Annotated in this window: 95 protein-coding genes, 2 tRNA genes and 3 rRNA genes (2 of these 100 running past the window's edge); 55 read left to right on the top strand and 45 right to left on the bottom strand. The window is 41.2% G+C overall.

The genetic code is table 11. From position 1 onward, the window contains the following. Positions 1-984, top strand: the 3' portion of a protein-coding gene (locus BEGALDRAFT_RS13795) for a DUF2357 domain-containing protein (protein WP_040294977.1). It extends 492 nt beyond the left edge of the window; only the last 984 of its 1,476 coding nucleotides appear in the window; the start codon falls outside the window, past its left edge; the stop codon is at positions 982-984. A gap of 214 nt (positions 985-1,198) precedes the next feature. Here BEGALDRAFT_RS13795 and BEGALDRAFT_RS18425 read toward each other — a convergent pair whose 3' ends face one another. Together BEGALDRAFT_RS18425 and BEGALDRAFT_RS13785 are read right to left on the bottom strand one after the other, a co-directional pair. Beyond that, positions 1,199-2,209 carry an alpha/beta fold hydrolase gene (locus BEGALDRAFT_RS18425; RefSeq protein WP_002690957.1) on the bottom strand — a complete coding sequence of 337 codons (1,011 nt, stop codon included), beginning with the start codon at positions 2,207-2,209 and terminating at the stop codon, positions 1,199-1,201. Between the two features lie 336 nt (positions 2,210-2,545). Beyond that, positions 2,546-3,862, bottom strand: a complete 1,317-nt coding sequence (locus BEGALDRAFT_RS13785) for a homoserine dehydrogenase (protein ID WP_002690955.1) — start codon at positions 3,860-3,862, stop codon at positions 2,546-2,548. A gap of 379 nt (positions 3,863-4,241) precedes the next feature. Here BEGALDRAFT_RS13785 and BEGALDRAFT_RS13780 point away from each other — a divergent pair, with 379 nt between their 5' ends. Further along, entirely contained in the window at positions 4,242-4,517 is a 276-nt protein-coding gene (locus BEGALDRAFT_RS13780) for a hypothetical protein (RefSeq protein ID WP_002690953.1), read from the top strand. Between the two features lie 77 nt (positions 4,518-4,594). On the opposite strand, the gene BEGALDRAFT_RS13775 is transcribed toward BEGALDRAFT_RS13780, so the two are convergent. The 3 genes from BEGALDRAFT_RS13775 to BEGALDRAFT_RS13765 all read right to left on the bottom strand — a co-directional run bounded on the left by BEGALDRAFT_RS13775 (position 4,595) and on the right by BEGALDRAFT_RS13765 (position 7,048). Next, positions 4,595-5,179, bottom strand: coding sequence for a DUF3501 family protein (locus BEGALDRAFT_RS13775; RefSeq protein ID WP_002690951.1), 585 nt, complete (start codon positions 5,177-5,179; stop codon positions 4,595-4,597). 23 nt (positions 5,180-5,202) lie between these two features. Beyond that, on the bottom strand, positions 5,203-6,555 hold the full coding sequence (locus BEGALDRAFT_RS13770; RefSeq protein WP_002690949.1) for a heterodisulfide reductase-related iron-sulfur binding cluster: 1,353 nt from the start codon (positions 6,553-6,555) through the stop codon (positions 5,203-5,205). 76 nt (positions 6,556-6,631) lie between these two features. Next, complete coding sequence (locus tag BEGALDRAFT_RS13765; protein WP_002690947.1) at positions 6,632-7,048, bottom strand: rubrerythrin family protein; 417 nt, start codon at positions 7,046-7,048, stop codon at positions 6,632-6,634. Between the two features lie 189 nt (positions 7,049-7,237). Between BEGALDRAFT_RS13765 and BEGALDRAFT_RS13760 the strand changes: the two genes are divergently transcribed. From BEGALDRAFT_RS13760 to BEGALDRAFT_RS13750, 3 genes are all read left to right on the top strand, one after another. Continuing rightward, complete coding sequence (locus BEGALDRAFT_RS13760; RefSeq protein ID WP_002690946.1) at positions 7,238-8,821, top strand: Hsp70 family protein; 1,584 nt, start codon at positions 7,238-7,240, stop codon at positions 8,819-8,821. A gap of 92 nt (positions 8,822-8,913) precedes the next feature. Continuing rightward, complete coding sequence (gene hflD, locus BEGALDRAFT_RS13755; protein ID WP_002690944.1) at positions 8,914-9,555, top strand: high frequency lysogenization protein HflD; 642 nt, start codon at positions 8,914-8,916, stop codon at positions 9,553-9,555. Between the two features lie 215 nt (positions 9,556-9,770). Then, positions 9,771-10,913, top strand: a complete 1,143-nt coding sequence (locus BEGALDRAFT_RS13750; protein WP_002690942.1) for a hypothetical protein — start codon at positions 9,771-9,773, stop codon at positions 10,911-10,913. A gap of 401 nt (positions 10,914-11,314) precedes the next feature. Here BEGALDRAFT_RS13750 and BEGALDRAFT_RS13745 read toward each other — a convergent pair whose 3' ends face one another. The 3 genes from BEGALDRAFT_RS13745 to BEGALDRAFT_RS13735 all read right to left on the bottom strand — a co-directional run bounded on the left by BEGALDRAFT_RS13745 (position 11,315) and on the right by BEGALDRAFT_RS13735 (position 16,955). Continuing rightward, positions 11,315-13,006, bottom strand: coding sequence for a translocation/assembly module TamB domain-containing protein (locus BEGALDRAFT_RS13745; RefSeq protein WP_157237598.1), 1,692 nt, complete (start codon positions 13,004-13,006; stop codon positions 11,315-11,317). A 407-nt stretch (positions 13,007-13,413) separates the two neighbouring features. After that, entirely contained in the window at positions 13,414-16,224 is a 2,811-nt protein-coding gene (locus BEGALDRAFT_RS13740) for a translocation/assembly module TamB domain-containing protein (protein WP_040294975.1), read from the bottom strand. A gap of 68 nt (positions 16,225-16,292) precedes the next feature. Next, on the bottom strand, positions 16,293-16,955 hold the full coding sequence (locus BEGALDRAFT_RS13735; RefSeq protein WP_002690938.1) for a PilZ domain-containing protein: 663 nt from the start codon (positions 16,953-16,955) through the stop codon (positions 16,293-16,295). 404 nt (positions 16,956-17,359) lie between these two features. On the opposite strand from BEGALDRAFT_RS13735, the gene BEGALDRAFT_RS13730 reads away from it, so the two are divergent. Next, positions 17,360-17,716 carry a phasin family protein gene (locus BEGALDRAFT_RS13730; RefSeq protein WP_002690936.1) on the top strand — a complete coding sequence of 119 codons (357 nt, stop codon included), beginning with the start codon at positions 17,360-17,362 and terminating at the stop codon, positions 17,714-17,716. A gap of 102 nt (positions 17,717-17,818) precedes the next feature. Here the strand turns inward: BEGALDRAFT_RS13730 and BEGALDRAFT_RS13725 are convergent, their stop codons facing one another. The 3 genes from BEGALDRAFT_RS13725 to BEGALDRAFT_RS13715 form a co-directional block, all read right to left on the bottom strand. Further along, positions 17,819-19,255 carry a HAMP domain-containing sensor histidine kinase gene (locus tag BEGALDRAFT_RS13725; protein ID WP_002690934.1) on the bottom strand — a complete coding sequence of 479 codons (1,437 nt, stop codon included), beginning with the start codon at positions 19,253-19,255 and terminating at the stop codon, positions 17,819-17,821. Continuing rightward, positions 19,239-19,919, bottom strand: a complete 681-nt coding sequence (locus tag BEGALDRAFT_RS13720; RefSeq protein ID WP_002690932.1) for a winged helix-turn-helix domain-containing protein — start codon at positions 19,917-19,919, stop codon at positions 19,239-19,241. Before BEGALDRAFT_RS13720 ends, BEGALDRAFT_RS13725 begins: the two co-directional genes overlap by 17 nt. Positions 19,920-19,994: 75 nt before the next feature. After that, positions 19,995-20,771 (bottom strand): amino acid ABC transporter ATP-binding protein, encoded by a 777-nt coding sequence (locus BEGALDRAFT_RS13715; protein ID WP_456297500.1) that lies wholly within the window; start codon positions 20,769-20,771, stop codon positions 19,995-19,997. A gap of 128 nt (positions 20,772-20,899) precedes the next feature. On the opposite strand from BEGALDRAFT_RS13715, the gene BEGALDRAFT_RS13710 reads away from it, so the two are divergent. From BEGALDRAFT_RS13710 to tsaB, 5 genes are all read left to right on the top strand, one after another. Next, entirely contained in the window at positions 20,900-21,649 is a 750-nt protein-coding gene (locus BEGALDRAFT_RS13710; RefSeq protein ID WP_002690928.1) for a hypothetical protein, read from the top strand. Positions 21,650-21,817: 168 nt separating this feature from the next. Further along, a complete protein-coding gene (locus BEGALDRAFT_RS13705; RefSeq protein WP_002690927.1) occupies positions 21,818-23,281 on the top strand; it encodes an efflux RND transporter periplasmic adaptor subunit in 1,464 nt (487 codons plus the stop codon). Then, positions 23,282-23,974 carry an ABC transporter ATP-binding protein gene (locus BEGALDRAFT_RS13700; protein ID WP_002690926.1) on the top strand — a complete coding sequence of 231 codons (693 nt, stop codon included), beginning with the start codon at positions 23,282-23,284 and terminating at the stop codon, positions 23,972-23,974. Beyond that, the gene (locus BEGALDRAFT_RS13695) at positions 23,971-25,206 is read left to right on the top strand and encodes an ABC transporter permease (RefSeq protein ID WP_002690925.1); all 1,236 of its coding nucleotides are present in this window, start codon (positions 23,971-23,973) and stop codon (positions 25,204-25,206) included. The genes BEGALDRAFT_RS13700 and BEGALDRAFT_RS13695 overlap by 4 nt, the downstream gene beginning before the upstream one ends. Positions 25,207-25,362: 156 nt before the next feature. After that, positions 25,363-26,040: a tRNA (adenosine(37)-N6)-threonylcarbamoyltransferase complex dimerization subunit type 1 TsaB gene (gene tsaB / locus BEGALDRAFT_RS13690; protein ID WP_002690924.1), complete on the top strand. Its 678-nt coding sequence runs from the start codon at positions 25,363-25,365 to the stop codon at positions 26,038-26,040. A gap of 272 nt (positions 26,041-26,312) precedes the next feature. On the opposite strand, the gene BEGALDRAFT_RS18420 is transcribed toward tsaB, so the two are convergent. Next, positions 26,313-27,215 (bottom strand): ParB N-terminal domain-containing protein, encoded by a 903-nt coding sequence (locus BEGALDRAFT_RS18420; RefSeq protein WP_002690923.1) that lies wholly within the window; start codon positions 27,213-27,215, stop codon positions 26,313-26,315. Beyond that, positions 27,216-28,547: an AAA family ATPase gene (locus BEGALDRAFT_RS13680; protein WP_002690922.1), complete on the bottom strand. Its 1,332-nt coding sequence runs from the start codon at positions 28,545-28,547 to the stop codon at positions 27,216-27,218. A gap of 177 nt (positions 28,548-28,724) precedes the next feature. Between BEGALDRAFT_RS13680 and BEGALDRAFT_RS13675 the strand changes: the two genes are divergently transcribed. From BEGALDRAFT_RS13675 to BEGALDRAFT_RS18415, 5 genes are all read left to right on the top strand, one after another. Next, the gene (locus BEGALDRAFT_RS13675; protein WP_002690921.1) at positions 28,725-30,008 is read left to right on the top strand and encodes an imelysin family protein; all 1,284 of its coding nucleotides are present in this window, start codon (positions 28,725-28,727) and stop codon (positions 30,006-30,008) included. 101 nt (positions 30,009-30,109) lie between these two features. Further along, positions 30,110-31,516: a di-heme oxidoreductase family protein gene (locus tag BEGALDRAFT_RS13670; protein ID WP_002690920.1), complete on the top strand. Its 1,407-nt coding sequence runs from the start codon at positions 30,110-30,112 to the stop codon at positions 31,514-31,516. A gap of 66 nt (positions 31,517-31,582) precedes the next feature. Further along, a complete protein-coding gene (locus tag BEGALDRAFT_RS13665; RefSeq protein WP_002690919.1) occupies positions 31,583-32,620 on the top strand; it encodes an imelysin family protein in 1,038 nt (345 codons plus the stop codon). 3 nt (positions 32,621-32,623) lie between these two features. Beyond that, positions 32,624-33,754 (top strand): DUF1513 domain-containing protein, encoded by a 1,131-nt coding sequence (locus tag BEGALDRAFT_RS13660; protein ID WP_002690917.1) that lies wholly within the window; start codon positions 32,624-32,626, stop codon positions 33,752-33,754. Positions 33,755-33,906: 152 nt separating this feature from the next. After that, on the top strand, positions 33,907-36,198 hold the full coding sequence (locus BEGALDRAFT_RS18415; RefSeq protein ID WP_002690916.1) for a tetratricopeptide repeat protein: 2,292 nt from the start codon (positions 33,907-33,909) through the stop codon (positions 36,196-36,198). Between the two features lie 194 nt (positions 36,199-36,392). Here BEGALDRAFT_RS18415 and BEGALDRAFT_RS13650 read toward each other — a convergent pair whose 3' ends face one another. From BEGALDRAFT_RS13650 to BEGALDRAFT_RS13635, 4 genes are all read right to left on the bottom strand, one after another. Continuing rightward, complete coding sequence (locus BEGALDRAFT_RS13650; protein ID WP_002690914.1) at positions 36,393-38,219, bottom strand: Hsp70 family protein; 1,827 nt, start codon at positions 38,217-38,219, stop codon at positions 36,393-36,395. Beyond that, on the bottom strand, positions 38,216-38,770 hold the full coding sequence (locus BEGALDRAFT_RS13645) for a DUF2760 domain-containing protein (RefSeq protein WP_002690912.1): 555 nt from the start codon (positions 38,768-38,770) through the stop codon (positions 38,216-38,218). Before BEGALDRAFT_RS13645 ends, BEGALDRAFT_RS13650 begins: the two co-directional genes overlap by 4 nt. A 79-nt stretch (positions 38,771-38,849) precedes the next feature. Continuing rightward, entirely contained in the window at positions 38,850-39,416 is a 567-nt protein-coding gene (locus BEGALDRAFT_RS13640) for an amino acid kinase family protein (RefSeq protein WP_002690910.1), read from the bottom strand. Beyond that, positions 39,417-40,517, bottom strand: a complete 1,101-nt coding sequence (locus BEGALDRAFT_RS13635) for a calcium/sodium antiporter (protein WP_002690909.1) — start codon at positions 40,515-40,517, stop codon at positions 39,417-39,419. Positions 40,518-40,863: 346 nt separating this feature from the next. Here BEGALDRAFT_RS13635 and BEGALDRAFT_RS13630 point away from each other — a divergent pair, with 346 nt between their 5' ends. The 5 genes from BEGALDRAFT_RS13630 (at position 40,864) to rnhA (ending at position 44,112) form a co-directional block, all read left to right on the top strand. Continuing rightward, positions 40,864-41,457 (top strand): pentapeptide repeat-containing protein, encoded by a 594-nt coding sequence (locus BEGALDRAFT_RS13630; RefSeq protein ID WP_040295640.1) that lies wholly within the window; start codon positions 40,864-40,866, stop codon positions 41,455-41,457. Between the two features lie 104 nt (positions 41,458-41,561). Further along, positions 41,562-41,882, top strand: coding sequence for a YbaB/EbfC family nucleoid-associated protein (locus BEGALDRAFT_RS13625; RefSeq protein ID WP_002690902.1), 321 nt, complete (start codon positions 41,562-41,564; stop codon positions 41,880-41,882). A 33-nt stretch (positions 41,883-41,915) separates the two neighbouring features. Next, complete coding sequence (locus tag BEGALDRAFT_RS13620; protein ID WP_002690900.1) at positions 41,916-42,674, top strand: class I SAM-dependent methyltransferase; 759 nt, start codon at positions 41,916-41,918, stop codon at positions 42,672-42,674. Continuing rightward, complete coding sequence (locus BEGALDRAFT_RS13615; protein WP_002690898.1) at positions 42,664-43,590, top strand: DUF2887 domain-containing protein; 927 nt, start codon at positions 42,664-42,666, stop codon at positions 43,588-43,590. Before BEGALDRAFT_RS13620 ends, BEGALDRAFT_RS13615 begins: the two co-directional genes overlap by 11 nt. Before the next feature lie 57 nt (positions 43,591-43,647). Next, a complete protein-coding gene (gene rnhA, locus BEGALDRAFT_RS13610; RefSeq protein ID WP_002690896.1) occupies positions 43,648-44,112 on the top strand; it encodes a ribonuclease HI in 465 nt (154 codons plus the stop codon). 78 nt (positions 44,113-44,190) lie between these two features. Here the strand turns inward: rnhA and dsrE2 are convergent, their stop codons facing one another. Together dsrE2 and BEGALDRAFT_RS13600 are read right to left on the bottom strand one after the other, a co-directional pair. Continuing rightward, entirely contained in the window at positions 44,191-44,661 is a 471-nt protein-coding gene (gene dsrE2, locus BEGALDRAFT_RS13605; RefSeq protein ID WP_002690895.1) for a sulfur carrier protein DsrE2, read from the bottom strand. 32 nt (positions 44,662-44,693) lie between these two features. Beyond that, positions 44,694-44,927, bottom strand: a complete 234-nt coding sequence (locus BEGALDRAFT_RS13600; protein ID WP_002690893.1) for a sulfurtransferase TusA family protein — start codon at positions 44,925-44,927, stop codon at positions 44,694-44,696. Between the two features lie 266 nt (positions 44,928-45,193). Between BEGALDRAFT_RS13600 and cysG the strand changes: the two genes are divergently transcribed. Beyond that, positions 45,194-46,621 carry a siroheme synthase CysG gene (cysG, locus tag BEGALDRAFT_RS13595; RefSeq protein ID WP_002690891.1) on the top strand — a complete coding sequence of 476 codons (1,428 nt, stop codon included), beginning with the start codon at positions 45,194-45,196 and terminating at the stop codon, positions 46,619-46,621. A 181-nt stretch (positions 46,622-46,802) separates the two neighbouring features. Here the strand turns inward: cysG and BEGALDRAFT_RS13590 are convergent, their stop codons facing one another. From BEGALDRAFT_RS13590 to BEGALDRAFT_RS13580, 3 genes are all read right to left on the bottom strand, one after another. Next, entirely contained in the window at positions 46,803-47,603 is an 801-nt protein-coding gene (locus BEGALDRAFT_RS13590; protein ID WP_002690890.1) for a 3'-5' exonuclease, read from the bottom strand. A 95-nt stretch (positions 47,604-47,698) separates the two neighbouring features. After that, positions 47,699-48,337 (bottom strand): YdbL family protein, encoded by a 639-nt coding sequence (locus BEGALDRAFT_RS13585; protein ID WP_002690888.1) that lies wholly within the window; start codon positions 48,335-48,337, stop codon positions 47,699-47,701. 164 nt (positions 48,338-48,501) lie between these two features. Continuing rightward, positions 48,502-48,810, bottom strand: a complete 309-nt coding sequence (locus tag BEGALDRAFT_RS13580) for a hypothetical protein (RefSeq protein ID WP_002690886.1) — start codon at positions 48,808-48,810, stop codon at positions 48,502-48,504. Between the two features lie 177 nt (positions 48,811-48,987). Here BEGALDRAFT_RS13580 and thrC point away from each other — a divergent pair, with 177 nt between their 5' ends. The 4 genes from thrC to ubiH all read left to right on the top strand — a co-directional run bounded on the left by thrC (position 48,988) and on the right by ubiH (position 52,778). After that, complete coding sequence (gene thrC, locus BEGALDRAFT_RS13575) at positions 48,988-50,121, top strand: threonine synthase (RefSeq protein WP_002690885.1); 1,134 nt, start codon at positions 48,988-48,990, stop codon at positions 50,119-50,121. Between the two features lie 85 nt (positions 50,122-50,206). Next, entirely contained in the window at positions 50,207-50,800 is a 594-nt protein-coding gene (gene hisB, locus BEGALDRAFT_RS13570; protein ID WP_002690883.1) for an imidazoleglycerol-phosphate dehydratase HisB, read from the top strand. Between the two features lies 1 nt (position 50,801). Then, positions 50,802-51,443: an imidazole glycerol phosphate synthase subunit HisH gene (hisH, locus tag BEGALDRAFT_RS13565; protein ID WP_002690882.1), complete on the top strand. Its 642-nt coding sequence runs from the start codon at positions 50,802-50,804 to the stop codon at positions 51,441-51,443. 108 nt (positions 51,444-51,551) lie between these two features. Next, on the top strand, positions 51,552-52,778 hold the full coding sequence (gene ubiH, locus BEGALDRAFT_RS13560; RefSeq protein ID WP_002690880.1) for a 2-octaprenyl-6-methoxyphenyl hydroxylase: 1,227 nt from the start codon (positions 51,552-51,554) through the stop codon (positions 52,776-52,778). A 163-nt stretch (positions 52,779-52,941) separates the two neighbouring features. Here the strand turns inward: ubiH and BEGALDRAFT_RS13555 are convergent, their stop codons facing one another. Beyond that, positions 52,942-57,216 carry an AAA family ATPase gene (locus BEGALDRAFT_RS13555; protein ID WP_002690879.1) on the bottom strand — a complete coding sequence of 1,425 codons (4,275 nt, stop codon included), beginning with the start codon at positions 57,214-57,216 and terminating at the stop codon, positions 52,942-52,944. A gap of 364 nt (positions 57,217-57,580) precedes the next feature. Here BEGALDRAFT_RS13555 and BEGALDRAFT_RS18410 point away from each other — a divergent pair, with 364 nt between their 5' ends. The 5 genes from BEGALDRAFT_RS18410 (at position 57,581) to gcvPB (ending at position 64,719) form a co-directional block, all read left to right on the top strand. Continuing rightward, positions 57,581-58,456: a phosphate/phosphite/phosphonate ABC transporter substrate-binding protein gene (locus tag BEGALDRAFT_RS18410; protein WP_157237597.1), complete on the top strand. Its 876-nt coding sequence runs from the start codon at positions 57,581-57,583 to the stop codon at positions 58,454-58,456. Beyond that, a complete protein-coding gene (locus BEGALDRAFT_RS18405; protein ID WP_002690875.1) occupies positions 58,457-61,252 on the top strand; it encodes an EAL domain-containing protein in 2,796 nt (931 codons plus the stop codon). 91 nt (positions 61,253-61,343) lie between these two features. Then, on the top strand, positions 61,344-62,330 hold the full coding sequence (gene pip, locus BEGALDRAFT_RS13540) for a prolyl aminopeptidase (RefSeq protein WP_002690873.1): 987 nt from the start codon (positions 61,344-61,346) through the stop codon (positions 62,328-62,330). Positions 62,331-62,410: 80 nt separating this feature from the next. Then, positions 62,411-63,133, top strand: a complete 723-nt coding sequence (locus BEGALDRAFT_RS13535) for a hypothetical protein (RefSeq protein ID WP_002690870.1) — start codon at positions 62,411-62,413, stop codon at positions 63,131-63,133. 137 nt (positions 63,134-63,270) lie between these two features. Then, the gene (gcvPB, locus tag BEGALDRAFT_RS13530; protein ID WP_002690869.1) at positions 63,271-64,719 is read left to right on the top strand and encodes an aminomethyl-transferring glycine dehydrogenase subunit GcvPB; all 1,449 of its coding nucleotides are present in this window, start codon (positions 63,271-63,273) and stop codon (positions 64,717-64,719) included. Between the two features lie 67 nt (positions 64,720-64,786). Here gcvPB and BEGALDRAFT_RS13525 read toward each other — a convergent pair whose 3' ends face one another. Continuing rightward, the gene (locus BEGALDRAFT_RS13525; protein ID WP_002690868.1) at positions 64,787-65,629 is read right to left on the bottom strand and encodes an OmpA family protein; all 843 of its coding nucleotides are present in this window, start codon (positions 65,627-65,629) and stop codon (positions 64,787-64,789) included. Positions 65,630-65,966: 337 nt separating this feature from the next. Here BEGALDRAFT_RS13525 and rplU point away from each other — a divergent pair, with 337 nt between their 5' ends. From rplU to rrf, 12 genes are all read left to right on the top strand, one after another. Beyond that, positions 65,967-66,278, top strand: a complete 312-nt coding sequence (rplU, locus tag BEGALDRAFT_RS13520; protein WP_002690867.1) for a 50S ribosomal protein L21 — start codon at positions 65,967-65,969, stop codon at positions 66,276-66,278. A 25-nt stretch (positions 66,279-66,303) separates the two neighbouring features. Continuing rightward, positions 66,304-66,570, top strand: coding sequence for a 50S ribosomal protein L27 (gene rpmA, locus BEGALDRAFT_RS13515; RefSeq protein ID WP_002690866.1), 267 nt, complete (start codon positions 66,304-66,306; stop codon positions 66,568-66,570). A gap of 141 nt (positions 66,571-66,711) precedes the next feature. Then, entirely contained in the window at positions 66,712-67,197 is a 486-nt protein-coding gene (locus tag BEGALDRAFT_RS13510) for a CinA family protein (protein WP_002690865.1), read from the top strand. 59 nt (positions 67,198-67,256) lie between these two features. After that, positions 67,257-68,318, top strand: coding sequence for a recombinase RecA (recA, locus tag BEGALDRAFT_RS13505; protein ID WP_002690864.1), 1,062 nt, complete (start codon positions 67,257-67,259; stop codon positions 68,316-68,318). A 6-nt stretch (positions 68,319-68,324) separates the two neighbouring features. Next, positions 68,325-68,780 carry a regulatory protein RecX gene (locus BEGALDRAFT_RS13500; RefSeq protein WP_002690858.1) on the top strand — a complete coding sequence of 152 codons (456 nt, stop codon included), beginning with the start codon at positions 68,325-68,327 and terminating at the stop codon, positions 68,778-68,780. A 148-nt stretch (positions 68,781-68,928) separates the two neighbouring features. Further along, the gene (locus BEGALDRAFT_RS13495; RefSeq protein WP_002690857.1) at positions 68,929-69,669 is read left to right on the top strand and encodes a hypothetical protein; all 741 of its coding nucleotides are present in this window, start codon (positions 68,929-68,931) and stop codon (positions 69,667-69,669) included. Positions 69,670-69,690: 21 nt separating this feature from the next. Continuing rightward, positions 69,691-72,036, top strand: a complete 2,346-nt coding sequence (locus BEGALDRAFT_RS13490; RefSeq protein ID WP_002690855.1) for a DNA internalization-related competence protein ComEC/Rec2 — start codon at positions 69,691-69,693, stop codon at positions 72,034-72,036. A 639-nt stretch (positions 72,037-72,675) separates the two neighbouring features. Continuing rightward, positions 72,676-74,204: ribosomal RNA gene (locus BEGALDRAFT_RS13485) — 16S ribosomal RNA — on the top strand. Between the two features lie 55 nt (positions 74,205-74,259). Next, a tRNA-Ile gene (locus BEGALDRAFT_RS13480) sits at positions 74,260-74,336 on the top strand. A 7-nt stretch (positions 74,337-74,343) separates the two neighbouring features. Continuing rightward, a tRNA-Ala gene (locus BEGALDRAFT_RS13475) sits at positions 74,344-74,419 on the top strand. Positions 74,420-74,538: 119 nt separating this feature from the next. Continuing rightward, positions 74,539-77,436 (top strand): 23S ribosomal RNA (locus tag BEGALDRAFT_RS13470). 78 nt (positions 77,437-77,514) lie between these two features. Beyond that, positions 77,515-77,630: ribosomal RNA gene (gene rrf, locus BEGALDRAFT_RS13465) — 5S ribosomal RNA — on the top strand. The 16S, 23S and 5S rRNA genes sit together here with 2 tRNA genes alongside, the layout of an rRNA operon. 67 nt (positions 77,631-77,697) lie before the next feature. Here rrf and BEGALDRAFT_RS18960 read toward each other — a convergent pair. From BEGALDRAFT_RS18960 to ppc, 3 genes are read right to left on the bottom strand one after another with little or no spacing between them, the layout of a single operon-like run. Continuing rightward, positions 77,698-77,841, bottom strand: coding sequence for a glutathionylspermidine synthase family protein (locus tag BEGALDRAFT_RS18960; protein WP_081484176.1), 144 nt, complete (start codon positions 77,839-77,841; stop codon positions 77,698-77,700). 36 nt (positions 77,842-77,877) lie between these two features. Beyond that, positions 77,878-79,020 (bottom strand): glutathionylspermidine synthase family protein, encoded by a 1,143-nt coding sequence (locus BEGALDRAFT_RS13460; RefSeq protein ID WP_002690852.1) that lies wholly within the window; start codon positions 79,018-79,020, stop codon positions 77,878-77,880. 60 nt (positions 79,021-79,080) lie between these two features. Further along, positions 79,081-81,897: a phosphoenolpyruvate carboxylase gene (gene ppc, locus BEGALDRAFT_RS13455; RefSeq protein WP_002690850.1), complete on the bottom strand. Its 2,817-nt coding sequence runs from the start codon at positions 81,895-81,897 to the stop codon at positions 79,081-79,083. A gap of 282 nt (positions 81,898-82,179) precedes the next feature. On the opposite strand from ppc, the gene BEGALDRAFT_RS13450 reads away from it, so the two are divergent. Next, on the top strand, positions 82,180-82,767 hold the full coding sequence (locus BEGALDRAFT_RS13450) for a rhomboid family intramembrane serine protease (protein WP_002690848.1): 588 nt from the start codon (positions 82,180-82,182) through the stop codon (positions 82,765-82,767). A gap of 68 nt (positions 82,768-82,835) precedes the next feature. Beyond that, positions 82,836-85,847: an NACHT domain-containing protein gene (locus BEGALDRAFT_RS13445; protein ID WP_002690846.1), complete on the top strand. Its 3,012-nt coding sequence runs from the start codon at positions 82,836-82,838 to the stop codon at positions 85,845-85,847. Between the two features lie 72 nt (positions 85,848-85,919). Here BEGALDRAFT_RS13445 and BEGALDRAFT_RS13440 read toward each other — a convergent pair whose 3' ends face one another. From BEGALDRAFT_RS13440 to BEGALDRAFT_RS13385, 12 genes are all read right to left on the bottom strand, one after another. Next, positions 85,920-89,732, bottom strand: a complete 3,813-nt coding sequence (locus tag BEGALDRAFT_RS13440) for an ATP-binding cassette domain-containing protein (protein WP_040294974.1) — start codon at positions 89,730-89,732, stop codon at positions 85,920-85,922. Then, on the bottom strand, positions 89,659-90,762 hold the full coding sequence (locus tag BEGALDRAFT_RS13435; protein ID WP_002690842.1) for a pentapeptide repeat-containing protein: 1,104 nt from the start codon (positions 90,760-90,762) through the stop codon (positions 89,659-89,661). The genes BEGALDRAFT_RS13440 and BEGALDRAFT_RS13435 overlap by 74 nt, the downstream gene beginning before the upstream one ends. Positions 90,763-90,766: 4 nt before the next feature. Next, positions 90,767-91,450, bottom strand: a complete 684-nt coding sequence (locus BEGALDRAFT_RS13430; RefSeq protein ID WP_002690841.1) for a class I SAM-dependent methyltransferase — start codon at positions 91,448-91,450, stop codon at positions 90,767-90,769. Next, positions 91,437-92,288, bottom strand: coding sequence for a TauD/TfdA family dioxygenase (locus BEGALDRAFT_RS13425; protein ID WP_002690840.1), 852 nt, complete (start codon positions 92,286-92,288; stop codon positions 91,437-91,439). The genes BEGALDRAFT_RS13430 and BEGALDRAFT_RS13425 overlap by 14 nt, the downstream gene beginning before the upstream one ends. A 75-nt stretch (positions 92,289-92,363) precedes the next feature. Next, on the bottom strand, positions 92,364-92,858 hold the full coding sequence (locus BEGALDRAFT_RS18400) for a glycine-rich domain-containing protein (RefSeq protein WP_002690839.1): 495 nt from the start codon (positions 92,856-92,858) through the stop codon (positions 92,364-92,366). 113 nt (positions 92,859-92,971) lie between these two features. Further along, entirely contained in the window at positions 92,972-93,478 is a 507-nt protein-coding gene (folK, locus tag BEGALDRAFT_RS13415) for a 2-amino-4-hydroxy-6-hydroxymethyldihydropteridine diphosphokinase (RefSeq protein WP_002690838.1), read from the bottom strand. Further along, on the bottom strand, positions 93,459-93,836 hold the full coding sequence (gene folB / locus BEGALDRAFT_RS13410) for a dihydroneopterin aldolase (protein ID WP_002690837.1): 378 nt from the start codon (positions 93,834-93,836) through the stop codon (positions 93,459-93,461). Before folB ends, folK begins: the two co-directional genes overlap by 20 nt. 95 nt (positions 93,837-93,931) lie before the next feature. After that, the gene (locus BEGALDRAFT_RS13405) at positions 93,932-94,939 is read right to left on the bottom strand and encodes a phage tail protein (protein ID WP_002690836.1); all 1,008 of its coding nucleotides are present in this window, start codon (positions 94,937-94,939) and stop codon (positions 93,932-93,934) included. Further along, on the bottom strand, positions 94,921-95,658 hold the full coding sequence (gene hda / locus BEGALDRAFT_RS13400; RefSeq protein ID WP_002690834.1) for a DnaA regulatory inactivator Hda: 738 nt from the start codon (positions 95,656-95,658) through the stop codon (positions 94,921-94,923). Before hda ends, BEGALDRAFT_RS13405 begins: the two co-directional genes overlap by 19 nt. Before the next feature lie 56 nt (positions 95,659-95,714). Next, complete coding sequence (locus BEGALDRAFT_RS13395) at positions 95,715-96,188, bottom strand: protein YgfX (protein ID WP_002690832.1); 474 nt, start codon at positions 96,186-96,188, stop codon at positions 95,715-95,717. A 3-nt stretch (positions 96,189-96,191) separates the two neighbouring features. After that, a complete protein-coding gene (locus tag BEGALDRAFT_RS13390; RefSeq protein ID WP_002690830.1) occupies positions 96,192-97,523 on the bottom strand; it encodes an MFS transporter in 1,332 nt (443 codons plus the stop codon). Positions 97,524-97,597: 74 nt separating this feature from the next. Beyond that, positions 97,598-98,122 carry an NADH-quinone oxidoreductase subunit B family protein gene (locus BEGALDRAFT_RS13385; protein WP_002690829.1) on the bottom strand — a complete coding sequence of 175 codons (525 nt, stop codon included), beginning with the start codon at positions 98,120-98,122 and terminating at the stop codon, positions 97,598-97,600. Positions 98,123-98,260: 138 nt separating this feature from the next. Here BEGALDRAFT_RS13385 and BEGALDRAFT_RS13380 point away from each other — a divergent pair, with 138 nt between their 5' ends. Continuing rightward, complete coding sequence (locus BEGALDRAFT_RS13380; RefSeq protein ID WP_002690827.1) at positions 98,261-99,538, top strand: DUF2066 domain-containing protein; 1,278 nt, start codon at positions 98,261-98,263, stop codon at positions 99,536-99,538. A 164-nt stretch (positions 99,539-99,702) separates the two neighbouring features. Here BEGALDRAFT_RS13380 and lptF read toward each other — a convergent pair whose 3' ends face one another. Next, positions 99,703-100,812, bottom strand: a complete 1,110-nt coding sequence (lptF, locus tag BEGALDRAFT_RS13375; RefSeq protein ID WP_002690825.1) for an LPS export ABC transporter permease LptF — start codon at positions 100,810-100,812, stop codon at positions 99,703-99,705. Between the two features lie 184 nt (positions 100,813-100,996). On the opposite strand from lptF, the gene BEGALDRAFT_RS13370 reads away from it, so the two are divergent. The 4 genes from BEGALDRAFT_RS13370 (at position 100,997) to BEGALDRAFT_RS13355 (ending at position 104,029) form a co-directional block, all read left to right on the top strand. Then, positions 100,997-102,550: a leucyl aminopeptidase gene (locus tag BEGALDRAFT_RS13370; RefSeq protein ID WP_002690823.1), complete on the top strand. Its 1,554-nt coding sequence runs from the start codon at positions 100,997-100,999 to the stop codon at positions 102,548-102,550. A 205-nt stretch (positions 102,551-102,755) separates the two neighbouring features. Then, the gene (locus BEGALDRAFT_RS13365; protein ID WP_002690821.1) at positions 102,756-103,262 is read left to right on the top strand and encodes a DNA polymerase III subunit chi; all 507 of its coding nucleotides are present in this window, start codon (positions 102,756-102,758) and stop codon (positions 103,260-103,262) included. Positions 103,263-103,329: 67 nt separating this feature from the next. Next, a complete protein-coding gene (locus BEGALDRAFT_RS13360; RefSeq protein ID WP_002690819.1) occupies positions 103,330-103,626 on the top strand; it encodes a hypothetical protein in 297 nt (98 codons plus the stop codon). Positions 103,627-103,774: 148 nt separating this feature from the next. Then, a complete protein-coding gene (locus tag BEGALDRAFT_RS13355) occupies positions 103,775-104,029 on the top strand; it encodes a hypothetical protein (protein WP_002690817.1) in 255 nt (84 codons plus the stop codon). Here the strand turns inward: BEGALDRAFT_RS13355 and BEGALDRAFT_RS13350 are convergent. Continuing rightward, complete coding sequence (locus BEGALDRAFT_RS13350) at positions 104,026-105,285, bottom strand: valine--pyruvate transaminase (protein WP_002690815.1); 1,260 nt, start codon at positions 105,283-105,285, stop codon at positions 104,026-104,028. The two genes, BEGALDRAFT_RS13355 and BEGALDRAFT_RS13350, sit on opposite strands and share 4 nt — an antisense overlap. 52 nt (positions 105,286-105,337) lie before the next feature. After that, on the bottom strand, positions 105,338-105,943 hold the full coding sequence (rdgB, locus tag BEGALDRAFT_RS13345; protein ID WP_002690813.1) for an RdgB/HAM1 family non-canonical purine NTP pyrophosphatase: 606 nt from the start codon (positions 105,941-105,943) through the stop codon (positions 105,338-105,340). Positions 105,944-106,065: 122 nt separating this feature from the next. Here rdgB and BEGALDRAFT_RS13340 point away from each other — a divergent pair, with 122 nt between their 5' ends. The 4 genes from BEGALDRAFT_RS13340 to BEGALDRAFT_RS18395 all read left to right on the top strand — a co-directional run bounded on the left by BEGALDRAFT_RS13340 (position 106,066) and on the right by BEGALDRAFT_RS18395 (position 110,838). Beyond that, complete coding sequence (locus BEGALDRAFT_RS13340; RefSeq protein ID WP_002690811.1) at positions 106,066-106,767, top strand: lysophospholipid acyltransferase family protein; 702 nt, start codon at positions 106,066-106,068, stop codon at positions 106,765-106,767. An 84-nt stretch (positions 106,768-106,851) separates the two neighbouring features. After that, positions 106,852-107,679: a carbon-nitrogen hydrolase family protein gene (locus BEGALDRAFT_RS13335; protein WP_002690810.1), complete on the top strand. Its 828-nt coding sequence runs from the start codon at positions 106,852-106,854 to the stop codon at positions 107,677-107,679. After that, a complete protein-coding gene (gene tldD, locus BEGALDRAFT_RS13330) occupies positions 107,658-109,100 on the top strand; it encodes a metalloprotease TldD (protein WP_002690806.1) in 1,443 nt (480 codons plus the stop codon). The genes BEGALDRAFT_RS13335 and tldD overlap by 22 nt, the downstream gene beginning before the upstream one ends. Positions 109,101-109,200: 100 nt before the next feature. After that, complete coding sequence (locus BEGALDRAFT_RS18395; protein WP_002690804.1) at positions 109,201-110,838, top strand: formylglycine-generating enzyme family protein; 1,638 nt, start codon at positions 109,201-109,203, stop codon at positions 110,836-110,838. 178 nt (positions 110,839-111,016) lie between these two features. On the opposite strand, the gene nhaA is transcribed toward BEGALDRAFT_RS18395, so the two are convergent. Together nhaA and BEGALDRAFT_RS13315 are read right to left on the bottom strand one after the other, a co-directional pair. Continuing rightward, entirely contained in the window at positions 111,017-112,210 is a 1,194-nt protein-coding gene (gene nhaA / locus BEGALDRAFT_RS13320) for a Na+/H+ antiporter NhaA (protein WP_002690803.1), read from the bottom strand. Between the two features lie 395 nt (positions 112,211-112,605). After that, positions 112,606-113,007 (bottom strand): HIT family protein, encoded by a 402-nt coding sequence (locus tag BEGALDRAFT_RS13315; RefSeq protein ID WP_002690802.1) that lies wholly within the window; start codon positions 113,005-113,007, stop codon positions 112,606-112,608. Between the two features lie 122 nt (positions 113,008-113,129). On the opposite strand from BEGALDRAFT_RS13315, the gene BEGALDRAFT_RS13310 reads away from it, so the two are divergent. Further along, positions 113,130-114,611, top strand: coding sequence for an SPOR domain-containing protein (locus BEGALDRAFT_RS13310; protein ID WP_002690800.1), 1,482 nt, complete (start codon positions 113,130-113,132; stop codon positions 114,609-114,611). Between the two features lie 125 nt (positions 114,612-114,736). On the opposite strand, the gene BEGALDRAFT_RS13305 is transcribed toward BEGALDRAFT_RS13310, so the two are convergent. After that, positions 114,737-115,343: the 3' end of an AAA family ATPase gene (locus BEGALDRAFT_RS13305; RefSeq protein WP_040294973.1), read on the bottom strand. The gene runs 1,109 nt beyond the window's last position; only the last 607 of its 1,716 coding nucleotides appear in the window; the start codon falls outside the window, past its right edge; its stop codon occupies positions 114,737-114,739.

Genomic DNA, 115,343 nt, shown 5'->3' with positions numbered 1-115,343 from the left:
ATTCATGTCGAAAACCGTTGGCGACCTGTGCAATGTGCTCGTCGTCCTGCGCCTGCACAACTCGCAAGCGCACTGCGTCCGCATAATTTGGACGCACAGCAAAAAATTAAGCGGGTTTTAGAACCGATTAGCGCGTTAAGTGTTGATGTGTATGAAAATCGTTTATTAAAAATCTATCTCGCACAAATTCGCCAATTATTAAATCGTTTACGCATTCTTAAACGTTGTCAAACCACGATAGAGCAATATAGCCAAGCCTTAACCCATGCTGAACGCCAAGCCCCTTTTTTAAAAAGTGTGAGCGACTTAACGCATTTACCGCAACAAGAAACGATGATTTTACAACACGTGCCTTTATATCGGGCGTTGATGATGAATTATCGAGCGTTTCAGGCAGAAAAAGGGGTGAGTTTACAGCATGAGGCGTTAGCATCGCCGTTGGAGAATTTGCCGACTTTATATCAATTGTGGGGCACTTTGCAGGTTTTACAGGCGTTATTAATCATTGCTGAAACAAAAGGCTATGAGGTTATCCAGCAAACGCTATGCGTGCCTGATGGGGTGGGTTGGTTAGTGCGAGTATTGCCTAATGGACAAGCGGCTTGTGTGTTAAAACATCCTGAATATCAAACTGTTGTGCGTTTTATTCCTGAGCGGACTTATCAAGGCAGTTTTTTTCAACAACGCCCTGATATTGCAATAGAAGTGGAAACTGAGCAGGGGGAGTTAGCGGTATATATTTTTGACCCTAAATATAAATTAGATAGCCAACAGGATAAACCGCAAAAAGGGGATATTGATAAAATGCACGCTTACCGTGATGCAATTCGTCATGCAGGTAAGCCAGTTGTGCGTTATGCTGCGATTTTATACCCTGCTGAAAATTATCAAATAACGGCTGAAATCGCGGCTATTCAAGCGATTCCAAATCAAGCAAGTGAGTTGCAGGCATTGTTACAAGAGAAGTTGAAGATGATTGTGTAGTGATAGTCTTATTTTTCATCAGGATTTACCCGATAAGATTAAAACATTGTCTGAATCAGAATTCACAGAATTTTCAGAATTAGCAGAATTAAAAAGCGTGATTCACCTGATTTTTTGGTTTGAGGGTTTTAAATCCTGCTAATCCTGTTAATCCTGAAATTCCTGATTCAGACAAATGCTTGTCTTTTTAAAAAATCTTGTTAAGTCTTGAGCCTTATCGCATGGTAAGGTTGGATGTATCCCAACGTGCGCTTAAACGGGCTAATTCTGTTCGTAAATCGCGTTCATGTCGATGAATGGCGACTAAGCTGTTAATCGACTCAATCACGACTTGCGGTTTATCCAAATGGATATAATGCCCGCTCCCTTGTACTACCATGTGGGCACTGTAAGGGCTTTGTGTGGCTAGTTCTGTTTGTAAGGTTTGCCATACCGCTTCTAATTGCGCACTGCGTGGGTTATCTTTCCATGCTTGAATGCCTCGCGTTAATACAACGAGGGGCACATGAATGTCTGATTCATCGCTGACAGTTTGTGCACTAGAACGCATAGCAGTAACTTCACTGACAAGGCTTGCATATGTCCGTTCTGTGGATACTAAGCGTTTTGCTAATGCTTGTTTATTTTCAGGTAAATTATCAGGAATGTTGGGACGGCTTAGAAACGTAAATTGTGCGCCCATGGTTGGGGTTAAATTATGTTTTGCTTCTTGCGTAAAACGTTTAAATTGTTTTTCGTGCGAGGCATCAACGAGCACCATGCCGACGGTTTCTGTTGGGTGACGGTGTGCAAATAGACGCACATTAAACCCGCCAAAAGAATGCCCAACGACAATATATGGGGGGGCAATGCCTGCATTTTTAACCAGTGTATATAGTTCATCCGCAATCACAGAGCTTGTGCGCGGAAATTCGCCCGCTTCGCTCCAACCGTAGCCCGCACGGTCATATGTACAAACTTTGGTATAATTTGCAATGGCTGGTTGAATTCTCGACCAGTCCATTGATGTTCCTCCTAAGCCCGCATCCATTAAAACAACGGGTGAGCCTTCCCCTTCGCAGTGAATATACAAACGGTGTTCCCCTACTGTCACTAACTGACCCGACATAGTGAGTCCTTTTAATTCAGTTGGTTGTGTCGCTTGTACATTTATCATGGTGGCGTTTAATCCAACAGCCCAAATAAAAGGGATGAAAAACAAACGAAAATAGTGTTGGTTACGCATGATGCACCTCGGATACTGCGGTGGGTTTTACACTTTGTAAAACACCTAAGAACACTATTACCTATCACAAAGATTGTGCCAACCAGCTATTTTATTGACTTTAAATAGATTTGTAAAAGTAGCTATAAAGCACCTGCGTTTTTTGCGCAATAACCGTGTGCAAAATAGAATGAGATGTGCTGTTTTTGTGCAGTGCACAAAAATTAAGATTATTAGAAAATCCTTATTTTTTGTGCAAGTTTAACGATTGATGATGGGAGAGTTTGGCGGGTAAAGAATTAAGTGATTTGATTCTTTACCCAGCACTCGAATAGCAGAAAATAAAACGGTGAAAATTTATTGATTAAACATTTCAACGCGGATTTTTTTCACTTGTCCGCGAATGCCGTCTAAGGCTTCAATTTGTGCAATTGCTTGATTCACCTGTTTTTCTACAACAGCGTGAGTTAGTAAAACGATGGGGACTTGATCGACATCATCAGGCGGGGCTTTTTGCGTAATCGCTTCAATGCTGATATTGCAATCGGATAAAATTCGGGTGACTTGTGCCAGTACGCCTAAACGGTCTAAGGCATTCATGCGTAGGTAGTAAACGCTTTCAATCTCACTGGTGGGGAGTATGGGAACGTTAGATAAGGCGTTGGCTTGAAATGCTAAATGTGGCACGCGGTTTTCTGGGTCTGTGGTCAACATGCGCACGACATCCACCAAGTCAGCGACAACTGCGGAGGCAGTTGGATCCGCGCCTGCGCCTGCGCCATAATATAAGGTTTGTCCTACTGCGTCGCCACGCACAACCACTGCATTCATGACACCGTTTACACTGGCAATTAAATGTTGTGCAGGAATAAAGGTGGGATGTACTCTTAATTCAATGCCTTGTGGGGTACGTTTTGCAATACCGAGTAATTTAATTCGATAGCCAAATTCTTCCGCATAACTCACATCTTCGCGGGTGATTTGGGTAATTCCTTCGGTATAAACTTTATCAAATTGTAAAGGAATGCCGAAAGCAATCGCGGCAAGAATGGTTAATTTATGCCCTGCGTCAATGCCTTCTATGTCAAATGTTGGGTCAGCCTCAGCATAGCCTAAGCGTTGCGCTTCGCTTAATACGTCTGCAAAGTCGCGTCCTTTTTCGCGCATTTCGCTCAAAATAAAATTACTTGTCCCGTTGATAATGCCCGCAAGCCACGCAATTTGATTGCCTGTTAAGCCTTCACGAATGGCTTTAATGATGGGAATACCACCCGCGACAGCGGCTTCAAAGGCAACCATTACGCCTTTTTGTTGAGCAGCGGCAAAAATTTCATTGCCATAAAGGGCAATCAAGGCTTTATTGGCTGTAACAACATGCTTACCATTACTAATCGCTTGTAAAACAAGGTCTTTAGCAAGTGTCGTACCGCCAATTAATTCGGCGACAATTTCAACATCGGGGTCGTTGACAACATCAAAAGGCTGTGTAGTGAGGGTAATCCCATCGGTATGACATAAGCGTGGTTTAGTTAAATCTCTCGCGCTGGCGTGGGTTACAATAATGCCACGTCCTGCACGTCGAGCAATTTCTTGTGCATTTCGTTGTAAAACATTAATAGTACCGCCACCTACTGTGCCGAGTCCAAGTAAGCCGACTTTGACTGGGTTTAACATGCGATTTCCTTTTTTAACGCCGTTTTAATGACAAATGATGAATGGATTATTCATGAATTAACACTGCCTCTTGTGGAGGAGAGAGGGCGATCATACCAGATTGCGTTAAAAAACGCGGTGTTTCTCCTACGCGCAGTATATTACGTTAAATAAAGGGATATTGAATTGATAAGTAAGGAGTTATATGGCGGTAAGCTATTGGGTAGGCTCGAAAAAAAGACCCGCGAGGCTTGCGCGTCGCGGGCTTAACAATGGGTTACCACTAAGTGTGATTGAATAGTAGAATTTTTCACGGGCTGATGCTGTCTTTAACAAGATGAGAGGTAGTGTTTATTTGATAAATGGTTTTTTCTTCACTGATGAACTAAGGAGTTTAATTATGCGATATATCATAAGATTAGCAATGCTGTGTTTTTTGTTATTTGGGTTAGCTGGGTGTATGGGCTCGTCTATCAGTCAAAACAATTTCGATAAAATTGAAGTGGGTATGACGGATACAAAAGTTAAAGAGATTATGGGTGAACCCGATAGAAGTAAAGTAGCGGGGGTCACTGCTTTGGGGACAGAGGCTTATTGGGATGGTGAAAAAGCATCGATTAGAGTGCAATTTGTCGATGGTTTAGTGTATAAAAAAGAGTGGATAGATAAGAAATAGCCTTGTAACGCGACACACGCTACAAGGCGTTGATTGCACAAAATGCGGTAATAAGTTCAGTTGCTAACGTGCAATTTTTAATGTAAGTCCGTGCTAAGAGAAGCGCGGATATTTTCGGGAATTACCATGGCATTAGTTTGATAATGGGGATGTTCCACCCCCATCATCACTGGTTTTCCCGCTTTTACCGCTGCGCAACTGTCTGCATCGAGTTCAAAACGTAGAAAGTGTACCGCAGCGGTTTTTTCTTGGTTTTCTCTGTCCATGTCTTCATTGGCAATCGGATAGATTTTTGTCAGTCCATCCACTTGCACCCAGATTTTTTCTTGAATGCCTTTTAATCGTGTTAAGGCTTGTTTACGAATCTCAACATTTTCATATTCGAGCATTAACGTGGCTTTCCAATTTGTTCCGTCAGGAATTAAAGGATTGTAAGCATTTAATTCAGCTTCAATACCATCTGCTTCATAAATCCGTTCAGCGCGGAGCATTTCCTGTATTTGATATTGAATGGTTAAGCGGTCTTCAAAATACAGGGTGACATGTTCCCCTAATTCAACCCGTCGCAGGCTTTTATGTGCCATCACTTCTGTACGAAACTGAGGACGTATTTCTGCATATTTTTCTAGTGAAAACAAATCTTCTCGGCGTAATTTTTTCATCGTGAATCCTCACTACACTGCGGTTAAATCCCATAAGCCTTACGCACTAAAATCATGGGGTGCGTTGGTTCTTGTGCTGTTTGTAAGCCGTTATGAATTTGGTCGCCTGCCATAGGACAATCACTGCTGAAGTAATCAGGTTTCGCATTAGCAACTTGTTTAACAACAGGTTTACCAATTTTCATTGAAATAGCGTGCGTTTCTGCTTTGACGGCATAAGTCCCATCATGTCCTGAACAGCGTTCAATGGTTTCTACGGTGGTGTTTGGGATTAACTCCAATAAATCACGGGTTTTTAAGCCAATATTTTGCACCCGTAAATGACAAGGAACGTGATACGACACTTTGCCTAATGCTTGTTGAAAATCGGTTTTTAACGCGCCGTCTTTATGGCGTAGCATTAAGTATTCAAATGGGTCATACATGGCATTTTTAACTTTTTGCACCTCAGCATCATCAGGAAACATTAAAGGCAATTCCTGTTTAAACATTAAGGTACAGGAAGGAATGGGCGTAACGATGTCGTAACCGTCGTCGATGAGTTTGCTCAAAATGGGAATATTAAAGTCTCGTGAGGCTTTCACCGCTTCTAAATCGCCTAATTCCATTTTAGGCATACCACAACAACGCTCTTTTTCCGTAATTTTGACGGGAATGCCATTATGTTCAAAGACTTTAATTAAGGCTTCGTCCATGTCGGGCGCGTTGCGATTGCCGTAACAGGTGACGAATAAGGCAACTTTACCGCGTGTGTTAGCCGTCGGGGTCGCGCTTAACCCTGCTTGATGTAACTGTTTATCACGCTTGCGTAAATTATCGCTGTGGAATTTGGGCAAAATGGCATCGGCGTGAATTCCCGCGACTTTTTCCGCAACTTTTCGTAATGGTTTTATACTATTCACGGTGTTGACAATTCCCGCAACAACGGGAATACCTGCGAGACTGCCGACTAAATCGGTAGAAGTCAGTAATTTATCTCGTAATGTCACATCGCCTTTTTTAAATTTTACCGCTTTCGCACGTAACATCAGGTGTGGAAAATCAATATTCCATTCATGTGGTGGTACATAAGGACACATGGTCATGTAGCACATATCACATAAATAACAATGGTCAACGACTTTCCAATAATCCGCTTTTGCTACGCCATCTAACTCTAACGATTCAGAGGCATCAATTAAATCAAACAGGGTTGGGAAAGAGTGGCATAGTTTGAAACAACGGCGACAACCATGACAAATATCGAATACTCGTTCTAATTCTGAAAATAAAGATTGTTCATTATAAAAATCGGGGTTTTTCCAATCTAATGGGTGACGGGTAGGGGCTTCCAAACTCCCTTCTTTTTTACCTTCGCGTTTAGAGTCAGCGGACATGATTATTTCTCACTGTGTAGAAGACAGACCATAAAGCACGTGACAAGTTTTACAGTCCTTGCCACGTCCTTATTGATTACATGCTGTCTAAGGCTTTTTGAAAGCGATTCGCATGAGAACGCTCGGCTTTAGCTAAGGTTTCGAACCAGTCGGCAATTTCGTCAAAGCCTTCAGTTCGTGCAGTTTTTGCCATTCCAGGGTACATATCGGTGTACTCGTGGGTTTCCCCTGCAATGGCGGCTTGCAAATTGAGTTTGGTATCGCCTATCGGTAGCCCTGTTGCTGGGTCGCCACAGCCATGTTCTAAGTATTCTAAATGACCATGTGCATGTCCTGTTTCCCCTTCTGCCGTAGAACGAAAAACGGCAGAAATATCATTGAAGCCCTCAATATCGGCTTTATTGGCAAAATATAAATAACGACGATTGGCTTGAGATTCGCCTGCAAATGCGGCTTTGAGATTATCTTCTGTTTGGCTGCCTTTAAGTTGCATGATGTCTTCTCCTGATGTTGTCATTGGGAATCGTGAAATATTTAGACTAAGTCTAAATTCTCACAGAGCCTATCATATAGCTTGTGTTTTTTTTCTCAATAGACTTATGTTAAAAAAACGCGATTGTTTTTAAATATTGTGATTTTATGACGGCTAAAATATCGAATTCGATATAAAAAAGGACAGTTTATGGCAACGCTCGGTTTAGATTTTGGGACAACAACCAGTATTTTGGCGTATCAAGTAGATGAAAAACTGCAAACCTTTGCACTGGGTGGAGCTTCTGCAACCCCTTACATTTCATCAGTTTTATCCATTGATAAAGTCGATAATAGCCTAGATATTGGACAAGCTGCCCGCTTAAATCAAAGCGATGATGATTATTGGGTATATAGCTATTTCAAGATGTTACTGGCAGAAACAGACGCAACGCGATTGGCAACACGTGGCTATGTACAACACAGCCCTGCAATGGCGGCTCATGATTACATTGCACAATTATTGAACCGTTTTCGCCAAGAAACAGGCATTCAGGACATAGAAAACTTAGTTGTTACCGTACCAGAAATTTGGGTGCGCTCAGGACAACACGCCGCCCGTGAGCAATTAAAAAATATTCTCGTCACCTTAGGATTTTCACAAACGCATTTAATCAGCGAACCCGTTGCCGCTTCCGCTTATTTCGCCTATCAATTTAAACGCCAACAAGGGAAAGCCTATCAAGGACATGTCTTAGTCTGTGATTATGGTGGCGGTACATTAGATTTAAGCCTGTCATGGATTGATGACACACATATCAAAGTTTTAGAAGGAACAGGCTATGGACACGTCGATACACAACTAGGCAGTGCGGGCGTGGCATTTGATGAAAACGTTATTCAACATTTATTACAACGAATTGGGGAAGCAGAAACCGATACAAAACGATTTAATAAACTCTGTAAAGCCTTTGAAGAACAAAAAATAGCCCAAACAGATAAACTCAGCCGTTTACTCGAACAATATCGACGTAATCCTGCAACCAATAGAAAAGTCTTTGAAATAGAAGGTATTAACGTAGAGGCACAAGACCTCGTCAGCGTTTTTGACCGTTTACTATTACCCGAATTACAAAAAGCCCTCGCCAATATGGCGCATTTATTAGAAAAACAGGCAATAGACACGGAAAACGCTGAAAAATTTCATATTATTATGGTTGGCGGATTCTCCAATTTTTACCTCGTGCGTCGTGCTGTTCGTGACTTTTTTCACTCCAAAACGGAAGCAGATGAACGGTTTAAGGCTTATTTTGACTTAACCGATACTGCATTAGCGATTGCCAAAGGGGCAGCATTATTAGCAACAAATCACTTTCAATTAGACTTGTTATGCCCGATTAACGTCGGTATTCGTGCTAAAAATCAATTTTTAGAAGATACCGATATTCTACTTTTATCTAAGGGCACACCTTTACAAGAGGCTTTACAACCCCATTTTTTTCAACATTGGTTAGGTGTCATGAGTGAACAAGCCTTAGAAAAACTCTCGTTAACGCTGTTTTTAGACGTGGGGGAAAAACGGCGTTATATCGATTTACAAGGTAAATTACGCGATTTTATCCCCAATCCCCATGCACACAATCAATGGCAAGTTGGTTTTGCAATGGATGAAAATACACTCTTTACTTTACATATCAAAGATAAATCAGGGATAGAAAAAGTAACGCCTTTAGGGAACTTAGCGGAAAAAATGAGCGGTTTACACATTATCGAAACGCCAACATCTTCCCCCTAATTGCGTAACAATCCTGTAAAATTGCTTTATTCCAACAAAATAAGCCCTATCATCTTTAAAACAACTCAGGCATAAGGTTAGCTTTTCGCATAATGATGAACGTTGCAGATACAACTCTCGCCCTTGCGGGCATTTTTCAAGCCGCCGAATTAGTGCGCCAAGTCGCCCGTAAAGGCATGGTCGAACATATCGCATTCGATAGCAGTATCAAGAGCATTTTAAAATTAGAAGCGACTTCGACAGAAGATGTCTATGGCGGATTACAAGGGGTCAAACTTGGTTTACAGGTTCTTGTCGCACAGTTAGGCAATCAAGACCGCACGAATGACCGCGAATTAATGCGCTATATTTTAGGCATCATGTTTTTAGAGCGAAAATTTATCAAGCGTCAAGACATGGTCAACGTCGTACAACAAGGTGTACAACAAGCGCAACATTTAGCCGATAGCACGCATACAACTGACCCCGAAGTCATCGCCCTATTAGCAAACTTTTATTCGCAAACGATTAGCACGTTTCAACATCGCATCCAAGTATCAGGCGAACAGCGACATTTAGAAAACCCTGCGAATGCGAATAAAATCCGTTCGTTACTGTTAGCAGGCATTCGCTCTGCTGTGCTATGGCGACAAAAAGGTGGCAATCGTTGGCAATTGTTATTTTCTCGCAAAAAGATTTTTCAATTTGCCCAACAAAGTTTAGAGCGAATTCGTGATATTGAGCGGTTTGGGTAAGACTTTTGTCTGAACAAGTTGTCTCATTAAAACAAGGTCTGCTAGTTCTTCAAACCTTTGCACATGTTCCTACAGACTTGCTAGGTTTTTAAAACCTAGTAGGTCTTTTTTTGTCTGAATTAGGATTCAGACAAGCTGTTATCTTTTTAATTCTGTATAAAATATTTCTATTTTGCAAAATGTGTGGGTAAACACAACTATCGGAAGTAAAATGTATGTATTCAGGACAAAAACGGGCACAAAAATTATACGAAATTCTAAAACAAACTCTCTCTGATTCTGAAGTTCAACTTTGGATTGAGGGAGAAGGTGTCGATTGGAGTTGTTATGTAAAAATGGCTGAACGAGTTTGTAATATTGCTTGTTTTGAACCAAGAGATGGCTATTACATTGTTTTTATGGAAAACAAAAGTAACAAAGCGACAGGAAGGACTACTCACATAGATAGTAATATAATTCAGGCAATTAAGGATTGGATTTATGGTCATAGCTTTAATGAATTCTATGACAAATTTGATTTCATTAATAATGAGAAAAAAGGGTTACAAAAATTCCTAGATGCAAGTTTAATCAATTATCCAGAGCTTAAACAATGTACTATAGATTTTAAGTGTCAATTTGGAGATAGCTATTTTTTGTGGTTCAAAACTCAAAATCGAGCTTGCTGTTTAAGAAGTGTCAATAACAGGATTTGTCAGTGCGAATTTTATTCGGATGCGGATTGGGATTCTAGTAATAGAGCCTTGTTTGATTTGTTTGAGGAAAAAGTTCCACATGATGTTCCATTGGATTTGATCATTAAATATTGGCTTTGCGACAATTTTATGCCTTCTCAGTTGGAGCAACATTTTCTTTGGTTTAAAGCAGGCAAATTAGCTCATTATTATGAGCTTGGTAAAAGAATTGAGGGAGAATTTATCTTAAGTTGGGAAATAGCCATACCACGTATTGCAAGGAGTATAGATTACATTTTAGATGTCTTCCCTTCTATGGAAGAAGATGAGGTTTTTTTAAAATATAGAAAAGCCATAGAAAACAAATTAAAATTTTTTCTTGAAATACGTAACAAAAGATATGATCAAAAACTTCGTATTGGTCACGCTGTTGATACTATTATATTATCTCGCTCAAGAAAACATGGGTTAGTAAACAGGCAAGCTCATATCATATTTGACTTTCCTTCAGATGGTTCTTTATATGTCAATACGTTCTACTTAGGCAAGAAAACTGAATCTACACAAGAGATTGATACATACAAGGTGGAAGTGCAATGTAATGATTTTTTCTACGAAAAAGCTGAATATACGCAAGAGATTGACATTTTATTACAATTACTTGTAGCACAAGATATAACTTGATTTTAACCCATGTCTTGTTAAATTTTATAAAAACAAGGCATTATAGATTAAGCAGGCGTGCAATCGTTTCAGCGATTGCACGCCTAAAAGACTTTTGTTTTAATCTTGTCTGGTAAATCCTGATGAAAAACAAGAAAGCAATGTCTGCTAGTCCTTCAACCCTTTTCGTATGCTCCTACAAACCTGCTAGGGTTTAAAAACCTAGCAGGTCTCTGTTTTATTTTATAAATCTCGTCGTACTCAGGTTAATTAAAACGGGCAATCGTTTTGAAACTCAAAAAAAGACCCGCTAGATTTTGAAAATCTAGCAGGTCTCTTGAATCGCTTGATAAAGGTCTGCTACTCCTTTAAGGACTGGCATATCTCATTTAACAAAATGGATTTTAAAGCTTATTCAACCCTTACCATTCTAAAATATAAGAAAAGTCCGCGCCTTTGTCCTCTGTACCAATTGAGGCTTCTATCCCCCATTTACGGCTTAGTTCATAACGGATGTTAAAAACGCGGTTTTGGTCAACCAAACTTAAGCCATAACCGACATATAATTGTGGGGTTAAATAAGTCCCTAGGCTTAACATGGCGTTGCTTACATCCTCGCCAAGGGCTGAACCTGTAACGATGTAAGATAAAATATCGCTTTCAGGAACAGGGGGTGTAGAAAATAAAGTGAGTTGTGGGGCTTGAGCCGTACCGTGAATGCGCACGCCAGCCGATTCAACTTTTTTCGTTCTATCCCGAATTTTACGAATGGCTTCAATATTTAATACGGGATTATCAACACTCCCCCCTGCAAAAATAATCCGTCCGCGTTCAATTTCTAAATCTTGCCCATAAGCGCGATAAGTCCCATCTAAAATTTGTAACTCACCCGTTGCGCGGGGCATGGTTTGATTGGGGCTTAGGGTAATGGATAATGCACCTGTTAAACGGCTGTTAAAGTCCATCACGGCTAAACGAATATCTTCCCCTAAAATAACGGTGAGTTGGCTAGTAATTGCCCAGCCTTTAGTGGCTTTGTCTGTATTATTCGGTTTATCAGGGTTCACAATCACCACATCGGGCGAGCTTGCCACCGTGTTGCCACCAGAGCCAGAACCGCTAATAGTTGCCCCCGTTGGCGTAATATTTGCGTAAGGAATCATTACTTTACCGCTGACATCAATTTTACCCGTGCTCATGTTTAAGCGTAAATCAGGGGTGATATTCGCCACCGCGTCAGGGGTATTAATGATTTGTACATTTTCCCCTTTAATCGCAATATTCGATTGCCAATCGGTCAGGGTGAGCAGTTTGACGTTGCCTGTAATATCCATCTTTCCGTCGCCTGATTGGAAACCCATTTTTATATCAATTGTGTCACGGCTCACGGTTTTAATGTCTGCGTTTAAGTCTTTTATTTGCAAGCCTAAATCAGGCAAACCAACTTCGACTTGTTTGATTAAAAATTGACCTTGAACAATGGGGTCGGCAAGGTTGCCATCGATGCTTAAATGAAATGTTGCTGCACCTTTGGCTTTTTCTGCTTGCGATAAAATATCAGGTAATAAGCCTAAGTCGTTGAAATTTGCTTGTAATCTGGCAGTAATGGGCTGGTTAGGATTAATCGGTAGGCGATTAAAGCCTTGCATGGTGATTGTGCCATTAATCGTATTTTGGCGAGCAAGGTCGAGGAGAATATCACCATTTAAGCCTTGTTCATCAATGGTTAATTTAATTTTTCCGCCATTATGGGCAATCGGTTTTGTATTCGGGTCATCGGTTGCGGGTAAAAGTCGCCCTGCGGAAATGTCGATAAGTGCGTTGGCGCGTAAACTGCCATCATTTTGATAAGTGCCATTAATTCGCCCTTCTAATGTGCCTGTTACCGTTGGCACAAACAGACGTAATGGGATTTTGCTTAAACTCAGTTCAGCATTTGCGCCCGTTTTTGCTTGCCATCCGCCAAGTGCACAAATACTGGTTAAACTGTCAGGCTGGCGACGGTTTAAATAGCCTTGTAGGCAGAAATTAGAGAGTTGCGCCATGTCTGGCGAAACTGTCAAGGGTGCAGGTTTGGGGAGTGACCATGTTCCCATTTGTTCTATCGTTGCCACAATTTGGCTGATTTGCCCTTGCCATTGTAGCGAATTAAGATTTAATCCACCGTCGATATTAACTTGTAAATTATTTTCAGGGGCTTTGACAGTTAGGGCAATACGGTGTTGTCCAATTTGTCCTTGTCCTGTCAGGTCGACACTGTTGATTATTTTTTCATTGGCTTGAAAAATATCACTTGCTTGTATTGAGAGGTCAATTCCCTGTTTGCCTTGTAAATCAGCATTGATTTTTACGTCTAAATTGGCAAGTCGTTTGTCTGCATAGGCTAATTGTTTGCCTTGTAAGGTCGCGTTAATGCTTGGATTTGTCAGCGTTCCGCTAATTTTGCCTTTGCCTTGTAAACTCCCCCCTGTTTGTGGGACTAATTCAGCTAGGGCGGGCGCGTCAATATCCCATGTTGCATTCAGCGTTTTTGCATAACTGGCTTGAGCGGTAACGCGGTTTTTACCAGAAACAAAGCGGTAACGCGGTTTTTACCAGAAACAAAGTTGAATTTTTTCAGTTCAAATTGTTGCCCTTGTGCGCTGGCAGTTGCTTGTAATTGCACAGGATAAGTGCCAATTTTGCCTTTAATATGGGTAATATCAATATCGGCGTTGAGTTGATTATTGTCTAATTTGCCCGTGCTACGGACATCAAGCGCGAGATTGCTGGCTTGTTGGGTGTAAGGGGCGAGGTTGAGTTTTTCGCCGTTTAAATTCAGTGTCCATTGTAGGGCTGGCGACCATGCAACTTGTCCTGTGAGAGTTAAAACCCCGTCTAACAGTTTTCCTTGTAGCTGTTTGAGCTTAAAGCTGTTTTTATCGCCGTTGCCGTTCGCAATCACGCGCCCTGATGGAATTTGTCCTTGTCCAACAATATCCGTTAACAGGTCTAATTGATAATTATCGGCTGTCCCGTTAAGACTTAATTGACCTTTTGCATCTTTTAGTAATAAGTCTTTTCCTTCAAATGGATAGCGCACACCTTGCCATGTCAATTTGGTTTTAAAACGGGGGTTTTGTGCGTCGTTTAAATCGGCTTCGGCTTGCCCTGCAATTTTTAACGAGCTGGGCGGTAAAGTGATATTAAGCTCAGCGAGTTGCAATTGTTGATTAGCAAATTCTGCGCGTAATTGGGTCGACAGTTTGTGCGTGGCGGGAATTTCTGCGACAAGCGAATGTAAAACTAATTTATCCAGCGATAAGCTAAGGTTAGCTTTTAACGGATTGAGTTCGACCAAGCCGTTGGCATTAACCAGCCCTTGTAAAAATTCACCGCGTAATTTATCCAGTTTGATTTGTTGCGCGTTACCATTAATTTCCGCTTGCCATGTGCCTTTGGGCAATTGTTCGCCACTTAAATCGGTATTTAAGGTTAATTGATAGGCTTGTAATGTGCCTGCAAGTTTGACACTGCCTGCTTGGGTTTGAATTTGGGGCACGCCGATTAAAGGAAATTGTAAATTTTTCCATGTTACATCTGCTTTAAATTGTGGATTATCCGCAGGTTGCAATAGCCCTTCGCCAGCCAGTGTTATTTGCGCATCGGTAGGCGGTAAACTGATTTTACCTTGTTGTATTTTGACTTTATCATCTTGTAAATCAGCGGAAAAACGGGCGTTGACTTTGACATTTGGTGGCAATTCCGCCACAAGAGGGGCGAGGGCAATATCGCTTAATTGCACATCGACCGCTGCTTGTAATTTATCCGCCCATTGTGCGCTGAGTGTTGCCAGTAATTGCCCTTGCAGTAAGTCGCCTGTTAATTGCCCTTGTTTTAGTTGATTTAAATCGCCTTGTGCGTTTAATTGCCAATGGCTGTCGGGAATTTGTGGCGTTTTAACTTGGGTTTTTAAGTCTAATTGATAAGCTTGTAAGTGACCTGTTAGAGTCGCTTTTCCTGTCGGTACGTTGACGACGGACGCACCAACAAGCGGATATTGTAGATTTTGCCAATCGAGAACAACGTTAAAATCAGGGTTATCTAAGGCTTGTATCGAGCCTTTTGCGTTTAATTGGATTTGTGCGGATGTATTACTGAGCGCGGTTTCTTGGGTTAATTGCCATTGTTTGTCGTTTAATTGCGCTTGTAATTTGTTGTTTAATCTAATCTCTTTGGGTAAGTCGGGAACGTAATCGTTAATCCGTAGTTGTTGGATATCGAGTTGTAAATTGGCTTGTAATAAGTCTTTCCAATTGATGAACCCTTGCGCTTGTACGCGACCATCTAATAAATCCGCTTGTAACTTGTCTAGGTTCGCACTGTACAAATTACCTTTTGCATCGAGTTGTAATGCGGTCATGGGGACATCTTGACCACTTAAACGGGTTTGTAATTGCAGTTTGTAATCAGATAATTGCCCGCTGCTGGTAATTTTGCCGTTTTGACTGCGAATCAATTTTGCTGAATTGTCTAGCGGATAAAATAAATCTTGCCACTGAATTTCTGCTTGCCAACCCAATTGATTTAAAACATCGGTTGCACTGAGGGTTAATTGTAAAGCGATGGGGTTACTAATTTGATGGTTTAAATTCAGCTTTTGAATATCGCCTGTTAATTGTCCTTTGCCTGTGATTTCTCCAATATCAGGTAGTTGCGCTATCCATTGCAAGTCAAGGAGAACAGGATGCGGACGGGTTAGCCCGTAGTGACCATTTGCATTTAATTCCGCACGGATGCCTTGTGTTTCTACGCCTGAGATAGCGAGCTTGGATAAAGTCACTTGTTCTTTAATCATTGCGCTGAGTTGGGCGCGGGCGATTTTTAGTTGAAACGGTGCGCTAGTCTCTCCTGTTTGTAGTTCAAACTCGGTGAGTTGCACATCGTCTAAAGCGATACTGATGGGTAACTGAATTTCGGGCAGGCTAAAAGGTTCTTTTGACGGTTCAACGGGTGTCGTACTCGGCGGGATAATTACTTTTACTTTATTTGCAATAATTTGTTGCACATGCACATTTAAATCGAATAACGCGCCTGCTTGCCACGCAAAGATTAAACTATCTGCGTCCACATTAATGGCTTCATGCTGATAGTGAATATTTTTTAAAACCAACCGATTTAATAAACTGCCTTCAATGTGTTGAATCGTTAATTCACCTGGTATCCAACGTTGTGCGAAGCGAATTAGCCAATGAGAGCCTGTTTCTGTGCTCGCGCCCCAACCTGCCATAAAAAGGGTGAGAATTAAACCAATGAGTAAGACCAGCGATAAGCGTTTAAGCCAACGTTTCATGGTGTGCCGTTAAAGAAGCAAAATGGAGAATGGAGCGTGTAATAAAAGCAGGTGTCTTGGCTATCTATTTAGACAACGTCGTCAAAGCCTAGCACTTCTTGCACTTTTTTAATGAGGGGTTTGTATTTTGGGGCGATATGGGTAAATAAGCAACCAACACAATTAAACTCTGGATTAACATCAGGTCTTGACCAGCGAATTTCCACATCGGCTTCAATCGTGCGATCACTGAATTCTTCATCTTCAGGCAGTTTAATAATAATTTCACGGGTTTCACCCAATGGCATGGTGTAAGAAGTAATGAGCATGATGCCTGTATCTGATATATCCCCTAAATGTCCTAATAACTCTTCGCTGTCTTTTTCATAAACATCTAAGTAAAACAATAAGTTTTTTCGTGTACTTCGTTTAGCTCCAAATTGACGAATCAGCATTTCTAGGTCTGAGCGTTCTGCTTTCGCAAATTGGCAACCAATGCGATATAAATCGGGCTGAGTTTCATCATTTTTTATCCAAAGTGGGTCTATATCCAAGGGAATCATTTCTTGATAAAACGCATCACTAGATGGTAAATGAATAAGCACTTCTTTGGTTTGTTTTAAAGGCAGTGGCTTTGTGGTTAAGAGCATAATGCCGTCTTTAGAAACATCACCAACTTGTCCCATAGATTCACGGCTGTGCGTATCGATGACTTCGAAAATTGCAAAGCTGTCAGTGTTTGGTTCAGCCATGATAAAATCCCTTGTTAAATAGTTTGTTATAAGCTTTATTGTTTAAAGATACTGTTGCTTAAGGTTTTATTATTTGATATGGCTACTATAGCGTATTTTAATGTGTTTTAAAGCCAGTGATTTTTGCAGGGTATGGTGTGCTTGTTTAAGTGAGGGGATAAAAGCGGTATTAAACTAGCCCGTCAAAAATAGACTTAAAATTCAGTTTGATAGGATAAAACGGGAGAATAGTGTAAATTTTTTTGTTGCAATGCACAATTTTTGTTGCAATGCACAAAAGATTTTACTACTATATATCTCAAGCGCGGTAGATAAGTGCAGGACAAGATAAAGCCTCCTTATACACCCCGAATATGAAGATTTTTTGACGTTAACTTTATCCCCTGAATTTTTAGGAGTACATCATGAAAGAACAAGTGAAAAAATGGGCTGACCTGAACAAATCCAATGTTGCTGCTGTCCAAAAATTAGCCGACATCAACACCAATTTAGCCACCGCTTTATTACGTCAACAAATGGATATCCTGAGCATTTACGCTGACAACAGCGTCAAGCAAATCCAAGCGTTAACTGAAGCAAAGCGTGTTCAAGATTTATTCGCTATCCAAGCCGAAGCGACCCAAGAATTAAACAAAAAAGTGTTAAACAACGCCCGTATCACCGTTGAAATTTTAGTGGACAGCAAATCTCAAATTGCTTCCTTAGTAGAAGATAATCTGAAAAGCATCTCTACTTTCAATCCGTTAGCAAAAGCTGCTTAATCGCTTTTTAGTTGTACTCTTTGATGTGTTGTTGTTTGTTTTATAACGCCTTTGTGAAAAAGGCGTTATCGCCTTACCTCTCCTCCTCAAAGCAAAATCAGTTTACACCGTAACAGGGAGGTTATGGTGGCGCGACGGTCGTCCGTCGCGTTTTTTTTGCGTCAAACTAATAACAACACGTAAGCCTGTGGGTTGATTATCTTCTAAGCGTATTTGGGCTTTATGATAACTCACGACGGCAGCAACAAGACTTAATCCTAATCCATTCCCTGTCGTTGTACGACTGCTTTCCATACGGAAAAAGCGTTCTAACACCTTGTCTTTATAGGTATCTGGAATACCTCCGCCATTATCTGTTACGCTAAATTCTACCCGTTGCTCATATTGTTGCAATGCAATATCTATTGTACCCATTTCAGGGGTGTATTTAATCGCATTGTCTAATAAATTGGCGATAGCTTGAAATAATAAATCGCGGTCGCCGTCAATAAAAACATTAGGGGTAATATGACTTATCAGGGTTTGTTGTTTATCTAAGGCAATGACTTCGTAGAATTCAATAGCATCGGCAAGGAGTTGGCTTAAATTAATTTCTACCCATTCCGAGCGATGACAACCTGATTCTAAACGCCCAATCCGTAACAGTGCGTTAAAGGTATTTAACAGGTGGTCTGCTTCTGTGATATTTTTTTCAACAAGTTGATATTGCAAATCATTTAAAGAGGTTTCGCGTAATTCTTCTAATCGATTGCGTAAACGGGTTAAAGGTGTTCGTAAGTCATGCGCAACATTATCAGTAACTTGGCGTATGCCATTCATGAGTTTTTCTAATTGCGTCAACATGGCATTAAGATTTTCAGCAAGGCGGTCGAAATCGTCTTGAGTGCCACGGCTAGGAATGCGTTTAGATAAGTCGCCGTGCATAATTTGGCTAATACTTTGATTAATAGAGTCTAAACGACGAACACTGCTCCAACTCATCATTAATCCACCAATGAGCGATAAAGCCGTTGTGATAGCTAATCCCCATAATAGCGCGTTAATAATTAAGTTTTGTGTCGCTTCTATGGCTCGAATATCGCGCCCAACCAATAAACGATAATTTTCGCCCCGTCCGTCACCAATGACAAAAAAGCGTGCACGGGCTTTGTAGAATTCCATTTTGCCATTCCACCATTGACTAAATTCAAAGGTTATCCATTCGTTAGGATTTGCGGGGACAGGGGGGAGGCGGTTTAAGTTGCCCACAATCACTGTGCCATCCATGCGAGTGACCACATAAATGGAGGAGATGTTAGGGTTGCGGATAATACGATCTTGAATCAGGGTAATTAGGGCAATAGTCCCGCCACGATTATATTGTTCATCCAGCCCGACGACATCAGCATCAATGGTTGCATCGGCTTGTTCAGCAATTGCTTGTACTGTTGCCCAGTAAATAAATGCCATTAGTACCAGTGCAGAAAGGCTAAACAAGCCCATGTAAATGAGGACAAGGCGAAACGTTGAAGTATTAAGCAGTTTAATCAGTTGTTTCACGAATCATGTAACCTGCACCGCGAATGGTATGCAATAGTGGCTTTGCAAAATCTTTGTCAATTTTTTGCCGTAAACGACTGATATGTACATCAATCACATTAGTTTGTGGGTCAAAATGATAATCCCAAACATTTTCTAATAACATCGTGCGAGTAATGACTTGTCCTGCATGACGCATTAAGTATTCTAATAATCGAAATTCGCGCGGCTGTAGGCTAATTTCTTGTTCACCCCGTTTTGCGGTACGGGCAAGTAAATCAATGCTTAAATCACCAACGACTAAAGTTGTTTCTGTCGTGCTATGTACCACACGGCGCAATAAGGCTTCTAAACGGGCAAGTAATTCGCTAAAAGCAAAGGGTTTGGTTAAATAATCATCGCCACCTGCTTTTAAGCCTTTCACGCGGTCATCTACTTCTGCCAACGCGCTTAAAATGAGGGTTGGGGTTTTATTATTAGCCGCCCTTAAGGTCTGAATGATGGTTAATCCATCAATATTGGGTAACATGCGGTCGATAATCATCGCGTCATACGTTTCACTCGCCGCGAAAAATAAACCATCTTTGCCTGTTTCTGCATAGTCGACGGTGTAACCACTTTCTTTTAACCCTTTAATTAAGTAGTTAGCAACGTCTTTGTCGTCTTCTATCACTAAAATACGCATGATTATGTTTTTATAGTTTAAATTAAGTTGTTAATGATAAGCGTTTTTTTATGCCTGTTTGATAAACACAAGGGTTTATAAAATTTGGCTTAAAAAGAGTTGAGCGCGTTCGGATTGAGGGTTATTAAAAAAGCTATTTGGTTCATTCTCTTCAATAATTTCCCCACCATCCATAAAAATAACACGATTTGCAACCGTTTTTGCAAAACCCATTTCGTGAGTCACACAGAGCATGGTCATGCCATCGTGAGCCAGTTCTATCATCACGTCTAACACTTCCTTAATCATCTCAGGGTCTAGTGCAGAAGTTGGTTCATCGAACAACATGACTTTTGGATTCATGCATAAACTACGCGCAATTGCGACCCGTTGTTGTTGTCCGCCTGACAATTGTCCAGGGTATTTATGCGCTTGGTGTGGAATTTGAACCCGTTCTAAAAAACGCATCGCAGTGGCTTCAGCTTCTTTGCGCGGTTGCTTTAAAACCCAAATCGGCGCGAGACAACAATTTTCTAACACAGTTAAATGAGGAAATAGGTTAAATTGTTGAAAAACCATGCCGATTTCTTTACGAATTTGTTCTATATGCTTTAAATCATCCGTCAGTTCAATATCGCCGACAAAAATTTGCCCTTCTTGGTGCTTTTCTAAACGGTTTAAGCAGCGGATAGTGGTAGATTTACCGCACCCCGATGGACCACAAATAACAATGCGTTCTCCTTGTTTGACAGTCAAATTAATATCTTTTAATACGTGAAAATCACCATACCATTTATGCACATGATGCATGGCAACCATGATGTTATCGGTAATCATTGGCATTGTTTCGGAAGGATTTATGACTGTCATCATCTGCACCTATATAAAGGGTTAAGGGAACGATGCCCAGATTAAAATGGGGTTTCACTTGAAAATTTCAGTTAAACTTTCGTTAAGTTTAGGCAGAAATGCGAAAACGGCTGATTAAGGATTTGTTTATTATGGATTCAAGCGGCTTAAAAAACGGGAAAAAGATTAATTGGGTTTATTATGTACTGATACTTGTTTGCACCTGTATCTTTGCCTGTAGCGAAATTGTAACGACACCTGTTGTACAAACAACGGGCAACAGTCATTCACGACTGACACCCACACAATACGCATTTAACCAACATTTACGCAACTTAGTCAATCAGTTAGATATTGGTGATTATGACCATTTACCGTTAGGATTTGGTTATGTCGAACCACGTGATTTAGGTGCGGAGCACGATTCATGGCTGGTTTTTGACCATAACAATGCGTACTTTCAAGCAGTCTATCAACAGGCACAACGCCAATTTGGCACAGCTCCCATCAATTTAATTTGTGCGGTTATTCCCAGCTATTTACGCGCACAAAGTCGCCCCAGTAAGTCCTATCAACCTTATACGTTTATCGGTTCAGGCAATATTGCCTCAAAAAATATTTACCGTTCGGTACGCACCCGTCCGATTCGTTATCCGCGCGATTTAGCCGTAGGTGATTGGGTCTTTGCCTTTAAATCGGGTGAAGTAGAACCCCATCATACAATGGTTATTGCGGAACGCGGGGGGGAATTAGTGATTATCGGCTTTACAGGAACAACACCGAGCGAACCCCATCCCCGCCGTCGTCTGGCAGCTTTGCAAATCTTACCTGTTAGTAGCTTATTTATGCCTTATACCCAATTACGGGCGTTTAAAGGTAATTTAGCGACAGCGGTGTATTAAATAATTTTGTGTAAAAGCCATTTATTCTCAATCATTAATAATTCGCAATAGAACCAATGATTATCATCAGCAATGCGGATTTTCTGCGAAAACGACGGAATTCACTAGCCTGTTACGTATAAGACAATTAAGACAGTCGATATTAAAAATTGTTTGGAGCATATACTTATGAAAAAGTTGGTCTGGGGGCTTTTAATTATTGCCATTGGTGCGGGTGCTACTTGGTGGTACAAACTCAACGGGCAAGAAACCCCAAAACAAGCCTTGACGGTACAAACGACAGAAATTGCCATGGGGAACGTCCGCCAAGTTGTGTCGACCTCAGGCTCGGTACGTGCCTTGATTACGGTCTCGGTTGGCTCACAATTATCGGGACAAATTACCGAACTATATGCCGATTTCAACAGCGAAGTTAAAAAAGACCAAGTAATTGCCCGTTTAGACGATAGCACCTATAGAACCCGTGTTAATCAAGCAAAAGCCAATTTAGGCGTTGCCGAAGCCAGCATAAAACTGCAACAAGCTAATATAGAAAGTGCCAAAATCACCGCCGCCAATACCGAACGCGAATATCAACGTAACAAATCCTTACAAGCAAAAGGCTCTGTCTCTGAATCAGCATTAGACAGTTCACGCGCTACTTTTCTAGTCGCACAAGCCAATGTAGAAATTGCCCGCGCCCAACTTGAAAATGCACAAGCCAACTTAAAACAAGTAAAAGCCGCCTTAGAAAGTGCAGAAATCGACTTAGCCCGCACTTATATCCGCTCTCCGATTAATGGCACGGTGGTTAAACGGAGCGTTGACGTAGGACAAACCGTCGCCGCCAGTCTATCCGCTCCCGAATTATTCACCATTGCCCAAGATTTACGCCAAGTACAAATTGATGCCCAAGTGGACGAGGCAGATATTGGGCGCGTTTCCAACAATGCGCCTGTCTCCTTCACCGTTGATGCCTATCCTGAACAACACTTTAAAGGCACTATTGAACAAATCCGTCTTGCCGCAACAGAATTAGACAATGTCGTCACCTATACCGTTGTTATCTCCGCTGAAAATCCACAGAAAATTTTATTACCCGGTATGACTGCCAATGTAGAAATCGTCACAGGCGAACGACGCAATGTCATGGTATTACCCAATGAAGCCCTACGCTTCCGCCCAAGCAATGCCTTTAAAGCCAGTCTTGCCAACAACAGCAACAGTAATTATTCAGAACGCCAACTGAGACTGATTACCCTCTTAAAAAATGAACTAAATTTACCCGCAGAAACCCTGCAAAAAGCCCTTGCCGTCATAGACCAACATCGTGAAGTCAGAGCCGATGGCACAAATAACATGGCACCGCCCGACCCCTTTGGCAGTAATGCCGCGCCCTCTCTCAATGCAGGGCCTACCATGCAAGCACTCCGCGAAATCCTAAACGATGAACAATACACCCGCCTGCAAACCCTACAAGAAGGCATGAAAAACCGTCGCTTTAGCGATATATGGATACAAAAACCTGATGGCATCCGCGCCTACTATGTTGAACAAGGCGTGAGTGACGACCAAAAAACCGAAATTCTCAGCGCAGAAGTCAAAGCAGGCGATAAAGTCATTACCAAAGTGAATACAACAGGTAGAAGATAAATGAATGCTACCTCCCCCTTAATTCACTGCGAAGAACTCCATAAAACCTACCAAATGGGCGATAACCTCCTGCAAGCATTGCGTGGGGTTAGTGTGGACATTCATGAAGGCGAATATGTCGCCGTGATGGGCGCGTCAGGTTCAGGCAAATCAACCTTTATGAACCTACTCGGCGCGTTAGATAAACCTAGCAGTGGCGAACTCACCATAGACGGACGCAATATGAACCGCCTATCCTCCGACGATTTAGCCTATTTTCGCAACGAAGTCATCGGCTTTGTTTTCCAACAATTCAATCTATTACCGCGAACCTCCGCACTAGAAAACGTAGAACTCCCCATGCTCTACTCACGTAACCCCAAACATAACCGCCACGACCGCGCAAAACAATGTTTAGAACTGGTCGGACTAGCACAACGTTTAGACCATCAACCCTCCCAACTCTCAGGCGGACAACAACAACGGGTCGCCATCGCCCGCGCCCTCGTCAACGAACCCCGTATTTTATTAGCCGACGAACCCACAGGCGCGTTAGATACCAAAACCTCTGAAGAAGTCATGGAAATCTTTGGACAACTCAATCAAATGGGGATTACCGTGATTCTCGTGACCCATGAACCCGATATTGCAAACCACGCAAAACGCCGTTTGCTATTTCGTGACGGCTTACTGGTTGAGGATAAACGCACATGAGCATCTGGACAGCCATTCGAGTTGCCTTTCTCGCCCTACGCCTCAATGCCCTACGCAGTATCTTAGCGATGCTCGGCATTATTATCGGTGTTGCCTCCGTGATTATCATGGTCTCTATCAGCACAGGGGCAAAGCGCGAAGTTGAAAAACGCATTCAAGACCTAGGCACAAACCTACTCATGGTCATGCCCAGCTCACTAGACATGGGCGGGGGACGACAATCAGGCGCAGGCACAGGACGACCTTTTTCAGAAGAAGATGTCGATGCCATTCGCCAACAAATACCCAATATTGTCGCAGCCTCAGGAACTGTGCGCGGTTCTTCTGCGGTGGTTGCCATGGGCTTAAACTGGACAACAACCATTTATGGCATTAACGACGAATACCTATCTGTACGCGGTTGGACAGTGGTAGAAGGACGAAATTTTAATCAATCTGAAATCCGTTCAGGTGCGAAAGTCGCGTTATTAGGACAAACCGTGATAGAAAACCTATTCGGCAATGCCCCACCTATCGGCTCTATCGTCCGTATCAAAAATACCCCCTTCCAAGTCATTGGCGTTTTAGGCGAAAAAGGACAATCCGCAATGGGACGCGACAACGACGACGTGATTTTCGTCCCCACCGCAGCCGCCCGCAATCGCCTTTTTGGCGGTCATGAAGTTGTACGTAATTACGTGCAAGACATGGCGTTACAAGTTGCTGATGGCGTAGCGATTAGCGAAGTACAACGCGAAGTTGAAGACTTATTACGGGTACGACGTGGCGTAAAGACAGGCGAAAAAGACAGCTTTTCCGTACGTAATCTTGCCGAATTCGTCCAAGCCCGCACCGCGACACAAAACACCCTCAGTCTATTACTCGCTTCAACTGCCGCCATTTCACTGGTTGTTGGTGGAATAGGCATCATGAATATCATGCTCGTCTCCGTCACTGAACGCACTCGAGAAATTGGTTTAAGGATTGCTTTAGGTGCACGTCGCCGAGATATTCGCAATCAATTCCTTGTAGAATCCATCACCCTATGCCTTGTTGGTGGACTCATCGGGCTAACAATTGGCATGATAGGCTCGTTTATGGTTGCCCAAATGGGACAATTTCCCATCAGCATAGACCCGATGATAGCGCTTTCCGCCTTAGGCTCGGCGGGCTTTGTTGGTGTCTTCTTCGGCTTCTTTCCTGCCCAACGCGCGGCAAAGATGAATCCGATTGATGCATTACGGTATGAGTAACTCATCTTAATAAAACAATACATTGGTCAGCATTAAAAGCATAGTGAAAAACTAAACCCTGCTCGGTTTTCAAAACTGTGCAGGTTTTTAAATTTTATAAAGTCACCAGTCTGCTAAAATATCCCCTGTTTTCCCTTCTCAACGCCTAAAAAAACTGTGAATATTTTACTGATAGAAACCGCCACCGAAGCCTGTTCTTGCGCACTTGCTGTTGATGAACACATCACGCAACGATATTCCATAGAACCGCGTAAACATGCTGCGCTTATCCTCAATATGGCGGATGAACTCCTGCGAGAGGCTCATTTAAAACCAACTGATTTACATGCCGTTGCCTTTGGATGCGGGCCGGGAAGTTTTACAGGCTTACGCATTGCGTGTGGAGTTGCGCAAGGTATTGCCTTTGCGGCAAATATTCCCGTTATTCCCATTTCTAGCCTTGCCAGTTTGGCACAATTAGCTTATCAAGAATGGGGAGAAACGTGCGTATTGGCGGGTATTGATGCGCGTTTACAAGAAGTCTATTGGGGAATTTACCAAGCTAATGCAGAAGGGGTAATGCTTTTACAAGGTGACGAATGTGTTTGCCCAGCCTCACAAACCCCATTCCCCACGGATACAACAAGGCAATGGCTGGGGATTGGCTCTGCGTGGGGAACTTATGCCGATGTTTTACAACAGCGTTTTGCACATCAATTAAAAGCGCATCACGCAGATTATTACCCCACAGCTAGCACTTTGTACCCCTTAGCCCGTTACGCTTTACAAACGGGTAAAACCGTCGACGCTGCTATGGCGATGCCTGTTTATTTAAGAAATAATGTTGTTAAGTAACCTGAGTTTGGCGAGTTTCTTTTAAAAAGACAACAGTTTGTCTGAATCAGGATTTTCAGGATTAACAGATTGTCTGAATCAGAATTTTCAGCATTTAAAACCCTTAAACCAAGAAATGAATGCGAATCACGCTTTTTAATTCTGCTAATTCTGAAAATTCTGTGAATTCTGATTCAGACAAAAAAAGACCTGCTAGGTTTTGAAAACCTAACAGGTCTTTGTTTTATTTTATAAATATCGCCGAACTCAGGTTACTTCGCTAAAAATAGAGCTTATCCATTAAATATCGATTGAATTTTCTTTAATGTTGCTGCACCAATTCCTTTTATTTTTTTTAGGGCTTCTTCACTGTCAAAAGGGCGAGTGGCAACTAATTGTTCGATTAAGTCCTTTTTTAATTTTTGGCGGGTTAATAAAACAAAAAGTTCTTTATCAGGGAGTTGGTTAAGTTGTGTCAACCACAGGGCTATGGGTTGTGCTTGTGCTGGCGTAGCATTGTTTTCAGCGTTAACCACTGTTTCTTTTATAACCGTCTCAGCAGTGGTTGCAACGGTTTTCTTTGTTATTTTTCTTTTTGTAACAGGTGGTTGTGGCGTTAGTTCTTTAATTTCCTGAGTTTCAGGCTTAGATAACTCATCTTTTAAAACTGTAGTTACTGTTACTGTATTTTCTTTGCTTTCCTCGCTTTCCTTAATGTTGGGTTGCATCGTGTTTAACAAGGTTGCTTTAAACTGTGTGATTTCTGACACTAGCAGTTTTTGCATGGTTTGCATGAGTTGGGTAGAAAAAGCGTTTACTTTCTGCTCAAAATCTTCCGTTATTAATGGCTGTGTTGTTGAAATATTGGAAATCAGTGGGTTGCTGGTTTGTCTAAATAGTTGGACTTGCGCTAATAAACTGCGTTCATCATGGTCATCAACAATATAGGCGTTAATGCTTTCCCCTTGTTGTAAATTAAGTTCTTTCGCTCTAAGCGCAGCGTAGTACTCTAATGCACCGTGTTCTAATTCGTATTCGTCAGCCCCTTTACGTCTCAAAATTAAAGGGGTAATAACTCCCCCTAGTTTTAAAATCAGTTCGGCGGCCGTTTCTATTAATTCAACGGCAAATTGTTGGCGTGGAATTGCGCAGTGGATTTTTTTAACCAGCACAATCGAGGGTGATAAGCGATTCATTTATGCAATGCCTACTTTTTCAGTAATGAATTGGGCTAGTTTTTCAAACTCTTCTACCGATTTTGAATTGGGTTTAAAATCGCTAATGGCTCGCGGGTCGGTCATTTCTAATTCGCCCATATCAACCGTTAATTCAAGACATTTAGCTAAATCTTCACGTTCAAAAATCACGTAATCTTTTAGAACTTCAATGCCATAACGTTCTGTAACCATGTTCATGCGATTTTGTAAAGTTTTTTTCACAAAACCTGCATTGGTTGAAATTTTAGTGGGTAAAACGCCAAGAATATTGATAGGAGGACGTTTAAATTGTTTTCTATAACTATTGATATTCTTTACAAGTTCTTTAACATTTTCTAGTCCTTCATTAGCAAAAGGTTTTAAATCGGAAGGAATTAAGAGATAGTCGCTCGTAATCAGTGCTATGCGAGCGTATAAATTTAATGAGGGTGGCGTATCGATTAAAACAACATCGTATTGTGTTTCTACAGCGGTTAATTTTTCTGACAAAGTCAGCTTGCAATGTTCAATTTGATTGAGTTCGTTTTCATGTTTCATTAAGTGAATATGAGAAGGAATAACATCAACAGGGTGACTACTAAAACGAGATTTACGAGCAACTTGAGGAATAGGAAATAAATCGTTATGACAGAGTACATGGTAAATATTTGAATCTTTCAGTGTATCTTTATCTTCATCGCCAAAATTCACTAATCCCGTTGCAAAAGTGCTGTTTGCTTGACTGTCTAAATCAACAATTAACACTCTTTTGCCTTGTTTACTGAAGGTTGCAGCCAAATTAACAACCGTTGTTGTTTTGCCAACGCCACCTTTATTGTGATAAACCGCGATGATTTTCATCGTTTGTGTTCCTTGAGTGTGGGAAGAAATCAGGGAATAACGACGCATGAGTGCATCTTTTCCAATTAAAGTATTCAGATAATCAATTTGAGTAGATAGTTGATTGATATAGCAGGTAAAAATAAGGTGAATTATATTGTTTTTAGTTTGATAAACACGAATTTCTCGACCATTTGTCAGCAGACCATATTGAATGTTTAGGTCTTGCATATAGTCAGAGAGTTGTTGCGTACATTCATTTAAATTCTTATTGGGATGTTTCGCTTCTATGATTAAGCTATGTGTCGTATTTTCATGATGAGTATTTGAAAAAGCAAGAAAATCTAATCGAAACCGATTAAAACTTTTTTCTTGTCGCCACATATCAATTTGATACCCTAACGCGGGTAATAAATAGCTAACAATGAGTTTACTTTCTACTTCACGCTCATTAGCACAAAATTTTGCATCAAAAATTAAATGATTAGCCATTAATTTATTCTATTGAAAATGATTTCAGTTATTTTACACTTACGTTAAATTATAAACTATCTATTTGAATAAAAAACTATTATGCATTGCATTTAAAATATTGGTTGGCGATACCTTTTGACTTTATGAATGATAATACTTATCATTTGCATCTGATAAAGTTCAGAGGAATAAGTAATGTCTAAAAATAAATATATCATTGGATTATGTTTAGGTGTCGCGCTGGTCGCGCCTAATGGGTTTGCAGCGAAAGTCACGCCTAAAGCGGTGGTAGAGCATTACACAGATATGATTCACGCTGTTTATGATGATGCACTCACAACAGCGAAAACCTTAGATGAAAAAATTGCCCTCTTTTTAAAAGAGCCTTCAGAAAAAACCTTAGCCGATGCTCGTTTAGCATGGAAAGCTGCACGTGTGCCTTATCAACAAAGTGAAACGTTTCGTTTTGGTAATAAAGTCATTGACGACTGGGAAGGTAGTTTAAATGCGTGGCCGTTAGATGAAGGACTTATCGATTATGTCGATACAAGCCATTATCAATTTGAACAAGGCAATGCGGGCGCGACAGCTAATATTATTGCGTCAAAAACCCTAACTATTGGCACAGAAACGATTGATACCAGTAAATTAACCCCTGAATTATTGGCAGGATTAAATGAAATTGGCGGATCAGAGGCCAATGTTGCAACAGGCTATCATGCAATTGAATTCTTACTGTGGGGACAAGATTTAAACGGAACTGGCAAAGGCGCGGGTGAGCGTCCTTTTAGCGATTATATTCAAACCGATGATGGCTGCACCAACGGCAAAGTAAAAGCAGGGTCTAAATTAACATGTGAACGTCGTGCTGAATACTTACGCACCCTTTCAACCCTATTAATCAGCCAATTAAGTGAGATGACTACACTTTGGGCAAAAGAGGGGGCGGCGCGTAAAGAATTATTGGCAACCGACCCCACGACAGGTTTACGCACGATTTTATTTGGCATGGGCAGTTTATCGCTAGGTGAACTCGCAGGCGAGCGTATGAAAGTCGCGTTAATTGCTAACTCTACCGAAGATGAACATGATTGCTTTAGTGATAACACGCATAACTCCCATTTTTATAATGGCTTAGGAATCCAAAATGTTTATTTAGGTAAGTATAAAACCGTTGCGGGTAAAACCTTAACAGGGGCAAGCCTTGCGGAGTTAGTTGCAGCAAAAAATGCGAAATTAGATAAAGACATGCAAGCAAAATTCGCCGATAGCATGGCTAAATTACAAGCCATTGTCGATTCTGCGGAGAAAAAAGGCGTTGCATTTGACCAATTAATTGCTGCGGATAATGCAGAAGGTAATACCATGATTAAACAAGCAATTGATAGTTTAGTCGCTCAAACCCACGCCTTAGAAAAAGTCGCGGAAGCCCTAGGCGTAAAAGAATTAAACCCTGATACGGCAGATCATACTTTCTAATCCAATACAACAACCGATTTTTATAGCTGTTCTCAAACAAACCTGACGCATTGCAATACAGTCGTCGGGTTTTTTCACTTCCAACCCACAGCGATTTAATAATGATTAAACAATTAGGTGTTTTGACTCTGCTCTTAAATAGCCCTTTCGCCTTTGCCATCGATTTCAGCAAAGCCGAACCCAACGAAGCCTTATCAGGCGGTGCAACGACGGTTACGAATACCACCGTCAATGCCTTTTCTTTACCTGCTGCCAATATGCCCATCAGTCGGCGTGATAACTTTTCCATTGGTAACGCTTTTTTCCGTCAACCATGGGTTACAGCCCCATCAACCACGACCGCCCGCGACGGCTTAGGCGCGTTATTCATCACGAACGCCTGTCAAAACTGTCATATTAAAGACGGACGCGGTAGCCCCCCCGCAAAAGCCGATGATGATTTTATCTCCATCTTATTACGCCTAAGCCTGCCTGCTGTGACTGAGGAACAAAAAGCCCAAGTGAAAAAAACAGGCGTGATTCCTGAACCCACTTATGGCGACCAATTACAAAATTTTGCCATTCAAGGCGTACCCGCAGAAGGCAAGCCCATTGTCACTTACACAGAAATTCCCGTGAGCTTTGCCGATGGCGAAGTTATCAACCTGCGCAAACCGCACTACGACATTAAAAATTTACAATACGGCGAGTTACACAAAGATGTCCTGATGTCTCCGCGTGTTGCACAACCCATGATAGGGCTAGGTTTAGTCGACGCAATTCCTGAAGCCAGCATATTAGCCAATGCAGACCCCGATGATAAAAATAACGATGGCATTTCAGGTCGTCCTAACTACGTCTGGGATGTAGAAAAACAGCAAAGTGTAATGGGGCGCATCGGCTGGAAATCCAACATGCCCAATATTCACCAACAAACCGCAGGCGCGTTTAATGGCGATATTGGTATTACCTCCGTCCTTTTCCCTGCCAATAATTGCACCGAAAAACAAACCGCCTGCCAAAATGCAGCAAATGGTGGAGAGCCTGAAATCACTGCCGAACTCTTAGACTTTGTCACCTTCTACGCCCGCACCTTAGCCGTGCCCGCAAGACGCAATGTCGACGACCCCACCGTCTTAAAAGGCAAATCTATTTTTTACGGACTCAACTGCATCGCTTGTCATACCCCCCAATTTCAAACAGGCGAACTCACTAACTTACCCGAAGTCTCTAACCAAACTATCCGCCCCTACAGCGACTTTTTACTACACGATATGGGCGACGGTTTAGCCGATGGTCGTCCTGATTTTGACGCAACAGGCAACGAATGGCGAACACAACCCCTCTGGGGAATTGGCTTAACTGAAACCGTCAACGGACACACCCAATTTTTACACGACGGTAGAGCGCGAAATTTAATGGAAGCGATTTTATGGCACGGTGGCGAAGCAGAAACCATTAAACAAAACGTGTTAAAACTCGCAAAACCCGACCGCGAAGCCCTCATTAAATTCTTAGAATCGCTATAAATAAAGACTTTTTCATACAGGTGCGAATTGACATCGCACCTGCTTCTTTTTTTAGGATGATACGGCATGTTAAAAAAAACACTCTCAATACTCAGTCTTTGCCTCTCTACCAACATCGCTATTGCAAAAGACATCCCCGCCCCGCCAGAACAACTCTTTACCGATATCACACAACAAGTGGTACTCCCTGCCTATCAAGCCTTTATTGACCAAGCCCAACAACTCCAACAACAAGCCAATACCTTCTGCACAAATGCCAGCGATGCCCAACAACTCACCGCCACACAACAAGCCTTTCATGCCACCCTCAACGCATGGATGAAAACCCAAGCCATCCGCTTCGGCGCGGTTAAACAACACAATACCGATAGCAAAATACAATTTTTTCCCGACCGCAAAGACACCGTTAAACTCAAAGTCACCACTTTACTGGCCAGTGCCACCCCACTAACCCAAACAGATATTGAAAAACAAGGCAGTACCGCGCTCGGACTTTCAGCCCTTGAGATACTACTCTTTGAACCTGCCGAACAAACCCTAAACGCCTTCACCGACAAACAACGCTGTACCTATCTCACCCTTGCAACCAGCACCCTCTTACAAGACGGCAACACCTTATTCAATCAAGCCAAAGAAGCGGAAAAACCCAACCTCACCACCCTCATAGCCAGTTTGATAGAAATCACCGAAATCATGAAAGACAGCAAACTCGGTGCACCACTCGGTAAAAAAACCAACGGCATGGTAAAACCCTTTTTCGCCGAAAACTGGCGCAGTCACGCCTCACTAAACAACCTACAAGCCAACCTAGAAGGATTACAACAACTCTACACCGCAGGCAAAGGCTACGGCATCGACGACTACCTACAATCCCTCAAACACAACGAACTAGATACAGAAATACAACAACAAATTCAATCGACAATAGATGTCATTCAAACGATAAAATTACCCCTCAATGATACGCTCACAGTAAAAAGCGAAGAACGCGCCAAACTAGAACGACTCTTTTTCGAACTCGACATTCTCACCCGATTAATAAAAACCAACCTCACAGAAGCATTACAGATTACAACTGGTTTCAACAGCTTAGATGGGGATTAAACCGTGTTACGTCGCCACTTTTTACAACTCAGTGCGGGCTTACTCGCTAGCCCTGTGTTATCCGCTCACGCGAAGACACCCGCCAACACAACGACAAACGCGCTTTACCTCTCCGCACACGACGACAAAGCAGGACAACACTACATTGCAGGCTTTAACCAAAACGGCGAAAAACGCTTTAGCTTACCAGTGAATCAACGCGGACACGGTCTAGCCATACACCCCACCCGCCCAGACCTTGCCGTCCTTATCGCCCGTCGTTCTGGCACAGAAGCCACCATTTTCAACCCACAAACAGGCGACAAATATCAAGTTTTACAATGCCCTGAAAAACGCCACTTTTTCGGACATGGCTGCTTTTCTCATGACGGAAAAACCTTTTTCACCACCGAACACCACTTTGACTTAGGAACGGGCGTAATTGGCATTTACGACGCGAATACCTTTCAACGCCTGAGCGAAATGCCTACCTACGGCATAGACTCGCACGAACTCTGCTTAATGGACGACGGAAAAACTTTAGTAATTGCTAACGGCGGAATAGAAACCCATCCCGAATCAGGACGCGAAAAACTCAACCTCGACCACATGTCGCCCTCGCTCACCTATATCGACAGCCAAACAGGCGAATTATTAGAAAAACAAACCCTCCCACATCCCAGCCTTAGCATTCGCCACTTAGCGATTAATGCGCAACAAGTCGCGATTGCGTTACAAGAAGAAGGTGAAGACAGTTTACCGCTGGTTGCTCTTCATCAAAGTCGAGTCACCGCTAACGGATTTGCCAAACAAACCGACGCGCACCCAATGACCTTTTTACCGATTCCTGACGAAGTTTTATTACAAATGAAAGCCTACACCGCCAGCGCAGTGATTGCCCCGAACAGTCAAATACTGGGAATTACCTGCCCACGCGGTAATTTTGTTGCTTTCTGGTCGTTAGCTGAAAAACAGTTTTTAAAAACCCTGCCTCTAACGGATACCGCAGGCATCACATTAAGCCACGACCAACAACAATTTGTCGTTACCACAGGCATTGGAGAAATGGTTTGGATAGATGCGTTGAATCTTGTTGAACAGCAACGCACGCAATGGGAAAACATCCGCTGGGATAATCATTTAAGTGTTGTTTAAAATTCAAATAATCCCCTTTTACGAAACCTGCTAAGTTTTTAAAGATTTAGCAGGTTTTTATTTTGTATCGGCTATAAATAGCGATGGTTCAATGTAATAATAAAAAAACTTTGTAGCCTGTTATTTTGGTGCATTTTTCTAGGGGAGAAATTATGGGCATCGAATTCGTGGGACGTGTCGCGGAGCTTCAGCGGTTTCAATCTTTATTAAATAAAAAACAAGGGGAGTTATGGGCAATTTGTGGCGAGGGTGGGTTAGGGAAATCTAGCTTATTACGCGAATTTGTAACGCATTGCGAGCGACAAAAGCGGGATTATTTATTTATCGATGTTGAACAGTTATCAACTTATAAAACGGCTGCCGAGTTTTTATTAAGTTTATCCGCTACGCATTTGCCAGAGTTTGAGAAAGCACAGCAAAAAGCACACGGTATTTATCAAACTGTACAAACACAATTACAAACAGGGTTTGAAACGTTTAAACCTGAATGGCAGGGTGTGATAACAGGCTTGAAAGAGACATATATAACAGAAGAATACGAAAAACAATTCGCGGCAGTTGTCGATAAACATTTCACTTTATTTCTCAGTGCCGTTTCTAAAATGTGGCATTCAAAAGCAGATGCGGAAAAAAAACGCATTGCTGAAAATATTGAAGGTTATTTAATTAATAGTCTAAAAACTTTGTGCAAAGCACACCCTATTATTTTTATTGATACTTATGAGCATTTAGAGGTAAAAATAGCATTAAATGAACAGTTTATAGCAACACAATTAACGCAACAGTTTGAGACATCTCAACACATCACAACCTGTTCGTTAAAAAATTGGATAAATCGCTGGTTAGATTTTTTAAGTCAACATGGTGCAATTGTGATTGTTACAGGACGACAATTTAAGATATGGCGAAATAACGTTACTTATCTGTCCCGTTTTACCGACAGCGAAATTTTAACCGTTATCCGTTTGTCTCCCTATCCTATTCTTAAACAACTGATTGAACATAAAGTTATTGCTTTAATTAAAGCAGGACATCATTTTAATTATTCCCAGTTTCGCACCATTTTAAAGACCGATACACAATGTCAGAAAAATGCGTTAATTCAAGTTTTAAAAAAGTTATCTTTTGATGGCTCACCCTTATGGTTAGCAGTGGGATTAAATTTAGTGGCGTTGTTATTAAAGGAAGGCAAAGACATCATTGCATTAGCCCAAGAAGATGACACGTTAAAACGTTGTTTTGAGGAAATTGACGGCACATTAGAATCTGATGAAATTCAACATGCTTCTTGTAAAATGGCAATTTTTAATCGAATTACGCGCCAATTACCTGATGAAGTTGTAGAAAATGCGTGGCGGTTAGCATTACCGTGTTATTTAGATAAAGACATTTTACAGACGCTTTTAGGTGATTCTGCCGAGTATTTAATTGAGCTGTATAAAAATCTACAAATTTTGAATTTTAAACGCAGTGAAGGACAATTTTTTTTACATGAATCGATTCGAGATTTATTAGTGTTTTACGCCAAAAGTAAAAATTATTGGAATTCCGAGCTAACAAACCAGTTACATAAACAATTAGCCGATTTATTTGCAAAAAAAGCCAAAAGAAACGCGGTTTTTTTAGAAAAAATTACAGTGGAATGGTTGGATTTATCTTTAGCTGAGGAAATGTATTTTCATCAACACGGTGGACAAACAGTCGATTTAGAAAGTTGTCTGGGAAAAGAACAATATTGGTTAGCAAGAGCTTGTCAGGCAATTGAGAAAAATAAAGGAAATGCGTGGGGATGGTTTTGGTTAGGATATATACTTAGTAAGCTAAACCGTTATGAAGAAGCCCTAGCGAGTTATGACGAAGCGATTCAATTCAAGCCTGATAATGCTTTAGCATGGTTTAATCGCGGGAATGTACTATCTAACTTAAACCGTTATGAAAAAGCCCTCGCGAGTTATGACAAAGCGATTCAATTCAAGCCTGATGATGCTGAGGCATGGCTTAATCGCGGGGTTGCTTTATGGAAGTTAGGATTATTTACAGAAGCGGCTAAAAACTTTGATGACTGTTTGAAAATACAACCTAACAATCTATTAGCTTTAAGTAACGATATTGAACTAGCACTTGTTCAAAACGATTTAGAACGAATGCAACGACGTTTAACCGTTGCGTTACCTTTATTAAAAAATAATGATCAAGCGTTTGTTGTTATTCCTTTTCTTCAATGGGTTGCAAATCCAGAATCCTCTTTGCAAGCGTTATTCTTTGCCATTCAAGAACATTTACCTATCATTAAAGTTGATGGGGATTTTAGCGATATACAACCCGCTATCCTGCGTCTTTCTCCTGTACATCAGCAAATTGCCCAGCAGTTTATAGATTATTTTCAGGGAAAAATCTCTGTTGAAACTTTGCAGGCAAACGTCACTGTAGCAAACGCATCATAAAAAGAGCTTAAGCAATAATCTATTTAAACCTGAGTTCGGCGAGATTTTTTTAAAAAGACAACAGCTTGTCTAAATCAGGATTAGCAGGATTAAAAAGCGTGATTCACCTGACTTTTTGGTTTGAGGGTTTTAAATCCTGTTAATCCTGATTCAGACAAAGGCTTCGCAGTGCTGGGGTTAAAAACTGACCTTCCTTATTTTTCCCGAACACTGAATTCTACTTGCCAGCGTTCTGAGCCTGTGCGGGGAATCGCTTCTAAACATAAAATGCCGAGTTCGTTGACGCGGGCGTTGAGTCGAACAGGGACAACTTCACCTGTTTTGCGTCCTTCCGCAGGTAAGTTGGCTTCAATTTCTGGCAGTTCAACAAGTTCCTCTTCGTTCCATGATTCTAATAAAGTGCCTACGTGGTCGTCTCGGCGCACGGATGAGCCAAAAAAGCGAAAGCGTACGGCTTCGCCGACGACTAAGCCGAATTCTTGTGGGGGTAATTCGGCACTACTGCCTTCTTCCATGCCAAAGGGGGCAACACATAGGGCTTCTATCGGTGGTTCTAGTCCAGGTACTGCGGGCATAGAGCCTTCAATCCCAACATAATAGGCATTGGCTAAACCACCTCGTATCCGCACGCCATGCCCTTGGCGAACATAGCTGTAGTAAGCTGCGCCTTGTCCGACGGCTAAATCTAAATCGCTACCTGTCAGCATCCGCACAGGTTCGGCATTTTCTGCGCTTAACCATGAATTGATGACTTGTAGTAAGCGGTTTGTGAGGGCTTGGGCTTTAAAAACGCCACCGTTTAGTAGTATTGCGCTAGGGTGGATAAATTGGCTATTCGCGGGGGCGGTGTAGCCGTTGTATTCCGTTATGGCATCGATTTGACGGCTTAAGAAGTTGGCTAGATGGCGCGTTACGCCTGCATCTTGTGCGTAGGGTAAGCCTAGTTGTGTGAGTGCGGTGCGGGCGCGGGAAACAGGGCGGGCAGAGATTGGTATATCAGGAAAGAAGCCATTAACCAGTGTTTGGGTGACTTCGTCGCGGGTTAATTCTGTGCGGAGTGTGCCACCAATGAGGCGAGAGCCACGACTGGGGACGATAACGGGGACGTTGTCTAAATTGGTATCGGCTAATAGGCTTTCTTTTGCGATTCGACAGCCGTGTGTGAGGGCTTGAATTTGCCAGTTTTCTAGTTGTTTGCCTTCTTTGGCAAGTTTGGCTTTTAGGACGTAGGCAAGGGCTAAGTCCATATTGTCTCCGCCTAGCAAAATATGGTCGCCCACTGCAACACGGTTGAGGATTAAATTGCCATCGTTTTCAGTGACGATAATTAATGAGAAGTCTGTTGTTCCGCCTCCCATGTCAACGACAAGAATAACATCGCCGACGTTGACTTGTTTTCGCCAGTCGCCTTGTGTGGATTGTATCCAGTTGTATAGGGCGGCTTGGGGTTCTTCGAGTAAAACGGCATGTCCCATGCCTGCGAGTTGCATGGCTTCGGCGGTGAGTTCGCGGGCTGCGGGGTCAAATGATGCGGGAATGGTGATGGTAAGGCTTTGTTCTGCTAGGGGGTGGTCTGGGTGGGCAAAATCCCAAACTTGGTGTAGGTAGCGGAGGTAGTGGACGCTGGCTTGTAGTGGGGATAGTTTGTTAATTTCTTCGGGTGCGTCTAAGGGTAAAAAGGGGGCGCGACAGTCTGCGCCTGCGTGACAGAGCCAGCTTTTTGCGCTGGAAATAAGGCGAATAGGGGTTGTAACACCAAGTTGTCGCGCAAATTCGCCTGTAATGACTTCCGTTTGTGTGACCCAAGGTAGGGTTAATTCTTGTGGATTTAATTCGTCTGGATGGGGTAAATAAATGAAAGAGGGGAGTACGAAACGTTCATCTATTGCCCCGACATTAACCAGTTGGGGAATGGCTTGTACTTGTTGTGCAACTTTTTCGCCGTCGGATAGGCTTAAATCAATGGCGGATAAGATGCAGTGTGTTGTTCCTAAATCGATACCGACGGCGTAACGGTTCATAGTTCTACCTCAGCGGGGACGATGATTTTTAAATCGTGTCCTTCAATAATTTTCGGTAAGTTGATGGCGGTAACTTCCCATCCGCGATGGATGAGTTTGCCGTTGAAGGGGGGCGAGCCAACAACGTTACCTACAAGGCGCACGCGCTGACTATCAAAGCCTGCGGGCAATGTGAGGCGTGATTCTTCGCTTTCAGTGCGGATGGTTTGGATGGTGAAGTGTTTGCGTAGGGTTTTGCGACTGCCTTCGTGTATCACTCGCGCTGCCGCGCCGATGTCTGCATCGGTGTAGCTGGCGATGTCTTCCTCGATAAAGTCTATAAAACGGGCTTCGCTTTGGAGTAAGCCTAAGAGTTGTAACGCTGCGTCGGGGCTGGCTTCTTTGAGAGAATGGGCAGGCGTTTGGGTGTTTGTTGGTGCGTTATTGGGTAAATCAGATGGGTTAGTCGTTGGCGTGGTGAGTTGTTGTATTTGTTGTGCAAAGACATCATCGGTCAGTGTTCGTAAAAACAGTTTGATAGCTAGCGATAAACGGTTGATAAACGAAGCCATTATTTTATCCTGTTTTGTGGTTTGGACGGGTTTTATAAAGTGTTATCGGGTTTATTATACTGTGATTTTTGTCTGGCTATCAGCGTGTCAGTCGTGTTTCTAGGTCTGCATAGTGTATGCAGGTCACGGGGATTTGTTGGCTATAGCGGGGTAAGCAAGGGTCGATAATGCCTTGTTGTATGAGTTGTTCTAACGTTGTGTTTGGGGCGGGTGTGGGCGCGGATTTGACTAGAATTAAACGGCTGGCTTGTAGTTGCTGAGCTAACCATGCGGCTAAACTGTCGGAGGTCATTGCCCAAGATTCTTCGATGTCGGTTTGTGCTTGGGTCATTTGGTAAGGAAACCAGAGCGGGATTTTATTGTGGGCAGTCAGTTTTTGTATGTCGGCTAAGGTTCGCGCGGGGTGTAGGTTGGGTTGTATGCTGTGTAATAACCATGCGTATTGTTCCATTGCCAGAATTGCCATGTAGTGCGCATGGTGGTCAGAAAAATGCCAAATAGTTTGCGCATGGCGAACGTGGTCGGCAAACAGACCTCCCCCCGCGACTAAAACAAGTTGTTGTTTATTGAAACGGGTGAGCATATCCAGTAATGGCGGTAAATTGGCTGAATTTGCCAAACTACCGCCTAATTTAACAACCCACATTTATGAGGCTAGTTGTTTTGCTTGCCACATGCGCCACGCTAAAATTCCTAGCGTCAGTGCTGTTAGGGGGATAATAAACCATATCATGGCAGCCGAGAAAAATTCTAGCCAAGAATGTTCGGTAGAAAGCATAATTAAATAAACAAGATAAGCGACATAGTAGAAGAGGAATAAACCACCTTCCCAACGGTCAATTTTGTGTCCTGTAAAGAATATCGGTAACGCGGCTAAGGCAACGCCTATCATGATGGGAATATCAAAATAAATTGCTGATTCAGCAACGGGAATGCCTTGTGGTGAAACGAGCGCAGATAAGCCTAATACGGAGAGAATATTAAAAATATTACTGCCGACAACATTTCCCACCGCTATATCTGTTTCTCCCTTCCAGCTCGCTATCGCGGATGTTGCTAATTCAGGCAGAGATGTACCAATAGCTACAATGGTTAAGCCGATAATTAATTCACTGATACCGAAATATTTTGCTAAAGCAACCGCACCATCAACTAGCCAATTAGAGCCAATCACTAATAAGACTAACCCCACTAATACAAAGGCAATTTGTTTGGCAATATTTTTTGTACTTTTATCAACATGCTTCACATCGCCTAAGGCTTCCTCATATTCTGCTTCTACAGCGGGATTATTTTCTTGACGACTTTTTCTAATGGAATAAACCGTATAAACAATAATCCCTGTAAACAGAATTAAACCATCTATGCCACTGATGATGCCATCAAACGCTAAAAACCATAACAAAAATGAAATTCCTATCATTAAAGGCACATCTAAGCGCAATAATTGCTGACTCACGACTAACGGCGCGATAATCGCCGCAATCCCTAATATCAGTAAAATATTCGCAATATTACTGCCAACCACATTCCCCACTGCAATATCGGCTTGTCCTGCCCATGCGGATTGTACGCTAACGGCTAATTCTGGCGCGCTTGTTCCAAAAGCAACCACGGTTAAACCAACAACTAATGGAGAAATTCCTATAATTAACGATAATTTAGAAGCTCCAGCAACTAAAATATCTGCCCCATAAACGAGAAACACTAAGCCAATGATAAAGAAAATAAGCAATTGAATATCCATAAATAACCTCATTAATAAACGATGACAAAATACCGATAGCGATATAAGGGAATATTTGAGTATTTTAAATGGGTGATTTTAACGTCATTTCACCAATTAAGATTTTGGTTTAATATTTTCCTGTAAGATAATCAAATTACTTATATAATTCAGACTCAATCATCACAGGTTTAACACCTGTTCAATAGTCCAAATAAGTGCATAATAATGAAAAATCTATTCATGGAATCAGTTGCTATGTACATCCAATTGCAGAATGCCTTTTCCCTTGCTTATCACAAGCGACTGATTTTATGGCAGAGTATGGCAGTATTTATCTAAAAATTATCCTTAGGGATTCATGTTTATGGCAAACCCAGAGCATTTATCTATCCTACAGCAAGGGGTAGTTGCGTGGAATGCGTGGCGGGCAAAGGCAGCTGAATGGCCTGATTTATCAGGTAGCAATCTAGCAGGGCTAAACCTCACGAAAGCGGATTTGTTTCGCGCGAATTTAAACAAGGTAGATTTAACCAACGCTAATTTATCTGGGGCAAACTTATCAGGCGCGAACTTGAGCGAAGCTAATTTAAGCAAAGCGAATTTAAGTAAAGCCGACTTAAGCGAAGCCAATTTAAGCGAATCCTATTTAGCCCGCACCAATTTAACCGATGCGAATTTATCCGAAGCGAATTTAACCAAAGCCTATTTAATAGAATCTTACTTATCAGGCGCAAATTTATCCGAAGCCAATTTATTCCGTGCAAATTTATTTGAATCTGACCTATTCCGCGCTAACTTAACAGGCGCGAACTTATTTAAAACCAATTTGACCGAAACTAATTTAATTGAAGCCTACCTCACAGGGGCAAGTCTGTTTAAAGCAACCATGACCGAAGCCGATTTAACAGGCGCGAAAATGGATGATACACATCTCGATGAAAATGCCATTAAAAAATAAATGCGGTTTTATCTGAAACAATACACACATTGATTTTTAACAATAGATAACTATTTTAACTTTTTAATATCATCATTACTTTTTTGTCAGCGAGGAAATCATTAATGCGTGGTGGATTAGGTAGTTTAATGAAGCAAGCCCAAGAAATGCAGGCAAATTTACAAAAGACACAAGAAGAAATTGCTAATTTAGAAATTGGTGGTGAATCTGGTGGCGGTATGGTTAAGGTGTTAATCACAGGTCGTCACGATGTGAAAAAAGTCACCATAGACCCAAGTCTGATGGAAGACCGCGAAATGTTAGAAGACCTGATTGCCGCTGCCATGAATGACGCGGTTCGTAAAGCTGATAAATTAATACAAGATAAGTATGCAGGCGTTACCAACGGTTTAAATTTACCCACAGGATTTAAACTGCCATTTTAACCGATTATAAATCATCAACTAGACTACTGAATAATGAGCCAACGGGCTTTACAACTTAATCGTTGGTTTGAAACAGCGGTAGGACAACGATTACTTAATATAGAAGCCAATACTTTAAGCAAAGTATTACCCTATCTATTTGGTTATCATCTTGTACAAATTGGCGGTATGGGACAAGGGCGTTTACTAGAAAGCAGTCGCATCCGCCATCGTTGTATTATCAGTCGTTACGCAGATGTTTTACAAACATCCTATTCTAAAGTTTCCAGTACCATTGAATCCCTGCCTTTTGCTTCCGATAGCATCGACGTTGTTGTCCTCCCCCACCTCCTAGAATTTGAAGACAATCCTCACACCATTCTACGCGAGGTAGAACGCATTTTAATTCCTGAAGGACACATTATTATTATCGGCTTTAATCCCCTTAGCTTATGGGGCGTTTGGCGATGGTCATTTGCCCAACGCAAAGCCGCACCATGGTGCGGGCGATTTATTGGACTTTTACGCATTAAAGACTGGTTAGCCCTTTTAGGTTTTGAACTGGTTGAACAACAAACCCTTTTTTATGCTCCGCCGTTTTACCATGAACGCTTAATGACCCGCTCCCCAATTTTTGAAAACATGGGCAAACGCCTTGCGGGACGTTTTGGCGCGGTTTATATCGTCGTTGCTAAAAAGCGCGTTGCCACCTTAACCCCTTTACGCAAGCCCGTAACATGGTCAAAAAGACGTAAATCTCTCATCACTTCAGGGGTTATCCCCACACGCAACGACTCATCCAATGCCGACTAATTACTCCAGCCATCGCGGTACTGACGAAACGTTTTACCAACTCATGCAACTCAGTGGTAGTGGACTTTTAAAACTCTTAGGATTCCCCCCTGAAATTGCCGAACACTACACATTTAGAGCCGTAGAGCTTAAAGAAAAACGCTTACGCCCTGATGTAGAAGGCTTACCCGCCCTAGAAGTTGCCAACGAACGTATTTTTATCGAATTTCAGGGCTACGTGGATAAATTCATGCGCTATCGACTTTTAGGCAACTTAATTCAAGCCTGTGTACAAAGCCGTGATGAAAAACCCATAATTGGTATTATTATTTATACTCAAGAGGCTTACCAACAAGCCGCTTTACCCTTACACCAACTGATTGATGGTTTAAACAACCCATTAAGAGAAATAGTATTAACCCACTATACAGAAGCACAATTAATCGAAGCAGACCCACGTTTAATTGTTCTAGCCCCGTTTACAGTTTCCCCACAAACGGACACCACAACGCTCACGATAAAAGCACAACAATGGGTAAAAGCCATACATCAAACCTATCCCGCAGACCAACAAGCGGAAGCTGTTAATATCATCGGTTTGTTTTTATTTAGTTGTTTTAAAAAGTTAAATCGTCAGGAGGTTCTCAATATGTTAAACCTAGACTTAGTCAACACCGTTGCAGGACAAGAAGTGTTACAACTGGGCAGAGCCGAAGGCAAATTAGAAGGGAAAATTGAAGGGAAAATCGAAGGACGAATAGAAACTGCGCGTCTATTTTTAATAGAGGCATTACAAATGCGCTTTTCAAGCATTACCCCTTCAGTTTTAGAAAAGATTCAAGCCATCAATTCTCCAGAACACATAGAACACCTGTTTAAATTTGCGATGCGTTGCCAAGATTTAAACGAATTTGAACGGCAATTACGCTTGAATTAACGCTACTTGCAAATCGCAATAACCTGTAAGAGAAAACCAAGAAGACGGCATAATGAAATGAATGATGAAATTGTAGAAGCCTTTACTGATGGAGCTTGTCGCGGTAATCCTGGCCCTGGTGGCTGGGGCGTGTTGCTACGCTACAAACAACATGAAAAAAGTCTTTGTGGTGGAGAACGAGAAACAACCAATAATCGCATGGAATTACTCGCCGCCATTATGGCATTAGAATCTTTAACCCGCCGTTCAAAAATTCGTATCACCACCGACTCGACCTATGTCCGCGATGGAATTACAAAATGGATTCATAACTGGATTAAACGTGGCTGGAAAACGGCGGATAAAAATCCCGTGAAAAATGTCGACTTATGGCAACGACTCTACCAAGCAACACAACAACACGATGTAGAATGGTGTTGGGTGCGCGGACATACAGGACATCGAGAAAACGAAATAGCCGATACGCTTGCTAATCAAGGACTGGATGCTGCCTTAAAAACCCGTCAAGCCAGCGTTGCGTAAATGCAGGATAAATTATGCAGGGTAAATTTATAGCTGATGCAAAACCCATAAAATGCTACAAATTTACCCGCTAACCACTTAAATATACAGCGTGATATCTGCCTCGCCCGCAAATTCGAAAAAGGTTGCCGCACCCCCGAACTCAACCGTTGGTAAGAAATCCTCTTTATGCAAATCAAATAAATCAACTGTCATTTGACAAGCGATTAATTTAACTTCTGCTTCAACACAAATTTCACGCAACTGTTCAATACTAGCAACGCCTTTTTGTTGCAACTTCTTTTTCATCATTCCCGTCATAAAACTCTGCATACCAGGTAATGCTTGCACCAAAACAGGAACAGGAATCGGCATTTCCATTGCAGGATTACCCAACGAGGTCACTTGTAAATTTAGCTCCTGTTTAAGTAACTGCAAGCCGTAGAAAGTAAAGAAAATCTGTACTTCATAACCTAATGCGGCCGCCGTAGAAGCTAAAATAAACGGTGGATATGCCCAGTCTAATGTCCCCTTGGTTGCGATAATCGCTAACTTTTTCGTATCGGACATGTGCTTCCCTCCTTGCTGTACAAAGAATGTGGTTATTTTGCTTTTTCAATCAAAAAAGAATACTTCCCATTTTCTTCTGTAGAAGATAACAACTTATTCCCTGTCTGACGGGCAAACGCATCAAAATCTTTAACCGAACCAGGGTCAGTCGTTAGAACATGTAAAACTTCACCGAGTTGCATTGTATTTAATACTTTTTTAGCTTTTAAAATCGGTAAAGGACAGTTTAAACCACTTGCGTCCAGTTCTTTTGTAAATTCAACCATATAATTTTCTCCTAACATTCTAATATAAGCATTTAGCCTAACACTTTTTCGTAGAATACGAAAATAACAAATTTAGCTAGTCCTACAATATTTAAGTATTACAGATTATTCTTATATTCAAAAAGTATAATATTCATTAACACAGTATAATTAATTGATAAAAAAGTAAAAAATAATTTAACTTGCTACTTAACTTTGTCTTTTTCAGAGACGCTATTATTAAAAGAGAATTCACTGATTAAATGCGACCACTGAAGGGGCTTAGAATGGATTTTTTCCCTATATTTTTAAACTTAACTCACCAACCCTGTTTAGTCATTGGGGGCGGATTTACCGCAACACGCAAAATAGCGTTATTACAGCAAGCAGGAGCGGATATCGATGTTATTTCTCCAACTTTGCACGATAAACTACAGAACCTCCAAGCAACAGGAAAAATTCGTTGCTTTTTACGACCCTTTCAACAAACCGATTTAACCCTAAAAACCTATCGATTAATTATTGCGGCAACCAATGACGATGCGGTAAATCGCCAAGTATCACAACAAGCCCAAGCCTTGAATATCCCTGTTAATGTTGTCGACCAGCCTGAACTGTGTAGCTTTATTGTCCCCTCAGTTTTAGACCGTTCCCCGCTACAAGTTGCCATTTCAACAGGGGGAGCTGCGCCTGTACTGGCTCGGATGCTACGCGCTAAATTAGAAAGCGTTATTCCCGCCGCATTTGGGGATTTAGCCCGTTTAATGGCGCGTTTTCGACACAAGACACAAGCGCAATTGAGCGATACCCGCCAACGCCGTGATTTTTGGGAAACCGTTTTAAGCGGACATATTGCCGAGTTAGTGTTATCAGGACAAAACAGCGCGGCAGAACACGCCGTCGAACAACTCTTAACAGAACGAACAAACACTGATTCGCAATCTATGGGCGAGGTTTATCTTGTCGGTGGTGGGCCGGGCGACCCTGATTTATTAACTTTTCGGGCATTACGTTTGATGCAAAAAGCCGATGTAGTGTTATATGACCGTTTAGTTTCCCCCGCTGTCTTAGCCCTTGTCCGACGCGATGCAGAACACATTTATGTCGGTAAACGTCCTGACAAACACACCTTACCGCAAGAAGAAATTAATTTATTATTGGCGCGACTCGCAAAAGAAGGGAAAAAAGTCTTGCGTTTGAAAGGCGGAGACCCGTTTATTTTTGGGCGAGGAGGGGAAGAAATTGAAACCTTGATGACGGAAGGTGTTCCCTTCCAAGTCGTTCCAGGAATTACTGCCGCCTTAGGCACGGCAGCTTATGCAGGCATTCCCTTAACTCACCGCGATTATGCGCAATCCTGTTTATTCGTCACAGGACATTTAAAAGACAACACCATGAATTTAAACTGGGCAGCCTTAACCCAACCGCATCAAACCGTTGTCGTTTACATGGGTTTAAAAGCCTTAGGCTTATTCTGTGCAGAAATGATAAAACACGGTATGTCAGGTGAACAGCCCGCCGCGCTAGTGCAGAAAGCAACTACTGCTGACCAAAAAGTCATTATTGGTACGTTGCAAACCCTGCCCCAATTGGTAGAGGCGGAAAACGTGAATTTACAAAGTTTAATTATTGTCGGTGATGTCGTGAAATTACACGAAAAACTGAAGTGGTTTAACCCTGAAACCATGGCAAGACAAAATGCGTCTGTGATGTAAGTATTTAACTAAAAGAGTTCAGCGAGTTTCTTTATAAAAAGATAAAAACTTGTCTGAATCAGGATTCACAGGATTTTCAGGATTAGCAAGATTAAAAAGCGTGATTCACCTGACTTTTTGGTTTGAGGGTTTTAAATAAGGTTTTAAATCTTATCAATCCTGTTAATCCTGATTCAGACTATCACGCCTGCCAATTTGTTAAAAATTCTTGCAGATGTTTTTTGGTCTTATATTTTTCAGAAACGAGTGTGTCGCGGATTAATTGCGTTTCATGCTGATATTCTTCTGGTTTTAATCTCCCACGTATCAACTCAAAGCGCAGGAAAATCAAATAGGTATTTAATACATCTGTTTCGCAATAATCCCGAATATCCTGAATACCGCCGACTTGATACACATCCCAAACTTGATCGCCACTCATTCCCATCTTGCCGGGAAAGCCTAACATCGTTGCAATTTCATCCAAGCGAGCAAACGCTTTATTTTGATAACCCGCCAACACATCCATTAAATCCGTGTGTCGTTCATGAAATCGACTTAAATAATTATTCCAACGAAAATCGCCATTTGTTTCCCAATAGCGGGGCGCGGGAATACCATGCAATAAGGTTCGATAATGTAAAACAGGTAAATCAAACCCACTGCCATTCCAAGAAACTAATGTCGGCGTATATTCTTGTAATCCCTTATAAAAACGTTCAATTAATTCTTCTTCAGGTGCGTTAGGTTCGCCCAAAGACCAGACTTTAAAAATATCCTGCTTATCATTCTTAACGCGCAAAACGACTGAAATCGCCACAATTTTCTGCAAATGATGGCGTAATATTTCTGTCTGTCCGTCTGTTTCCTGCTTACGATAATGAAACATGACTTTCGCCACGTCTTTATCACTGAGTTGCGCCATTTCTTCAGGATTGCCATACAACCGCCGACCACTCGCCACATCAGGAATGGTTTCAATATCAAAGACAAAAATATTCATTGTTGAGAGCCTAAAGCGTGGAAAAGAAAGCCTTAAAAACAGGGTAGAAAGGATTCACAAGCCTTATTTCTACCCCGATTTAAGCCCTAAAGTGATTATTTACGTTGTTGCCACTGACCTTTAGTATCTTGATACCACCAACCTTTAGGGGAGCGTTCAATCCAACGGCTTGCAAAGGTTGCCCGTATTTCCGTTTCCCACTCAGGATGCCCATTGGCAAGGGCTAATTCTTTATATAAGGCTAAACGGTCATTATTTTCTTCCACGACCCAACGATTGACATTATTACGGGCTTTTAAAGGCACAAGACTAGGGTCGCGTAAGGTAATCAACGCGTCATAGGTTAAACCAATCGCGCCATTGTCATAATAAACCTTCAAATCTTTAAAACGGGTTGCCATCGTATTCTGCAACACTTGAATGGTGGGGCTAGAAATATCGATATTGGCTTCAGCGTGTGCGCTGGGGATGATTAACTCAAATGCCCACGCAAACCAATTTCCATTAGCGGGCTGAATGGCTGACTGCTTATCGGGTGCGGGTTTGGTCTCTGTGGCGGGTGCGGGCGTTGTTGCAGGGTCAGTAGGATTACCCGCTTTATCTCCCCAAACTTGGTCAATAATTTGGTCGGCCGCTTTTTCCGCCGCCGCCGCTGGAAAATAAACATTAATTGTTACACAAGCCGTTAAAAATAAACCGAATAATGCAAGCACAAAATGAATAGGTCTTAACATAAAAGCTCCTTATGTGTACGCTCAAATACGTTGCAGACAGGGGATTAATGCCGTTTATTATGACAGAAATCAATTAAAATTCAGGCATTCTCTTTTAAATCCTGCTAATCCTGAAAATCCTGTGAATCCTGATTCAGACAAAATATGGCTGGTTTTTTCCTCGCTTACTCCTCCCGCATTCGGCGCACCGAAATTTTTAACGTCTTATTATCCCGTTCTAACTCATCCAACGCCCGCATTAATAAAATAGGGACAGCAATTGCTAAATTCCCTAAAACCATCTGTTGCAAGCGTTCATACTGCTCTTCGGTCAAGGGAATGCTTAAACGAGTTGCTACTTCCGCACGACTTCCGCGCCCAATCACCTGCACTAACGGTTCTTGTCCTGCCCGTTCATCCAATAACTGAATTTTTAACGTATGCTCATACGCTCTACGCCCATCTTTTTTAATACTTTCTTGCTCATCCGACATAAAAAATTATCCCTATTTGCTCGCCATATCACCGCTAAAATTTTACCGAAATGCTGTTTTTAGTGCTATTGACGCTATTTAATGTCACTGAATGCACGAATTCCAGCAAATAGCCCGTCGACTTGGTAAAATAAATAATATTTGTTCCTTATTAATTCGCACGCTTGAGGTTCTCGAATGCCCCGTTATACAGGTTTAATTGATAAATATCGCGACCGCTTACCCGTTCATGATGACACCCCGATTATTAGCTTAAGTGAAGGCAATACCCCCTTAATTCGCTTAGCCAATATTCCTCGCCAATTAAAAAAATCCGTCGATATTTACGTCAAATATGAAGGCTTAAACCCAACGGGCTCGTTTAAAGACCGTGGCATGACCATGGCAGTGACGAAAGCCGTAGAAGCAGGCAGTAAAGCCATTATTTGCGCCTCAACAGGCAATACCAGCGCGTCCGCTGCTGCCTATGCCGCCCGTGCAGGTATTTCCGCCTTCGTACTGATTCCAGAGGGAAAAATTGCACAAGGTAAACTCGCTCAAGCCATGATGCACGGCTCTATCATTATTCAAATTCAAGGCAATTTTGACGCTGGGATGCAATTAGTCAAAGAAATTGCTGACCATGCCCCTGTGACAATAGTCAACTCTATCAACCCATTCCGCTTACAAGGGCAAAAAACCGCCGCGTTTGAAATTATCGAAGCCCTTGGACGTGCGCCTGATTTTCACTGCTTACCCGTTGGCAATGCGGGCAATATTTCTGCGCACTGGATAGGCTATTCTGAATCAGCCGCCACTTGCCCCGAAAAAGTCACCGAAGCCTGTGCCTTCTGTAACGGACATTGTCGCTTTGCCACAGGCATTACCGTGAAACGTCCGCGCATGGTTGGCTATCAAGCCAGCGGTGCCGCACCATTTTTACGCGGTCACATGGTCGACCATCCTGAAACCATCGCCACGGCTATCCGCATCGGTCATCCGCAAAGCTATCACCAAGCATGGGCAGCCGTGCGCGAATCTAACGGCTGGTTTGATGAATTCAGCGATGACGATATTCTTTTAGCACAGAAATTATTAGCGGAAAAAGAAGGGATTTTCTGCGAACCTGCATCCGCTATTTCCATCGCAGGCGCGGTGCGTGATATTCAAAATGGCAAAATTCCTGAAGGCAGTACTATTGTTTGTACACTGACAGGACACGGCTTGAAAGACCCCGACACCGCCATTAAACAAAGCACAGCCCCCTTATTAAAAGTCAAGGCAGAGCTAAATGAAGTGAAAGCCGCGATTTTAGATAATATGGTGAAGTAAATAACCCTTTGAAAAACGGTTGAATCAAGTTAAAAATAACTCGATTCAACCATCATTCTTTTAAAAAAATCTGAGTAATACCACAATGTCTAATCGTTGCGCGACGGTCAACCGTAACACCCTAGAAACACAAGTTTCAGTCACTCTTAACTTAGATGGAACGGGTAAAAGTCAACTCGCTATCGGTGTGCCGTTTTTAGAACACATGCTTGAACAAATCGCCCGACATGGCTTAATTGATTTAGAAATTAACGCCAAAGGGGACTTACACATTGATGCACATCACACCGTTGAAGATGTAGGCATCACTGTAGGGCAAGCATTCACGCAAGCATTAGGCAATAAAAAAGGCATTTATCGCTACGGACATGCTTACGTCCCATTAGATGAAGCCCTTTCTCGTGTGGTCATCGACTGCTCAGGTCGTCCCCACATGGACTACTTCGTCGACTTTCCCCGCGATAAAATTGGCGATTTTGATGTAGAACTATTCCGCGAATTCTTTCAAGGCTTTGTTAATCATGCCTTAATTACTCTACACATTGATAATTTACGCGGACGCAACGCCCACCACATTATCGAAACCGTTTTTAAAGCCTTTGGGCGAGCCTTACGCATGGCGATAGAACGCGATGAACGGATGCAAAACATTGTCCCCTCGACCAAAGGAACACTATAAAATGAAAACCGTCGCCATTCTTGACTACGGCATGAGTAACTTACGTTCAGTGAATCAAGCCTTTAGCCATGTTGCAGAACGCGATTGGCAAGTTATAGTGAGTAACGAAGCACAAACGATTTTACACGCTGATAAAGTCGTTTTTCCGGGACAAGGGGCCATTGGCAACTGCATGGCATTGCTCAAACAAACAGGCTTAAGCGACATTATCCGCCAAGCATTACAAGAAAAACCCTTTTTAGGACTCTGCTTAGGCTTACAAACCCTCTTAAGCCACAGCGAAGAAAATGGCGGGGTTGATGGCTTCGGCGCGATTGCGGGCAATGTCAAACTATTTCCAGACCCATTACTCGACCCTGTGACAGGTGAACGGCAAAAAGTTCCCCACATGGGTTGGAATCAAGTTAAACAAGTGACAGACCACCCACTCTGGGCAAATATTCCTGATAACAGCCGATTCTACTTTGTGCATAGCTACTACGTAGAACCCACAGAACCCAATGTGACCACAGGCGCGACCACCTACGGCAATATCACCTTTACCAGTGCCATTGCCAAAGATAACTTATGTGCGGTGCAATTCCACCCCGAAAAAAGCCAACACACAGGCTTGCAACTGCTACGGAATTTTTTAGCGTTGTAAATAACAAGTCGGGTTTTACACGCATAAATCCTGATTCAGACAAAAAGATGTAGATTAACGACTAAAACCCGACTTCTTTAGCACTACCCTAAAAACAACGGAGACGCAATGACAACCCTATACGACTTAATCATTATCGGCGGTGGCTTAGTCGGTTCAAGTCTTGCCTGCGCTTTGCGTCATACCGCGCTTAAAATTGCTCTCATAGAAACCAAAGACTGGACAGCAGAAACAGGCGCATCGCATTATGATGACCGCGTCTTAGCCCTAACTTATACCTCACAACGCATTCTACAAGGTATCGGCATCTGGTCAGCCCTCGCACCACAAACAACCACGATTCAACAAATTCACGTTTCTGAACAAGGCGGATTTGGCATGACACGCCTGAATGCACGAGATGCCCAACTGCCCGCTTTTGGCTACACCATCCGCGCCAAACAACTCAGCCAACACCTACAACAAACCGTCAGCCAAACCGCCTGCACCATTCTTGCCCCCGCCCAAGTTGAACAAGTCTATTTCAACGACCAACATATCGAATTGCACCTTCAACACCAAGGGCAAACAGAATGCCTCTGCACTCGCTTACTTGTCATTGCTGATGGCGGACAATCCAAAATCCGCGATTTTGTCGGCATGAATGCCCAAATAGCCAACTACGAACAAACAGCAATAACCTGCAATATCACCCTCTCAAAACCCCATCAACACATCGCCTATGAACGCTTTACCCCCACAGGACCTATTGCGTTATTACCCTTAGAAAACCAAGATTGCTCACTGGTTTGGACAGTTAAACAAGCCGACGAAACACAAGCAATGGCTTTAAATGACAAAGACTTTTTACACACCGTACAACAGATTTTCGGCTGGCGAGCAGGACAATTTACCCGTGCAGGACAACGCACCGCCCACCCTTTGCGCTTAGTCCGTACTGAAATCACAGACTATCCTCGTTTAGTCGTGATTGGCAACGCCGCCCACACCCTACACCCCATTGCAGGACAAGGCTTTAATTTAGGCTTACGCGATGTTGCAAGCCTTGCCCAAGCCATCGTCGAAACTCTACAAACCCAAGAAAGCGACATCGGTAACACTGCGACCTTAGAACGTTATCAACATTATCAACAACCTGACCAAGATAGAGTTATTAACTTAACCAATCAAATGGTAAAAGTTTTCTCTAACGACTTTCTACCGCTGAAAATTTCACGCAATTTAGGCATGTTAGCCATAGACACTTTACCATTTGCAAAACAATGGCTTGTGCAACAAATGACAGGGTTACATGGACACCCTTCACGTTTGTTGATGGGTTTGCCGTTAGTTTAGTATCAACCTGAGTTCTGCAATATTTTATGAGTTAAATAGTGAGTTAAGGCGTAAAATCGCTTTAGCTGTTTTAATCGGATAACTTACTTTCTTCCTGCTTATTTTTCATCAGGATTTATCAGACAACCTGTTGTCTTTTTAACAAAAACTCGCAGAATTTGGATTATTGCGTATCTTCTTGATGTCCTAATTTTTTGACTTGTGCTAAATCATAAGTTGCTTGTAGTTGGGTAAAGCCTTGTTGTGCTTCTCGTAAATGGTAATCACGTTGTGTATGAGTGATTGCTAAATGGCGAGCTATTTCATAATGGGTTAAGGCTATGTCATAAGGTGCATTTAGCCGTTGTGCACTGTCTAAGGCTTGTTTCCAATAGGCACGCGCTAGATTGGGTTTACTGCTTAACCATGCATAAAGTCCTAGCCAGAGTAATGCGCGCGGTTTTGCTATGGGGAAAACTTGCGCGTAACGTTTTAATGTTTGGCAAGCCCGTTTTGAAAGTTCGTTAAACGCATCATATTCTTTCGCTGATAAATTTGGCGTGTTTTCCCATTGTTGCAAATATAATTGTGCAACACAGGCGTAGCTTTCAAAGGTTTCTATATGGCTGGGTGGGGCTTTGGCGATTAAATGCGCGGTTTTAGTTGCCATTTGGATGGCTTTTTGATTAAACCCTTGTTGGTTGTACACTAAGCCTAATAAGCCACAAACCCATGTTGCTTCTACTAATTTCATTTCTTCACTGGGTAGGGCTTGTACGGATTTTAAACAGTCCACTGCATTATTTAATTCGCCTAAACGTAGATAGCCTAAGGCTTGTCCGCATAATCCCCAAACGCTTGTTTGTATATCATTTTGTTGTTGTGCCAGTGCATAAGTGTTGCGGGCTTTTTTGATGGCTTCTTGCCAATCTGCTTGGCAGTAATGAATCCAGAATAATTGATTTAAACTTTCTATTTGTTGTCGATTATCGCCAATACGTTCTGCAAGGAGTTGGGCTTGTAAGGCTTGTGCTTGGCTGACTTGCCAGCGTCCATGGCGTAAGTCGTGGAGACTGAGCAGTAGTAAAATACGGGCATTAGGTGGTGCATGGTATTGGATAGCGCGTTTACTGTAGCGTTCAGCAAGGCGGTTAAATTTGAAACTCCCGACGACAAGACAAAGGCTTGCATAACTGTGGGCTAATAAATTTGAAGGTTGTTGTGCTTTTTCGGCAAGATTGAGGGTTTTTAATTCGGCTTGTAAACCACGTAGGACATCTTGTTCTGCCCATGCGATATGGCTTAGGTGTTCATAAATGTGTGCGGTTTGTAGCAGGCGTTCTCCTTCTGTGATGCTGAGTGTGCTGAGTTGATTAGGAAATAATAAATGCCAGAGTTGTACGCCAATTTGATGGCAGAGACTTAGCCCAAGTCCTAAACGGGTCGTAGCTAAAGGTTCTTTAAGGAGTTTTAGGGCTTTACTGAAAAAAGGACGGCTTTGATTAAATTCGCCTAAATTAAAGTAGGCTTCTCCAATCTGTAACGCCCATTTGGCGCGTTGTGTTTGATTACTAAATAGCGTTTGTTGTTCTGCAAGGTTTAATGCTTGTTGAAAAAATTGAATGGCTTCATGGTTTGCGTAGTAGCGTAATGCGTATTCTCCTGCTTTTTCAAGATAAAATAGGGCTTTTTCTAGGACGTTGGCTTGTGCCCAATGATGCGCGAGTAAAGGATAGTAAACGCTTAAGTTGTCGGCGTGTAGCGTTTCATACCATGTTGCTAAGGCGTGGTGAATTTTAATCCGTTGTGCAGGGTCTAATTGTTGGTAGGCAACTTGTTGAACAAGGGCGTGTTTAAATAAGTAGTAGCTGTTTTTATCGGCACGGTAACGGCGATAGTCGTATTGGGCAATAAAAAATTGTTTTTGTAAATAATTTAGCTGTTTGGTTAATTCTGCTTTTTCAATCACGGCAGGGTAAATACCGTGTAGCGTGCTGAAGTTAAAGGTTTGCCCCATCGCGCTGGCTGTTTTGAGTGTGAGCACGTATTCAGGCGGTAGTTGAGCGATACGTTGCATAATCATTTCTTCAACGGTAACGCTTGTATTTAAATGGGTTTGTAGTTCTTGTTGTAAACTTGGGCTGAGATGACACATGCCGTCTAAGCTACGCACGGCTTGGCTTGCTAGTAAGGTATAGGCAAGCTCTTCAATACATAAGGGATTACCGTTGCTTTTTTCTTGTAGCCAGTAGCCTAATTCTACAGGTAAGCGGGTTACGCCTAGACGTTGGCAAGCTAAAACATGGGTTTCTTGTGCAACTAGGGGTTTTAAGCGTAAATGGCGCGTGCCACTGTATTGGCTTAAGGCTTGGGCATAATTAGGCTGGTTGGGGGTGTGTTGTGTTTTGGGATTGATGACGATAGGGCGTGATGTCAGGATGAGCAGTAAAGGTTGTACATGGCGACTGATTTGATAGAGCAGGGCGTAAGAGGCTGAATCCAGCAGGTGTATATCATCTATCAGGAATAAATAACGGTGTTTACTGCGTCGACAAAAATCTTTTAATAATGCACAGAGTAAGGCGTGTGTATTTTCTTCGCGGACATTGCCTTGCATTTGGGTTGTTAGTTTATTATCAGGCAGGTTTAGCGCGAAGATGGTATTTAGTAAGGGAAGGCGAGAGAGTAAGGCAGGTTTAGATTGTAAACGGCTGAGTATCATTGCCATTTTAAATTCAGCAGATACGTCGGGCGGTTCAGCGGGTTGTCCATAAGCACGCACGCCTGCCATTTCATAATTGAGTAACGCATTAAACAGGTGTCGCCAAATACTATAAGGGTTGTTCACAATTTGTTTAGTATTTTCAGTGATTGAGGCACTGCCATATAAGCAGATAACGGATGAGTTATCCGCATGTTGTAGAAAATCTTCGCATAATAAGGTTTTTCCTAGTCCATCCTCAGCTTCGATTAGAATCACATTGCCATTTTCCCCTTGTTGAAACGCTTGTAACTGACGCAGTAAAAATTGCCGTTCTTGTCGTCTGCCGAACATTTGTGCATGAAAAGGGCGACGTGGTGAGGCTTTTTTATAAGCGAGGGGACGATAAACAGGAACAGCAATTTGACTGGCAGGCAGGTGGAGTGCGGGCAGTGGTTCAAAGTCGATAAAGGCTTGCGCTGCGCGATAGCTAGCACTGTCACAGAAAACGGTGTCGTGTGCAGATTGCATTAAATAGGCTGCGCGTTGCATGGTCATGCCAATTAAATCAAAGTAGCAACGGGTTGTATTTCCCCGATTACTACAAAATACTTGCCCTGTACTAATGCCGATACTGCCACGTAGTTGTTGTTCATGTAGCATCAAGCGAACCGCTTGCGCTGCTTGTAGGGCATAAAAGGCATTTTCTTCAACTTGATGTGTCGGCACAATGCTATTGTCTAAAGGCACACCCCAAGCGGCAATAAAGCGTGTTCCGTAGTCATTTACAAGAAATTGAATGACTTGCCCTGTAAAGCGTAAAACGATTTGTTGTAATTCGTATAAAGCATCTTGAATTTGTGTCAGCACAGAGGCGTTGTGATAGTCCAAGCCTTCAATATTGAGAAATAACACGCTGACTTGTTGTAGCTCTGCAAACCATTGGGTTTTACCCTTGTCTAACCGTGCCAGAATAATCGGGGAAATATAACGCCGTAAATAAATTGCGGTCTCAGGAGGTAGTGTAATTTCTGGCGTATGGCGTGGCTTTAATGGACGGATTAGGCTTTGTAGGCGAATATAATGATTTTCTAATAGTTCTCCTTTGGCATGACGTTGTAAATACTGCCATGCCGTTGGCGAAATGGTGACTTCTGCGGGCTGTGCGTGGCGTTGTCCTGCGCTTAAGCGTAATAATGATTCTCCCGCGATAAAAAACTCCCATTGTCCTTCAACTCCGCCGACAGTTGCCGCCCAAATATCCCCTGCTTCTAATAAAATGCGTAAGGCAATCCCTGTTAAAGACGCATGTCTCACTACGGAAAAAGGGGTGTTTTCAGGTGCATAAGGCAAAATTGTTGGGGGGTTATGTTGTTGCCATGTTTGCAATGCTAATGCGCATAGGGCAGCTCGACGGGTAACAACGGTTAAATCTTTACCTGTTACCCCAACAGGCCAAAGCACCAGCAATGCATCGCCTGAAAATTTTAAAACCTCGCCTCCATGTTCGCTGATAATGTCTATGATTTGCCCAATGTAACCATTTAACAATTGCGTGAGAATATCAGAGCCTGTGTTCCCTTGTTCTAATAGCTGTTCTGCAATTGGGGTTAAACCATAAATATCGACAAATAGTGCAGCAGTTTGTAACTGTTCTGCATGGGGCGAAGGTTGCCAATCAGGTTGCATTGCATAATGGCGTTGAACCAAGGTCGGCGTATAACTGATTAGCGTTTGCAAAGGGGTTGACGATGACATAGATACATCAAAAATTCTCAAGGGCTTTTATTAATTTTAACCCATCATGAAAGACAAGAAAGCCTTTTTTGTCTTAGATTTGCTCGTGTAATGAATAAAAAACTGCTTGGTTTAAAACGCAAAATTTATTCCATGACTGAAATTGTTAGCGATGAAATAAATTGTCATTGTTAGAAAATATCTATTTAGGTGATTGAGAAAAGTCATGCAGTGCATCAGTGAATAGCAATATCCTTATCTCTTCAGGTTTTTCAGGGGATTTGGGCTACAGTTTAAGATAAGTCTGATAATAGAATCTGTATAATGACGGGCTAATATCCATCATATATCCATCACATATGAATCAATAAGAAAGGGGGATAGCGTGTCGCAAAAGCACGGTTTTGTATTGCTATTCGCTTGCTTCATCATGAGTTGTTCATTCATGACATGGGGAGCAGAACGGGATAAACAAAGACAAGTAACCACTGCACGCCCTCTTGTGTTTGGGATACTCCCCTTTATGACACCTGTTGCGATTTTTACCCGTTTCGCGCCGTTACGAGACTATTTAAGCCAACAAATTCAAATGTCAATGTTTTTAGAAACCTCGCCAAATTTCTCAGCGCATTTAAGCCGAATTTCACAACGCCGTTATGACCTATTAGTCACAGCCCCTCATTTTGTCCCTTTAGCTATAGATACAACGTATTACCATGTGGTTGCAAAAAGCTTAGACAATATTGCAACTTGCATCGTAGTCAAGCCGAATAGTGCCATACAAGAGTTAAGTGATTTATCAGGAAAGTCTATTGCAATACCGCCAGAAACAGCGATGGTGACGATGGTCGGGCGAGAAATGTTCCGCGATGCAGGCTTAATTGGAGAAAAAACGCCACAGTATATGAGCTTCTTAACGCATAACGCTGCTTATGAGGCTTTAACAGGGCAACAAATCTTTGCGGCGGTGGTTTCCAGCAATGTATTAACAACCGTGTCAACAACAGACTATCGCCGTTTAGCTTGTCGAGATTCTTTTAGTTCGTTGGGTGTTTTAATCTCAACAGAACTTCCGCCCTTGTTACAACAACAGCTAACAACGGCATTTTTAGAAATAGATAAAAATCCTCAGGGATTAACTGTGTTAAAAACCATGAAATATACGGGGTTCAAAGTCAGTGAAAATGCTGACTTTCAAGCGATGCGCCCCTATGCTGATCGCTTACAAGAATTGGAATTAATGTCCACGCCGAGTCCTTAAATGTACTTAAAATTATCAACTCGCCTCATTTTAGGGGTTGTTATTATTGAAATTGTGATGTTAAGCCTGTTGGTTTGGAACAGTGTCCGCTTGATTAACTCCAGTCATTCAGCATTGTTAGAACAATCCATTCACCGCGAAACAGACTTATTGGCGTATGCCTTAGCGACAGGATTAGCATATCAAGACCGTGAAACCTTGCAGGACGTGTTACAACTGGTCAAATCTTCCAGTAATTTGGTGTATGTCGTTGTCTTAAATTGGCAAGAGCAAGTAATGGCAAAAATTGGTAAACCACCTGCTCAAATGCCAACATTAGATAAAAGTTATCAAGATGCCCGACAAGATGGGGTGTTTGATGTTGAAAAAAGTGTGGTGTTAGCGGGGCAAATGTTGGGTACGGTACGCATAGGCTATTCCATTGTTGCCATTGAAGAATTAACCGCACGCACGCGCTTACAAAATACGGTGATTGCCTTATTAGAATTATTATTATCGGTGAGCGTGACGGTATTTATTGGCATGTTATTAGTCCGACGCTTACAGCGTTTAGAAATGGGTGCACACGCTTTGCAAAAAGGCGAATTTAAACATCGTATTAATTTACAAGGAGAAAATGAAATAACGGATTTAGCCCGTGCGTTTAATGCCTTAGCACAACATTTAGAGGAGACACAATCCGCCCTTAATGTAGAACGGAGCAGTTTATTACGGGAAAGTAATCGGTTAAATACGTTATTAATGGGAATTCGTGGCGTTGTTTGGGAAGTTAATCCTGCTACAAAGCGGGTGACATATATCAGTCCTTTTGTAGAAAAACTATTAGGATTTGCGCCTGAGCAATGTTTAAAGAAAGGCTTTTTATTACATCGGGTACATGCCGATGAGCGTCAGCAATTGCGCGATATTTCGCTAGGGCATATTGCTGAAGATACCTTTATGTTTGATTATCGGGTTTTGAATGGGCAAGGCGAGTGGTTATGGTTACGTAATATCGGCATGGTAGAACGTGATAAAGCTAGAAATTCCTTGAATGTATTAGGGATTGTTTGGGATATTTCCGAAAATAAACAGTTATTAGAACAGGTACATCAGGCAAAAATCGTTTTTGATAACACGAATGAAGGCATCATTATCACCGATGCACAACGGCGAATTACGTCTATTAATAAAGCCTGTTGTGATATTACGGGTTATCAATCTGACGAACTCATTGGACAAACACCACATATTTTATATTCTGGTCAACAAGATAACGAATTTTATGCACAATTATGGCACGCATTAAATACAACGGGACGTTGGCAAGGAGAAATTTGGAATAAACATAAAAACGGGCAAATTTATCCAAGTTGGGAAAGTATTAGCGTTGTTAGAAACGAATATAATGAAATTATTCACTATATTGCTGTCTTTTCTGATATTAGCACGATTAAAAATGCAGAGCGTCAACTAGAACATCTTGCCCATCATGATTTATTAACAGATTTACCCAACCGTTTATTTTTTAATCTTCGCTTAGAACAAGCGTTAAGTTATGCGCAGCAAACAAGAGAAGAAGTAGCAATTTTATTTTTAGACTTAGATCGATTTAAAAATGTGAACGATACGCTGGGGCATCTTGTGGGTGATCAAGTTTTGCAAACTGTATCACGTCGATTAAAAGCGTGTTTACGTCCACAAGATACATTAGCGCGTTTAGGAGGGGATGAGTTCATTTTATTAATTACAGGCACGCCAGATATTCATAAACAAACCATTGCCATTGCACAGCGATTACTTCATGCAATTCAACAAGTCATTTTGATAAATCCGCATGAAATTGTGGTGACAGGCAGTGTAGGCATTAGCATTTATCCCTGCGATGGGACAGACGCGCAAGCATTAGTAAAATATGCTGATGTTGCTATGTATCGTGCTAAAAGCTTAGGCAATAATCAATATTGCTTCTATACCAGTCAATTAACCACCGAGATTGAACGGCGGTTTTCTTTAGAAAATGAATTGCGTCATGCCATCGAACAAGAGAAATTACAACTTTATTATCAGCCTAAAGTAGATTTAATGACGGGTCGCATTATTGGGGCAGAGGCGTTACTCCGTTGGGAGCATCCACAACAAGGCTTTATTTCTCCAGAAATTTTTATTCCATTAGCGATTGAAACAGGGTTAATTAATAGTATCGACCGCTGGGTCTTATTCCAAGCTTGCCAACAAATGCAACGCTGGCAAGTTGAACAGGGCTATCATGTGAGTATTGCAGTGAATTTATCCAACTTTATTAATCACGATAGTTTATTAGTCGTTTTAAAACGCTGTTTAAAACAGACACAAATTGACCCTGTTTATTTAGAATTAGAAATTACAGAAGGCTTTGTGATGCAAAACACAGAATCGGTGATGGAAAATTTAAATGCCATTAAACAACTGGGTGTACGTTTATCTATTGACGATTTTGGAACAGGATATTCTTCTTTAAGTTATTTAAAACGCTTACCTTTAGATACGTTAAAGATAGACCGCTCTTTTATTCGAGATATTCCAGACGATACAGATGACACAGCGATTGTGCAAACCATTATTAATCTTGCCCATAATTTAAATTTAAGCGTTATTGCCGAAGGCATAGAAAACCAAGCGCAATTGGCTTTTTTACAACAACATGATTGTGATGAAGGACAAGGGTATTTATTTAGTAAAGCCGTTCCCGCAGATGAGTTTGTGCAATTATTGCAAGACTCATATTTATTGTGTGAACCTCAAAAAACCTTAATGTCCACAAAAAATTATCCATAACAGACCGCTATAAACACAGCTATCATTGCATCCATGGATAGTTACTCATTCATTTTCTGTTTCGTTTCATTATTTTAAAATTGAAAATCATATGCGCGATTTATACCCCCCAATAGAACCTTATCAAACAGGTCGCTTAACGGTTTCAAATATACATACTTTGTATTATGAACAAGTGGGAAACCCGCAAGGTATTCCTATCGTTTTTTTACATGGGGGACCAGGCGGCGGAATTGAGCCGTTATATCGACGTTTTTTTGACCCTAGCCGTTGGCGGGTTGTGTTATTTGACCAACGCGGTAGCGGAAAAAGTACCCCACATGCATCATTAGAAGAAAATACAACATGGGATTTAGTTGCCGATATTGAACGCTTGCGCGAACATTTAGGAATAGAACGCTGGACCGTATTTGGGGGCAGTTGGGGCAGTAGTTTGGCACTGGCTTATAGTCAAACACATCCAGCCCGTTGCACAGGGCTTATTCTCCGTGGCATTTTTATGCTCCGAAAAAAAGAACTAGACTGGTTTTATCAAGCAGGTGGTGCTCACTATATTTTTCCTGACGCATGGGAAAAATTTATTGCCCCGATTCCTGTAGAAGAACGGCATGATATGATTTTTGCCTATCACAAACGCTTAACCAGTGCTAACCCACAAGTACGGACACATGCCGCAAAAGCATGGAGTGTTTGGGAAGCAACCACCAGTAAGTTGCATCAGGATACCTCACTGATTAAACGCTTTGTTGAAGATAATTTTGCGGATGCGTTTGCGCGAATAGAAAATCATTATTTCTTGAATAAAGGCTTCTTGACCACAGAAGACCAATTATTACACAATGTAAACAAAATCCGCCACTTACCTTGTGTCATTGTACAAGGACGTTATGACATGGTTTGTCCGATGATAACTGCATGGGACTTACATCTGGCATGGCAAGAAGCTGAATTTATTGTAGTATCAAATGCAGGTCATTCTATGACAGAATTAGGTATTCAATCAGCCTTGCTAGAAGCAACTGATCGCTTTGCGCGTTGTCAGTGGGAATTAACTCACGTTTCGCCCATCAAGGGATAACATCACGCGCTATTGTGTTATCAATCTAATAAACAGGCTTAGAGCCACTCAATAACATGAACCCTGAAAGGATAACGATAATGAAGGAAAACAAAATATTAACGCACTATGTATTTCCAACCGTTTTATTACTGGCACTGTCCCCACAATTGTTTGCGGCGGGTGTCGGTGGAAAACAAATCAAGTGCTGGACAACAGAAGATGGTGTGACTGAATGCGGTGACAGTGTTCCACCTCAATATTCGCAACAAGGCTTTGCTCGATATAATGATAAAGGACAACGAGTTGGTGATGTAGAGCGAGCAAAAACAAAGGCTGAAATCGATGCCATTAAATATGCGGCACAACAAAAAGAGGAAGAGGCTTTGCGTCGTCAAAAACAAGCAGAAGATGATCGCACCTTATTACTGCAATTTGCGCGAGAAGAGGATATTCAAGTACAACGCGAAGCACGGTTAAAATCCATTGATTCTGTAGAAGAGTCGATTAACTCTTATATTAGCAGCTTGCAAAAGAACTTAGCAGATTTACAAAAAAACCTTGCTGATGCAGAAAAAAATCCCAACGTGAAACAAATAGAGAAAGACCGCGCTCGCCAAAACTTAGAAAGTGTTGAACGCCGTATTGCGGACAGTCAAAAAACCTTGCGGGAAAAACAACAAGAAAAAGTAACAGTGAATAAGCAATATGATGAATATTTACTACGTTTCCGTGATATTCAAACTCGTCTTATTAAACAACAAGACGAGGGAGATGCTCCAACTGAACAAGCAGGTAATACCAACACCGCTCCTAAGCAATAATAAATAACGGGTAAACCTAAAACAGTCTAAACCTTGCCCAAGCATTGAAGATATAGCATATCAATGATGAAAATCTGCATCATATATCTAAATGATTGGGCTTTTATTTTCATTTTCTCTTCAGGGATACATTGCTAATGCTTATTTTTGAACACAGTAGTCATGGACGTTCCACCCCTAGCCAATATCCAGCGCAACGCGCTAATGCCGATATTCCTACACAATTTCTACGTAAAAAGCGCGTCGCATTACCTGAAGTATCTGAATTACAAGTTGTTCGTCATTACACCAATTTATCGAAAAAGAACTTTTCTATCGATACCCATTTTTACCCGTTAGGCTCTTGCACCATGAAATATAATCCACGTGTGTGCAACACCTTAGCGATGTTACCCAATTTTTTAGCTCGTCATCCCGCTGCACCTGATAGTCACAGCCAAGGCTTTATGGCGTGTTTATACGAATTACAAGAAATTTTAAAAGCAGTCACAGGCATGAAAGCGGTCTCTTTAGCTCCTGCCGCAGGCGCAAATGGCGAATTTGCAGGCGTTGCCATGATTAAGGCTTATCATGATGCCCGTGGCGATACAGCACGGACAGAAATTTTAGTGCCTGATGCGGCACACGGGACTAATCCCGCCTCGGCGGTCATGTGTGGTTATAAAGTGCGAGAAATCCCAACACTGGCAAATGGGGATGTGGATATTGATGCACTGCGCCAATCCGTTGGTTCACAAACAGCAGGGATTATGTTGACAAATCCTTCTACTGTTGGCGTATTTGAACGACAAATTACAGCAATTGCAGAATGTGTGCATCAAGTGGGTGGCTTACTGTATTACGATGGCGCGAATTTAAATGCCATTTTAGGAAAAGTTCGCCCAGGTGATATGGGATTCGATGTCATTCACATTAACCTACATAAAACCTTTTCTACGCCACACGGTGGCGGTGGTCCTGGTTCTGGTCCTGTTGGCGTGAGTGAACGCTTAAAACCTTTTTTACCTATTCCAATGGTTGATTATGATGGAAAAACCTATCGTTGGTTGACAGAAAAAGACTGCCCACAAACCATAGGACGCATGATGGCAAGCGTAGGAAATGCAGGGATTTTATTACGAGCCTATATTTATGCGCGTTTATTGGGTAGCGTTGGTATGGCGCGGGTTGCCACTTTTTCCACACTTAACGCAAATTATTTAATGGCTAAGCTAGCACAAGCAGGATTTGAAGTCGCTTTCGCGCCTCGACGGGCAAGTCATGAGTTTATTATTACCTTGAAAAAACAAGCGAAAGAATTAAATGTGACTGCAATGGACTTCGCAAAACGCTTGCTAGATAAAGGATTTCATGCGCCAACAACCTATTTTCCATTATTAGTGCCTGAATGTTTGCTCATTGAACCAACAGAAACAGAAGCAAAAGAAACCTTAGACGATTTTGTCACGGCGATGACGGAAATTTTACAGGAAGCAACGACGGATGCCGCTTTCTTAAAAGGTGCGCCTTATCGCTTACCTGTTCGTCGTTTAGATGATGTTCGTGCAGTTAAAATGCTAGACGTTGCGTGGAAAGCATCAGAATAACTCATTAAAATTAATGAATAATCGTGAGCATGATTATCCCCCCTTAGAATTGGGGGGATAAAGTGGATTATTCATCTCCTGTCGCGGATGTTGCATCAGCCATTTCATCGGCATTTATTTCTTCTACTTCTTCTGTCGGTTTGTCAGTGTTTTTAACATAACGACCATGAATATATATCCTGACATCAACACGACGACTTTCAGGATTTTTGGTTTCATCACGTCCTTTTGTTTCTCCTACCGCAACCATAACGGTTGTATTAGCAGGTAAACCCTGACGACGTAATGCGTCCAATACTGTCGCATTACGACGAGCAGCTAACTTTTTATTATGCTCTTTAGTGCCAACAGTATCCGCATAACCTGTTAATTTAATGGCAAACATAGGATGTTCTCTTAAGAAATTAACCGCCTCTTTTAGTTTTGCCCGTTCATTGGCTCGTAAATTACTGTTACCAAAGTCAAAATAAATACTTTTATCAGGGATAATTGTATCTGGCTTTATATGTAAAGTTTCTAACCAAGCTAAACGGGCTTCTTGCGCTTCAATATCCTGATTATTCTCATCTAAGTTTTTATTAATCGGCTCTAAAAACCGTCCAAAGGCATCTTCAGCATTTGTCCTATGCACAACTGCCTGTACAGCGGCAGCTTGCCCCTCTCCGAGATTCACTGATTTACCCGCAACTGCATCATCATAGATACCTTGCGCTTTATCTAATTGATTTTCAGCGCGATGTAATTCTGTCATGAAAATACCAAAATCATCTGCTTTGACCTCATCTAACTTCGTTTGTAAGTTTTTCAACGTAGCCTGCTGTTTTGTACCTTCTTCAGGAACGGATAAGGTTGAACAACCTTGTAGCAGTAGCATGATGAGCAGTATTTTTACAAAAGCATTCGTTATCATTTTCGATGTCCTCAATAAATCAAGTTAGCGTATTCAAGCGGTTTCACGTATTAAGTACGTTGTAACCCTATAAAATTACAGAATACAATCAGTAAGATGGTTGATTTAGAGAGACTGCACAAAACACGCCAATGCGTTAGTTTTTATTATTTTTAAATAATTACGTTAAATTTAACGCTTTTTTACTTCACAACTTGCGTTTTTGGCTGTCGAAAAATAAATAACCTGTTGTCATCTCAAAATAGGCTTGTCTTTTTTGCAACGATTCCGTATAATTCCGCACTTTCCTATAGTCCCTTAGTCTAATCAGTGAATTAGCGAGACGGAGAACGAATTTATGTACGCTGTAATTAAGACCGGCGGCAAGCAATACAAAGTTGCTGAAGGTGATGTATTAAAAGTAGAAAAACTTGCCGCTGAGGAAGGCACAGCTGTAGAATTCAGTGAAGTTCTATTGCTGGCTAATGGCGACAATATTACTATTGGAACCCCTGTTGTTGTGGGTAGTAAAGTGACCGCAACGGTACAAACACAAGGGCGTGGCGACAAAATCAAAATTATGAAAATGCGTCGTCGTAAACACTATCGCAAACAAATGGGGCATCGCCAGTATTATACCGAAGTGAAAATCACAGGTATTGTGGCGTAATAACATTAGTCAGAGGTAATCGCAGATGGCGCATAAGAAAGCTGGCGGTAGTAGCCGCAACGGTCGTGATTCCGAGTCGAAGCGACTTGGCGTAAAACGTTTTGGTGACCAAGTCGTAAGCGCGGGCAATATTTTAGTCCGTCAACGCGGTACAAAGTTTTATGCAGGCGTTAACGTAGGTATGGGTAAAGACCATACTTTATTTGCCAAAGTAGATGGCAAAGTTAAATTTGAAGTAAAAGGGGCTTTTCAACGTCACTATGTGAGTATCGTTCCTAGTGAACAAGCATAATTAGCCTGTTTGTCTCGCCTTTTTCCGTAAAAGAACCCCGTCAATGGGGTTTTTTTATTTATGGTCTTTCTGTTTTTTCTCTCTGCATTCACGTTACAATGAAGCGTAAAATAAACCATTTTTTATGATACCTTCATTCGTATGCCACACGATAACCTTCATTCCCTCGCGCATCAATTAAGCCAACAATTATTGCGCCATCATTATCGTCTCGTTACTGCTGAATCTTGTACTGGTGGCTGGATTGCTCAAGTCATGACGGCTATTGCAGGCAGTTCAGATTGGTTCGAACGGGGCTTTGTCACGTATTCCAACGAAGCAAAACAAGAGTTGTTAGACGTTCCCGCTCAAATTTTGACCGAGCAAGGGGCGGTGAGCGAACAAACCGTTTTAGCAATGGCATCGGGCGCATTGAAACATAGTCATGCAGAAGTTGCGATTGCGGTCAGTGGCATTGCAGGGCCAACAGGGGGAAGTCGCACAAAACCCGTTGGAACGGTATGGATTGCATGGGCATTGCCTCAAAAAATTTATGCAAAGTGTTTTTTATTCAATGGGGATAGGGAATCTGTTCGTGAGCAAACGGTCATGACTGCTTTATCAACATTAATAACAGAGTTGGCTTAAATGTTTTTTGTGTTATACTGTAAAAATAAACATATCTATTTGAACATGAGAAGATGGCTATGGACGACAATAAACGCAAAGCATTGAGTACCACATTAGGACAAATTGAAAAGCAATTTGGTAAGGGGTCTGTCATGCGCTTGGGAGATGTCGGCGCGGTGATGGATGTTGAAACCGTTTCTACAGGCTCATTAGGGTTGGACTTAGCTTTAGGTGTTGGCGGTTTACCGATGGGGCGTATTATAGAAATTTATGGCCCTGAATCTTCAGGTAAAACCACGTTAACCTTACAAGTTGCCGCAGAAATTCAGAAAAAAGGTGGCACCGCCGCATTTATTGATGCAGAACATGCTTTAGATAGAGCATATGCAGAAAAAATAGGGGTTAATGTCAGTGAGTTATTATTATCACAGCCTAATAATGGGGAAGAAGCGTTAGAAATTACCGATATGTTAGTCCGTTCAGGCGCAGTCGATTTAATTGTCATTGACTCTGTTGCCGCCTTAACGCCTAAAGCTGAAATTGAAGGCGAAATGGGTGATTCTCATATGGGTTTACAAGCCCGTTTGATGTCTCAAGCCTTGCGTAAATTGACCGCAAATATCAAGCGATTTAATACGATGGTGATTTTCATTAACCAAATTCGTATGAAAATTGGTGTTATGTTTGGTAATCCTGAAACAACAACTGGCGGTAATGCACTGAAATTTTACGCTTCTGTGCGTTTAGATATTCGGCGAATTGGGGCGATTAAACGGGGCGAGGATATTATTGGGAGTGAAACGAAAGTAAAGGTTGTTAAAAATAAGGTTGCTCCTCCATTTAAAGAAGTCACTTTTGATATTTTATATGGTGAAGGAATTTCCCGTGAAAGTGAAATCATTGATTTAGGCGCGAAGTTGGGCGTTTTAGACAAAGCAGGCGCGTGGTATAGCTACAATGGTGATCGTATCGGGCAAGGTAAGGAAAATGTCCGTAATTATTTACGGGAACGTGTTGAGATTGCACAGCAAATTGAAAAGCAAGTACGGGATAAAGTGCTTGTTTTGCCTGCTGCGATGAATACCGCAAAAGATGCTGATGATGTTAACGAATCAGTCGATGATGATTTAGACGTATAATTACCTATGCTCGACGCTGCAACTTATCAACAAGTTAAAAATAACGCCTTGGATATTTTGTCACGACGTGAACACTCCGTCGTTGAGCTACAACATAAATTATTGTTACGAGGCTATCTCTACGCATTGGTTGAGCAAGTTGTAAACGAATTACAAGCACAAGATTTGTTGAGTGATTCACGTTTTTGTGAAAGTTTTATTCGTTCGCGCATTAATAAGGGCTATGGCTGGTTGCATATTCAGCAAGCCCTTAAAATGCGTGGCGTTCAACAGCAAACTATCATGGCTTGTGAGTTATTACAGGATGTTGATTGGTTTAATTTAGCCAAGCAAGTTCGTATGAAGCGTTTTGGAAAAAAGCAACCAGCCACACTACCAGAACGCGCAAAGCAGATGCGATTTTTACAATATCGTGGCTTTAGCCATGAACAAATTCGCGGCGCATTAGACAATCTTGAATGATGTGTATTTTTTGTTAAGAAAAATTAAAATTTAACTGTGGTCGTTACTGTTCTATACTGCAATATAGTTGCTGATTTACTTAGATTGTCACAGTATTATTATTTTTCTCATTCATCAGTTTCACGATTATCTTCTCATTCTATCTGCTATGTCTATCCGTTATAGTTTTTTGTTTTTTCTTATATTTCCGCTAACTGCTCATGGTTTTGATTTGTTTGATGCGCAACGTGGTAAAGAAAAAACGCCACCACCCGCACAAACTCAAACACCAGTTGTTCAAGCACCAACGCCACCGCCTCAGCCAGTCGCACCACCAGCCCCGCCCCCGCCACAAGTTGATTTTGCCTTAGTGGGGACTAGCCGTATTGGTAATAAAAAAGCGGTTATTTTACAAACAAAAGAGGGAAAGCAGTTTGTTCAACGCCTTAAAGGAGCGAGAACACCTATTGATGGCTATCAGGGATATTTTTTATTAGATATTAATTCGCGTGAGATAAAATTAGAGTATCCATCAGAGTCTCCTTGTCGTGCTTCTAATGCACAAAAAGGGGTGCAGTGTGTTGATAACGGTAAATCGGCTAAATTGGCATTAGTGCGTCAAAATGCCTTACCCCCGCCAGCACCACCACAACCCGTTGTTGCTCAACCCACAGGGCAAGTACCAAATTTACCCCCTGGTGCTGTTCCACCAGGACCTTTACAACCTGTACAGTTTGGTCCTCGTGAGTTAACACCTGAGGAGGCGGCAAAGCGTGAAGCTGAAATAAAAAAGCGTCAGGAGATTTACAAGAATTTCCAACGTCAAGAAATTAAAGATGAAGATGTCCCACCAGGTATGCGTGTAGTCCGCACACCTTTTGGGGATAGGTTAGTACCTCTCACTCAATAATATTTTTATAGAGGCGATATTATGCGTTTAGCAACTGTCGCCTTTTTTTTAGGTGTGTTACTTAGTCAAAATCTTCCAACATTACCCACCTTTTCTGTTGTTTGGTTCATTATTCCGTTACTTATCCTCAGTTTTTATACTCCTCGTTTACGATTTATTTGTTGGTTTACATTAGGAGTTTGTTGGGTGGTGTTCAGAGCCCAATTGTTTTTTGCGCAGGCATTACCTTTAGTATTAGAAGGACAAGAAGTGCTTGCTGAAGGGTATATTATTGATTTACCTAATCGCAAAGGGAATGGCTGGCAATTTGATTTCGCACCCACTCGTCTTATTACTAAAGATAAACAGGTTATTAGTAATGTTGGTCATATACGCCTAAGTTGGTATAAAAGTTCGGCAGAGTTACGGACAGGACAACAATGGCTATTTACCATTAAGTTACAACGTGCACGTGGTTTTAGTAATCCATTTACGAGTGACTACAGTCAAACTTTGTATCAACAGGGTATTCAAGCGACGGGTTCAATACGTCCAAAAGGTAAACAACAATTATTAAAAGAAGCAAGTCGTTGGCAGATTAATGTTTTGCGAGAGTATTTTGCAAAACAAATTCAGGTAATGACTGAGCATCATCCTTTTAGTGGAATTTTGATTGCGCTCTCTGTTGGGGAACAACAGTGGATTAGCCCTGAACAATGGAATGTCTTTCGTCAAACGGGTATTGCACATCTTGTGGCAATTTCAGGGTTGCATATTGGGTTATTAGCAGGATTAAGTTTTTGGTTAAGTCGTCAATGTTTAGGGTTTATGATTTACTGGTACGGTTTTGTCTGTCACCGTTATGGATTTGTTTGCTCAGGTAAAATTTTACACTTGCCCACAATGTTGCCTGCTGCAATGGTTAGTTTATTTGTGGCTTTCTCCTATTCCCTGCTTGCAGGTTTTTCTATTCCCACCCAACGCTCATTAGTCATGATTAGCGTGTTTGCAATCGCTTTATTGGGGTTGAGACAATTATCAACGGGGAGTGCATTTAGTTTAGCGTTGTTAGCCGTACTGATTTATGATCCTACCGCTGTCTTAAGCAACGGTTTTTGGCTTTCATTCGGTGCAGTTGCTTGTATTTTATTAGCAATACAAGGACGGCATGTTCCAACACATAAAATATTGCGGATTATTCACCAATATGGTTATGTGCAACTTGCGGTAACATTAGGATTAATCCCTGTTACACTCTATTTTTTTGGTTACTTTTCACTCAGTAGCCTTTTAGCCAATACCATTGCTATTCCTATCTTTAGCTTTTTTCTTGTGCCTTTAAACCTGTTTGCAATGCTATTGTCAGATATTTTCCCAACACTGAGTTATTTACTATTCCAACTCTGCTTATATGTATTAGGACATGTATGGCTCTTAATGGAATATCTCGCATCTTTATCATGGAGTAGTGTTCACACCAGCGTCCCGCCTTTCTGGACGGTTTTAACTGCATTAATTGGCGTTATGATTTTATTGTTACCAAAAGGATTTTCTGCTAGATGGATAGGTGGAATATGGTTACTCCCATTATTTTTTATGCCAATTCAACGTCCGATGCAAGGAGAAACTTGGATAACAATATTAGATGTAGGGCAAGGTCTTGCCGTTTTTATACAAACAGCAACTCATACTGTGTTATATGACACAGGAATGCAATCCTATACAGGATTCAATACAGGAAAAATTGTTGTTGTCCCTTTTCTTATTGCACAAGATATTAAAAACCTAGATACCTTAATTGTGAGTCATGGAGACAGTGATCATAGTGGCGGGTTAAATGAAGTATTGAAACAAATCACGGTAAAACAACTGATAAGTACAGATAAAATCGTTAAAAAATATCCACAAGCACAACGTTGTCAAGCTGGGCAACAGTGGATATATGATGATGTCCACTTTCAGATATTACATCCTGCCCAAGGTTTTTATAGCCAAGAAAATAACATGAGTTGCGTCCTAAAGATTAGTACGCCGCAACAGAGTATTTTACTAACGAGTGACATTGAAAAACTAGCCGAAAATAACCTGTTACGAACAAATGCTGAAGCCTTAAAAGCCGATATTTTATTAGCACCACATCATGGTAGTAAAACATCATCAACCCCTAGCTTTGTAGAGAAAGTAAACCCACAATACGTTGTATTCTCCACAGGCTATAGAAATACTTATAAATTTCCACATACTGAAGTTTTAATACGTTACCAAACCCATGGCGTTATGATGTTAAATACAGCCACTGATGGTGCGATTCAATTTCGTTTGAATCAAACAGGCGAGTTATTACCGCTTAAAAATAAAGAAGAACAAAAACGCTATTGGCATTACTAACAAACAGATAGGGACTCAATCAAAAATTGGCACATAAAAACTCAAAAATAATTTGACACGAATCACGATGATGTATAGAATGCGCGTCTTTCCGAAGCACAGAAGTTAGTTAGAATTAGAAAGTGAAGAGGTTAAGCGGAGTAAGAAGACGAAGCGAGACCGAGAAAGTTAAAGCGGATGGAAAAAAAGGATTGACAAGTTGTTTGTGTGATATATAATGAGCGACTTGCTAACGGCAGTAGCCGAAGGCGAATAAGTAAAGTCAACGAGATTAAAAAAGTAGTTGACAAGGGCGAATAAAGATGTAGAATATGCGCTCTCTTAAGTTAAGCAGGATTGTTTAACCCGTATCAAACGAAAGTTTGAAGCTGATAAAAAAGTTAAACAAAAAGCTTGACAGAATAAAAAAGCAGTATATAATGTTGTCTCTCTTGAAACGCTGCAGTAAACGACGTTAAGTTGTAAACATGATAGCGAATCAATATGACAAATCAGTTAAGGCGCGATAGTCTTAATGATAAAGCTCTTTAAAAGTAGAATCAAGTAATTTGTGTGGGTACTTGCCAAAAAACTCGTCAAACGAAGTATTTTAGGCAAGAACTCTGTCAAAAGAGCAAGCTTGCGAATGAACATGAGTTTAAACTGAAGAGTTTGATCATGGCTCAGATTGAACGCTGGCGGCATGCTTAACACATGCAAGTCGAACGGTAACGGGTTAAGCCGACGAGTGGCGGACGGGTGAGTAATACATGGGAATCTGCCTGATAGTGGGGGACAACCTAGGGAAACTTAGGCTAATACCGCATAATCCCTAAGGGGGAAAGTAGGGGACCTTCGGGCCTTACGCTAACAGATGAGCCCATGTCGGATTAGCTAGTTGGTAGGGTAAAAGCCTACCAAGGCTACGATCCGTAGCTGGTCTGAGAGGACGACCAGCCACACTGGGACTGAGACACGGCCCAGACTCCTGCGGGAGGCAGCAGTGGGGAATATTGGACAATGGGGGCAACCCTGATCCAGCAATGCCGCGTGTGTGAAGAAGGCCTGCGGGTTGTAAAGCACTTTAGGTTGGGAAGAAAAAGCACATGCTAATACCATGTGAAATTGACGTTACCAACGGAATAAGCACCGGCTAACTCTGTGCCAGCAGCCGCGGTAATACAGAGGGTGCAAGCGTTAATCGGAATTACTGGGCGTAAAGCGTGCGTAGGTGGTTAATTAAGTCAGATGTGAAATCCCTGAGCTTAACTTAGGAACAGCATTTGATACTGGTTGACTAGAGTGTAATAGAGGGTAGTGGAATTCCACGTGTAGCGGTGAAATGCGTAGATATGTGGAGGAACATCAGTGGCGAAGGCGACTACCTGGATTAACACTGACACTGAGGCACGAAAGCGTGGGGAGCAAACAGGATTAGATACCCTGGTAGTCCACGCCCTAAACGATGAGAACTAGATGTTGGGAGAGACTGTCTCTTAGTATCGCAGCTAACGCACTAAGTTCTCCGCCTGGGGAGTACGGTCGCAAGATTAAAACTCAAATGAATTGACGGGGGCCCGCACAAGCGGTGGAGCATGTGGTTTAATTCGATGCAACGCGAAGAACCTTACCTGGTCTTGACATCCTAAGAATCCTGTAGAAATATGGGAGTGCCTTCGGGAGCTTAGAGACAGGTGCTGCATGGCTGTCGTCAGCTCGTGTCGTGAGATGTTGGGTTAAGTCCCGCAACGAGCGCAACCCCTATCCTTAGTTGCCAGCGTAAAGTCGGGAACTCTAAGGAGACTGCCGATGACAAATCGGAGGAAGGTGGGGATGACGTCAAGTCATCATGGCCTTTATGACCAGGGCTACACACGTGCTACAATGGTAGGTACAAAGGGTTGCCAAGCCGCGAGGTGGAGCCAATCCCAGAAAACCTATCGTAGTCCGGATTGAAGTCTGCAACTCGACTCCATGAAGTCGGAATCGCTAGTAATCGTAGATCAGCACTGCTACGGTGAATACGTTCCCGGGCCTTGTACACACCGCCCGTCACACCATGGGAGTGGGCTGTACCAGAAGTAGGTAGTCTAACCGAAAGGGGGGCGCTTACCACGGTATGGTTCATGACTGGGGTGAAGTCGTAACAAGGTAGCCGTAGGGGAACCTGCGGCTGGATCACCTCCTTTAAAGAAGTGACGAGAAGGCAAGTATCCACACAAATTACTTGATTTGAAAGACACTGGGTCTGTAGCTCAGGTGGTTAGAGCGCACCCCTGATAAGGGTGAGGTCGGTGGTTCGAGTCCACCCAGACCCACCAAGATGAAGGGGCTATAGCTCAGCTGGGAGAGCGCCTGCTTTGCACGCAGGAGGTCAGCGGTTCGATCCCGCTTAGCTCCACCAGTACTTAATGCTAAATGGAAAGATTTAGCATTAAGTATTAAGTTCTTTAACAAAATGGAAAATGATGTAAAGGTGTATATTGCATGTCAGCAATGACCCCAGAAGATTTGGGGTTATATGGTCAAGTGATTAAGTGCACACGGTGAATGCCTTGGCGATAACAGGCGATGAAGGACGTGGTAGCCTGCGAAAAGCTACGGAGAGTCGGCAAACAGACATTGACCCGTAGATATCCGAATGGGGGAACCCACTGCTTAGGCAGTATCTTTATCTGAATACATAGGGTAAAGAAGCGAACGTAGGGAACTGAAACATCTAAGTACCTATAGGAAAAGAAATCAACCGAGATTCCGTCAGTAGTGGCGAGCGAAAGCGGAACAGCCTGTAACTTATAGCAAGCTTATTAGTAGAATGGTCTGGAAAGTCCAGCGATAGAGGGTGATAGTCCCGTATACAAAAATAAGCATGTGGAACTAAGGTTACGATAAGTAGGGCGGGACACGAGAAATCCTGTCTGAAGATGGGGGGACCATCCTCCAAGGCTAAATACTCGTTATCGACCGATAGTGAACAAGTACCGTGAGGGAAAGGTGAAAAGAACCCCTGATAGGGGAGTGAAATAGAATCTGAAACCGTGTGCATACAAGCAGTGGGAGCATGATTTAGTCATGTGACTGCGTACCTTTTGTATAATGGGTCAGCGAGTTATTTTCAGTGGCAAGCCTAACCGAGTAGGGCAGGCATAGGGAAACCGAGTCTTAATAGGGCGTTAAGTCGCTGGGAATAGACCCGAAACTGAGTGATCTATCCATGACCAGGGTGAAGGTGGGGTAATTCCTACTGGAGGCCCGAACTCACGTCTGTTGAAAAAGACGGAGATGAGTTGTGGATAGGGGTGAAAGGCTAATCAAACTCAGAGATAGCTGGTTCTCCTCGAAAGCTATTTAGGTAGCGCCTCAAGTATCACTCTCGGGGGTAGAGCACTGTTACGGCTAGGGGGTCGTCTAGACTTACCAACCCGTTGCAAACTTCGAATACCGAGAAGTGCAAGCATGGGAGACACACGGCGGGTGCTAACGTCCGTCGTGAAGAGGGAAACAACCCAGACCGCCAGCTAAGGTCCCAAAATATAGCTCAGTGGAAAACGATGTGGGAAGGCACAGACAGCCAGGATGTTGGCTTAGAAGCAGCCATCATTTAAAGAAAGCGTAATAGCTCACTGGTCGAGTCGTCCTGCGCGGAAGATGTAACGGGGCTCAAGCTATATACCGAAGCTGCGGATTTGCCGAAAGGCAAGTGGTAGAGGAGCGTTCTGTAAGCCTGCGAAGGTGTCTTGAGAAGGATGCTGGAGGTATCAGAAGTGCGAATGCTGACATGAGTAACGATAATGGGAGTGAAAAACTCCCACGCCGAAAGTCTAAGGTTTCCTCGCGCAACGTTAATCGGCGCAGGGTGAGTCGGCCCCTAAGGCGAGGCAGAAATGCGTAGTCGATGGGAAACAGGTTAATATTCCTGTACTTCGCTTTATTGCGATGGGGGGACGGAGAAGGCTAAACCAGCAAGTGATTGGTAGTACTTGTTTAAGGTCGTAGGTAGAACAGATAGGCAAATCCGTTTGTTTAATACCGAGAGCTGATGACGAGTCTTCTATGAAGACGAAGTGGTTGATGCCAAGCTTCCAAGAAAATCCTCTAAGCTTCAGATAAAGAGAAACCGTACCGTAATCCGACACAGGTAGACGAGATGAGAATTCTAAGGCGCTTGAGAGAACTCGGGTGAAGGAACTAGGCAAAATAGCACCGTAACTTCGGGAGAAGGTGTACCTTTATTATGTGAAGTGCCCGCGCATGGAGCAGAAAAAGGTCGCAGTGGTCAGGTGGTTGCGACTGTTTATTAAAAACACAGCACTCTGCAAACACGAAAGTGGACGTATAGGGTGTGACGCCTGCCCGGTGCCGGAAGGTTAATTGATGGGGTTAGCGAAAGCGAAGCTCTTGATCGAAGCCCCGGTAAACGGCGGCCGTAACTATAACGGTCCTAAGGTAGCGAAATTCCTTGTCGGGTAAGTTCCGACCTGCACGAATGGCGTAACGACAGCCACACTGTCTCCACCCGAGACTCAGTGAAATTGAAATTGCTGTGAAGATGCAGTATACCCGCGGCTAGACGGAAAGACCCCGTGAACCTTTACTATAGCTTTACACTGAATCTTGAACCTGTTTGTGTAGGATAGGTGGGAGGCTTAGAAGCTAGAACGCCAGTTTTAGTGGAGCCATCCTTGAAATACCACCCTGATATGTTCGGGATTCTAACCTAAGTCCATAAGCTGGATTGGGGACAATGTATGGTGGGTAGTTTGACTGGGGCGGTCTCCTCCAAAAGAGTAACGGAGGAGCACGAAGGTACCCTCAGCGCGGTCGGAAATCGCGCACAGAGTGCAATGGCATAAGGGTGCTTAACTGTGAGACAAACACGTCGAACAGGTACGAAAGTAGGTCATAGTGATCCGGTGGTTCTGTATGGAAGGGCCATCGCTCAACGGATAAAAGGTACTCCGGGGATAACAGGCTGATTCCGCCCAAGAGTTCACATCGACGGCGGAGTTTGGCACCTCGATGTCGGCTCATCACATCCTGGGGCTGTAGTCGGTCCCAAGGGTATGGCTGTTCGCCATTTAAAGTGGTACGCGAGCTGGGTTTAGAACGTCGTGAGACAGTTCGGTCCCTATCTACCGTGGGCGTTGGAAATTTGAGAATGAGTTGCTCCTAGTACGAGAGGACCGGAGTGAACGTACCTCTGGTGTTCCAGTTGTCATGCCAATGGCATTGCTGGGTAGCTATGTACGGACGGGATAACCGCTGAAGGCATCTAAGCGGGAAGCCTCCTTCAAGATAAGATTTCCCGAGAGTTTAACTCTCCTCAAGGTCCGTTGAAGACTACAACGTTGATAGGCTGGGTGTGGAAGTGCAGTAATGCATGTAGCTAACCAGTACTAATTGACCGTGAGGCTTGACCATATAACACCCAAATGTTTTGGGACTGCAATATACATCCATCATTTTCCGAATTCTGGGGCATATGCCCTAACCGTTTTTCTTGGCGACCATAGCAAATAGGAACCACCCGACCCCATCCCGAACTCGGTAGTGAAACTGTTCTGCGCCGATGATAGTGTGGATACTCTCCATGTGAAAGTAGGTTATCGCCAAGAGCCTTATACCAACCCTCTAAGTTTTCTTAGAGGGTTTTTTTTTGGGTTGCGTTCCCAGTGTTGAAGTTTATTTAAACAGGTGTGGGACAAAACGCGAGGAGTTCTTCGTTATCGGACTCACGTCCTCGCGAACGCCTAAACCACTTGCAATATCTCCTACTATCCATGTCCCTAGTACTGGGTAGTTACCTTCGTAGTTTTTGGTAATCATCAATTTTTTCTCATATCCTCTTCAAGGACATGAAGTTTATTTAAACAGGTGTGGGACAAAACGCGAGGAGTTCTTCGTTATCGGACTCACGTCCTCGCGAACGCCTAAACCACTTGCAATATCTCCTACTATCCATGTCCCTAGTACTGGGTAGTTACCTTCGTAGTTTTTCAATGGGTTATACTTCTGATATATCTTGGTTTCAGTACCATAATCTCCTGTTGTTTCAAGTTTTACATTCCCGTCAATCACTAAACGAACATTGCTACCTTCACGGGAAAGCGTTGGTTTTTCTATAAACGTGCCTTGTAATGGGGAAGGTTCAAAATAACTGGGTAAAAGGTTTGGGTGATTCGGGTTTAATTCCCATAAAATCGGTAAAATTGCTTTGTTGGATAGTAAAATTTTCCAAGGTGGTTCTATCATTAAAACTGTATCTGTTAGCAAATAAGGGCTAATCGGTTCTCGCATTAACCATTCCCACGGATACAGCTTAAACAGTGCTTGAATCCTTTGTTCTTGTAAATCCGTGAAGTATTCACCATTCCAACCAATCTCATCTATATATAGTAATGGAATATCCAAGTCTGCTTGTAAGGCTGTATCACGCAAATAGTCGACAGTTCCTTCATCTTCAGGATGATCACGTACTACTGTAAAATAGACTTGTTCTGTGTGATAAAAACGAAACTGTTGCCATACATCTATCAATTTTTCATGAATAGAATTAAATTGATCTGCTTGTGGAAATTGTTCATTCAGCCAATGCCATTGCACAACACTTGCCTCGTATAATGCTGTTGGTGTGTCTGCATTAAATTCTAGTAGTTTAGGTGGTGTATCACTGCCATCCCATGCTAAATCAAAACGTCCATATAAACTGAAGTCTTGTCTTTCCCACGATGTTTTTATAAGCTGTTGATATTCTTTTGACAGTCCAAAAGGTTGAAAGTAATTATTTTTAATAATGTACTCAACAGCAGCAAGACAACGTTGATAAAGCTCGTTTGTAGCATCTTCTAAAGTATCAATCTGAGCAGCATTGAATTCATAATAAGCCCGTTCATCCCAATAAGTTGGATCTGCACCCTCGGCATATTCAATCGTATGAAAACGAAAACCTATTGATTCACAGCGTGCTTGCCAATCAGGGCGAGGTGTAATAGGTACTCTACGCATATTTATCCTTTTGTCATTGCGCCATAAAAAAGGGCGATTTACTCGCCCTTAAAAATTAAATTAGCCTGTATTTCGCATTCCTGCCGAAATGGCATTAATTGAGCGAATCAACGGATCAAACCAACGCTTTGCTTCTTCAGTATCACCATGTGCAGTCGTTTGACGATATTGTCCCAACAAATACACTTGTATCGCATTTAAAGGGTCGATATAAGGCAACCGCCGTTCTATTGATAGTTGTAAAGAAGGATTATCTTCAACTAAATCAGTAATATCAGCGACTTTTAACACATATTGTTCAGTACGATCATACTCAGCCTTAATCATGGCAAAAATTTTCGTGGCTTGTTGTTTGTCGCTACATAAATCAGCATAACGGCGAGCAATATCCATGTCGGTTTTAAACAAAGACATTTGAATATTACTCAACAACGATTTAAAAAACGGAAATTCTTTATACATTTTCTGTAGTTTTAATAAATTATCCGTCTCTTTATCGCAAAATTTCTCTAAGGCTGTGCCTAAACCAAACCAAGCAGGCAAGGTATAACGCGCCTGTGACCAGCCAAACACCCAAGGAATTGCTCGAATCGAGTATTTTGAAGGATTATCAGACCGACGACGGGCAGGACGAGAGCCAATATTCATCAATCCTATTTCTGCAACAGGTGTTGCATCGTAGAAAAATGGCATAAATCCTTCTGTATGATCGGTTAATAAACGGTATTGTTTTTCGCCTTGTTTGGCGAGGTAATTCATAATTTCTATGTAATGGCTATCAACATCAAAAGACTTATGTTTATGCATCAACATACTACTGGCTTTTAATAATCCCGCAGCACCAACAGTCAGTTCATACATTGCCGTTTCAGGATTACTATACTTATAAGCTAAAACTTCCCCTTGTTCGGTAAACTTAATTTGTCCATGTACTGTACCTGCTGGCTGAGAAATAATGGCTTCATAAGTAGGGCCACCACCCCGCCCAACTGCACCACCCCGTCCATGGAAAAGACGACAAGCAAGATGATGTTTTTCTGCTAAAACAGTGATCTTTTTCTGCGCTTCATACAGTAACCATGAGGAAGTCACAATCCCCCCATCTTTACATGAGTCTGAATATCCCAACATGACTTCTTGTAAGTCACCTGAAGCATGTAACAATTGACGATAGAATGGGAGATGAAATAGCGTTGTTAATACTTGTTCGATATGATTTAAATCGTCAATCGTTTCAAATAACGGAGAAACACCCACATGGCAATAATGCCCTTTTGGGTCAACAAGCTGATACTGTTTTGCGAGCAACAAGACTTCTAACACATGACTTGCACTATGTGTCATTGAAATAACATAACTACCAAAGGCTTGCGGGCTAATTTCTTCCTGCATGTCATGCATAATTTGGAAGACTGCCAAGGTTTCAGCTGTTAACTCAGACCATTGCGCTGCGGGTGACAATAAAGATTGTTCTGCCTGTAACCATTGCACTAATAACTTTAAGCGTTCTTCTTCTTTCAAGGCTTGATAGTCAATGCCTTGTGCCTTTAACAATTCTGCAACTGCATCACTATGACGTGTTGATTCTTGACGAATATCTAACTTCATCAAATAAAAACCGAAGGTTTCTACTAAACGAATTAAATCTTTAAATGAACCATCCGCAACAGCCTGATCATCATGGCTTAATAAAGACTTATAAATCAACCGTAAATCGGCTAAAAATTCTTCCTCGTGGGTATAACCAATCCGCTCCTTATCCGCAATCATCATTCCCGTTAATGTATTGTTTAAACGGGCTTCTGTTGCTTCTAAATTATTTTTGATACGAGTATGCATCATTAACAATTTACGGCGGTAAATTTCAAAAATATGCTCGTTATAAGCATATAATCCATTATGAGTAAGTAAATCAGCATCACGCTCAATGCTTTGTAACAACTCCTCAGTCGGCTGACAAAAGGTTTTTGAATGAGTCACAATATCGCTTAATTCAAACAAGCGATGCTCATATTCTCGTAAAATCTCAACTTTTTGTAATCGTAATGCTTTAATCGTTGTTGCAGGCTTAACAAACGGATTACCATCTCTATCCCCCCCAATCCACGAGCCAAACCGTAAAAAACTTGGCACAATAATGGGTGTTTGGGTTGAATCATTATATAAACGTCGAATTGTTCTTTCTGCTGCACGATAAGCTAAAGGGACTGCTGTAAATAAACTTTCACGAAAATAATTCAAGCCGTTACTGATTTCATCCTCGACATGCATTTGACGCAAGCGAACTTCATCCGTTTTCCATAAAATATGTAATTCCGCCTCTAATGCTGCCTCTAATTCAGCCTGTTCCACCCAACTCAATCCACGTTGATCAATTTTTTCTGCGGCTAAGAAAACCCGTCGCAATGCTAACATCAATGTACGGCGACGTATTTCTGTTGGATGTGCGGTAAAAACTGGAATATAAAGTAAATTATCAAATAATGCCTGAATTTCCTGCGGGGATAAACCTGCCTTGATTAACTCACGAAAAGTGGCATCAAATGACTCTTCCCACAATGCCCCGCCTTTATGCACCTGCTCACGACGGCGTTGATGTTTAAAAAGTTCATCGGCAATATTGGTTAAACTGAAATAAATATTAAACGCACGAATGACTTCCGATAACACTTCGGGAGACAATAAAGTAATCATTCGCTCTAATTTATGCTGTTTCGTGGCATCAGGCGTTTTGCGCAGTTGAATATAACCTTTTCGTAACTCCTCCACTGTTGCATAAACTTGCCCATGGGCACGAGCGCGTAAGACCTTCCCCACCAACTTACCGAATAACTTTACACGCCGCCGCAGGGGTTTATCTTTTACGAGGGTCTTCATAGCCTAAATCCTTATTTTGGTAGATATCTGTAGGGGTAAACAGATGATAAACTTAACTTATTAGGTGAAAGTTAGGTCCTGCTGTCCTGTTGGATAAACAGGTATCAGTCCTTTAACCGTCCGTTATCGCTTATTCTTTCGTGCTAAAGGTGATAAGGTTTATTCTGAATAGCTTTGTCTGAAGGTGCAAGTGCTTATCTGCGAATTTCCACAATGTTACTAATGAATTAACTAAACAATTGCCATGAAAACAATTTTAAAAAGTAAACAAGGAATTTTCCCATGTTAGACAACATTGCCTTACAACCCCAACAACGTTACAACGGCGTTTTTACCCTTATTATTATCAATTTAGGATTTTATATCCTAGACCATATCTTACAACTCCCCTTAGAACGCTTATATTTAAATCACCATCATCCCGAATGGTATCAATTTGTCACTTCCCTCTTTTGCCATGCAAGTTGGCAACACTTATCAGGAAATCTCTTTTTCCTCTACTTATTTGGCAAATTAATTGAAGAACAAGAAGGGGCTAGCGGTGTAGTTATTAGCTATTTAATTTGTGGGATTGGAGCAAACATCATGAGCTGGCTATTACAATCAGGCTATTTCAGCTCTTTAGGCGCATCAGGGGCTGTTTTTGGTTTATTTTCTGTCAGCGTTTTAATACGCTTAAGCTGGGACTGGCGCAGACTCTTAGAAGTTTTAATTTTAGGACAATTCGTATTAATACAAGTGATTCAAGAAACCCAACAACTAGGGCAAGCTGATGGTATTAACCGTGTTGCTCATTTAGGTGGGGCTTTTATTGGCGTGCTACTTGTCTTAAGTTTGCTACACATCACAAAAAACACAGGGACAAAATAACCCTATTTAAAAAACACGATAATTGACTACTGAATATAAAAATATCTACTACATTCACGGATTTTCTTATGTCTCGTCTAAAAAAGATAATACTTTCTCTATCTATTACCCTGTTTTATCTCAATAATACCTTTGCAACAACAACTACCGATGAATGGGAAAAAGAAGCCAGTGGTTTTGTAGAAACTCTCCAAAAATTTTTAGAATGGTTCATTGATAAACCGCTCTATGCCATCATTACGCTTTTTTTGGTTGGACTTGTCCTGATTCGCAAAAAATTAGAAGAACGCTTTTCAGGACTCTTTGATAAAGCCATCGATGGCTTTTTTGGACTTTTCGGCAAACTCTTTGCCCATTTCAACTTTGAAACCCGTTACTGTCGAGACATCCTTTATAAACACCGCGTGTTTAACGTGCGCGGATTACGAGTCATGGGAACTTTCACCCTAGAACTCGATAAAGTCTTTGTTGAACTCCGTATAGCCCCCTCCTCAAACCCCAATCAAGCCAACGTCGATCCCCTTTCTAACAAAGAACTTGCAGGTAATCGCCCCATCTGGGACTTTATCCAACACGGAGACAAACAACACACACGCCTAGTCCTCGCTGTGCTCGGCTCACCAGGTTGCGGTAAAACCACATTACTACAACATATTGCCCTAACACTTGCCCAACATCGCCAACAATACTACCGACTTTCGCACCGTATTCCCCTGATTCTTGCCTTTCGCAACCACATAGAAGACATTCTGCAAGAAGCCACCGATGCCACAAAACCACTTTCACTAGAAAACTCCCCAACCCTTGCCGAACTCGCTTACAAACACTTTAACAACCCTAAAAAATATCCCGACCTCAACCCACCCGCAGACTGGTTTGACCGCCAACTAAAAAATGGACTTTGCATTATCCTACTCGATGGATTAGACGAAGTCGGCGACGTGACTCAACGTATTAAAATTGCCCAATGGCTAGACGCACAAATCCAAAACTATCCCCGTTGCCACTTCATCATCACCGCTCGTCCACACGGCTACCGTAGCGCACCATTACAACACGCCAACATCCTTGAAGTTCAACCCTTCAACATGGAACAAGTCCGATCCTTTGTTCATGCTTGGTATTTAGCCAACGAAATCATCAGCTTTGGAAAAGAAGATGCTGGCGTAAAACAAAAAGCCCAACAAGAAGCAGAAGACCTACTCACCCGCCTCCATAAAATTCCCGCGCTCAGTGCCTTAACCGTCAATCCGCTACTACTCACCATGATAGCCATGGTACACCGCTATCGCGGACAACTACCTGGCAGACGAGTAGAACTCTACGCCGAAATCTGCGACGTATTCCTAGGACACTGGCGACAATCCATCGGCATTCATGACAACCTCACCGCCGCACAAAAACGGGTTGCCCTACAACCCCTTGCCGCCTACATGATGAACAAAAACATCCGCGACATCAGCACCCAAGAAGCCCTAGAAATCATCAATAAACCCCTAAAACGGGTTGGTCTAACCGACGACAATGTTAATCGTTTCCTCCCCGACATCCAAGAAAGCAGTGGGCTAGTCCTAGAAAAAGAACACAACACATGGCACTTTGCCCACCTCACCTTCCAAGAATACCTAGCCTCCGCCTACCTCCTAGAACGCAAAGACAACATCAAATGGGAAAACTTCGTACACCGTAGCTGGTGGCAAGAAACCCTACGCCTCTACGTTGCCCAAGGCGATGCAACCCCCGTTGTCAAAGCCTGCCTAGAAAACGCCTCACTCGCCGCCATGACCCTTGCCGCCCACTGCCTAGAAGAAGCGAGAGAATTAGAAGAAGACACCCGTAACGCCGTCATTCACAAAGTCCTCGGCAACCTAGATGCCAACAACATCGAACAACGCGAACTTGCCGCAGAAGTCCGCATGAGCCAACGCCTCAACACCCTACAACGCATCGACGACGACATAGAAATAGACCTCCACTTCATCAGCAATGCAGAATACCAACTTTTCCTAGACGACACCCGCCAACAAGGCAAATTCCACCAACCCGACCACTGGCAACAACCCCGCTTTCCACAAGGTCAAGCACAACAAGCAATTGCAGGCACTCAAGGCAAAGATGCCGATGCATTCTGCACATGGCTCACCAACAAACGCGGCGGCGGTGTCGCCTACCGACTCCCCACCCCATTAGAAGCCCAAAGTCACCCAGCCCTTAATACAGGACTAGCCACATGGTGCAAACAAAACAACCACTACCAACTACAATGGAATAGCAACACCAACGAACAAATCCTTGCCCAACGCCTTCAACGCCTTTCCGACCTCCCCTTAACCCTCCACTTTGACCGCATCCAAGAACAATGCAAAGCACTCTCACACGAAATAGACCTTTCCCGCGCCCGCTCCAAAGCAAGCACCACCTCCCGTGAACCGCGCCACTACCGCTTAACAGAACCCGCCGAACACCCTGTTTTAAAAGCCCTACTCCTTGCCCTAGAATATACCGAGCTACCCAATAGCGCGCTAGAAATTGCCCGTTTCCCCAGACTCGCCAGCGTATTAGAATTTATTTTCGACCGGACACGCCACCTACACGACACCAGCATACTGACCCAAAACCGCGCCCAACGCCTAGACTCTAAAGAAATCCACGACAAACACACCTACTTAGAATACGAATACTACAACGCGATTCCCCCCAACCTACAAACCCAAGCCCAACAACTCCTATTAACCATGCAAGCCGTTACCGACCCAGAACAACAACGAGTTGGTGTTTTACTTGCTGACTTACTAGACTGCGCGACAGCCCAAACCCCTGCCACAGTCCGCCAAGCATGGCGCACCTACTGCCTACACCTTGCCGAATACACATGGCGCGGTTATGAGCTACTAGAAAATCAACTATCCCCTAAAAGCTGGCAACGTTTATTGAAGAAAAAAGATAACCAAGAACAATTATTTGGACGGGAGGTTGTACTGCATTTATATTGGTTTTTACGCATTACCCTCGCCCGTGAAACGGGCGAGTTATCAGCATGGGAGGGAATACGAATAGTGAGGGAGAGGAAGGCGTTTTGAGTAAAATAAAAGGATTAATTCAGTATGGATGATATGCTCTATTCTTATAGCAATGTTTTCACTAAACTTAATTTAAGTGAGCAAACAAGAAAGTGCATTATTATTGATATGAAAGAATTTTAATTCTTCATTAAAACCAGAACCCTGACAAAAAGGACATGTTTTTTCAAAAATAGTAATATCTTGAGAAAGTGTTTTATCAAATTTTGAAATATTATCTCGAATATAAAAATATAAACCTTTCCAAGCAATATAATCATTTTTATTGTTTTTTTGTCCCATTGGTTTTAAAAAATGCTTATGAATAAAACCATACAGAAAAATGTTTTTTTCTTCTTCATTTAACTGGCTAAAGCTTTTTGAGAAATCAAACAAACCCTCTTCCCTAAGTTTTTTTATTGCAGGTTTTATCTCTAAGCGCATTGTCCCCTTTAATTTTTCTGCAATTTCTTTTTTAAGGAAACCCTCATCTAAAATAGATAAATCAGCGTTTTCTATAATTTTCGTATTCTCTATACCTAATAAAAAACCTACCCCATAACATTCCTTACAAGGATTTAAGTAGCGGTTAAACGTTGCAGGTATAATTTGAGGAGAGCCAATAATTTTGTGTTTTATAGATACTAAGCGAGTGCTTAATTCTACTATTTTATTAGATGAAACTATTATGGATAACCAACCTTGTCCGTAAAGGTATGCTTGTTCACTACTATTAGTAATAATTTTAAATTCCCAAGGGTTTTGTAATAGTATATTTTTTAAGTTGTTTTTTATAGAGTAAATTTCACCTGAAATATAGAGTGCATCAAAACCTATTTTAGAGAGATTTAATAGTTTTTGTTTTAAATCGCTTTGAGCAATTCTGTTATAAATAAAAAAATTTGTAACAAATGGGTTAAATCCATAATATTGAAATTCTTTAATTGTACTTACGCTTTTAAAAAGTTCTTCTTTTGATTTAAAAACATTAAAATTCTGATTATCTAAAACTAATGTATAATTTTCTAAAAGCTGTTTTTCCAATTCAAAGTTTTTGCCAGTTAAATATATATTTTGACAATTATGTAATGTTTTTTGCTTACCTAAAATAGCAAAATCACTTTGCTCATTAAAAGAAGATACCTCTAACTCTAAATCACGCAAAGGGATTTCATCCTTATCATAAGTGTCTTGCAATGCTTTGGCTGTGACTGAAGAAGGATGTTTCAACAAATCTGTGGGTATTCCAGAAAAAAGATTATTTCCACCTAATTTTCCTGCACCTAACCCCATGTCTATAACATAATCAGCATGTTTGATAATTGTTAAATTATGCTCAATTACAATAATTGTATTGTTATAACTTAATATTTTTTCAAAAATAGAAAATAATTTATTTATATCTTTATAACTTAATCCCGTTGTTGGTTCATCTAGAATATAAATAAAATTTCCTTTTTTTATTTTATTTTTTGATTCAATCAAGCTTTTTGCTAATTTCAAACGTTGTCCTTCGCCTCCACTTAATGTTGGTGTAGCTCGACCTATTGTTAGATGTCCTAATCCTAAACTAATCAGGGTATTAAAATAGAAAACTAATTCCTCATCATCCTTGAAAAAAAGGAGCGATTCATCAATAGTCAAATTTAGTACATCAGCAATAGAACAAGATTGATAAATGACTTCTAATACTTGAGGTTGATAACGATTACCTAAACAACTTGGACAAATATTATTTTCTACTTCGCCCAAACCTTTACAATATTCACATTGCCCTTCTTCCTCATTAAAACTAAACATTGTTGAGGAAAAGTTAGACAACAATGCTATTTCTGTATTTGCAAATAATTTACGAATTTTATCGAAAAAACCCATATAAGTTGCAATAATAGAACGAGAATTAACCCCTATTTGGGATTGATTTAGCTCTACTAAACTTTGTAATTTATCAAAATTTTTAACAGATTTTACATATTGTGTATTGATTGTTTTATCTGCCAAATATTGCTTGATAATAGGAGATAAAACATGATGGATAAGAGAGGATTTTCCACTACCAGAAACACCAGAGATAGCAATTAATCCATTAAGCGGAATAATAAAATTTTGATTTCTAATACTGTGATAACACACATTTTCTAAATATAGCGCATTATTTAAATCTATTGTATGATTTTTTCTATTAACTTCTATAGAAGGAAGTTGGTAACAATTAGCAGTGTCACTAAAAATCACATTTCCGCCTTTAATCCCCCCTCCAGTCCCTAGCTCTATTAAGTAATCTGCATTTTTTATGTAGTGCTGATTATGTTCAGAAATAATAACGGTATTTCCCTGTTGTTTTAAACACTTAATTAAGTTAATAAATTTAAGATTATCATAAGCATGTAATCCAATTGAGGGTTCATCCAAAATATAAAGTAAATTTTTATTATTAGTATTAAGTTGTATTGCAATTTTTATGCGTTGTAGTTCTCCACCGCTTAATGTATCTGTGGAACGTTCTAATGTTAAGTAACCAATGGTTGCTTGTATGAGAACAGATAAAATATGATGAATTTTGGTATGATGAAGTTTTTTGTCTTTCAGGAAAAAAAATAGTTCTTCCACACTGAAACTTAATAATTCACTAATATTTTTTCCATACCATTTTACTGCATTTGCTTTAGTATTTAGGCGACTACCGTGGCATGTTGGACAGGTTATTTTTGTTACAAATTTGCTAATTGTAATATGATTTTTTTTGAGCAATTTTTCTTCTATAAATTGTTTTAGGTGTGTCTGGTGTTCCTTTGTTAATTCAGAAAAGGTTTTATATGTTTCTATCTTATTTTCCTTGCAAAATCTTTCAAGGGTATCATCACATAACGAAGTGTATTTATAACAATTTCCATTATGTTCTAAGTTTAAAAAATGTTCATTTAATGGTTTATTTGGAATAATGAGTTGTTCATAATTTAACGTTTGTAATTCTCCTTGTCCTTGACAAATTTCACATACGCCAGATGTTTTTGTGGAGGAGCTACTATTGAAAGAAAGAAGATTTGAAGTGATTGGGTGATATAGTTGGGTGCAAGACGGACAAATATAGTCGTATTTAAAATGGTAACTTTTATGATTAACGATAATTTGAAAACTATCAAATGCAATAGATTTGTAAGTATCTATCGCTTTTTGTAAAGATGCAGATGTATTAAATTTACCTAAATTAATTTTTATAGTATTAGCATATTGATTATTTAAGTGTTTTAAGGTCTTAACTTTTTTTATGCGTTCTTTTTCGTCGTATGAGCTAAGAATAATCACTTCTTCTATATATTGTGCTTTTAATAAAGCAATTTCTCTTTCACAATCGCTGTATTTTTCATCAGCAACAATGGCAATTAACTCTATTATTTCTGTTGGAAAATTTTTATTGATGAAATTAATTATGTCTGAAGGGGTTGGCGGATGTACTTCAGTACCACACTGGCAAATAATTTTGCCGTCTTTGACAAATTCATCTCTAAGTAATTCATGCAATCCTGTGACAGTTGCAAGTGTTGATGCGTGGCTTTGTTGCAAGCCTCTTTGTTTAACGACAATACAGTAGGGAAGGTTTTCTATTTTGTCGAATTTAGGACGGATAGCATAGTCGCGACATTCGGCAAGTCCCTTGTCGATTTTTTCTCGTCTTTTGGCTTCTTCAGCAATGACTTTGTAAATTAAACTTGATTTGCCTGAACCACTAACACCAATAATCGTCGTAATTCGATGTAAAGGAATTTCTACATCAATTTGTTTGAGATTGTTTTCTTCTGCGCCAAAAATGAGTATTTTATTATTCATAATTTCAACTGTTTTTAAATCTTCTATATTCTTCAGTATATTGAAAACAGTTTGGATTATTATGATAAATAACGCCATATTTTAATTCTGGACATGCTCTAAATGTGTTAAATTTAAGTTTGCTTAAAAATAACATTTCATTCAATTGTGCGCATTTTATTTCTGTTGTTCCTATAAATTCAGCACCTTCACATTCTGCATTCTCAAAAGAAGTCTTTTCAAGAATACAATTTTCAAAACTAACCCCCCATAAGTTTGATTGAGAGAAATTACAATTTGTTAAATCACACTTAATAAAATTAGACAAACTAATATTCATTCTTCCAATGATAGAATCAGTATCAACTTTTTTTGTTGTAAAAAAATCTATTTGTTTAGATTGTTTCTTAGACGAAAAATTGCTATGCAAGAATGTTATTCTATCTGATTTCTCAAAAATTTTTGATAGAACTAGATTTTTATCAAAATTAATATCTGATTCAAAATCTAAATTAAAGATTACTAGTCCAGATAAATTAATTATTTTATTATCTACTTCCTGTAAAGCATAAATAAATAATTTCTTATTTAATTCTAAAGCAATAGAAGCCACTTGCTGACATGGGTCTCCATTTTCTTTCCATTCATCAATAGTTCTTTTTTCATTAGAAATTATTTCATAATAAGAAGGAATAACATATCTGTTCAATACTTTCATTACCTTCTCTAAATTGTCAGGATATTTCTTTGCAAAATCATAAAGCAGATACATTGCTGAAATTTGTGCTGTAACATTGTCTTTATCAGCAGAAGTTAGCATTTTTGTAGCTTCTAGGAAGTTTCTGAATTCGCTATCTTGATAATGACGTTCTTTATCTTGATGAGAGCGCTCCTTTTCATTTTGTATTTGTTCTGCTAAAGCTGAAATCTGCACGACTACAAAAGAAAATCCTAAAGCAGTAAGAATAAAACCAGCAAACGAGGCTATAAAATCTGTCAGTGTATTGGTAATCAAATCTTTTTTAAAAAAAATCCAAACGAACTGAAATACAACAATTACTAGAATAAAAGCTAACATATTATTTTTATGGTTGAAAACCATTTTCATTTTTTCTATTATACCTTTCATTTAATTAGGTCTCCTTCCAAAATAAAAACAACATTTTATTCTCATAAACACTATTAACTAAATCCAAATAAGATTTAGAAAAAGCCTTTGTAATTTCTGGATGATAAATCACAAAATACTCAACAGGTAAACGTTTCAATCCAACTTCAAACCCAACCTCAAAAAATACATTTGCAACCTGTTCTAACGAATAATCACATACAGGATAACTTTCTTCCCGTCTAATAATTTCCCGCCGATGTGCCCACAAAGGATTCTGAATATGAGACCCCATCGTTGCAAAATAATACCCTCCCTTTTTTAAACAATTAAACATCTCTTGAGCATGTTTCTTCAAATCGGGCAAGGTATATAACGCTTCTTGTGAATACGCAATATCAAAATAGTCCTTATAATTAGCTAACTTATCATAATGAGCATAACTAATCTTACTATTTTGATTACGTTCTTTTGCAATAGATAACAACTTATCATCCACCTCAAAGCCTACCCCTGTTTTCAAATCATCCATCAAATCAAAAACAGGCAAAAACTTACCTTCACCACACCCAAAATCTAACACAACTTTCGAAGTATCTGGCGGAATAACCATTTGTGAGGCTTTTATCATTGAAATCCAAAAAGGGAGATTAGAATGAGTACCAATCAAATCATGGGCTTGTGAAATGTGAAAATCAGTTTTTTTCATATGCAAAACTCACTAATATCTCTCGGGAAATAAAACGACCATCTTCGTCTAACTCTAAAGTAGTTTCTTCACGGTCATGTAAAGTACGATGATTATCAACAATTAAAATATCACCACAGCTCAAATAATAACGCTTACGAAACTGCTGACAAACTGATAAGAATTTATCTAAAATCAATTTTTCCTCATCAGGCATGGCTATTTCTTTTTTAAAATAAAAATGCTTAATTCGAGATAAATCAAAACGTACTTTTAAATAGCCACGATGATAAGTAAAAATAGGTTCTCGTAAAATAATTTCTTCCCGACTTTCCGAATAAGCAGAAACTCCATACGAAAGCATCGGAAAATGATAATTAAATAATTTATCTAATAACGCTTTATCGTGCAGCGTTAAGTATTCAAATACATCATCAATTCTAACTACCCCATTCCAACCAAAATTAGTTCCATTTGGGTCTTCTGATAACACTTGAATGAATGTATATTTTGGATTATTTAAATCAACAGCATCATCATTATGCAGAGTCAAGGCATTATAACTACAGCCTGTATAAGCACAATCTACTTTAATCCCTGTATATTCAACAACGCCATAAAATCGTCCAAATAACTTAATGAAAGATTCAAAAATGGCCCTATTTCTATTAAAACCAATATTTTTAATTACAACAAAACAATTTTTATCTAAAATTTTTTCAACAGATTGATAAATTAATAAAAAATATTTATTTTGTTGAATAAAACTATCAATATCTGATTGTACGAAAACATTAATATGATGAGCAATAGAAGAAATATGTGCTCGTAATGGAGTTGAAATAGATAAAATCGCCATAAATGGAAAACCAAATCAAATAGCAGATATTTTATGAGTATAAAATACCTGCTATCTTTGAGAAAAAGAGAGGAATTAACGACAAGAGGTTGAGCTACAACGATTTGAAACACCTATTAAGTCATGTCCAAAGTGTTTAATAAATAAATCGCGTGTACGTTGAAACGCATTGTGCAAATCTTCCGCTGTCTCTGCATCAGTTAAACCAAAGTAAGGATAATGATGTAGATAGCTACCAAAAACTAAATTGCAATCTTGCATGTATTTTCTGGTGTCTAAAATATGAAAGTGCCAATATTCATCCAACTGCTTGTTTGGGGCTAATTTGATTTCTTGGTTATAAACTTTGTGCAAAACCAACCATTTTCTGTAAATTACTTCAGTTGCTAAGACTTTCTCAGCTTGCCAACCATGATAAGAAATTAACGTGGCATTTTGGTCAGTAAAATCAAGTTGATTAACTAAACGTGTAGCTTCTACAATTGTGTTTTTACTAGGTTGAAATGTAGCTTGTTTAGAAAGTAAAGCTTCTTGTGATAAATGGCTTAACAACATAATTATGACCCCCATGTCTTCGTGTTCAACATAAATAGAGCGATATAGATATTAAGGTAAGAAAACAGATACTACTATAAAGCTAAATGCATTGAAAAATAATAGCATCTGTAAAAGATAATTTCTAATTATTGCGGCATTAATTCAACATCCACCTGCCACAAGGTTTGTTTGTCTTTACCTTGGAAGTTTTCCCATAATTCAGCGTAGGTTTTGCCTAGTGTTGGGTGTTTTAGGGTGGGGGCTAGGTCGGCTAGGGGGAGAAGGACGAAGGCGTATTTTTCTATTTCGCCTCTGGGAACTTCTAGCTTGTCGGTGGTGTCTTGTAGTACGAGGTCATCGTAGAGTATTAGGTCTAAATCCAATGTTCTGGATGAGTAGCGTTGTCCGTCGCGGGTGCGTCCGTGATTGGCTTCTATCTCGTGTAGGTGTTGGTTGACTTGTCGGACAGGTTTATCTGTTTGAAAGGCAAGCACGAGGTTGTAGAAGTTTTCCCCTGTAAAACCCACGGCAGCACTTTCGTAAACAGGTGATAGTTGTAGTGTGCCGTAGTGGTGTTGTAAGTCCGTTAATCCTGCGCGTATGTGTTGTAATGGATTGATATTACTACCTACGCTAACATACACTGTTGCCATGTTCTGTTTTTGTCCCCCTTTCAATGATGATTCCAACATCTCTCGCTCCTCTGACTGCGCCTTGTTTGTTAAGTTGTAGTCTGACCCAAGGCACTTGAAACTCACTTAATATAATTTCTGTTATTCGTTCTGCAAGGGTTTCGACCAGTTCAAATTCGCTGTGTGTGACGAAATCAATCAGTCGTTTTGCTACAGCTTTGTAATTTAAGGTGTCTTCAATATGGTCGGTTGCTGCCGCTTTGCGTATATCGGTTGCCATTTCGATATCGAGTACAATGGTTTGTTTTACTTGTCTTTCCCAGCCGAAAATACCAATAACGGTGTCTATGCGTAAATCACGTAGGTAGATGATGTCCATGTTATCGTTGTATATGCGTTAAAAGGGATATGAATAGGGGTTTTGTCCGCTATTTGTGTCTTGGATTTTGTGAAACTGATTGTATATCTTTTGTTTTAATACTTTATAAAATAGATAATTGCATAATTTTTAGGGCGTGTTTCTGTACCACCCGTATTATCGGTGAGTAGTTGGTGTTGGTGGTCTCCGCCGATGGGGGTGACAAAGTTGTGTTTGTGTTCGCCGTCTAGGGTGGTGTTGTAGGTTTCGCCGTCGTCAACTTCGTTGGTGATAGCTCGACGTTCTAGCCAGCTTTTTGTGGTGTACCAAAACCCTGAGGCTTCTAGTTTGTGGTGGTGTTCGCCACCGATGTCTGTTGAGCCTCGATGTTGGTGTATGCCTGATGTGGTGGTCGTTCCTGTGTGTTGGTGGGCTTTGTTGTCGTCTAGTTGCATTGTGCCGAGTGTGCGTTGTGCATCAAGTTGTCTGTCTAAGTCTAGCCCGCGTAGGAAAACACCGCGAAAGTCTGGTAGTAGAAAGGTTTGTTCAGTTGGTGCGCCGTAGAGGGTGGAGATGGCTGCGAAAAGTTGGGGGTATTGTTGGCGTGGGAGTTCGCGTCCATCACAGAGTAGCCAGCCGAGTTGTTGAAGTGTTTGTTGTTGTTCGGCATTGATGTTGCCTGCATAGCTCATGATAGTGCCAGCGGGAACGCTGTGGGCGGTATTTTTTTTTAAGTTGTCGACCAGTTCTATGAGTTTGTTGATGGTTTGTTTTAGGGTGGCTATTTGTTCTAAAACAGCGGTGTGTTGGTCGGCTTGTTTGTTGACTTTGTCGAGTAGGGTATCAGCTAAACGGTAGGCGTTATTGACTTGTGCTGTGAGGTAAAGATTTTGTTCTGTGCTGGTGTTGATTGCCGCAGATAGGGCTGTGTGTAGGGCTTCATTGAGTTTGTCGACGTATTGGGTTCGGGCGTATTGTTGGTCGAGTTGTTTAAATTCGCGGGTTTCTAGGGCTTGAACTTGGGCACTAAGTTCATTGAGTCGGTTATTAAAGAGTAAATAACTGCTCATTAGTGTCAGTATTATGCTGAGACTAACGGCTATGGCTATTTGTTTCCATGCCATGACGCATTATCCTGTAGGGAAACGACGGTATTTTGCACAAGATTGCGCACAAAGGGGAGGGTCAGTTTTCGACGGTTAGAAAGGGATTCGTAGTCGAGTTGGCGCAGCCATTTGAGCAGGGTTTTCATGTCTCTTGGACATTGGTGAACGAGGTATTGCGCGACTTTGTCAGAGAGTTCCATGCCCCGCCCTTTGGCATGTTCTTGTAAAGCTTGTAGGGTGCTTATGTCGTCTAAGGGTTGAAGCGCGAACGCCCCGCCCCAGTTTAAACGGGAGACTAAATCAGGCAGGTGTAAACCCAGTTTATTGGGAATGGTGTTTCCTGTAATAATTTGAGGAATCCCATTTGTGCGTAGTTGATTGTAAAGGCGGAATAAAGCTTCTTCCCAATGGGGTTGTCCAATAATGGCGTGTATATCGTCGATACAAACGAGGTCGAGCGCGTCTAGCCCTTCTAGTATGTCAGGGGTAGATTGCGAGAATAAAGCGAGGGGTAAATAAGCGGGTCTGCCACCACGTCGTGCCATTTGTTCACAAGCGGCTTGTAATAAATGGCTTTTTCCTGTTCCTGCATCACCATAAATATATAAACAATTTTCCCATTTTCCATCGATAATCTGCTGTAATATGTTGAAAACAGCTTGATTAGGACCAGGAATATAGTTGGTGAATGAGGCGGACTCTGGCAAACCAATGCCTAAAGGTAGTTGAGTACTCATATCGACGTTTTATTATGGGGGAAAAGTGATTGAAAAGGAAGTCTTGCAGTAATGAATTAATCAGTCTTTTTCAAGGAGGGAGATAATTGCTTATTATCCGTTGGGTAAGGGTGTTTTAAACGGATACGAATTTGCTTAAAACTTTGTGGCGCGATGGCATCGGCAAAAATGATAAGTGTGTCTATTTTTTTAGGATGATTAGTGTGCTGTAGGCGTAGCACAATGAGATAGGCGTGTTGATAACTACTCGCGTGTATTTGCGCATGTGTTTGGTCTGCATAAATAGCATAGGTCAGGTGCAATATTGCATTCTGTACAGGATGTTGATAATAGAAAGCTTCGTAAATAATGCTATACAGCGCATGTAGCATTAAGATTATAAATAGCGAAATTTTTAACCAGAAAGGAAGTTGTAGCGGTATGAGTAAAACGCCTGCACCGCCGTAAATAATGCTTAACACAATTAAAAATGATTTGGATGGATGAAGTGTTAAAGCAATTGATTCGGTAAATACAGACGTTTTTTGCATGAGTTATGCGTTAGCTGAATTTGAACGCCACATTTGAACAAATCGGGTTAAAAATTCAGGCATAAAGAGGAAAATGACTAACGAATAAATAAGATTTAGTGCCCCTAAACTGAGGAAGATAGTGCCAATACTGACATTAAAACTTAATAAAAGCATGGCATAAACGGCTGAAAGCACCATGTAAAGTGAGTTAATAATATTATTGGCAGCAATGATACGTGAGCGGTGTGCAGGATTGCTACGGGTTTGTACAATAACGTTTAATGGCACAATATAAAAACCACCAAATAAGCCAATTAACACTAAATCCGCTAATATTCGCCAACTGGCAAATCCTTCAGATAAAAAGGTGGATACAGTTATTGTTCCTACAGGATATTCAAGGGCATAAAAGTAATAACTGGCAAAGTAAACATCAATAGAAAAAATGGTGATGCCTAAAGCCCCTAAAGGCACTAAACCAGCCTCTAATTTTCCGCGAGATAGGCGTTCGCACAGTAATGAACCAAGACCAATGCCCACAGAAAACATGGTTAATAATAAAGTAATAACGTTCTCATTACCTTTTAAAATATCTTTTGTGTAAATAGGTAGTTGTGATAGATAAGTTGCCCCAATAAACCAGAACCATGAAATGGCTAATACGGATAAGAAAACGCTCCGATTTTCTAATGCAAAGCCCATGCTGTGAAATGTTTGTGAGAAAACATTCCAATTCACTGTAATATTAGGGTCTGAAGGGGGGACAGGTGGCACATATACACTAGCAACCCAGCCCAGTATCGCAATGACGAGAACAATCGTCGCAACCCAAAGCGCACCATCTTCCCTCGCGATTAAAACGCCACCTAGGATAGTTCCTAAAAGAATCGCTAGAAATGTGCCCATACTGATTAAACCATTTCCGCCAATTAGTTCCCCTTCTCGCAATAATTGGGGAACAACGCCATATTTTATGGGACCAAAGAGTGCCGATTGTGCCCCCATTAAAAAAAGTAAAATAATTAAAAATAAAATACTGTTAAAGAAAAAACCAAATAAGGCTAACCCCATAACGGCGATTTCTAAGAGCTTTGTCCAACGCATTAATTGCGCTTTATCATACTTATCTGCAATTTGCCCTGCAGTCGCAGAAAATAGAAAAAATGGCAAAATAAAAAACCCTGCACTGAAATTAACTAACTGGCTACTGTTCATACCAAGTAAGGCACTACCTTGAAAAGCAATTAAAATCACTAAGGCATTTTTATACACATTGTCATTAAACGCCCCTAAAAATTGGGTCAGAAAATAGGGCAAAAAGCGACGTGTACGGAGAAGATGTGCTTGACTCATGACGATACGCTATTGAAGTGAATGAGGATAAAGAAGACAAATGCAATAAAACGAGTAAATTATCTATTTTTAGATTATTTAAGCGTTTTTTTCTGAATTGCTTGTAAAATACCCGCTAATAAAGCATGTGGTGTTGGTGGGCATCCTGAAATTGTGACATCGACAGGAATCACTTGATTGACTGCACCACAACTTGCGTATGATACGCCAAATTCCCCCCCACACACGGCACAATCCCCCGCCGCAATAACGAACTTCGGTGCTGGCGTTGCGGTGTATGTCCGTAATAATGCCGTTTGCATATGACGAGAAACAACACCCGTGACTAATAATGCATCTGCGTGACGCGGTGATGCAACGAAATGTACACCAAACCGTTCAATTGCGTAATAAGGATTATTCAGGGCATGAATCTCTAATTCGCAAGCATTACAAGAGCCTGCATCAACTTGGCGAATCGCTAAACTGCCTGCAAATAAACGGGCGATTTCTGCTTGCACTTGTTGACCCACTATTTCTATTTCATGATCAGATACGATGGTAGAAAAAGATTCAGTCACAATACCCGTTTGACGGATTTTATTTAAAATACGTAGCATGACAGCCTCGACAAGGTTTAATAAAGAGCAGGTTCTGCTTACTTCGATAATATTTCAATGTATTATAACAGCCTCTATCTTGTCCATTCCAAAGGACTATGAGGTATTTTTGCAGTTTTTATCTGGGGTAAATAAGTGATGATTTGGCATCGTACTTTATTTTTAATCAGTTGGTTATTTTTAAGTGTTTTGCCCGTTTATGCAGAACAGACGCTATATGAGGCAACTGTGCCAATTGCGAGTCGTGATGAAAATTTATTGGAAGACGGTTTTGCAAGAGCTTTTGCACAAGTCATGGCAAATGTGAGCAGTGAACAGGCTACGACTGACCCCGAAAAATTGAAAAAACTATCCGCAAAAGCTAAAAGCCTAGTTGCACAATATGAATATCGAGAAAAATCAGATAAACAATTGATGTTAGTTGTTGGTTTTGAACCACAGGGGACAAAACGTGCTTTAAGAAATGCCTCCATTAATGTCCCACGTACTAACCCAAATCGAACACCACTACTGACTTGGATTGTACTTGAAGAAGATACAAATAGCCGTATTATCAATGAAGAAGAAGGCAGTGAAGCAGTAACCATTTTAAAACAACAAGCAACACAACGAGGCATTCCCCTCTTATTTCCTGTTTTAGATATTGATGACCATATTGCATTACCATTGACTGCTGTGAAAAATGCGGAAGCCTCCTCAGCAACCAGTGTTGCAAGCCGTTATGGTGCAGAAACCATGTTAGTGGGTTGGATTAGTAAGCAACCAAGTATGTGGCAAGGACAATGGGTTGTGTATGCAAAAGGGGCTGTTATTAAAAATTGGAAAAACCAAGAAACAGCACTGCCATTATTATTGCAACGAACCATTAATGAAGCGATAACAGAAATCAGTAAAGTACCTGCGACACCTGTTGTCATTAGCACACCAACCACGAATAATGCACCGACTCCTGCAAATCCACCTTCAACGCCTCCCAGTCAATCTACAAATACTCCAGCGTTCACTAGCAATCCCGCTTTTACGGGAAATCCTGCACTTAGTAATCCTCCATCATCATCAGGGTCAACATTTAGCAGTAAAATTCCTCCTGAAATGGCAACAACACAAAATAATCTAGGCTTAAATAATAATTCAGCATCCTCATTACCCCCCACAAATACGGCTGTTGAAGAGACTGTAGAGTTACAAATTACCGCTGTAGATAATTGGCAAGATTATGTAACCGTGAATAATTATTTAAAAAATATTGAATCATTGCGTAATTTGCAAATACAACATCGTGAGCAAGGACAAATCACGTTTAAAGTGACGATTAAAGGCGGGAGTAGTGCTTTAAATCAGTTATTTGCGACAGATGGCGTTTTAACAATGAATCCACAGGGTCATAACGCAAATACCTATCAATTGGTTAAATAATATTGTAGATAAGATTAACTTATAACAGACTTTTTTGAGTAGAAAGACAATCAATAGTATTTCTTTCTGCTCAAATCAGCATTTAAAATGAGTCATTTCTTTAAAATCGCTGACACTATTTCATCCCTAACTGCTGAAATTTACTTAATACAACGCTGACAAACTTAAGTAAAACTTGTTTTCTTTACTCGAATTTGTTGATGTTGATATCGTCGCCAATATTGTTGCAAACGGGGATACCCCAATAACAAAGCAATAACGATAAACATTAATAAATGCACCCACCAAATGCCAACCCAAATAGGAACTTCTCCCCGCTCAACCCATTTTTTAGCAATGGATAGGAAATTGCTATAAATCAACACAATTAAGATACCAAAAAAAATTTTGCTGTATTGTCCTTGACGTGGTGTTGTCCGTGATAAAGGCACAGCAAGGGCGGACAATAATAAAATGGCAAGTGGTAAAGAGAAACGCCATTGTAATTCAGCTTTATCCTCTATTTTTGCAGAATGCCATAATATTGATGTTGGTAACGCGGCGCGGTTTTCTGTTGGTGTTGCTGCATTTAAATGGCGCGGAATACGAATACTGTGTTCTGTGAAATCGACAACGGTGTAACTTAAAGGGTTCTCATGTGGGCTTTCATAACGATGTCCATTTTGTAGGACTAAAAATAATTCTTGGTCTTTTATCGTCTGATAGGCTTGTTTTGCAGTCATAACAATTCGCTTATCAGGTAGATAGGCTTGCGCAAAAATCACTTCGAGATGATTGAGTTCACTCTCTACAGTCTCCACATATAAAACACCTTGCCCTTTTAAGAATTCTTTAAAACGTCCAGCTTCTATGCCACCAATTTCTGCCTCATTGGCGGCTTGCGTGCGTAAACCCATTTCTAATGACTTTGCCCAAGGGGAAATATACAGGGATAAAACCCCTACAAAAAATGCAAATACTGTCGCAAAAAATAAAATCCCATTTAAAGGCACAGGAATTCCACAAGCAGCTAATGCTGTGATTTCACTATCTTTATATAGTCTGCCTAAGGCAAGCAAAATAGATAAAAAAAAGCCTATCGGTAAAATAAGGGTTAAGTCTCCTAAAATTCTAATTCCAAGAAGTTGGAAGATAAATCGAGCGGGAAGCGCGCCAGATGCTGCTTGTAAAAGGTAGCCTATAAAGCGATTACTCACGTAAATGAGTAAGAGTAGGAGAATGAGCGAAAGTAGGGTATATATAATTTCCCGATAGAGATAACGGTTGATAATCAAAAAAATACCTCACGTTGTCTGTAATAAGTTATGTAAAAAATATAATTTTACAACTTTTAGACGAATGTGTAACATATAAACAATATTAGTTTTATTCGGTATAGCGAGTCTAGCGTACAAATTGTGATAATCCTGCTTCATTTGTACGTTTTTATCAATATAACCATAACAGCGGAAAAATAGCATGGAATTTAATATAAAAAGTGGTCATCCAGAGAAACAACGAACCGCGTGTGTTGTTGTTGGTATTTATGAACCACGTCGCTTGTCTGAGGTCGCTAAACAATTAGATGAAGTGAGCGATGGTTATTTATCCTCTATTTTGCGTCGAGGGGACTTAGAGGGAAAAATAGGACAAACTTTATTATTACATAATGTTCCTGGTACATTAGCCGACCGTGTTTTATTAGTGGGTTGTGGACGTGAGCGGGAATTAGGTGATACGCAATATCGTAAAGTCATTTCACACGCAATTAGAACCTTACACGAAACAGGTTCAATGGAAACGGTATGTTATTTAACAGAATTAAATGTGCGTGGTCGGGATACTGCATGGAAAGTGCGTCATGCCATTGAAACTGCCCGTTATGCGTTATATAGCTTTGATCAGCTCAAAAGTAAGAAAAATATCACTCGTCGTCCGTTACGTAAGATTGTATTTAGCGTTGCCTCACGCCGTGAATTAGGCATTGCAGAGCAAGCCCGTCGTGAAGCAGAAGCGATTGCAGGCGGTGTCGAATTAGCAAGAGATTTAGGCAATTTACCCAGCAATGTTTGCACACCCACGCATTTAGTGGAAGAAGCAAAACGCTTATGTAATTTGCATGATCGTTTAACCTGCAAAGTTTTGACAGAAAGTCATATCGAAAAAGCAGGGATGAATGCGTTATTAGCGGTTGCAAAAGGCAGTGAGCAATCCCCCCGTTTTATTATTCTCGAATATAAAGGGAATGAGAAAAAAGACGCTCATCCAACCATTTTAGTTGGGAAAGGGGTCACTTTCGATTCTGGCGGTATTTCGCTGAAAAAAGCGGAACGTATGGATGAGATGAAATACGACATGAGTGGGGCTGGCAGTGTTTTAGGCACGCTCTCTGCGGTGGCTGAATTACAATTACCGATTAATGTTATTGGCTTAATTCCTGCTGTGGAAAATATGCCCAGTGGAAAAGCCACTAAACCAGGGGATATTGTCACGAGTTTGTCAGGGCAAACCGTTGAAATTCTGAATACAGATGCAGAGGGACGGTTAATTCTGTGTGATGCATTGACTTATGCCGAGCGTTTTAAACCCAGTGCCGTAATTGATATTGCTACGTTAACAGGGGCTTGTGTGACGGCACTCGGTGCTCATGCTCATGGGTTAATGAGTAATCATAATCCTTTAACCAACGATTTATTAAATGCAGGTCGGATGGCGTGTGATCGGGCTTGGGAATTACCAATATGGGACGAGTATCAAGAGCAATTAGATAGTCCTTTTGCGGATATGGCAAATATTGGAGGGGCTGAAGCGGGGGCAATTACGGCTGCTTGTTTCCTATCGCGCTTTACAAGAAAGTATCGTTGGGCGCATTTGGATATTGCGGGAACAGCATGGAAACCTATGCCAAAGAAAGAAAAAGGCTCAACAGGTCGTCCTGTGCCTTTATTAACGCAGTATTTAATTGATCGGAGTTGTGATGATGGAATGCCGCCTCCGTTACCCATTCCGATGGATTTAGGTGAGGACGAATAGTTTTTCATAGAAGCGGGGCATCACATAGCCCCGTTTTTTCTGTTTGTGTTGAAATACTATAACTATAGTAAACGCACTATAAAACGATGCGAAGGACTGGCAGTCCTAGATTTAAATCACTTTATGGTACGGTTACTATAATTAAAATTAAGACGGATTTTATAAATTTTAAAGTTCAATATACTGTCATTTCGGAATTAACACAGTGACCGTCTCGCCCTCTGCTGACTCTCCAATCGCCTCATCTTCTGTGCAAGTTGATTTTTATATTATTCACAAGCACGCACCACAGGCTGTAGAACGTTTTATTTGTCGTTTAATTGAAAAAGCGTATCAGCAACACTATCTGGTTTTCATTCAAGCCAATTCCGCAGAACAGGCAAAGCATTTAGATCAATTATTGTGGGTGGTTAATCCTGATAGTTTTATTCCACATGCACTATTATTAACAGGAGATGTAGAAACAACTTGTTTGAATGGTCAGGGAGATTCTATGGCTTTCCCTGTTTTGATTAGTTATGGCAATCAACCGCAAACACCACGTTCTTTATTGGTCAACTTAACAGCGACTGTGCCAGTTTATTTTGATCAGTTTCAGCGTATTGCGGAAGTCGTTACGCCTGATGAGCCTGCACGTGTCGCAGGACGGCAACGCTTCCGTTTCTATCGGGAACAAAAGTTTACTTTAAGTGCCCACGATATTTCTCTGTAAATCGTAGCATATAGGGGTAATACCCTATATCATAATACACAGCGTTTCGTTCTGTCTCAGTCGCATTATGCAAAAAGATAAAATTGTTGTACCTGTTTTGAAAGATGTTGTTGTTGTCGGACGTGAGGTAAAAAATAACTTACCGCCGATTTTAAATGAGGCACAAGTCAAAGCGTTTCAACAACAAATGGAGGATATTATTCAAAGTCGTTTGCAGGTTGCATTACAAAAAGCGGGTAGCAATGCATTGTCAGATATTACAGTGAAAAAAATAACACAAGATGCAATACAGGACATAAAAGCATATTTAGATAAAAAGCTACCGATTTTAATTAAGGCTGTTGCAAAGCAACCCAGTAAGTGATGGTTTAGCTATTGATTTAGCGAATGGCTTGCAAGGTAGGAAACGTAGCGCGATCTGTTGAAGTGTTTATTGGTATGTATTCATATCCAATAAAAACTTTAGTTTACCCTTCTTTGTTCAGGGCTTTAAAACGATTACAGGTATTTTCATGTTTACCTACTTTATTTTTCTACTCATTTTGTTACTCGGTTGTGTGGTTTTTTTTATCATGCAATTACGGGCTTTTTACGAGTTAGAGGATGATACCGAAGATAACCAGAAGCATTTTGATCCAGAAACAACGACCACCTCTGTTGATACATCAGACTCATCGCCTCCGACTGATTCTTCACCGCCTCCCAATAATAAAAAGGACGATGACGACGACGAGCCACCGAGTAATCAATTTCCCAGTTGGGTTTAATTCCCTGCATAAGCCTGACGAACTACATCAGCAATGGTATTAATTCCTTGTTTAACAACAAATTCAGTTTGTGCATAATTAACACGGATGCATTCATGACGGTGTTGCCATTGTGTATCGGCAAGACCTGGAAAGAAGTAGTGTCCTGCAACAACTAATACTCCCCGCTCTTTTAAACGTTCATAAAGCACTTGGCTGGTAATGGGTAAGTCTTTAAACCAAAGCCAGAGGAAAAACGCGCCTTCGGGTTTGTGTACATAAAAGTTAATGCCGTCTAATGCTTCATTTAACCAACACAGTGCGTTATGCATTTTATGTTGGTAAAACGGTTTAATCACTTGTTGACTAAGACGCAGAATTTCTCCTGTATGAATCCATTCTTCGACAAGGTGTGCGCCAATATGGGTTGGTGCAAGACTCATGATGGCATTTAGCGCACTGATAGCTTGAATAATATCTGGATCAGCAATAACAATTCCTGTTCTAACGGCAGGAAGCCCCAATTTTGAGAGGCTTAAACAGAGCACAATATTGTCATTCCAAATTGGTTTTGCTTCTGTAAAGATGATATTTGGGAAAGGTGTGCCATACGCGCCATCAATAATAAGGGGGATGCGATGTTGACGAGCGAGTACATCTAGTTGATGAATTTCTTCATCAGTTAGGACATTACCTGTGGGATTAGTCGGACGAGAGACGCAAATCGCGCCAATTTCTTTTGAAATAGATAACGTATCAAAATTAATACGATATTTAAAAAGAGGGGGTTCTAAAAATTCAAAATTAGGCTTATTTGCCGTAAACATCTCGCTTTCTAGCCCTAAATCGTTATAACCCAAATACTCAGGCGCAAGGGGCAATAGAATTTTTTTACGTGTCCCATCTGCGTAAGTACCCGCAAATAAATTCATGAGATAAAAGAAAGCGGTCTGACTGCCATTTGTAAGCGCAATATTACTTTCATCAACTTGCCAGCCGTATTCTTGCCGTAAAAGCCCCGCTAAGGCTTTATTAAAGTTGGGTAAACCCTGTGGAACGGTGTAATTACCTAATACCCGTTCAAACTCATCCCCTTGATTGAGCACAGCCTCCATACGTTCTCTCAGGCGGAGTTGTACTTGCGGAATTTGGCTAGGATTACCACCACCAAGCATTAACATTTCTCGTCCTTCTGCTTGAGGCGCGCCTAAGTCGCGCATGAGTTGTAAAACACCTGTATGCGCTGTAAATTTTTGACCAAAATTGGAAAATTGCATAATTATTGAGGAATGGTAAGGGATGTCGTAGAACAGTGAGCGTTTAAATTGTTTACTTGGGGAAATGTGCTAAATATTGAACTAATTCCCGTAATGCTTGAGCACGATGACTGAGTTGATTTTTAATATCGGGTGGTAATTCAGCTGCTGTGCATAAATGGGTAGGAACGTAAAAAATTGGGTCATAGCCAAACCCTTGCGACCCACGCGGGCTGAATAATATACGCCCTTCCCATGTGCCCTGACAAATAATAGGCGTGGGGTCTGTCGCATGACGCATATAAACAATGACACATTGATAGCGAGCCGTGCGATAGGCTTCAGGCGTAGTATTAAGTTTTTCTAAGAGTAACTGAAGGTTGCTTTCATCACTCGCCCCTTTACCTGAAAAGCGAGCGGAGTAAATACCAGGTGCACCTTGTAAAGCATCAACCTCTATCCCTGAATCATCTGCAATGGCAGGCAAATTGCTGTGTTGCGCAGCATGGCGAGCTTTTAAAATAGCGTTTTCTACAAAGGTTAACCCTGTTTCGTCTGCTTCGCTGATATTTAGCTCTTTTTGCGGAATCACTGTAAACGGGGAATTCACCAATAAATTGTTAAACTCGCGCACTTTTCCTGCGTTATTACTGGCTAAGACGATAGTTTGCGTCGTCATGCGTGATTGCTCCTCAAGCCTAAGATGATGATGTTTAATACTGAGAAAAATCTGGATAACTTGTTTAATGTAACAGAGCAACTCATAATGATCATGTCTTTCCCAATTTTCATCATCCGTTAATGACACTCATAACTGGTTTATTATTAATTTGTTTAGGGTTAGCTGGGTGGTTGATATTACGCGCCGCTTACTCAGCACATCAAACAGATTGGAAAAATCCCTTTCTTAATATCTTAGATGGGCTAAATCGCCTATTTTGTCGTTACTATCACCACCTACACGCGCCCGTATTAGCCTTGCCGTCTCAAGGGGCGGTGTTAATTGTTGCGAATCACGTTTCTGGTTTAGACCCATTACTGTTATATGCCGTGACTAATCGCCCGTTACGTTTTCTGATTGATGCGCATCAATATCATCGTGTTGGTTTAACATGGTTATTTCGAGCAATAGGTGGTATTCCTGTCGATTATTCGGGACGACCTGAAAAGGCTTTAAAAGTCGCTTTACAAGCATTAGAAGCAGGGGAAGCCGTTGCTATTTTTCCACAAGGGGGATTTGTACTCCCGACACAATTTCCAAGTAAATTAAAGCGTGGCGCGTTTTGGTTAGCACAACATACAAAAACGCCGATTTATCCCGTGCATATCACAGGGGTTAAAGGAATGGGGTACGCAGTGCGAGGGGTTTTTATTCGTAGTCGTGTCCAACTCACCGCTTATCCACCTGTCTATTGCACCAGCGAGGAAGAAATCACAACATGTGCAACAACGGTACAAGCTTTATTTGAAAACCCAGCCATTACAGCGCAGAAAGTAGAGTAAATCACGCATCCAATCCAATCCGCTACGCTTTTCTCAATGACCAATCATAACAACGTTATCATTACGCACTCAAAGGACTGACACATGACACGTATTGCAGTGATACAAATGGTTTCTAGTACGGATGTTAATACTAATCTACAAGAAGCAGCCCGTTTAATTGCAGAAGCTGCCGACCAAGGTGCAGAACTGGTTAGTTTGCCAGAAAACTTTGCACTAATGGGGCTACACGATACTGATAAAGTGGCTATTCGTGAAAAATTTGGCGCGGGGATAATACAAGATTTTTTAGCAACACAAGCGCGTAAATATGGCGTTTGGTTAATTGGTGGCACAATTCCTTTAGAGGCTAGTATCCCTAATAAAGTTCGCGCCAGTTGCTTGGTTATTAACAATCAAGGTCAATGCGTCGCACGCTATGATAAAATACACCTTTTTGATGTGCAGGTCAGTGCGGATGAAAGCTATTGCGAATCAAGAACCATTGAAGCTGGTCAACAAGTATGCATCGTTGATACACCATTTGCACGGATTGGGCTTGCAATTTGTTATGATGTACGCTTTCCCGAACTCTTTCGCTGCCTAGTCGCACAAGGTGCAACCCTAATCAGTCTCCCCTCCGCATTTACCGCAATGACAGGGAAAGCACATTGGGAAACCCTAATCCGTGCGCGTGCAATTGAAAATCTTAGCTATGTACTTGCCCCTAATCAAGGCGGACGACATGCCAATGGGCGCGAAACATATGGCGACAGTTTAATAGTTGATCCATGGGGACATATCCTGTCACGTTTACCGCACGGGGCAGGCGTGGTTTATGCCGATTTAGACCTAAATTATTTACAAACGATACGACGCAATTTCCCAACCTTAGACCATCAAAAAATCGCATGTCAACAATCCTCAATTTAGCGACAGAACAACTGCTACGCCCAAGTGCGTTAAGCCTAACAGATATTAGTCGCGTCCTAGATGAATTAATTAACTATCAAATTGATTATGCTGATTTATACTTTCAAAGTAGTCACAGTGAAACATGGGCACTAGAAGAAGGTATCGTTAAAGAAGGCAGTCATAGTATTGAACAAGGCGTTGGTATTCGTGCTATCAGTGGCGACAAAACAGGCTTTGCTTATTGCGACGATATTATATTACCCACACTCATGGAAGCGGCAAAAACCGCCCGTTGTATTGCCCAACGTGGACAATCAGCCAGCATCCCTATATTGCAACAACAAACGGTTACACCACGTTATGCATCGCTTAACCCTTTAAATAGTCTAACGGCTAGCGAAAAAGTAAATTTACTCAACGAATTAAGCCTTGCTGCACATAGAGAAGATGCCCGCGTCAAACAAGCAATATTAACCCTTAATGGGGCTTATAAAATCATCCTCGTTGCAGCAAGTGATGGCACACTTGCCGCTGATATTCGTCCTTTAGTCCGCCTAAATATCAGTGTCGTCGTTGAAGAAAAAGGACGGCGTGAACTAGGGGCTGCAGGTGGTGGTGGGCGATTTGGCTATGAATATTTCACGACTGATAATCGTGGGCTTTACTATGTTAAAGAAGCGGTACGACGTGCAATTACCAATTTAGATGCGATTGATGCACCCGCTGGCACTATGCCTGTTGTCCTAGGTGCGGGATGGCCGGGTATTTTATTACATGAAGCAATCGGTCATGGTTTAGAAGGCGATTTTAACCGTAAAGGCACTTCCACATTTGCGGGACGTATAGGCGAACAAGTTGCCTCTCCCCTATGCACCATTGTTGATGACGGTACACTTGCAAATCGTCGCGGTTCACTGACCATTGATGATGAAGGGACATCAACACAATGTACAACCTTGATTGAGAATGGTATTTTAAAAGGATACATGCAAGACAAGCAAAACGCTAAATTTGCAGGTGTCAAAAGTACAGGGAATGGGCGACGCGAATCCTACGCATGTTTACCCCTTCCTCGCATGACAAATACTTATCTATTAGCAGGCGAAGATGACCCAAAAGATATTATTGCCTCTGTAGATAAAGGACTCTATGCCGTCCACTTTAATGGGGGGCAAGTCGATATTACTTCAGGTAAATTTGTTTTTACTGCCAGCGAAGCCTACCTGATTGAACATGGCAAAATTACACAACCTGTCAAAGGTGCAACCTTGATTGGAAACGGTGCTGATGTCTTGACACAAGTCAGTCGGGTTGGTAATGATTTAAAACTAGATGATGGGGTCGGTGTCTGTGGTAAGGAAGGACAAAGTATCCCCGTTGGTGTAGGACAACCTACCTTGCGCGTTGATCGTCTTACGGTAGGGGGGACAAAAACGTGACCGCTTTTTTGCTCTGTTAACGCAAGATATATATACAAACGACTGTTTATATAACTACTTATTTATTTATCGTTCAACCTAACTTACAGAGAATACGATTGTGTCTTCACTCGATCAAGCCAAAGCTGAAGCGCAAAAACTAATCAAGCGTTACAACAAATTACAAGCAGAAGTCAAAACAGCAGACTCCTCTGCTGAAGCTGCACGTAAAGCGAAAGAGGCGCAGAAGTTAGTCTCGCAAATCAGTGCGATGCAAGCCGCAATTGCCAAATTGCAAGAAAAGGACAAAGTCGCTGAAGCAACGATTAAAGCTGTTTCACCTGTATCAACGGAGACAGCAACCTCACTCGCAACAAGCACATCTCCTTTATCGCCTGCTGACCAATTGCGACGCGCAGAAGCAGAAAAAACATTATTAGAAGCACGGATTGCACGGATTGAAACCGCACAACAAAAAACCCGTGCACAAATCGATCAACTTTCTCGTGCAAAAGCTGAACTTGCAAAACTAAAAGCTGAAGCTGAGAAAAATAAAGATAAACGGCATAATGACGAAAAATTACAACAAGAACTTTCTCGCCTGATAGAAAAGAAAGAGGAAGAACAACGACGTTTGCAAGAAGAAGTTGAAACTATTCGTCAACAATCCGTTAAAGAAGCAGAAATGCTCCGTGTTCAACGTGATACTGCACGAGCATTAATGGAAAAACAAAAAGAAATTGAAAAAGAGAAAATTCGAATTGCTTTTCGTCCTAAAAGTGGCTTAGTAGGAGTATTACTAGGATTTTTAGCCGTGATGTTCCTTTTTGTTGGACTGATTGCGGTTATCTTCCTAACCCCTTTATTAGATAAAGTGCCTTTTGTCGCCAGCTTAAAGACTACGCCCTCCACGACGACAACAACTGTTGAAACGCCAGCTGAAAGTACCGAAAAAAATCAACAACCAACAGAAAAAACAGTAAACACAAATACTGAAATTCAACCCGTTAATATTAATGCTATTACTATCGTTCGAGATCGATTAAAAAGTGGTGGAACAGGGCCTGTAATGCTTTCCTTACCAGGTGGTTCTTTTCTCATGGGCAGTCCTGACTCCTCCGTCAATCGTGAAGAACGTCCACAACATAAAGTAACCTTACAACCCTTTGCAATCAGTCGGACAGAAATTACTTTTGCAGACTACAGCCTGTTCACCGCAGCCACTAATCGCCCAGTCCCTAACGATAACCAATGGGGGCGTGAAACACGACCCGTTATTTTTGTGTCCTATGAAGATGCAGAAGCTTACGCAAACTGGTTGACAGAACAAACAGGGTATCAATACCGTGTGCCCAGTGAACGTGAGTGGGAATTCGCCGCCCGTGCAAACGTGAATCAATACGATTTTTGGTGGGGGTATGATCTCAGCCGTGGCAGTGGTAGTGCCAATTGTGGCGGATGTGGCAGCCAATGGGATAATAAACAAACAGCTCCAGTTGCGTCATTTAGACCTAACCCATTCGGTTTATACGATACAGTTGGCAATGTTGCAGAATGGACAAGAACTTGTTTTCGCGGTAGTTATTCGGGGTCGCCCGAAATAGGGCAAAACTGGGAAGGAGGCGATTGTAGCCGTCGGATGGTACGGGGTGGCTCATTCAAACAGTATGAAGCTGATCTTCGTGTGACAAGACGACAAAACTTTAGTTTCCGCACAAAAATGGATTCTATTGGCTTCCGCGTTGTGCGTATAGAATAAACTGCGCGTTAATAGCAACCATATTAAAGAAAACCTGTTCAAAAATTTGAACAGGTTTTTTTATGACTATATAACCTGAATTTGACAATTTTTATAAAAAAACAGAGACCTGCTAAGTTTTCAAAACTTAGCAGGTCTCTGTTTTACTTTATAAAACTCGCCGAACTCAGGTTAATAATTAATTAGCTAATTGTTTTGTAAAAAAACGTAGTAATACATAGCCCATAACCGCAGATAATAATGAGCCTACAATAACGCCAATTTTCACCTGATTGGCATAGTCACCTTCTAAACCAAAAGCTAAACCGCCAATAAATAAACTCATGGTGAAACCAATCCCGCACAAAATCGCAACGCCATACAATTGCAACCAAGAAGCCTGTTCAGGCAATTTCGCAATATTATATTTCACCGCTAACCAAGTGAAACCAAACACACCCAATTGTTTACCCAAGAATAAACCCAGCATGATGCCTAACGGAACAGTACCGAGCAGGGTGGAGAAAGAAACCCCCGCAAAAGAAACCCCTGCGTTAGCAAAGGCAAAAATCGGCATAATGGCAAACGCTACCCAAGGATGTAAGGTGTGCTCTAAATCCTCTAATAATGAATGGTTTTGATTCCCTTTTGTTTTCAAAGGAATAAAAATAGCTAATATAACCCCTGCCAAGGTTGCATGAACGCCAGATTTAAGCACGCAGACCCATAAAATAACCCCAACCACTAAATAAGGAGCAAAACGGGTGACGTGAAATATATTTAACAGGGCTAAGACAACAACCGCGCCTAACGCATAATATAACGGTGTCCATGCAAAGCTATCTCCTGAATAAAAAGCAGCAATAATAATAATTGCACCCATATCATCAATAATCGCTAAGGCTAATAAAAAAATTCTTAACGAATCAGGGACAATCCCTTTTAATAACACTAAAACACCTAGCGAAAAAGCAATGTCAGTCGCCGCAGGAATTGCCCAACCTTGTAAGGTTTCACCATTTCCCCAATTAATCATTATATAAATTACAGCAGGAACAAGCATTCCGCCAATCGCCGCTAATAACGGTAAAATTGCTTGTTGAATAGAAGCTAATTGCCCTTCTAGTAATTCACGTTTTAGCTCTAAACCAACTAAAAAGAAAAATACTGCCATTAACCCATCGTTAATCCACAATAAAACATATTTATCAAGATGGATTTCTGCAATACGCAAGCCTAACGGCATATGCAAAAATCCTTGATAAATATCAGTTAATACAGGCGTATTATTCATAATCAGGGCTAATACAGCCGCGCCTAATAATAAAATACTACTCGCTGATTCTAGTTTAAAAAACTCCTGTAGCGTGTCATGTAAGCGATTGATTGCCATTGGTACTCCTTCAAATAATAAAGTTTTATTACAAAAAAATTGAAAGTTATTTACAAAAAAGGTTGAGTAAACAATACCTTTTTAAAGGGGGAGTCGCAAATTTTTATCATTTTATAGTTAATTATCATTGTATTAAAAAATTTTACTCTCGCAAAAGATTCTTTTTTTAGTATTTTTATAGAAATGCTGATTTTTCAACTAAGGATGTTTATATATTTCTTTTGATTTTATTTAAAAACATTTAATTAAAAATTAAATCCTTGTATAAGCATCCTCTTGTATTGCTTATTAGACAGCTTTTTATGACATTATTTTAATCATTAAACAGGCTTCATTCACGCACGGTGTATGGACAAAGCCTGTAAGAATGTAGGTTTAATCAAGAAGTTTGCTAATCAAACAGGTTTATCCCAATACACCGCTTTTTCAGGTAATATCCAACGAATTCCTCCGCGAGGCTCGGCAACATCTCCTTGATAACGTGGAATTAAATGAATATGTAAATGCGGGACTGTTTGCCCAGCGACAGCCCCATCATTAATACCGATATTGTATCCATCTGGTTGATATTGAACTTGTAATTCTGCTTTGACTTGGGTTAAGACTTGTAAGAAAGCCTGCTGTTCTGCGGTCGTTGCTTCAAACCATGATGCATAGTGACGACGCGGAATAATTAAACTGTGCCCTCGTGAAACGGGGAATTTATCCCGAATGGCGAAGACTAATTCATCACAATAGACAAGTTGTTGTGTAGAATGAGTTGCTAGCTGGCAAAAAGGACATGATGTGACCAACATAAAATAGCCCTCCTAAGATTAATGGTGCACACTCACCACTTAGCGCATGGCATCAAGTGGCGACATCGTTAACACAGGCAATTTTCACGCTAACGCGCTAAACCCTTACTGTTAAATCAATTATGGCGACATTAGATACAACTTCTTCCCTAATGCTCAACCCCTTTAAGACTGCCAAATATTTTGCAACACCAGAATTAACACAACGGCTTAATCTTATTGTGCATTTACTGCAAAACAGTGAGCAACTTTTGTTAATTCTGGCAGAAGAGGGATGTGGTAAAACAACATTGCTACAGCAACTCACAGAAAGGATTCAGGAAAACTGGATTGTTTATACTCCCAATAGTAGCCCAGCATTAGCACCCGATACGTTGGCAAGTTCGCTATTACAAACCATGTTTGGTGTTGCTCGTCAAGAAGGGAAAAATTTACACACGTTGCAGGAACTCTTGCGCACACAAATCGCTACCGCTCGCTATAACGGACAATTACCCATTTTGATGGTGGACGATGCGCATAAGTTACCGCTTAAAACCTTACAACTGATTATTGAACTTGCAATGACAGGCGACCCGCAAACACATTTACGGGTGTTATTAATTTGTGAGCCACAAATCACCAGTATTTTAGCCGCGCCTGAGTTTGAAATTGTTCACAATACATTAATTCATACGCTAGATATTCCCCCGCTCTCGATTGAGCAAATGTTTTACTATATCGATACCTATTTAGCAGATACGCCTTATCAGGGACAAACGCAAAAATTATTTCCTGCGGAAGTGATTCGTAAAATTTTCCACTTATCCGAAGGCATCGCGGGTGAAATTAATTTACTCGCCGAACAAATCTTACAAACCGCACAAACGCAAGCCGTTTTAGCCAAGCAAAAAAATAGTATTATTCAGCAACATAAATTGTTATGGGGCACACTTATTGTTGCAATATTATCGGGTATTGGGCTGTTTTTATGGCATGAACACCCTGAATTGTTTCTAGGAACAGACCCTATGTTACAGGTTGCTAACCCAAGACCTATCAATCCACCTAGTACCCGCCCGCCTACAATTTCAACAATTTTTACCACTGACCCCATTGCCCGCCAATTAGTTCCACAGGTCGCGCCTGATGAACCCGCGTTAAAAGCCCAAGCGCATTCTGCCTTGACACCGTTATTATTAACCGCTCATTCAGCAGAATCTACAACGACAAAAACGGCAGAAGCTTCAACATCACCTACGCATTCACTGCTTGAAACAACTGTATCAACTGTGGATAAAACGATAAAAACAGCATCAACAAATGATGACTTGCTTAAATCTATTGAGTGGTTAAACGCACAAAATCCGAATGCTTACACCCTGCAAATTCTTGGTGCACATGATTACAACACGCTACAACCTTTTTTACAGACGTATCAGTTAAGCGATATTGCTATTTTTAAAACCCATTATCGGGAAAAAGACTGGTATATCGTCACCATGGGGATTTACGCCTCACGCAAATCAGCTGAACAAGCACTTGCAACACTGCCCGCTAGTTTGAAACAGCAAACCCAGCCTTGGATTCGCACACTTGCCAGCATTCAAAATCGAGTTGAATAAGCTGTGTTTAGCGTTAACCCTGTTCTGACAAACAAAGACCTGCTAGATTTTGAAAACCTAACAGGTCTGTTGAAACACGCGAAAAGAACTAGCAATCCTGAATCGTGTCACTCTCTCATTAAACGTTAAACTTTTTCCTCGACAGGGTCATCGATTTCCATGCCACGGAAAATACTACAGCGTTTAAAAATTTCTAATGTGGGCGAAACTGATTTATGATGACAGTATTTAGCAACTAACTTTGCTAACCCTTTAATATCACGTCCGCTGGCTTGTGGGAAAATTTCTGCCAGCATATCGATTAAGGTCGGTTCTAATTTAAGCCCGAACTGTTCCGCCATCACACACCAAATTTTGCGGCGGTCGTCCAACTGTGGCGGATAATAGCGAATCATCGCAATACAACGGGAAATAATCGCTTCATCAATATCATTCACGCGGTTTGTAGTGAGAAATAATAAGCCGTTAAAGTATTCCAAAACCCGTAAAAACACCCCAACGACAGCATTTGCCGCAATATTATCATTACGACGTTTGATATAAACATCAGCCTCATCAATCAGCATTACCGCGCCCCAACGTTGCGCCCGCATTAAGGTATTTTTTAACGCTGTTTCCATTTCTGCGACGTTTAACCCTAATTGTCCAGAATGCACCCGATATAAAGGACGTTTAATAATTTCTGAATAGACTTCTGCTGTTAATGTTTTCCCAACCCCCGCAGGACCTGCA

This window comes from Beggiatoa alba B18LD, from assembly GCF_000245015.1.
GTDB lineage: Bacteria > Pseudomonadota > Gammaproteobacteria > Beggiatoales > Beggiatoaceae > Beggiatoa > Beggiatoa alba.
This window is presented reverse-complemented; position numbering and strand designations above follow the sequence as displayed.

Bases quoted from the DNA above. Each gene is read 5' to 3' on its own strand.
- BEGALDRAFT_RS18425 (WP_002690957.1), bottom strand. From the start codon at position 2,209: ATGCGTAACCAACACTATTTTCGTTTGTTTTTCATCCCTTTTATTTGG.
- BEGALDRAFT_RS13785 (WP_002690955.1), bottom strand. From the start codon at position 3,862: ATGTTAAACCCAGTCAAAGTCGGCTTACTTGGACTCGGCACAGTAGGT.
- BEGALDRAFT_RS13780 (WP_002690953.1), top strand. From the start codon at position 4,242: ATGCGATATATCATAAGATTAGCAATGCTGTGTTTTTTGTTATTTGGG.
- BEGALDRAFT_RS13775 (WP_002690951.1), bottom strand. From the start codon at position 5,179: ATGAAAAAATTACGCCGAGAAGATTTGTTTTCACTAGAAAAATATGCA.
- BEGALDRAFT_RS13770 (WP_002690949.1), bottom strand. From the start codon at position 6,555: ATGTCCGCTGACTCTAAACGCGAAGGTAAAAAAGAAGGGAGTTTGGAA.
- BEGALDRAFT_RS13765 (WP_002690947.1), bottom strand. From the start codon at position 7,048: ATGCAACTTAAAGGCAGCCAAACAGAAGATAATCTCAAAGCCGCATTT.
- BEGALDRAFT_RS13760 (WP_002690946.1), top strand. From the start codon at position 7,238: ATGGCAACGCTCGGTTTAGATTTTGGGACAACAACCAGTATTTTGGCG.
- hflD (WP_002690944.1), top strand. From the start codon at position 8,914: ATGATGAACGTTGCAGATACAACTCTCGCCCTTGCGGGCATTTTTCAA.
- BEGALDRAFT_RS13750 (WP_002690942.1), top strand. From the start codon at position 9,771: ATGTATTCAGGACAAAAACGGGCACAAAAATTATACGAAATTCTAAAA.
- BEGALDRAFT_RS13740 (WP_040294975.1), bottom strand. From the start codon at position 16,224: ATGAAACGTTGGCTTAAACGCTTATCGCTGGTCTTACTCATTGGTTTA.
- BEGALDRAFT_RS13735 (WP_002690938.1), bottom strand. From the start codon at position 16,955: ATGGCTGAACCAAACACTGACAGCTTTGCAATTTTCGAAGTCATCGAT.
- BEGALDRAFT_RS13730 (WP_002690936.1), top strand. From the start codon at position 17,360: ATGAAAGAACAAGTGAAAAAATGGGCTGACCTGAACAAATCCAATGTT.
- BEGALDRAFT_RS13720 (WP_002690932.1), bottom strand. From the start codon at position 19,919: ATGCGTATTTTAGTGATAGAAGACGACAAAGACGTTGCTAACTACTTA.
- BEGALDRAFT_RS13715 (WP_456297500.1), bottom strand. From the start codon at position 20,771: ATGATGACAGTCATAAATCCTTCCGAAACAATGCCAATGATTACCGAT.
- BEGALDRAFT_RS13710 (WP_002690928.1), top strand. From the start codon at position 20,900: ATGGATTCAAGCGGCTTAAAAAACGGGAAAAAGATTAATTGGGTTTAT.
- BEGALDRAFT_RS13705 (WP_002690927.1), top strand. From the start codon at position 21,818: ATGAAAAAGTTGGTCTGGGGGCTTTTAATTATTGCCATTGGTGCGGGT.
- BEGALDRAFT_RS13700 (WP_002690926.1), top strand. From the start codon at position 23,282: ATGAATGCTACCTCCCCCTTAATTCACTGCGAAGAACTCCATAAAACC.
- BEGALDRAFT_RS13695 (WP_002690925.1), top strand. From the start codon at position 23,971: ATGAGCATCTGGACAGCCATTCGAGTTGCCTTTCTCGCCCTACGCCTC.
- BEGALDRAFT_RS18420 (WP_002690923.1), bottom strand. From the start codon at position 27,215: ATGAATCGCTTATCACCCTCGATTGTGCTGGTTAAAAAAATCCACTGC.
- BEGALDRAFT_RS13680 (WP_002690922.1), bottom strand. From the start codon at position 28,547: ATGGCTAATCATTTAATTTTTGATGCAAAATTTTGTGCTAATGAGCGT.
- BEGALDRAFT_RS13675 (WP_002690921.1), top strand. From the start codon at position 28,725: ATGTCTAAAAATAAATATATCATTGGATTATGTTTAGGTGTCGCGCTG.
- BEGALDRAFT_RS13670 (WP_002690920.1), top strand. From the start codon at position 30,110: ATGATTAAACAATTAGGTGTTTTGACTCTGCTCTTAAATAGCCCTTTC.
- BEGALDRAFT_RS13665 (WP_002690919.1), top strand. From the start codon at position 31,583: ATGTTAAAAAAAACACTCTCAATACTCAGTCTTTGCCTCTCTACCAAC.
- BEGALDRAFT_RS18415 (WP_002690916.1), top strand. From the start codon at position 33,907: ATGGGCATCGAATTCGTGGGACGTGTCGCGGAGCTTCAGCGGTTTCAA.
- BEGALDRAFT_RS13650 (WP_002690914.1), bottom strand. From the start codon at position 38,219: ATGAACCGTTACGCCGTCGGTATCGATTTAGGAACAACACACTGCATC.
- BEGALDRAFT_RS13645 (WP_002690912.1), bottom strand. From the start codon at position 38,770: ATGGCTTCGTTTATCAACCGTTTATCGCTAGCTATCAAACTGTTTTTA.
- BEGALDRAFT_RS13640 (WP_002690910.1), bottom strand. From the start codon at position 39,416: ATGTGGGTTGTTAAATTAGGCGGTAGTTTGGCAAATTCAGCCAATTTA.
- BEGALDRAFT_RS13635 (WP_002690909.1), bottom strand. From the start codon at position 40,517: ATGGATATTCAATTGCTTATTTTCTTTATCATTGGCTTAGTGTTTCTC.
- BEGALDRAFT_RS13630 (WP_040295640.1), top strand. From the start codon at position 40,864: ATGGCAAACCCAGAGCATTTATCTATCCTACAGCAAGGGGTAGTTGCG.
- BEGALDRAFT_RS13625 (WP_002690902.1), top strand. From the start codon at position 41,562: ATGCGTGGTGGATTAGGTAGTTTAATGAAGCAAGCCCAAGAAATGCAG.
- BEGALDRAFT_RS13620 (WP_002690900.1), top strand. From the start codon at position 41,916: ATGAGCCAACGGGCTTTACAACTTAATCGTTGGTTTGAAACAGCGGTA.
- BEGALDRAFT_RS13615 (WP_002690898.1), top strand. From the start codon at position 42,664: ATGCCGACTAATTACTCCAGCCATCGCGGTACTGACGAAACGTTTTAC.
- rnhA (WP_002690896.1), top strand. From the start codon at position 43,648: ATGAATGATGAAATTGTAGAAGCCTTTACTGATGGAGCTTGTCGCGGT.
- dsrE2 (WP_002690895.1), bottom strand. From the start codon at position 44,661: ATGTCCGATACGAAAAAGTTAGCGATTATCGCAACCAAGGGGACATTA.
- BEGALDRAFT_RS13600 (WP_002690893.1), bottom strand. From the start codon at position 44,927: ATGGTTGAATTTACAAAAGAACTGGACGCAAGTGGTTTAAACTGTCCT.
- cysG (WP_002690891.1), top strand. From the start codon at position 45,194: ATGGATTTTTTCCCTATATTTTTAAACTTAACTCACCAACCCTGTTTA.
- BEGALDRAFT_RS13590 (WP_002690890.1), bottom strand. From the start codon at position 47,603: ATGAATATTTTTGTCTTTGATATTGAAACCATTCCTGATGTGGCGAGT.
- BEGALDRAFT_RS13585 (WP_002690888.1), bottom strand. From the start codon at position 48,337: ATGTTAAGACCTATTCATTTTGTGCTTGCATTATTCGGTTTATTTTTA.
- BEGALDRAFT_RS13580 (WP_002690886.1), bottom strand. From the start codon at position 48,810: ATGTCGGATGAGCAAGAAAGTATTAAAAAAGATGGGCGTAGAGCGTAT.
- thrC (WP_002690885.1), top strand. From the start codon at position 48,988: ATGCCCCGTTATACAGGTTTAATTGATAAATATCGCGACCGCTTACCC.
- hisB (WP_002690883.1), top strand. From the start codon at position 50,207: ATGTCTAATCGTTGCGCGACGGTCAACCGTAACACCCTAGAAACACAA.
- hisH (WP_002690882.1), top strand. From the start codon at position 50,802: ATGAAAACCGTCGCCATTCTTGACTACGGCATGAGTAACTTACGTTCA.
- ubiH (WP_002690880.1), top strand. From the start codon at position 51,552: ATGACAACCCTATACGACTTAATCATTATCGGCGGTGGCTTAGTCGGT.
- BEGALDRAFT_RS13555 (WP_002690879.1), bottom strand. From the start codon at position 57,216: ATGTCATCGTCAACCCCTTTGCAAACGCTAATCAGTTATACGCCGACC.
- BEGALDRAFT_RS18405 (WP_002690875.1), top strand. From the start codon at position 58,457: ATGTACTTAAAATTATCAACTCGCCTCATTTTAGGGGTTGTTATTATT.
- pip (WP_002690873.1), top strand. From the start codon at position 61,344: ATGCGCGATTTATACCCCCCAATAGAACCTTATCAAACAGGTCGCTTA.
- BEGALDRAFT_RS13535 (WP_002690870.1), top strand. From the start codon at position 62,411: ATGAAGGAAAACAAAATATTAACGCACTATGTATTTCCAACCGTTTTA.
- gcvPB (WP_002690869.1), top strand. From the start codon at position 63,271: ATGCTTATTTTTGAACACAGTAGTCATGGACGTTCCACCCCTAGCCAA.
- BEGALDRAFT_RS13525 (WP_002690868.1), bottom strand. From the start codon at position 65,629: ATGATAACGAATGCTTTTGTAAAAATACTGCTCATCATGCTACTGCTA.
- rplU (WP_002690867.1), top strand. From the start codon at position 65,967: ATGTACGCTGTAATTAAGACCGGCGGCAAGCAATACAAAGTTGCTGAA.
- rpmA (WP_002690866.1), top strand. From the start codon at position 66,304: ATGGCGCATAAGAAAGCTGGCGGTAGTAGCCGCAACGGTCGTGATTCC.
- BEGALDRAFT_RS13510 (WP_002690865.1), top strand. From the start codon at position 66,712: ATGCCACACGATAACCTTCATTCCCTCGCGCATCAATTAAGCCAACAA.
- recA (WP_002690864.1), top strand. From the start codon at position 67,257: ATGGACGACAATAAACGCAAAGCATTGAGTACCACATTAGGACAAATT.
- BEGALDRAFT_RS13500 (WP_002690858.1), top strand. From the start codon at position 68,325: ATGCTCGACGCTGCAACTTATCAACAAGTTAAAAATAACGCCTTGGAT.
- BEGALDRAFT_RS13495 (WP_002690857.1), top strand. From the start codon at position 68,929: ATGTCTATCCGTTATAGTTTTTTGTTTTTTCTTATATTTCCGCTAACT.
- BEGALDRAFT_RS13490 (WP_002690855.1), top strand. From the start codon at position 69,691: ATGCGTTTAGCAACTGTCGCCTTTTTTTTAGGTGTGTTACTTAGTCAA.
- BEGALDRAFT_RS18960 (WP_081484176.1), bottom strand. From the start codon at position 77,841: ATGATTACCAAAAACTACGAAGGTAACTACCCAGTACTAGGGACATGG.
- BEGALDRAFT_RS13460 (WP_002690852.1), bottom strand. From the start codon at position 79,020: ATGCGTAGAGTACCTATTACACCTCGCCCTGATTGGCAAGCACGCTGT.
- ppc (WP_002690850.1), bottom strand. From the start codon at position 81,897: ATGAAGACCCTCGTAAAAGATAAACCCCTGCGGCGGCGTGTAAAGTTA.
- BEGALDRAFT_RS13450 (WP_002690848.1), top strand. From the start codon at position 82,180: ATGTTAGACAACATTGCCTTACAACCCCAACAACGTTACAACGGCGTT.
- BEGALDRAFT_RS13445 (WP_002690846.1), top strand. From the start codon at position 82,836: ATGTCTCGTCTAAAAAAGATAATACTTTCTCTATCTATTACCCTGTTT.
- BEGALDRAFT_RS13440 (WP_040294974.1), bottom strand. From the start codon at position 89,732: ATGGCGTTATTTATCATAATAATCCAAACTGTTTTCAATATACTGAAG.
- BEGALDRAFT_RS13435 (WP_002690842.1), bottom strand. From the start codon at position 90,762: ATGAAAGGTATAATAGAAAAAATGAAAATGGTTTTCAACCATAAAAAT.
- BEGALDRAFT_RS13430 (WP_002690841.1), bottom strand. From the start codon at position 91,450: ATGAAAAAAACTGATTTTCACATTTCACAAGCCCATGATTTGATTGGT.
- BEGALDRAFT_RS13425 (WP_002690840.1), bottom strand. From the start codon at position 92,288: ATGGCGATTTTATCTATTTCAACTCCATTACGAGCACATATTTCTTCT.
- BEGALDRAFT_RS18400 (WP_002690839.1), bottom strand. From the start codon at position 92,858: ATGGGGGTCATAATTATGTTGTTAAGCCATTTATCACAAGAAGCTTTA.
- folK (WP_002690838.1), bottom strand. From the start codon at position 93,478: ATGGCAACAGTGTATGTTAGCGTAGGTAGTAATATCAATCCATTACAA.
- folB (WP_002690837.1), bottom strand. From the start codon at position 93,836: ATGGACATCATCTACCTACGTGATTTACGCATAGACACCGTTATTGGT.
- BEGALDRAFT_RS13405 (WP_002690836.1), bottom strand. From the start codon at position 94,939: ATGGCATGGAAACAAATAGCCATAGCCGTTAGTCTCAGCATAATACTG.
- hda (WP_002690834.1), bottom strand. From the start codon at position 95,658: ATGAGTACTCAACTACCTTTAGGCATTGGTTTGCCAGAGTCCGCCTCA.
- BEGALDRAFT_RS13395 (WP_002690832.1), bottom strand. From the start codon at position 96,188: ATGCAAAAAACGTCTGTATTTACCGAATCAATTGCTTTAACACTTCAT.
- BEGALDRAFT_RS13390 (WP_002690830.1), bottom strand. From the start codon at position 97,523: ATGAGTCAAGCACATCTTCTCCGTACACGTCGCTTTTTGCCCTATTTT.
- BEGALDRAFT_RS13385 (WP_002690829.1), bottom strand. From the start codon at position 98,122: ATGCTACGTATTTTAAATAAAATCCGTCAAACGGGTATTGTGACTGAA.
- BEGALDRAFT_RS13380 (WP_002690827.1), top strand. From the start codon at position 98,261: ATGATTTGGCATCGTACTTTATTTTTAATCAGTTGGTTATTTTTAAGT.
- BEGALDRAFT_RS13370 (WP_002690823.1), top strand. From the start codon at position 100,997: ATGGAATTTAATATAAAAAGTGGTCATCCAGAGAAACAACGAACCGCG.
- BEGALDRAFT_RS13360 (WP_002690819.1), top strand. From the start codon at position 103,330: ATGCAAAAAGATAAAATTGTTGTACCTGTTTTGAAAGATGTTGTTGTT.
- BEGALDRAFT_RS13355 (WP_002690817.1), top strand. From the start codon at position 103,775: ATGTTTACCTACTTTATTTTTCTACTCATTTTGTTACTCGGTTGTGTG.
- BEGALDRAFT_RS13350 (WP_002690815.1), bottom strand. From the start codon at position 105,285: ATGCAATTTTCCAATTTTGGTCAAAAATTTACAGCGCATACAGGTGTT.
- rdgB (WP_002690813.1), bottom strand. From the start codon at position 105,943: ATGACGACGCAAACTATCGTCTTAGCCAGTAATAACGCAGGAAAAGTG.
- BEGALDRAFT_RS13340 (WP_002690811.1), top strand. From the start codon at position 106,066: ATGACACTCATAACTGGTTTATTATTAATTTGTTTAGGGTTAGCTGGG.
- BEGALDRAFT_RS13335 (WP_002690810.1), top strand. From the start codon at position 106,852: ATGACACGTATTGCAGTGATACAAATGGTTTCTAGTACGGATGTTAAT.
- tldD (WP_002690806.1), top strand. From the start codon at position 107,658: ATGTCAACAATCCTCAATTTAGCGACAGAACAACTGCTACGCCCAAGT.
- nhaA (WP_002690803.1), bottom strand. From the start codon at position 112,210: ATGGCAATCAATCGCTTACATGACACGCTACAGGAGTTTTTTAAACTA.
- BEGALDRAFT_RS13315 (WP_002690802.1), bottom strand. From the start codon at position 113,007: ATGTTGGTCACATCATGTCCTTTTTGCCAGCTAGCAACTCATTCTACA.
- BEGALDRAFT_RS13310 (WP_002690800.1), top strand. From the start codon at position 113,130: ATGGCGACATTAGATACAACTTCTTCCCTAATGCTCAACCCCTTTAAG.